97 protein-coding genes, 1 pseudogene and 1 other annotated feature (2 of these 99 cut by a window edge) are annotated in these 115,343 nt (G+C 34.8%); of the genes and pseudogenes, 87 read left to right on the top strand and 11 right to left on the bottom strand.

The window, feature by feature from the left end:
* Positions 1-889: the 3' portion of a DUF4825 domain-containing protein gene (locus BM183_RS05530; RefSeq protein ID WP_091685090.1), read on the top strand. The gene continues 80 nt to the left of window position 1, outside the view; only the last 889 of its 969 coding nucleotides appear in the window; its start codon lies off the left edge, out of view; it ends in the stop codon at positions 887-889.
* Between the two features lie 398 nt (positions 890-1,287).
* Here the strand turns inward: BM183_RS05530 and ymfI are convergent, their stop codons facing one another.
* Positions 1,288-2,019: an elongation factor P 5-aminopentanone reductase gene (ymfI, locus tag BM183_RS05525; RefSeq protein ID WP_091685088.1), complete on the bottom strand. Its 732-nt coding sequence runs from the start codon at positions 2,017-2,019 to the stop codon at positions 1,288-1,290.
* Positions 2,020-2,429: 410 nt separating this feature from the next.
* Here ymfI and BM183_RS05520 point away from each other — a divergent pair, with 410 nt between their 5' ends.
* The 12 genes from BM183_RS05520 to guaA all read left to right on the top strand — a co-directional run bounded on the left by BM183_RS05520 (position 2,430) and on the right by guaA (position 19,420).
* The gene (locus BM183_RS05520; protein WP_091685086.1) at positions 2,430-2,858 is read left to right on the top strand and encodes a hypothetical protein; all 429 of its coding nucleotides are present in this window, start codon (positions 2,430-2,432) and stop codon (positions 2,856-2,858) included.
* Between the two features lie 199 nt (positions 2,859-3,057).
* A complete protein-coding gene (locus BM183_RS05515; protein WP_091685084.1) occupies positions 3,058-3,930 on the top strand; it encodes a YitT family protein in 873 nt (290 codons plus the stop codon).
* A gap of 197 nt (positions 3,931-4,127) precedes the next feature.
* Positions 4,128-5,240 carry an ABC transporter ATP-binding protein gene (locus tag BM183_RS05510; protein ID WP_091685082.1) on the top strand — a complete coding sequence of 371 codons (1,113 nt, stop codon included), beginning with the start codon at positions 4,128-4,130 and terminating at the stop codon, positions 5,238-5,240.
* Between the two features lie 272 nt (positions 5,241-5,512).
* Complete coding sequence (locus BM183_RS05505; RefSeq protein WP_091685081.1) at positions 5,513-6,601, top strand: PucR family transcriptional regulator; 1,089 nt, start codon at positions 5,513-5,515, stop codon at positions 6,599-6,601.
* Position 6,602: 1 nt separating this feature from the next.
* Positions 6,603-7,340 carry a cell division ATP-binding protein FtsE gene (gene ftsE / locus BM183_RS05500; RefSeq protein ID WP_091685079.1) on the top strand — a complete coding sequence of 246 codons (738 nt, stop codon included), beginning with the start codon at positions 6,603-6,605 and terminating at the stop codon, positions 7,338-7,340.
* A complete protein-coding gene (ftsX, locus tag BM183_RS05495; RefSeq protein WP_091685077.1) occupies positions 7,330-8,244 on the top strand; it encodes a permease-like cell division protein FtsX in 915 nt (304 codons plus the stop codon). The genes ftsE and ftsX overlap by 11 nt, the downstream gene beginning before the upstream one ends.
* A 41-nt stretch (positions 8,245-8,285) precedes the next feature.
* The gene (locus BM183_RS05490) at positions 8,286-9,617 is read left to right on the top strand and encodes a murein hydrolase activator EnvC family protein (RefSeq protein ID WP_139221483.1); all 1,332 of its coding nucleotides are present in this window, start codon (positions 8,286-8,288) and stop codon (positions 9,615-9,617) included.
* 33 nt (positions 9,618-9,650) lie between these two features.
* Complete coding sequence (locus BM183_RS05485) at positions 9,651-10,901, top strand: S41 family peptidase (protein WP_091685073.1); 1,251 nt, start codon at positions 9,651-9,653, stop codon at positions 10,899-10,901.
* A gap of 545 nt (positions 10,902-11,446) precedes the next feature.
* Positions 11,447-13,432, top strand: coding sequence for an excinuclease ABC subunit UvrB (gene uvrB / locus BM183_RS05480; RefSeq protein WP_091685071.1), 1,986 nt, complete (start codon positions 11,447-11,449; stop codon positions 13,430-13,432).
* Positions 13,433-13,666: 234 nt separating this feature from the next.
* The gene (uvrA, locus tag BM183_RS05475) at positions 13,667-16,504 is read left to right on the top strand and encodes an excinuclease ABC subunit UvrA (protein WP_091685070.1); all 2,838 of its coding nucleotides are present in this window, start codon (positions 13,667-13,669) and stop codon (positions 16,502-16,504) included.
* 457 nt (positions 16,505-16,961) lie between these two features.
* A complete protein-coding gene (gene yfbR / locus BM183_RS05470; RefSeq protein ID WP_330392332.1) occupies positions 16,962-17,570 on the top strand; it encodes a 5'-deoxynucleotidase in 609 nt (202 codons plus the stop codon).
* A 314-nt stretch (positions 17,571-17,884) separates the two neighbouring features.
* On the top strand, positions 17,885-19,420 hold the full coding sequence (gene guaA / locus BM183_RS05465) for a glutamine-hydrolyzing GMP synthase (RefSeq protein WP_091685068.1): 1,536 nt from the start codon (positions 17,885-17,887) through the stop codon (positions 19,418-19,420).
* A 23-nt stretch (positions 19,421-19,443) separates the two neighbouring features.
* Here guaA and BM183_RS05460 read toward each other — a convergent pair whose 3' ends face one another.
* Together BM183_RS05460 and BM183_RS05455 are read right to left on the bottom strand one after the other, a co-directional pair.
* Positions 19,444-20,712 (bottom strand): hypothetical protein, encoded by a 1,269-nt coding sequence (locus BM183_RS05460; protein WP_091685066.1) that lies wholly within the window; start codon positions 20,710-20,712, stop codon positions 19,444-19,446.
* A gap of 34 nt (positions 20,713-20,746) precedes the next feature.
* Positions 20,747-21,037: pseudogene (locus BM183_RS05455) on the bottom strand (helix-turn-helix domain-containing protein); the annotation flags it as partial.
* Positions 21,038-21,450: 413 nt separating this feature from the next.
* On the opposite strand from BM183_RS05455, the gene BM183_RS05450 reads away from it, so the two are divergent.
* Positions 21,451-21,810: a hypothetical protein gene (locus BM183_RS05450; RefSeq protein WP_242960863.1), complete on the top strand. Its 360-nt coding sequence runs from the start codon at positions 21,451-21,453 to the stop codon at positions 21,808-21,810.
* A 114-nt stretch (positions 21,811-21,924) separates the two neighbouring features.
* A complete protein-coding gene (locus BM183_RS20930) occupies positions 21,925-22,074 on the top strand; it encodes a hypothetical protein (RefSeq protein ID WP_242960861.1) in 150 nt (49 codons plus the stop codon).
* Positions 22,075-22,232: 158 nt separating this feature from the next.
* Here BM183_RS20930 and BM183_RS05440 read toward each other — a convergent pair whose 3' ends face one another.
* Positions 22,233-22,523, bottom strand: coding sequence for a DUF6809 family protein (locus BM183_RS05440; protein WP_091685065.1), 291 nt, complete (start codon positions 22,521-22,523; stop codon positions 22,233-22,235).
* Positions 22,524-22,636: 113 nt separating this feature from the next.
* Here BM183_RS05440 and BM183_RS05435 point away from each other — a divergent pair, with 113 nt between their 5' ends.
* From BM183_RS05435 to murQ, 12 genes are all read left to right on the top strand, one after another.
* Positions 22,637-22,867, top strand: a complete 231-nt coding sequence (locus BM183_RS05435) for a helix-turn-helix domain-containing protein (protein ID WP_091685063.1) — start codon at positions 22,637-22,639, stop codon at positions 22,865-22,867.
* Positions 22,868-22,979: 112 nt separating this feature from the next.
* Complete coding sequence (locus BM183_RS05430; RefSeq protein WP_091685061.1) at positions 22,980-23,156, top strand: helix-turn-helix domain-containing protein; 177 nt, start codon at positions 22,980-22,982, stop codon at positions 23,154-23,156.
* Positions 23,157-23,259: 103 nt separating this feature from the next.
* The gene (locus BM183_RS05425; protein WP_091685060.1) at positions 23,260-24,756 is read left to right on the top strand and encodes an RNA-directed DNA polymerase; all 1,497 of its coding nucleotides are present in this window, start codon (positions 23,260-23,262) and stop codon (positions 24,754-24,756) included.
* A gap of 435 nt (positions 24,757-25,191) precedes the next feature.
* On the top strand, positions 25,192-25,281 hold the full coding sequence (locus tag BM183_RS21630; RefSeq protein ID WP_091685058.1) for a TnpV protein: 90 nt from the start codon (positions 25,192-25,194) through the stop codon (positions 25,279-25,281).
* Between the two features lie 377 nt (positions 25,282-25,658).
* The gene (locus BM183_RS05415) at positions 25,659-26,639 is read left to right on the top strand and encodes a helix-turn-helix domain-containing protein (protein ID WP_091685056.1); all 981 of its coding nucleotides are present in this window, start codon (positions 25,659-25,661) and stop codon (positions 26,637-26,639) included.
* Positions 26,640-26,731: 92 nt separating this feature from the next.
* On the top strand, positions 26,732-27,208 hold the full coding sequence (locus tag BM183_RS05410; RefSeq protein ID WP_091685055.1) for a pyridoxamine 5'-phosphate oxidase family protein: 477 nt from the start codon (positions 26,732-26,734) through the stop codon (positions 27,206-27,208).
* Positions 27,209-28,297 (top strand): hypothetical protein, encoded by a 1,089-nt coding sequence (locus tag BM183_RS05405; RefSeq protein WP_091685053.1) that lies wholly within the window; start codon positions 27,209-27,211, stop codon positions 28,295-28,297.
* Between the two features lie 60 nt (positions 28,298-28,357).
* Positions 28,358-29,440 carry a MupG family TIM beta-alpha barrel fold protein gene (locus BM183_RS05400; protein ID WP_091685052.1) on the top strand — a complete coding sequence of 361 codons (1,083 nt, stop codon included), beginning with the start codon at positions 28,358-28,360 and terminating at the stop codon, positions 29,438-29,440.
* Positions 29,441-29,767: 327 nt separating this feature from the next.
* Positions 29,768-31,399 (top strand): extracellular solute-binding protein, encoded by a 1,632-nt coding sequence (locus BM183_RS05395; protein ID WP_091685050.1) that lies wholly within the window; start codon positions 29,768-29,770, stop codon positions 31,397-31,399.
* A gap of 70 nt (positions 31,400-31,469) precedes the next feature.
* Entirely contained in the window at positions 31,470-32,426 is a 957-nt protein-coding gene (locus tag BM183_RS05390) for an ABC transporter permease (protein ID WP_091685048.1), read from the top strand.
* A 10-nt stretch (positions 32,427-32,436) separates the two neighbouring features.
* A complete protein-coding gene (locus BM183_RS05385; RefSeq protein ID WP_091685047.1) occupies positions 32,437-33,306 on the top strand; it encodes a carbohydrate ABC transporter permease in 870 nt (289 codons plus the stop codon).
* A 21-nt stretch (positions 33,307-33,327) separates the two neighbouring features.
* Positions 33,328-34,245, top strand: a complete 918-nt coding sequence (gene murQ / locus BM183_RS05380) for an N-acetylmuramic acid 6-phosphate etherase (protein ID WP_091685045.1) — start codon at positions 33,328-33,330, stop codon at positions 34,243-34,245.
* A gap of 7 nt (positions 34,246-34,252) precedes the next feature.
* On the opposite strand, the gene BM183_RS05375 is transcribed toward murQ, so the two are convergent.
* Positions 34,253-35,110, bottom strand: coding sequence for a MurR/RpiR family transcriptional regulator (locus tag BM183_RS05375; RefSeq protein ID WP_091685044.1), 858 nt, complete (start codon positions 35,108-35,110; stop codon positions 34,253-34,255).
* Positions 35,111-35,351: 241 nt separating this feature from the next.
* Here BM183_RS05375 and BM183_RS05370 point away from each other — a divergent pair, with 241 nt between their 5' ends.
* From BM183_RS05370 to BM183_RS05360, 3 genes are all read left to right on the top strand, one after another.
* Positions 35,352-36,899 carry a glycoside hydrolase family 3 protein gene (locus BM183_RS05370; RefSeq protein ID WP_170847896.1) on the top strand — a complete coding sequence of 516 codons (1,548 nt, stop codon included), beginning with the start codon at positions 35,352-35,354 and terminating at the stop codon, positions 36,897-36,899.
* A gap of 130 nt (positions 36,900-37,029) precedes the next feature.
* A complete protein-coding gene (locus BM183_RS05365) occupies positions 37,030-37,533 on the top strand; it encodes a GNAT family N-acetyltransferase (RefSeq protein ID WP_091685041.1) in 504 nt (167 codons plus the stop codon).
* Between the two features lie 390 nt (positions 37,534-37,923).
* Entirely contained in the window at positions 37,924-38,370 is a 447-nt protein-coding gene (locus BM183_RS05360; protein ID WP_091685039.1) for a GNAT family N-acetyltransferase, read from the top strand.
* A gap of 47 nt (positions 38,371-38,417) precedes the next feature.
* Here BM183_RS05360 and BM183_RS05355 read toward each other — a convergent pair whose 3' ends face one another.
* Together BM183_RS05355 and BM183_RS05350 are read right to left on the bottom strand one after the other, a co-directional pair.
* Entirely contained in the window at positions 38,418-38,690 is a 273-nt protein-coding gene (locus tag BM183_RS05355; RefSeq protein WP_170847895.1) for a hypothetical protein, read from the bottom strand.
* 289 nt (positions 38,691-38,979) lie between these two features.
* Complete coding sequence (locus BM183_RS05350; RefSeq protein ID WP_091685036.1) at positions 38,980-39,762, bottom strand: DeoR/GlpR family DNA-binding transcription regulator; 783 nt, start codon at positions 39,760-39,762, stop codon at positions 38,980-38,982.
* A 380-nt stretch (positions 39,763-40,142) separates the two neighbouring features.
* Here BM183_RS05350 and deoC point away from each other — a divergent pair, with 380 nt between their 5' ends.
* The 8 genes from deoC (at position 40,143) to BM183_RS05310 (ending at position 49,541) form a co-directional block, all read left to right on the top strand.
* Positions 40,143-40,808: a deoxyribose-phosphate aldolase gene (deoC, locus tag BM183_RS05345; protein ID WP_091685034.1), complete on the top strand. Its 666-nt coding sequence runs from the start codon at positions 40,143-40,145 to the stop codon at positions 40,806-40,808.
* A gap of 22 nt (positions 40,809-40,830) precedes the next feature.
* Positions 40,831-41,538: a purine-nucleoside phosphorylase gene (deoD, locus tag BM183_RS05340; RefSeq protein ID WP_091685032.1), complete on the top strand. Its 708-nt coding sequence runs from the start codon at positions 40,831-40,833 to the stop codon at positions 41,536-41,538.
* A 241-nt stretch (positions 41,539-41,779) separates the two neighbouring features.
* Entirely contained in the window at positions 41,780-42,202 is a 423-nt protein-coding gene (gene cdd / locus BM183_RS05335; RefSeq protein WP_091685031.1) for a cytidine deaminase, read from the top strand.
* Between the two features lie 21 nt (positions 42,203-42,223).
* Positions 42,224-43,405 (top strand): BMP family lipoprotein, encoded by a 1,182-nt coding sequence (locus tag BM183_RS05330; protein ID WP_091685029.1) that lies wholly within the window; start codon positions 42,224-42,226, stop codon positions 43,403-43,405.
* Positions 43,406-44,372: 967 nt separating this feature from the next.
* Entirely contained in the window at positions 44,373-45,911 is a 1,539-nt protein-coding gene (locus tag BM183_RS05325; RefSeq protein ID WP_091685027.1) for an ABC transporter ATP-binding protein, read from the top strand.
* A complete protein-coding gene (locus tag BM183_RS05320; protein ID WP_091685025.1) occupies positions 45,895-46,995 on the top strand; it encodes an ABC transporter permease in 1,101 nt (366 codons plus the stop codon). The genes BM183_RS05325 and BM183_RS05320 overlap by 17 nt, the downstream gene beginning before the upstream one ends.
* A complete protein-coding gene (locus BM183_RS05315; RefSeq protein ID WP_091685024.1) occupies positions 46,995-47,948 on the top strand; it encodes an ABC transporter permease in 954 nt (317 codons plus the stop codon). Before BM183_RS05320 ends, BM183_RS05315 begins: the two co-directional genes overlap by 1 nt.
* 267 nt (positions 47,949-48,215) lie before the next feature.
* Positions 48,216-49,541, top strand: a complete 1,326-nt coding sequence (locus BM183_RS05310; protein ID WP_091685022.1) for a pyrimidine-nucleoside phosphorylase — start codon at positions 48,216-48,218, stop codon at positions 49,539-49,541.
* 247 nt (positions 49,542-49,788) lie between these two features.
* On the opposite strand, the gene BM183_RS05305 is transcribed toward BM183_RS05310, so the two are convergent.
* Together BM183_RS05305 and BM183_RS05300 are read right to left on the bottom strand one after the other, a co-directional pair.
* Positions 49,789-52,035, bottom strand: a complete 2,247-nt coding sequence (locus BM183_RS05305) for a DNA gyrase/topoisomerase IV subunit A (protein WP_091685020.1) — start codon at positions 52,033-52,035, stop codon at positions 49,789-49,791.
* An 82-nt stretch (positions 52,036-52,117) separates the two neighbouring features.
* Positions 52,118-54,049: a DNA gyrase/topoisomerase IV subunit B gene (locus BM183_RS05300; RefSeq protein ID WP_091685018.1), complete on the bottom strand. Its 1,932-nt coding sequence runs from the start codon at positions 54,047-54,049 to the stop codon at positions 52,118-52,120.
* 490 nt (positions 54,050-54,539) lie between these two features.
* Between BM183_RS05300 and BM183_RS05295 the strand changes: the two genes are divergently transcribed.
* From BM183_RS05295 to lspA, 28 genes are all read left to right on the top strand, one after another.
* Entirely contained in the window at positions 54,540-55,805 is a 1,266-nt protein-coding gene (locus tag BM183_RS05295; protein ID WP_091685016.1) for a diaminopimelate decarboxylase, read from the top strand.
* 230 nt (positions 55,806-56,035) lie between these two features.
* Positions 56,036-56,314, top strand: coding sequence for a flagellar biosynthesis anti-sigma factor FlgM (flgM, locus tag BM183_RS05290; RefSeq protein WP_091685014.1), 279 nt, complete (start codon positions 56,036-56,038; stop codon positions 56,312-56,314).
* A gap of 114 nt (positions 56,315-56,428) precedes the next feature.
* Positions 56,429-56,944, top strand: coding sequence for a flagellar protein FlgN (locus tag BM183_RS05285; protein ID WP_091685012.1), 516 nt, complete (start codon positions 56,429-56,431; stop codon positions 56,942-56,944).
* A gap of 121 nt (positions 56,945-57,065) precedes the next feature.
* Positions 57,066-58,844: a flagellar hook-associated protein FlgK gene (gene flgK, locus BM183_RS05280; protein ID WP_091685011.1), complete on the top strand. Its 1,779-nt coding sequence runs from the start codon at positions 57,066-57,068 to the stop codon at positions 58,842-58,844.
* A gap of 71 nt (positions 58,845-58,915) precedes the next feature.
* Positions 58,916-60,691: a flagellar hook-associated protein FlgK gene (gene flgK / locus BM183_RS05275; protein ID WP_091685009.1), complete on the top strand. Its 1,776-nt coding sequence runs from the start codon at positions 58,916-58,918 to the stop codon at positions 60,689-60,691.
* A gap of 54 nt (positions 60,692-60,745) precedes the next feature.
* Positions 60,746-62,254: a flagellar hook-associated protein FlgL gene (flgL, locus tag BM183_RS05270; protein ID WP_091685008.1), complete on the top strand. Its 1,509-nt coding sequence runs from the start codon at positions 60,746-60,748 to the stop codon at positions 62,252-62,254.
* A gap of 69 nt (positions 62,255-62,323) precedes the next feature.
* A complete protein-coding gene (gene fliW, locus BM183_RS05265) occupies positions 62,324-62,794 on the top strand; it encodes a flagellar assembly protein FliW (protein WP_091685006.1) in 471 nt (156 codons plus the stop codon).
* Positions 62,788-63,009, top strand: coding sequence for a carbon storage regulator CsrA (csrA, locus tag BM183_RS05260; RefSeq protein ID WP_091685005.1), 222 nt, complete (start codon positions 62,788-62,790; stop codon positions 63,007-63,009). The genes fliW and csrA overlap by 7 nt, the downstream gene beginning before the upstream one ends.
* A 200-nt stretch (positions 63,010-63,209) precedes the next feature.
* Complete coding sequence (locus BM183_RS05255) at positions 63,210-63,593, top strand: flagellar protein FlaG (protein ID WP_091685003.1); 384 nt, start codon at positions 63,210-63,212, stop codon at positions 63,591-63,593.
* Between the two features lie 14 nt (positions 63,594-63,607).
* Positions 63,608-65,932, top strand: a complete 2,325-nt coding sequence (gene fliD, locus BM183_RS05250; RefSeq protein WP_091685002.1) for a flagellar filament capping protein FliD — start codon at positions 63,608-63,610, stop codon at positions 65,930-65,932.
* Between the two features lie 74 nt (positions 65,933-66,006).
* On the top strand, positions 66,007-66,381 hold the full coding sequence (gene fliS, locus BM183_RS05245; RefSeq protein WP_091685001.1) for a flagellar export chaperone FliS: 375 nt from the start codon (positions 66,007-66,009) through the stop codon (positions 66,379-66,381).
* 59 nt (positions 66,382-66,440) lie between these two features.
* Complete coding sequence (locus tag BM183_RS05240; RefSeq protein WP_091684999.1) at positions 66,441-66,920, top strand: flagellar export chaperone FlgN; 480 nt, start codon at positions 66,441-66,443, stop codon at positions 66,918-66,920.
* A 184-nt stretch (positions 66,921-67,104) separates the two neighbouring features.
* Positions 67,105-67,935: a flagellin N-terminal helical domain-containing protein gene (locus BM183_RS05235; RefSeq protein WP_091684998.1), complete on the top strand. Its 831-nt coding sequence runs from the start codon at positions 67,105-67,107 to the stop codon at positions 67,933-67,935.
* A gap of 66 nt (positions 67,936-68,001) precedes the next feature.
* Positions 68,002-68,316, top strand: a complete 315-nt coding sequence (locus BM183_RS05230) for a hypothetical protein (RefSeq protein ID WP_091684997.1) — start codon at positions 68,002-68,004, stop codon at positions 68,314-68,316.
* A gap of 39 nt (positions 68,317-68,355) precedes the next feature.
* A complete protein-coding gene (locus BM183_RS05225; protein ID WP_091684995.1) occupies positions 68,356-70,167 on the top strand; it encodes a motility associated factor glycosyltransferase family protein in 1,812 nt (603 codons plus the stop codon).
* A 142-nt stretch (positions 70,168-70,309) separates the two neighbouring features.
* Positions 70,310-71,287 (top strand): NAD-dependent 4,6-dehydratase LegB, encoded by a 978-nt coding sequence (locus BM183_RS05220; RefSeq protein WP_091684993.1) that lies wholly within the window; start codon positions 70,310-70,312, stop codon positions 71,285-71,287.
* A 14-nt stretch (positions 71,288-71,301) separates the two neighbouring features.
* The gene (locus BM183_RS05215) at positions 71,302-72,444 is read left to right on the top strand and encodes a LegC family aminotransferase (RefSeq protein WP_253294695.1); all 1,143 of its coding nucleotides are present in this window, start codon (positions 71,302-71,304) and stop codon (positions 72,442-72,444) included.
* A gap of 23 nt (positions 72,445-72,467) precedes the next feature.
* Entirely contained in the window at positions 72,468-73,520 is a 1,053-nt protein-coding gene (locus BM183_RS05210; RefSeq protein ID WP_091684989.1) for a sugar phosphate nucleotidyltransferase, read from the top strand.
* Entirely contained in the window at positions 73,507-74,184 is a 678-nt protein-coding gene (locus tag BM183_RS05205) for an acetyltransferase (protein ID WP_091684988.1), read from the top strand. Before BM183_RS05210 ends, BM183_RS05205 begins: the two co-directional genes overlap by 14 nt.
* 13 nt (positions 74,185-74,197) lie before the next feature.
* Positions 74,198-75,196: an N-acetylneuraminate synthase gene (neuB, locus tag BM183_RS05200; RefSeq protein WP_091684986.1), complete on the top strand. Its 999-nt coding sequence runs from the start codon at positions 74,198-74,200 to the stop codon at positions 75,194-75,196.
* 51 nt (positions 75,197-75,247) lie between these two features.
* Positions 75,248-76,420: a UDP-N-acetylglucosamine 2-epimerase gene (gene neuC / locus BM183_RS05195; RefSeq protein WP_091684985.1), complete on the top strand. Its 1,173-nt coding sequence runs from the start codon at positions 75,248-75,250 to the stop codon at positions 76,418-76,420.
* A gap of 44 nt (positions 76,421-76,464) precedes the next feature.
* Positions 76,465-77,160, top strand: coding sequence for an acylneuraminate cytidylyltransferase family protein (locus BM183_RS05190; RefSeq protein ID WP_091684983.1), 696 nt, complete (start codon positions 76,465-76,467; stop codon positions 77,158-77,160).
* 342 nt (positions 77,161-77,502) lie between these two features.
* Entirely contained in the window at positions 77,503-80,130 is a 2,628-nt protein-coding gene (locus tag BM183_RS05185) for a glycosyltransferase (protein ID WP_091684982.1), read from the top strand.
* Positions 80,130-80,939, top strand: a complete 810-nt coding sequence (locus BM183_RS05180) for a class I SAM-dependent methyltransferase (protein WP_091684980.1) — start codon at positions 80,130-80,132, stop codon at positions 80,937-80,939. Before BM183_RS05185 ends, BM183_RS05180 begins: the two co-directional genes overlap by 1 nt.
* Positions 80,940-80,994: 55 nt before the next feature.
* Positions 80,995-82,074 carry a DegT/DnrJ/EryC1/StrS family aminotransferase gene (locus BM183_RS05175; protein WP_316284402.1) on the top strand — a complete coding sequence of 360 codons (1,080 nt, stop codon included), beginning with the start codon at positions 80,995-80,997 and terminating at the stop codon, positions 82,072-82,074.
* Positions 82,075-82,578: 504 nt separating this feature from the next.
* A complete protein-coding gene (locus tag BM183_RS05170; RefSeq protein ID WP_091684977.1) occupies positions 82,579-83,604 on the top strand; it encodes a glycosyltransferase family 2 protein in 1,026 nt (341 codons plus the stop codon).
* Positions 83,605-83,677: 73 nt separating this feature from the next.
* On the top strand, positions 83,678-84,328 hold the full coding sequence (locus BM183_RS05165) for a flavin reductase family protein (protein ID WP_242960859.1): 651 nt from the start codon (positions 83,678-83,680) through the stop codon (positions 84,326-84,328).
* Between the two features lie 179 nt (positions 84,329-84,507).
* Positions 84,508-84,954: a signal peptidase II gene (lspA, locus tag BM183_RS05160; protein WP_091684975.1), complete on the top strand. Its 447-nt coding sequence runs from the start codon at positions 84,508-84,510 to the stop codon at positions 84,952-84,954.
* Positions 84,955-85,346: 392 nt separating this feature from the next.
* Here lspA and BM183_RS05155 read toward each other — a convergent pair whose 3' ends face one another.
* Positions 85,347-86,957, bottom strand: coding sequence for a CTP synthase (locus BM183_RS05155; protein ID WP_091684973.1), 1,611 nt, complete (start codon positions 86,955-86,957; stop codon positions 85,347-85,349).
* Positions 86,958-87,547: 590 nt separating this feature from the next.
* On the opposite strand from BM183_RS05155, the gene ftsH reads away from it, so the two are divergent.
* From ftsH to BM183_RS05075, 16 genes are all read left to right on the top strand, one after another.
* Positions 87,548-89,431: an ATP-dependent zinc metalloprotease FtsH gene (ftsH, locus tag BM183_RS05150; protein WP_091684971.1), complete on the top strand. Its 1,884-nt coding sequence runs from the start codon at positions 87,548-87,550 to the stop codon at positions 89,429-89,431.
* 585 nt (positions 89,432-90,016) lie between these two features.
* Positions 90,017-92,323: an excinuclease ABC subunit UvrC gene (gene uvrC, locus BM183_RS05145; RefSeq protein WP_091684970.1), complete on the top strand. Its 2,307-nt coding sequence runs from the start codon at positions 90,017-90,019 to the stop codon at positions 92,321-92,323.
* A 114-nt stretch (positions 92,324-92,437) separates the two neighbouring features.
* Complete coding sequence (hprK, locus tag BM183_RS05140) at positions 92,438-93,379, top strand: HPr(Ser) kinase/phosphatase (RefSeq protein ID WP_091684968.1); 942 nt, start codon at positions 92,438-92,440, stop codon at positions 93,377-93,379.
* 152 nt (positions 93,380-93,531) lie between these two features.
* The gene (locus tag BM183_RS05135) at positions 93,532-94,473 is read left to right on the top strand and encodes an ROK family glucokinase (RefSeq protein ID WP_091684967.1); all 942 of its coding nucleotides are present in this window, start codon (positions 93,532-93,534) and stop codon (positions 94,471-94,473) included.
* A gap of 150 nt (positions 94,474-94,623) precedes the next feature.
* Positions 94,624-95,550, top strand: a complete 927-nt coding sequence (gene murB, locus BM183_RS05130; protein ID WP_091684965.1) for a UDP-N-acetylmuramate dehydrogenase — start codon at positions 94,624-94,626, stop codon at positions 95,548-95,550.
* Positions 95,551-95,596: 46 nt separating this feature from the next.
* Positions 95,597-96,466 (top strand): RNase adapter RapZ, encoded by an 870-nt coding sequence (rapZ, locus tag BM183_RS05125; protein WP_091684964.1) that lies wholly within the window; start codon positions 95,597-95,599, stop codon positions 96,464-96,466.
* Positions 96,467-96,504: 38 nt separating this feature from the next.
* On the top strand, positions 96,505-97,491 hold the full coding sequence (whiA, locus tag BM183_RS05120) for a DNA-binding protein WhiA (protein WP_091684962.1): 987 nt from the start codon (positions 96,505-96,507) through the stop codon (positions 97,489-97,491).
* Positions 97,466-97,720: an HPr family phosphocarrier protein gene (locus tag BM183_RS05115; RefSeq protein ID WP_091684960.1), complete on the top strand. Its 255-nt coding sequence runs from the start codon at positions 97,466-97,468 to the stop codon at positions 97,718-97,720. Before whiA ends, BM183_RS05115 begins: the two co-directional genes overlap by 26 nt.
* A gap of 375 nt (positions 97,721-98,095) precedes the next feature.
* Positions 98,096-99,550: a polysaccharide deacetylase family protein gene (locus BM183_RS05110; protein WP_242960858.1), complete on the top strand. Its 1,455-nt coding sequence runs from the start codon at positions 98,096-98,098 to the stop codon at positions 99,548-99,550.
* 144 nt (positions 99,551-99,694) lie between these two features.
* Positions 99,695-103,189: a DNA polymerase III subunit alpha gene (locus BM183_RS05105; protein ID WP_091684959.1), complete on the top strand. Its 3,495-nt coding sequence runs from the start codon at positions 99,695-99,697 to the stop codon at positions 103,187-103,189.
* Between the two features lie 88 nt (positions 103,190-103,277).
* The gene (gene pfkA, locus BM183_RS05100; protein ID WP_091684957.1) at positions 103,278-104,252 is read left to right on the top strand and encodes a 6-phosphofructokinase; all 975 of its coding nucleotides are present in this window, start codon (positions 103,278-103,280) and stop codon (positions 104,250-104,252) included.
* Between the two features lie 296 nt (positions 104,253-104,548).
* A complete protein-coding gene (locus tag BM183_RS05095) occupies positions 104,549-106,291 on the top strand; it encodes an ABC transporter ATP-binding protein (protein WP_091684955.1) in 1,743 nt (580 codons plus the stop codon).
* Positions 106,292-106,513: 222 nt separating this feature from the next.
* Positions 106,514-107,302: a Cof-type HAD-IIB family hydrolase gene (locus BM183_RS05090; RefSeq protein ID WP_091684954.1), complete on the top strand. Its 789-nt coding sequence runs from the start codon at positions 106,514-106,516 to the stop codon at positions 107,300-107,302.
* A 329-nt stretch (positions 107,303-107,631) separates the two neighbouring features.
* Positions 107,632-108,147, top strand: a complete 516-nt coding sequence (locus BM183_RS05085; protein ID WP_091684952.1) for a sigma-70 family RNA polymerase sigma factor — start codon at positions 107,632-107,634, stop codon at positions 108,145-108,147.
* A gap of 1 nt (position 108,148) precedes the next feature.
* The gene (locus BM183_RS05080) at positions 108,149-109,123 is read left to right on the top strand and encodes a hypothetical protein (protein WP_091684951.1); all 975 of its coding nucleotides are present in this window, start codon (positions 108,149-108,151) and stop codon (positions 109,121-109,123) included.
* A 106-nt stretch (positions 109,124-109,229) separates the two neighbouring features.
* Positions 109,230-110,030 (top strand): ZIP family metal transporter, encoded by an 801-nt coding sequence (locus tag BM183_RS05075; protein ID WP_091684949.1) that lies wholly within the window; start codon positions 109,230-109,232, stop codon positions 110,028-110,030.
* A 59-nt stretch (positions 110,031-110,089) separates the two neighbouring features.
* Here the strand turns inward: BM183_RS05075 and BM183_RS05070 are convergent, their stop codons facing one another.
* Entirely contained in the window at positions 110,090-110,344 is a 255-nt protein-coding gene (locus tag BM183_RS05070) for a hypothetical protein (protein ID WP_091684948.1), read from the bottom strand.
* A gap of 315 nt (positions 110,345-110,659) precedes the next feature.
* Here BM183_RS05070 and sfsA point away from each other — a divergent pair, with 315 nt between their 5' ends.
* From sfsA to thrS, 5 genes are all read left to right on the top strand, one after another.
* Complete coding sequence (gene sfsA, locus BM183_RS05065) at positions 110,660-111,343, top strand: DNA/RNA nuclease SfsA (RefSeq protein ID WP_091684946.1); 684 nt, start codon at positions 110,660-110,662, stop codon at positions 111,341-111,343.
* A gap of 148 nt (positions 111,344-111,491) precedes the next feature.
* Positions 111,492-111,884: a bacteriohemerythrin gene (locus tag BM183_RS05060; protein WP_091684945.1), complete on the top strand. Its 393-nt coding sequence runs from the start codon at positions 111,492-111,494 to the stop codon at positions 111,882-111,884.
* 174 nt (positions 111,885-112,058) lie between these two features.
* Complete coding sequence (locus BM183_RS05055; RefSeq protein ID WP_170847894.1) at positions 112,059-113,279, top strand: glycosyltransferase family 4 protein; 1,221 nt, start codon at positions 112,059-112,061, stop codon at positions 113,277-113,279.
* Between the two features lie 9 nt (positions 113,280-113,288).
* Positions 113,289-114,041, top strand: a complete 753-nt coding sequence (locus tag BM183_RS05050) for a YdcF family protein (RefSeq protein ID WP_091684941.1) — start codon at positions 113,289-113,291, stop codon at positions 114,039-114,041.
* An 86-nt stretch (positions 114,042-114,127) separates the two neighbouring features.
* Positions 114,128-114,331 (top strand) — a binding site (T-box leader).
* 154 nt (positions 114,332-114,485) lie between these two features.
* Positions 114,486-115,343: the start of a threonine--tRNA ligase gene (thrS, locus tag BM183_RS05045; RefSeq protein WP_091684939.1), read on the top strand. 1,095 nt of this gene lie beyond the right edge of the window; only the first 858 of its 1,953 coding nucleotides appear in the window; the start codon lies at positions 114,486-114,488; its stop codon lies beyond the right edge, outside the window.

Below are 115,343 nucleotides of genomic sequence, written 5' to 3'. Positions count from 1 at the left end.
TGAAGCGGTGGAATCTCATATGAAAGAATGTAAGGAATGCAAGCAGTTATTGGAGGATATGAAGCAGGGTGAAGTGAAAATTAATGAGGAAGATAAGAAGGAGATAAATTATCTTAAAAAGGTAAAACATCGTACATGGTATGTTGCAGGAATCGGAGTATTGATAACGGCTGTTGTTGTAATGTGCTTATTTGTTTGGAGAGTATTTGAACATGGCTTTACTGTGTCTCCCGCTTCGACCCAGTACAATGTGAAGCTGGAAGATAATGTACTGACATTCAGCGGAGAAATACTGGAGCCTTCCATGGCATATACTCGTGCAACTTTTGATGAACAGGATGGTGAAATAAGAATTTCTGTTTATGAGGCGCCTTCCTCAATTTTAAATAGTAGTAATAAGTTTACAGCAAGTTACCGTTTAAAAGGGAAGGTAGATACGGTTTACTTTGAAGATTTAATTGTATATAAAGGGGAGCCTGTCTCTAAAAAGGTGGCAGAAGTTTATAATACAAAACATAAATATATTGGTGAGATGCCTGCTAATTCAAAAGTTGCTGGAGCTTTGGGCATCCATGGGGAATTGGGAAATTATTTGAACTCCCTGCAGACAACAACAGAACCTTATGGTTGGACCCTGGAGTTTCAAGAGCCGGTAGAAGCTTACAAAGAACAAATTTTTAATGAAAGAATGAAAGCATATGCATGTGTTTTGCTGGCTATGATTGATAATCTGAATACGGTATCATGGACTTATGAATGTAATGGTACCTTAGTAACGCAAAATATTTCCACAAAGGAGGCTTCTGAGTACGCAGGTCAAAATGTTAAAGAAGCTTCAATGGATATAGTTCAGTTACAGAATCTAATGAGGACATTGGATTTATTCTAAAGATAGTAGTTTAAATAAACAATGAAAGAAGGAAGTGTATGTAATAAAAATATTAATATATTATGTTCGATATATTATTTTATGTAAACTTCCTTTGATTTATTGATTTTGAACGGGTGGAACTGTTTATTATATCGTGTAATTTTTAGGTGTATTTTAGATTCAGATTTAAGTTATAACTACAATATACAAGAATTCCGAAACGTTGTTTAAAGGTAGGGTTTCAGCATTTACTTTTATAATGGTTGTTAGGGTGTGTGATTATAAAATCACACACCCTAACAATTTTAAAGGATTCTTATATCTAATCTATTTTTTTAATAACAGGTATCCGTAAGATAAACAGGTAATAGGCTTAATTTTCATCAAATTATATATTCTTATAAGCTGATGAAAAATTATATCCATCCCCCATCTAAGGAAATAATCTGACCTGTTAAATATTCATTTCCATGTGTAAGTTGATAAACCAATTCACCTACTTCTTCGGATGTACCAAAACGATTGGCTGGTATTTCTTCAACTAAAGAATCTTTATCCTCAGCACTTAAGAATCCATTCATTTCAGTGTCAATAACACCACATGCTATGGCATTTACCTGAATATTACTTGGTGCTAATTCTTTTGCTAAGGCTTTTGTAAAGGCATGGATACCTCCTTTGGATGCAGAATAGGCCACTTCACAGGAAGCGCCAGCCAAGCCCCATACGGAAGATATATTGATTATTTTTCCGGATTTGCGTGAAATCATAAGGGGGGCTGCCAGCCTACAGCAATTAAATACGGAAGTTAAATTGGTATCAATAACCTTATGCCAGTCGCTGGGAGTCATTTCGGTAAAAAGGCCTATATAGGAAATGCCTGCGTTATTCACTAATACATCTAAATGGCCAAATGTATTTGAAACCTGCTGAAATAATTGGGCTGCAACATCATAATTACTAATATCACCAAGAAAGGATAGACAGGGAACCTGATATCTTTCGATTTCTTTTTTTGCAGCCAGTAATTCTTCCTCTCGATGTGCACAATTTATAATAACAGAATAGCCTTCCTTTGCATATTTTATTGCGATGGCTTTTCCAATTCCCCTGGAGGAACCAGTAACTAATATGGTTTTATTTTGCATAACAACCTCGATTCTGGCACGGTAGCGCCTTTTTTAACAGGTAGAACTTTGTAAGTCAGCTTGTAAATTCCTCAATCCGTTTTCATTATATCATATCAAGGAATGAATTGAAAATATCCATTATTAGAGATTATTTCAGTTATTATCAACCTCAAGCCAGCAGCACTTTTTTAATAATAGAATAGCTTAATAGTCACCGGGCACCCGTATTCCATTGTCCCTAAAAGCTTTTATTGCTTCAATAGCCATACTGTCATTGGCAAATAACAAGTAAAAATATTTGATTGAATAAATAAAATGAAAAGCAATGAAATATGCTGACTAGGCCTGTCAGACCTGATGTTCAGGCTTGTCAGACATAGGAATTTCTGTTATACTATAGGGTACGTTGGAAAAGAAAGGATTCAAATATGCATAAGAAAAAAGTCGGAATTATTATAAGTTTTATAGTAATCCTGTTCGTTGTTTTTAAAGTAGGAATTGAAGTTGGTGCTGCTACTTCAGAGCCGGGTTCTGCAGGTGATCCCTTAATTACAAAAAGTTATTTAGATAAAAGATTAGGGGAATCTTCAGGCGCGGGAAGCGGAGGCTATAAAAAAGTAACAGTTAAGAAAAACGAAACCCTGACAGCTGGTGAGGGATCTGAACTTATACTTTATTCTGGTAATGCAACAGTGAAAGGTCAGGGTGGGTTAATTAACTTATCCAGCGGGGAACTTTTTAAAAATGGTAATACGGTGGTAAAATATAATATATTTTTATCTCCGGACTCAAATTGCGGCATAAAGGCTACTACAACAGTTACACTATATATAAAGGGTAATTATAAAATAAGGTAACTATAGATGAAATAATTAATTAATTAATTAATGTTATAGAACAAAATCAGAAAACGACTATAGTAATCCGGTAAATATATTGAGTTCAAATAGGAATGATAAGTAATATACTTCGTTTCAATTCTTAAAAATGATAAGTGTCTTGTATAAAAATTAATCTTGTAATGGAATAAATACTCTGGAGAAAAGGGACTTGCACATGGAAAAATATTTGATGAAATCAAAAGCAATGCATTATGTTTTTGTTATAATAGGTACTATATTAATGGCGGTATCCATTAACTTAGTATATGAACCTCTGGGGATGGTAACAGGAGGTATTACCGGCCTTGCAATTGTTATTAAGGAACTTACCGGATTTATTATTAAAGGCGGGATACCTCTATGGGTTACAAACATTATTCTAAATATACCTTTAATTATATGTGCCGTTTATATACTTGGTAAGAAGCTTTTATTGCATACCTTATTTGCAACATTGTGTTTATCGGCAGCGTTAGCATTAGTTCCGTCTGTTAATATATTGCCGGAGGATTACCTATTAGCTGCTGTGTTTGGCGGGGCACTTGGGGGCGTGGGTTTAGGAATGATATTTGTTGCTTCTGCTTCTACCGGCGGAACAGATCTATTGGCTATGTTGATCCACAGATTTAAACCCTACTACTCCATTCCACGGATTTTAATTGTTATCGATGGTTTTGTTGTAGCGGTTGGTGCCATGGTATTTGGTATTTCTAAAACTTTGTATGCTATTATTGCTGTTTATATCACAACGAAAGTGTCGGATGGAATTCTGGAAGGTTTGAAATTTGCAAAAATGGCTTATGTAATTTCCGATTCCTATGATGAAATTGCCAAAGCCATTATGGAAAAATTAGAGCGTGGAGTTACCGGTGTTTATGCAAAAGGAATGTACTCCGATAAAGATAAGAAAATGCTGTTTTGTGTCGTATCAAAAAAAGAAATTGTAGATCTTACGGAGCTAGTCTCAGAAATTGACCCAAAAGCATTTATTATAGTAAGCGATGTAAGAGAAGTAATGGGAGAGGGTTTTATTGAATATAAACAGTAAATTTCAATTTTTTTATGCGAAAGATAGGTAAAAACCCTATTATTGGAAAAGTGTATACAAATTAGACAAAAGGCCGGATTTTTATTTGTAAAAATGGGATATGGCATTCAAAGTACTATTAGTGTATGATTAGTAATATAGTAATAGTACAAGACAAAATACTGAAAAAGACGAACCAATTTAGGGAGGAAATTATAATGGCAAGTTTATCTTTAAAGAACATTAACAAAACATATCCCAATGGCTTTGTTGCCGTAAAGGATTTTAACCTTGAGATTGCCGACAAAGAATTTATCATTTTTGTAGGACCATCAGGCTGTGGTAAATCTACTACACTTCGTATGATTGCCGGATTAGAAGAAATTACTGCTGGTGAATTATACATCGGGGATAAATTAGTTAATGATGTTGAACCAAAGGATAGAGATATTGCAATGGTTTTCCAGAACTATGCATTGTATCCTCATATGTCAGTTTACGATAATATGGCATTTGGATTAAAACTAAGAAAAACTCCCAAGGATCAAATTGATAAGTTAGTTCATGAAGCTGCTAAAATCCTTGATATTGAACATTTATTAGATCGTAAACCAAAGGCTTTATCCGGCGGACAAAGACAACGTGTTGCCATGGGTCGTGCTATTGTTCGTAACCCTAAGGTTTTCCTTATGGACGAACCTTTATCAAACTTGGATGCAAAATTAAGAGTTCAGATGCGTATTGAAATTTCTAAATTACATCAAAGATTACAAACAACAATAATCTATGTTACCCATGACCAGACAGAGGCTATGACTCTGGGTACAAGAATTGTTGTTATGAAAGATGGTTTAATCCAGCAGGTAGATACACCTCAGAACTTATATAACAGTCCAAATAACTTATTCGTAGCTGGATTCATTGGATCACCTCAGATGAACATGATTGAATCTAAGGTTGTAAAATCCGGTTCCGATGTTGTATTACAATTTGGTTCTAATTCCATTAAGTTACCGGAAGCAAAAGCGAAGAAGTTATTAGACGGCGGATATGAGAATAAGGAAGTTATTCTTGGTGTACGTCCGGAAGATGTTCATGACGAAGAAGTATTCATCAATAATTCCAAAGACAGTATTATAGAAGCTACTGTAAAAGTATATGAATTATTAGGTGCTGAAGTTTATTTATACTTTACTGTTGATCAGTTTGATATAACTGCACGTGTAAATCCACGTACAACAGCAAGACCTGGTGATACTATTAAAGTGGCATTTGATTTAGGAAAAGTTCACATTTTTGACAAAGATACTGAACAAGTAATAACACACTAATAGAATATAAAGAATAAAAAAGACAAAAAACTGTAACGTGGGGGGACAGTTCTTTGTCTTTTTTTAAGGATTTTTATTAGCATTTAACTGGTTTTACATTAGTTTAATGAAAAAACTAATTAGCAAATCATGCCGGTTAATCTAATTGTACGAAAAATATCGTGAAAAATCTGTGATATTAGTTTACTTTTGACGAAAATAATGATAAAATGAGTAGGATAAGTATATATTAATAGAGAAAATTAAATTTTTACACTGAAGGAGTGGACTATATGATTTCCAATCAAATTCTACAGAATACAATTGAAGGTTTAAAAGCTATTACTCGAATTGATATTTGTGTTATGGATACAGAAGGTAAAGCTTTGGCTACAACTATAAATAATGCGGAAGATTATGAGAATGCAGTACTGGCATTTGTAGAATCCCCGGCAGATAGTCAGGTTTTACAAGGATATCAATTCTTTAAGGTTTTTGATGAACATCAATTGGAATATGTTATTTTAGCAAAAGGAGACAGTGATGATGTTTATATGGTAGGAAAAATTGCTTCTTTCCAGATTCAGAATCTCCTTGTAGCTTACAAAGAAAGATATGATAAAGATAACTTTATCAAGAACCTATTGTTAGACAACTTATTGTTAGTAGATATTTATAATAGAGCAAAAAAACTTCATATTGAAACAGATGTAAGAAGAGTTGTTTTCATTATCGAAACTAAAAATGAAAAAGATGTGAATGCTCTTGAAACAGTAAGAAGTTTATTCTCAGGTAAAACAAAAGATTTCATCACCGCAGTTGATGAGAAGAATATTATTCTTGTAAAAGAACTGAAACAAAGCGAATCTTATGAAGATATGCAAAAAACAGCTAAGGTAATCCTGGATATGCTGAATACAGAAGCCATGACAAAAGTTCATGTGGCTTTCGGTACTATCGTTAATGAAATTAAAGATGTATCCAGATCCTATAAAGAAGCCAAAATGGCATTGGATGTAGGAAAGATCTTCTATAGTGACAGAAATATAGTTGCCTATAATAACTTAGGAATTGGACGTCTTATTTATCAATTACCTATGCCCTTATGTAAAATGTTTATCAAAGAGATTTTTGAAGGAAAGTCACCGGATGATTTTGATGAAGAAACCTTAACTACCATTAACAAATTTTTTGAAAACAGTTTAAATGTATCTGAAACTTCAAGACAATTATATATTCACAGAAATACATTAGTATACAGATTGGATAAATTACAAAAGAGTACCGGCTTGGATCTTAGAGTATTTGAAGATGCTATTACCTTTAAGATCGCATTAATGGTTGTAAAATACATGAAGTATATGGAGACATTGGAGTACTAATATGGCATTTTCCTATAATATAAGTAAACATTTAAGTGAATTAGAGACACCAGTCATACGATTTGACCAAGTGACAAAAACTTACAATACCGGAACTACTGCACTAAGTAATGTGAACTTTCAAATTTTCAAGGGAGAATTTGTATTTATTGTAGGCAGCAGTGGTTCCGGAAAATCTACTCTTATTAAGTTGATGTTAAAGGAAATAAGTCCAACCAGCGGAAGAATCTTTGTAAATAGACGAGATTTATCAAGGCTAAGGCGTAGTCAGATTGCAAAGTACCGCAGGGGAGTTGGTGTAGTGTTCCAAAGTTTTAGATTACTTAAGGACCGCAATGTATATGAAAATGTTGCGTTTGCCCAAAGAGTAATTGAAATTCCGGCTTCACAAATTAAGAAAAATGTTCCTGCCATCCTATCTGTAATGGGATTGGCAGACAAACATAATTCCCTGCCGGGTGAACTATCAGGCGGTGAACAGCAAAGGGTGGCTTTAGCCAGGGCATTGGTGAATAATCCGGCTATTTTACTTGCAGACGAACCAACTGGTAATTTGGATCCTAAAAATTCAATGGAAATTATGAACCTTTTAGAAGAAATTAATAAAAGAGGTACTACGGTAGTTGTTGTTACACATAATAAAGAAATCGTAGATATGATGCAAAAGAGAGTAATTACAATGAACAAAGGCATATTAATCAGTGATGAACAAAAAGGCGGATATACCCATGCGAATTAATACATTTATATATAGCTTAAAGCAAGGATTAAAAAGCATAAGAAGAAACCGATTATTCTCACTTGCCTCTATTGGTACAATCTCAGCATGTTTGTTTTTATTCGGTATATTTTATTTTGTTGTAGCTAATTTTCAATATATGATAAAAACAGCCGAGACTTCTGTTGGGGTAACGGTTTTTTTTGATACAGGCATTAGTGAGGCTAAGATAAAAACAATTGGTAATGAAATTCGAAAAAGAGCGGAAGTATCTAAAGTCGTATATATTTCAGCAGAAGAGACATGGAATAATTACAAAGAAAAATACCTAAGTGAAGAGTTGGCCGAAACATTTGGTGATGATAATCCTCTGGCAGATTCTGCTTCATATTCCGTATATGTTAATGATATATCCATGCAGGAATCTCTGGTAAAATACATAGATAAATTAGATGGGGTCAGACAGGTTAATCATTCTGATTCAGTTGCCGAAGGCCTGGAGAGTTTTAATTCTCTGGTAGGATATGTTTCTGCTGCAATTATTATTATCTTACTGGCAGTTGCTATATTTTTAATAAGTACAACCGTTACCATGGGTATCTCGGTTAGAAAAGAAGAAATCTATATTATGAGGCTAATCGGTGCTACGGATTTTTTCATAAGATCCCCATTTATTGTGGAAGGAATCATGATCGGATTCTTAGGTTCACTTGTTCCGTTAGTTGGCTTATATTTTATTTATCATAAAGTAATATCCTACATAACGGAAAAATATATTAATATATTCAGTACCTTTGAATTCCTTAAAATAAATGATATATTCACCAATCTTATTCCAATTTCCTTAGCCATAGGAATAGGAATCGGATTTGTAGGAAGCTTTATGACCGTAAGGAAGCATTTAAGAATAAAAGAAATTAAGTAACTGATGATAATCCAGACTTTGAAAGGGGTATGGTTATAAAAATGCACAAAAGTCAGCTTGATAAACAACAAAAGGGTAAAAAAAATATACTTAGAAAAGGTTTCTTTGGTATACTAATAACTCTGTTGGTTATAATGGTAATAAATCCTTTCCGTATTTTATCCTTTGCAAATGAAATTGACAAAGCCAAAGATGAAAAAAGCAACCTGCAAAGAAAGAAAGAAGAAACAGAAGCAAAAATTAAGGCATTAGAGAAGGATAAGAATGATATACTTAAATATATAGAAAAATTAGATATGGAGTTAAATACTCTTGCTAATGAGATTGAAGCATTAAACAAAGATATTGAACAGGTGAATAAGGATATAGAAATTGCCCAGGTTGAATTAGAAGCGGCACGTATTGCTGAAGCTAATCAGTATAATACCATGAAGAAACGTATCAAGTACATGTATGAAAATGGTAACGCTACTTATTTTGACGTTATACTGCAGTCGGATAACCTTGCTGAACTATTAAATCATGTTGAATACATATCGAAAATTACCGAGTATGATAACAATCTTTTAGATGAATATACCAGATTAAAACAAGATGTTATAGATAAAGAAGCTGCTCTTCAAAAGAAGCATGATGATCTGGAAACTTTAAAAGCAGAACTTGCATATGAAAAGGAAACAGTTGAAAAACTATCTGTAGATAAGAATAAAGAACTAAAGAAATATGAAGAGACCATAAAAGAAAATCAATTGCTGTCAGAAGAATATAGTAATAAAATTGAAGAACAGGAAGAACATATAGAGCAATTGCTGGAAGAGGCAAGAAGACGTAAAGAAGAGGAAGAACGCAGAAAAAGAGAAGAGGAAGAGCGCAGAAGAAAAGAAGAGGAAGAAAGAAGGAAACAGGAAAATGGTGAATCCGGTTCTACTTCCGGTTCTGATTCTGGTTCCACTTCCGGTTCTTCATCCGGCACTGTATCCGGTAACTTTATATGGCCTGTTCCTGCCAGCGGAAGAATAACATCAACCTTTGGAAACAGAGAAAGTCCTACAGCCGGTGCAAGTACCTATCACAAAGGAATTGATATTGGTGCACCTTCCGGTTCCAGTATAAAAGCAGCCATGAGTGGAGAGGTAGTTACTGCAACTTACAGCGTATCAGCAGGTAATTACATTATGTTATATCATGGAGATGGTGTTTACACTGTTTATATGCATTGTTCCAAATTATTGGTATCAGTAGGAGATTATGTAAATCAAGGAGATACCATTGCATTAGTAGGTAATACCGGATATTCAACTGGACCACATTTACATTTTGGTATAGTAAAAGATGGCTCTTATGTAAACCCGCTAAATTACGTAAGTTATTAAATTTAGACATTATTAAAAGAAATGGGGGCTATTATGAAAAATAAATTTCTATCAGGCTTTCTATCTGGTTTAGCCGGTGCATTGATAATATTTACCATAGCACTAACTGTTTTTGTAGTTCGACCGGATGGAAAGGATGATAATGCAGGCTTAAACAGAATTAATAATGCGGAAGCTGCAACAAAAACAGAAGATGAAGAGTATCAGAAAAAAGTAATGCAGAAAATAAAGAAAATAGAAACTCTCATTAACCATTATTATCTAGAAGATGTGAGTGAAGAAGCCATTGCAGATGGAATTTATAAGGGAATATTACAAAGTTTAGGTGACCCATATTCTACTTATTATACAAAAGCGGAGTACAAATCCTTAATGGAATCCTCCAGCGGTATTTATTGTGGTATTGGAGCTACAGTAACCAAGGATGTAAGTACTGGTATTATTTCTATTGTAACACCATTTGTAACAGGACCTGCATATGAAGTGGGAATTTTGCCCGGAGATATTATATATAAAGTGGAGGGTAAAGAAGTTACAGGTTTTGATTTAACTGAGGTAGTCAGCAGGATTAAGGGAAAAGAAGGAACCAAAGTTGAAGTTACCATTATAAGAGAAGGAGAATCTGACCCTTTGGAATTCTCAATTCCAAGAAGAGTTGTTGAAGTACCGACTATCTCTTATGAAATGTTAGATGGAAAGATTGGTTACATTACAATAACCGAGTTTGATGAAGTAACAGCACAACAATTTAGGGATGCCATAACTGAACTTGATAAGCAAGGTCAAAAAGGACTTATTATTGATATTCGAAATAACCCCGGCGGTTTGCTAAACACCGTTTCTGATATGTTAGACCGTATGCTGCCAAAAGGTTTGATTGTTTACACGAAAGATAAATATGGTAATCGTGAAGAAAAGAAATCCGATGGCAAAGAAGAGTTTAACAAACCATTGGTTGTATTAATTAATGGAAGAAGTGCAAGTGCATCGGAAATATTTGCAGGAGCAATTCAAGATTATGAAAAAGGAACCATTGTGGGAACAACAAGTTTTGGAAAAGGTATAGTACAATCTATTATTCCATTACAAGATGGAACAGCAATAAAAGTAACGGTTTCCAAGTATTTTACTCCAAAAGGCCAGGACATTCACGGTGTAGGTATTAAGCCGGATGTTACGGTGGAATTAAAGGATGAACTGAAAAAGAAGGTTGTCATTAAAAAAGAAGAGGATAACCAGTTACAAAAGGCAATTGAAATTATTAAAGAAAAAATAGAAAAATAAATAGCGATATAAAGGGAAACGAGTTTTTCAAACCGAAAGGAAGAAAAACTCGTTTTTATATTAAGCAGTCCTAGTAGAGGGAATAAATCTGACAGGAGCAATTGGCTGTACCTGGAGATGTGGATTTGCCTGATTGTTGAGTTTGGCTTTGTATGAGTTAAAAGCCGTTGAATGAATTTTGAATAAAAATCTGAATTTAGTTTTTATTTTGCCTAAATAAAAGGAAGGAAAAATATAGAACAGACATTCGAAAAACAATTGATTTTACTTTTGTGTTATGATACAATAAAAAAGATATAATAATACCCTGGACAAAGCACTGGCATAGCAAGTTTGACCGGGAATTCTGAGTGAGGTTATAAAATCATGAACAGGCACTATGTTTATGAAATAATTACGGACGGATAAGATTTACCCATAATATACAAGATTGATATAAGAGAAGCTATAAGGGAAAGGCATAGAAGTTATAATACAGGTATAAATGCCAGCACTAACTATAAATGTTATTAATTAATAGATATTATATAGAAAGGATAAGACAGATGAGTGATTTTAAGCTTGTTTCTGAATATGCTCCTACGGGAGATCAGCCTGAAGCTATAGAAGAACTGGTAAATGGTTTTAAAGAAGGAAATCAGTTTCAGACATTACTGGGCGTTACCGGTTCCGGTAAGACCTTTACCATGGCTAACGTGATTCAGGCCCTGAACAGACCTACTCTAGTCATAGCCCATAACAAAACACTGGCTGCTCAGCTTTACGGAGAATTTAAAGAGTTCTTTCCCGAAAATGCAGTTGAGTATTTTGTAAGTTACTATGATTATTATCAGCCGGAAGCCTATGTTCCGTCAACGGATACGTATATAGAGAAAGATTCAGCTATTAATGATGAAATTGATAAGCTGCGGCATTCTGCTACAGCAGCTTTATCAGAGCGAAGGGATGTTATTATTGTAGCCAGTGTTTCCTGTATCTATGGTTTAGGTAGTCCCATTGATTATCAGGAAATGGTTATCTCTTTAAGACCGGGAATGATTAAGGATAGAGATGAAGTATTACGAAAGCTTGTTGACCTGCAATATGTAAGAAATAATATGGATTTTAAGCGCGGTACGTTCCGGGTAAGAGGTGATGTAGTAGAGATATTCCCGGTAACTTCTGATGACCGAGCCATTCGTATTGAGTTCTTTGGTGATGAAGTAGATAGAATTACAGAGATTGATGTGTTAACAGGAGAAATTAAGTGTACACTGGAACATATAGCTATATTTCCTGCTTCCCACTATGTAGTATCCAAAGAGAAACTGGAAGAAGCGATTAAGACCATACAAGCCGAACTGGAAGAACGGGTGAAATACTTTAAAAGTGAGGACAAACTGTTAGAGGCTCAAAGAATATCTGAGAGAACCAATTTTGATATTGAAATGCTAAGGGAAACCGGATTCTGCTCCGGTATTGAGAATTATTCCAGGCATTTATCCGGCTTGGAACCGGGTAGTACACCCCATACTTTAATAGATTATTTTCCGGATGACTTTTTGATTATTGTAGATGAGTCCCATATTACCGTACCTCAGGTGCGAGGCATGTATGCAGGAGACCAGTCCAGAAAAAGTACTTTGGTGGAATTTGGATTTCGTCTTCCTTCTGCCAAAGATAACCGTCCGCTAAATTTTGATGAATTTGAGAGTAAAATAAACCAGATGTTATTTGTCTCTGCCACACCTTCCGTTTATGAAGAGGAACATGAGCTGCTTCGTACAGAACAGATTATCAGACCTACCGGTTTATTAGATCCGGAAATTTCTGTACGGCCGGTGGAAGGTCAGATTGACGATTTGATTTCAGAAGTAAATAAAGAAGTTGCGAACAAGAATAAAATATTGGTTACAACCCTAACCAAACGAATGGCAGAAGATTTAACCGATTACATGCGGGAAGTTGGAATCCGGGTTAAGTATCTTCATTCAGATATTGACACCTTGGAACGTTCTGAAATTATTAGGGACATGAGAATGGACGTATTCGATGTTTTGGTAGGTATTAACTTACTAAGAGAAGGGCTGGACATACCGGAGATAACTTTAGTAGCCATATTGGATGCTGATAAGGAAGGCTTCCTGCGTTCTGAAACTTCTCTGATACAGACAATAGGACGTGCTGCCCGTAATTCAGAAGGCCGGGTTATTATGTATGCAGATCATATGACAGATTCCATGAATAAGGCCATCTCAGAAACCAATCGAAGAAGAGCAATTCAGAATAAATATAATGAAGAACATGGCATTACTCCAACTACCATTCAGAAAAAGATTCGTGAGCTAATAAGCATATCAAAGAAAGCGGATAAAGATTATTACAAGATGGATAAGGACCCTGAATCCATGAGCAAAAAAGAATTGGAAGGGGTAGTGAAGAAGATTGCCAAAGATATGCATGCGGCAGCAGCGGAATTGAACTTTGAGGCAGCAGCCGAGTTAAGAGACCGTTTGATGGAATTGAAAAGGCAATTGAATGACATGGATTAATGAGTATGAATTAATGAAGTAAGAATTAATGAGTATGAATATAAGAATAGATAAATAGATAAGTATTATGATTATATTATATTTACAGCTAAGTTAATAATTTGAATCTATGATGGAAGTTAATTGTTGTCATAATTATTGAACCGATAAAGACTTTTTAATTAAATATTAAGCTGTCTTGGCATGAATATCATTTTTATTTGAATTATTATTTATAATTAGAAAGAGGAAAACATGGCTGACAAGAAACATTATATAAAAATTAGAGGTGCCAAAGAACATAACTTAAAGAATATTAGCATCAATATTCCAAGAGATGAGTTTGTTGTTTTAACGGGGTTAAGCGGTTCAGGAAAGTCTTCCTTGGCCTTTGATACCATTTACGCAGAAGGTCAGAGAAGATATATGGAGTCCTTATCTTCCTATGCCAGACAATTCCTTGGCCAAATGGAAAAACCTAATGTTGAAAGTATAGAAGGGCTTTCCCCGGCAATATCCATTGACCAAAAATCCACCAACAGGAATCCCAGATCTACCGTAGGAACTGTAACAGAGATCTATGATTATTTTCGTCTCCTTTATGCAAGAATCGGTATTCCACACTGCCCAAAATGCGGAAAGGAAATTAAAAAGCAGACTGTAGATCAAATGGTAGATGAAATTATGCGTCTGGAATCGGGAAGCAGAATTCAATTGTTAGCTCCTGTAGTAAGGGGAAGAAAAGGCGAGCATGTAAAATTACTGGAACAGGCAAAGAAAAGCGGTTATGTTCGAGTTATTATAGACGGGCACCTTTATGAGTTATCGGAAGAAATTAAGTTAGAGAAAAATATCAAACATAATATTGAGATTATCGTTGACCGTATTGTTGTAAAAGAAGGAATTGAAAACAGACTTACCGACTCTATTGAAAATGTATTAAAACTTACGGAAGGATTATTGCTGGTTGATGTTCAAGGAAAGGAACAAATAAATTTCAGTGAGAATTTTGCCTGCCCTGATTGTGGCATAAGCATAGATGAAATTGAACCCAGAAGTTTCTCCTTTAATAATCCATTCGGTGCATGTCCGGAGTGTCATGGTATTGGTATTAAGATGGAATTTGATGAAGATTTGTTGATACCGGACAAGTCTCTTAGTATCACAGAGGGAGCCATTGCAGCTATGGGATGGCAATCGGTTGTAGATCGTTCCAGCTATACAAGATGTACTTTGGAGGCTTTGGCAAAAGAATATAAATTTGATTTAAACACACCTTATAAGGACTTGCCGGAGAAAATAAGAAATGTAATCATTTACGGAACCAATGGTAAAACTGTGAAAGTTCATTATAAAGGACAACGTGGAGAAGGTGTGTATGACGTTGTATTTGAAGGGTTGATCCGTAATATGGAAAGACGCTATCGTGAATGCTCTGATTCTGTTAAGCCGGAATACGAAAGCTTCATGAAGACCACACCTTGTAAAGAGTGTGGAGGAAGACGTTTAAAGAAAGAATCTCTTGCAGTAACCGTTGGTGACAAGAATATAGCAGAGGTAACGGAATATTCTATTAGAGACTTAAAAGAATTTATGGACAATCTGACATTGACACCAATCCAGGAGAAAATAGGTAAGTTAGTTTTAAAAGAAATAAGAGCAAGAGTTGGCTTCCTTGTAGATGTAGGTTTAGATTATCTTTCATTAGGAAGGGCTACCGGTTCTTTATCCGGTGGGGAAGCGCAAAGAATCCGTTTAGCTACCCAGATAGGTTCCGGATTAGTTGGTGTAGTTTATATACTGGATGAACCTAGTATTGGCTTACATCAAAGAGATAACGATAAACTATTAAAAACTTTAAAAAACCTAAAAGAATTAGGAAATACTTTAATTGTTGTAGAGCATGATGAAGACACTATGTTTGCCTCGGATTATATTGTGGATATAGGACCGGGAGCAGGGGAGCATGGCGGAGAAGTAGTGGCAGCAGGAACTGCAGAAGAGATTATGCAGGTAGAAGAATCCATTACCGGTGCTTATTTAAGCGGAAGAATTAAGATTCCAGTACCCAAGGAAAGAAGAAAAGGGGGAGGCTTCTTAACCATTAAAGGAGCCAAAGAGAATAACTTAAAGAATGTTAGTGTAGATATTCCTCTTGGAATCATGACTGTTGTTACAGGTGTTTCCGGTTCCGGTAAAAGTTCTTTAGTAACAGAGATTCTATATAAGCGTCTGGCAAGAGACCTAAACAGAGCCAGAATCATACCAGGAAGACATGATGATATGATTGGAATTGATAAGTTAGATAAGGTTATCAACATTGACCAGTCGCCAATTGGAAGAACACCAAGATCCAATCCCGCTACTTATACCGGTGTATTTGACCAAATTAGAGATTTATTTGCCAGTACTCCGGATGCCAAAATGAGAGGATATAGTAAAGGGCGTTTCAGCTTTAATATAAAAGGCGGCCGTTGTGAAGCATGCAGCGGTGACGGAATTATCAAAATTGAAATGAATTTCCTGCCGGATGTATATGTTACTTGTGAATCCTGCGGAGGAAAGCGATATAACAGAGAAACTCTAGAGGTGAAATATAAGGGAAAGACCATTCATGATGTACTGGACATGACCGTAGAAGAAGCAATGAAGTTCTTCGAAAATATTCCTTCCATTCATAGAAAGATTGAAACCCTTTATGATGTAGGTTTATCCTATATTAAATTAGGACAGCCTTCAACCACATTATCCGGGGGTGAAGCCCAAAGAATTAAGCTTGCTACTGAGTTAAGCAAGAGAAGTACCGGCAAGACAATCTATATTTTGGACGAGCCTACAACAGGGCTGCATTTTGCGGATGTTCATAAGTTAATTGAGATATTAAGACGATTATCCGAGGGTGGAAACACGGTAGTGGTAATTGAACATAACCTGGATGTAATTAAAACCGCAGATTATATTATAGATATAGGACCGGAAGGCGGAGATAAAGGGGGTACTGTTATTGCCAAAGGTACGCCGGAAGAAGTAGCAAAGAATGAGAAGTCCTATACAGGATATTATATTAAAAAGATGTTGGAAGATAAGAAGTAGAATAATTTTTGGGATAAGATATGCATAGGATAAAGGTTTAAGGATAGGATGTTCTAAGGATAAAATGCTTCCACAGATGAGATGTTCCGAGGAATAAAATGTATAAGATGTGACGAAGGGATAACGTGTTCAAAGTGATAAAATGTTCGAGGAATAACGTGTTCAAAGGTTAAAATGCTCGAGAGATAAGATGTTTCAAAGATAAAGTTTTAAAGGGATAAAATGCATGAGATAAGATAGTTCAAGGATAGATTATTCTAAGGAACAGAATGTTTCAAGATAGAAGATGTTCCGAAGGATAAGGGCTCAAAGGGATAAATGCTTCCAGAGATTAGATGTTCCAATTGGTGAGGTATTCCAAGGAATAAAATACTCAGAGAAATAAGATAGTTAATAAATAAGTAGAAAAGTGAGATAAGGATGTTATTCTGAGTCGTAGACGAGGAATTTCATCCTTATGTACTACAGAAAAGGAGTTTATATGGACAGTAACTTTTTTGCTATGATGTCAAGAATGAAATATATTGAGCGGTGGGCATTAATGAGAAACTCTCAACCGGAAAATATCAGTGAACATACGTTAGAAGTTAGTATGCTTGCCCATGGTCTGGCTGTGATTGGAAAGAGGCGATTAGGGAGTAAAGCTGATCCGGAGAAAACAGCCTTGGTTGCTCTTTTCCATGATTCTACCGAAATCATCACAGGAGATATGCCAACTCCTATCAAATACTATAATCAAGAAATCCAAGAAGCTTTTAAAGAAATCGAAACCTTTGCAGCTAACCGGTTATTAGCCATGCTTCCTGTAGATCTTAGAGAAGAGTATGAGAATCTGTTCTTTCCACGAGAGGGAGAAGAACAGATGTGGAAGTTAGTAAAGGCAGCAGATAAATTATCAGCTTTAATAAAATGCATTCAGGAAGAAAAGGCTGGTAATACAGAATTCGCAAGTGCAAAAAGGACTTTAACAGAGACCTTATTAAAGATGAATTTGAAAGAGGTAAATATATTTATGGAAGAATTTTTGCCTGCTTATTATAAGACTTTGGATGAATTAAACTCATAAGTGAAACAGTTAGAAGCTTCCATAACCAATAATCATTGACTAATTCGCAAAAAAAATATATAAGTTGTATATTTTTTGATAAAATGCTACAATATTTTTTACTGGTGTTAACGAAAAAAATGTTGTAAAATAGCTATATATTTTTAAGCTATAGTTATGGTATCTGATTTATGTCTATATTTTTATTAGAATCATATTTAATGAGAATAATTTAACTTATAGAAATCAATGATAAATATAACTTAACTTATATTTCGTGTTAAAATTAGTATTTCATATTTAGTAATATTTCAGATTAATAGGAGGAAGAACGAGTGAATAAGGAAATTGTTATCATCCTTGATTTCGGTGGTCAATATAACCAATTGATTGCCAGAAGAGTTAGAGAGTGTAACGTGTATTGTGAAGTATTGCCTCACAATACAAGCCTTGAGAGAATAAAAGAACTTCAGCCAAAGGGTATTATCTTTACCGGTGGCCCTGCAAGTGTTTATGCAGAAGATTCTCCAACTATAGACAAAGGAATCTTTGAATTAGGTATTCCGGTTTTAGGAATCTGCTATGGTGCTCAACTAATGAACTATCTGTTAGGTGGAAAAGTATCCAAAGCTCCTGTAAGAGAGTACGGTAAAACGGAAGTAACCGTTAATCATGAATCTAAATTATTTAAAGACGTGTCAAAGAATACTATCTGTTGGATGAGCCATACAGATTATATTGAACAATTTGCGGAAGGGTTTACCATATCAGCTCAATCAGAATCTTGTCCTGTAGCTGCTTTTGAAAAATCATCCCAAAATCTTTATGGTGTACAGTTCCATCCTGAAGTAGTGCACTCCCAAGAAGGAACAAAGATGATTAACAACTTCTTATATGAAGTATGTAAATGCTCCGGAGATTGGAAGATGGACTCCTTTACTGAACAATCAATTAAAGATTTAAAAGCAAAAATCGGAGACAAAAAAGTACTATGTGCACTATCCGGCGGTGTAGATTCCTCAGTAGCGGCTGTTATGATAAGTAAAGCTGTTGGTAAACAGCTAACCTGTATCTTCGTAGATCATGGATTACTTCGTAAAAACGAAGGTGATGAAGTAGAAAAAGTATTCACTGAGCAATTTGATGTAAACTTTGTACGTGTTAATGCTCAGGAAAGATTCTATAACAAATTAGCAGGTGTAACCGATCCGGAAACCAAAAGAAAAATCATTGGCGAAGAATTCATTCGTGTATTTGAAGAAGAAGCGAAAAAAATAGGAACTGTTGATTTCTTAGTTCAAGGAACAATCTATCCTGACGTTATCGAAAGTGGATTAGGAAAATCCGCTGTTATCAAGAGTCATCATAACGTTGGAGGATTACCGGATTATGTAGATTTTAAAGAAATCATAGAGCCTCTACGTGACTTATTCAAAGATGAAGTAAGAAAAGCCGGTTTAGAACTTGGTATTCCTGAAAGACTTGTATTCAGACAACCTTTCCCGGGCCCTGGTCTTGCTATTCGTATTATTGGAGATATAACTGAAGAAAAAATAAAAATCCTTCAAGAAGCAGATGCAATATACCGTGAAGAAATTGCCAATGCCGGACTTGACAGGAGTATAGGACAATACTTTGCTGTATTAACTAATATTCGCAGTGTTGGTGTTATGGGAGACGAAAGAACCTATGACTATACCGTTGCACTTCGTGCAGTAACCACTACGGATTTTATGACTGCTGAATTTGCTGAGATTCCTTGGGATGTGCTTGGACATATTTCTAGTAGGATTGTTAATGAAGTGAAACATGTAAATAGGATAGTCTATGATATTACGGGGAAACCACCAGCTACGATTGAGTTTGAATAGTAAACAGGGAGCAGGGAAGCCGCTTAGATAGCGGACTTTCCTGCTCTTTGTGTGGCGTGATACCTTTTGGATAATTCCTCTTTGTCTTTAAAGGGCTTATATATTCCTCTCTCTAATGTCCTGCCATCATTGGATTTACTATGCACTAAAGAATTCCGAGTTTTATAAATTCTTGCAGCAATTTTTTTAGGCAATTTTTCGTTTGATATATCATGTAAATCAATAGTATCTTCACTTGAAAAATTAACTTGATGGTGATTATAATATTCAATTATATCTGAATCATATTCAGCTAGATTATTATTTAATTCACCAATATTAATAAATTTTTTGATGGTTAATTCTAACGCTTCAAGTTCTGAACCTTGAAATTCTTCTTTACTCTGACGGGTTTTCTTTTTTATAATATCAATAATTTTTGCTACATCTTTTTTTCTCTTAGAAGAAAATCCAGGGTGTTGAAGAATATGTTTTACACTTTCAAATATAGCTTCATTGTATACATCTTCATAGAAATATTCCATAACGTGATAAAAACCAATAAATTTAACAAATGGATCGGATGAAGCTAACGCCATATAGTATTGCTCAGTTAATTCAGACATATATGTAAGTTGTGGTGGCATAAGTTCATCAAGGTTTTGTATCCTACGCATACTTCTGGAATTACGTTTAGGAAAAAGATCGTCAATTTCAGAGATAGGTTTTAATACTAAATCCAGGTTAAAGGCAAAATTAAATAAATAGGATTTAGCATGCTTAATTAATTTTTCCTGATTTATAGGGATGCTAGAGGCCACACAAACAGAGAAAGGCAAGCGTATTACTAACTTTAGAATATTAAATATAGATTTATCATCTAATGCTTCACAGCGACGTTCAAACAGAGAGGAAGGAATTCTAGGTATGAGATGTCTATTGTCATAAGAAGATAATACATAGTATAGTAACTCTTGCGAGGCTTCTTTAAATGAATATGATAAATTATTTTCTTCATCAGCTATGACAAGATTGGAAATTCTTTCTTCAAAATTCATTGAAAGACGTCTACGGGATTCACCCTCCGGGAAGTCAACAAGGGACTCATACTGGTAATTATTTAAAATAGAAAATGGTTGAAAGCTATAATGTTCAGCATTATTTTTTAAAGTGTTAAAGTCAATTTTAGTATAGGCATAGTCCTGTTCGGAAATTTTATAGGTTATCTGTTCATCATTATATTCAAAATGAAGTTTGTCTCGAAAAAATCGCCCCATACTATCTATTTTAACACAAAAATCATTCCATTCCATTTTTGACTCCTTTACTTTAGTAAATTTATAAAAATTACCTTCTCCACTTCTTAATACTGTTATTAGTATCACAAGTGCTCGGCCAGTTCAATTTCCATTCCAAATATTCCTCTCTGGTAATCTCCCCAGCTTTCAACTCATTTTTCCTAACCAACCATTCCCGCATAAAATCATCCACAACGCCATATTTAAACCACAATCCCACAGGTGGGTGAGCAGGCCAGTCGTCACTGTCATTATAACACACAGCAGTATCATCCGAAGCGTTACACTTCCCCGGATTCTTTACAAGCTGAAAAAGGTTAATTGCGCTCGGATTATCTTCATAATAGATAATCTGAAAATAGTAAATAGATATATTAACATATTTGCGAAATAAATACTTGGCATTAACATATGAGCGAATGTATTATATGAATATGACATTAACAATAATGTTAATAAAACTAAATGAGCTGTATCACCTGTCAACAGACTTTTTGCCAAGACCCCGTAAGGGCAAGCGAAGAAGGACACTTCCACAAAGGGTGGGAATCTCGAAAAGGAGAACTCTCATAGCCGTATAAGCGGTTGAGGTCAGTTGAAACACTGATAACAGGCGATACAAACGGAAGCCGCTAATCAAAACGGAAGGAGACTTATTATTGAAAAGCCGACAATGCGTTTGAAAACTGTTAAAGAAAAATGGATTTTCAGCCTAAGTCAGTTTTAAAAGTGAATATGATTGAGTTTTGCAAAATGCAAGATACAAAGGAAAAATTGGAAAAACAAATTACTGCAATCCGTAATCTTGAACAATATGAAATTCCTCAGCTAAGGGAAGAACTGGAAGGAATCAAAGGCGTGTATAGAGGAAAAGAACGGAAATTTTTAGAAAGCAGAATTGCTAATGCACAGGAACGATTATCTTCTATGAAAGCATATCTGAATACGATTGTAAATAATAGCGGGCATAAGTCCGTACAGGGTTTCATGCGGGTATATAAATCGGCAGGAGGAGAGGTACTGGCCTATCAAAATGCTATGGAGCAGTACCGCACCCGTGGCGGTCGAAACCACCGGAGGAAGAAAGTATTCAGAAACAGTTACGCCGCTTGACAGAGGAAGTAAAAAGAAATGAGATTAGCAGGAAAATTACAGCTAAAAAAGAGAATAGATCAAGGTGACTATGACAGAAATGGAAAAGTAAGTCATGTTCCGTATGGAGGTTAAGTGGAATATGGAATTATTGAACAGGATAAAGAAGCTGAAAATCTGGTGAAGTGGTTTCTGTTAAACAGCCAGATAAAAGAAAATAATGCTGAAATTCGGGAACTGATGAAAAACTATAAGGAACAAAACTTCCGGCCAGAGAGGGCGTAAAGGAAGCTATAAGACGTAATCAAGAGATTTGTAGACGCAGAGATGAATTGTATCATCAATAGAACGATTTAAAGGAACAATATACAAACTGGAACAAGATCTAAGCCGGTAAGAGATAAGGGCAGCCTCGGAGTGATAGCGGCTGCCATTATAACGATTCATGTGTGTTCTTCATCATCCATAGGAGCAGCATAGACTTCTGTCATCATTCGGACGCCAGTACGGAAGCCGTCAATAAAATTCTGCTCTAATTCAAGTGGTAACAGGTCAAGGTGAGAATCTATCAATTCGTCAAATTCGTCTTTTAATTCCTCTGGGAGTTTTTCAATAAATACAGAATAGGATTTAAAGGCTTTATCTCGATTTATCTTGAATTCCTCTATTGTTATCTGAAATTTTGAATATGGATATAACTCCCCATTATAAAGTTGCTCTAAGATTTTTTTCATTTCGGAACCTCCTTGTACGAATGTTTCTATCTAGTGACAAGTTTAGCACAGTTTTTGACTATAATCAATATAAAAGTTTCTAATCAGTCACAAAAGTTTTGGAGGGTATAGTTATGCAGTGGATTTTACGGGATATTCCGCTGGGGAGAAATATTCAAACAGTGCGAATGGCAAAGGATATGACGCAACAAGAAGTAATTGAAAAGCTAGAGTTAATGGGAGGGCTTATGTCAAGAAGTACGCTGGCGAATATAGAAGCAGGCCGGAGGAACATCAAAGCAAGTGATTTAAAGGCGTTGAAGATATTATTTGATGTGGATTATGAGGAATTTTTCAAAGATTGAATACCGGATTTCTAAGTGACATATGATTGTTTCTATCTGGTGGTATGATTGCGGAAAATATTGACTATACTCAAACCAAGTTACTGATTAGTCACAAGGTTGGAGGTATAGTATGCAGTGGATATTGCAGGACATTCCACTAGGAAGAAATATTCAGACCGTGCGAATGGCAAAGAATATGACACAAATGGAAGTGGAGCAATTACAGCTAATGGGCAGCATGATACCACGAAGCACATTGGCAAATATAGAAGCTAGAAGAAGAAATATCAAGGCTAGCGATTTGTAAGCGTTACAAGTATTGTTTGACGTGGAGTACAGCGAATATTTTAAGAATTAGTAACGTGGTTTTTTCTTATAACACTAATTACTAATAGAACAAAGGATAAGTGATGAAAAAATATAAAGATTATATGGATGAGATTGGAGCAGATGAGTTGTATAAGGCTCTATTAGCTTATGGTATGTTTCCAGAAAGCCTTCCTCCTTTTTTGACTTCTGAAGAATTTTATAATTATTGCCAGATAACATCATATGTGTTTTCAGATAAGCCTAGGAAATATATTTATTATGAAAATATGAGAAATATAAATATTCCACGACCACTAGGAATACCTTCACCAATGGCATACCAGAAACTATGCCAATGTTTAAGGGATAATTGGGAAGAAGTTCAGAACTACTTTAGTAATGTGACTAAAAATCAAGAATATAAGGTTAGTAGAATACATATAAGAAAAATGTCAAAAAAGAACTATATTTTTGAGATGAATTATTCCAATTGGAAGTCAGATTCAACACCAGAACTTGATTTATTAATTGATAATTATTACATAGTTAATGCAGATATATCTAAATGCTTTCCTAGTATTTATACCCATTCTATACCATGGGCATTAGTGGGAAAAAATATCGCAAAAACATCGAGAAGAACGGGCTGGTATAATGATATTGATCATTATGTACAAAATACTAAGCATGGAGAGACGCATGGTATTTTGATTGGGCCTCATGTATCAAATATCCTATCGGAAATTATTTTATCGGCTATAGATTATAATTTAATTAATAAAGGCTGGAAGTACATGAGATATGTTGATGACTATACTTGCTATGTAAGAACTGAACAAGAGGCTCGTCAATTTTTAATAGATTTACAAACAGAATTACGAGAATTTGATTTAACATTAAACCATAAAAAGACGCAAATTAAAACTCTCCCATCAGCAGCAGTAGAACAATGGGTTAGAAAAATCAATTCTATTTCTGCGGTTACCAGTTATGGAAAAGTAGATTATAAAAATTGTCGGGCATATTTGGATTTTGCTATTGAAATTGCTAAAAGTGAAGGGGAAAATTCGTCTGTTTTAAAGTATGCGATTAAAGTTTTAGGTGGGCAGAGTCTAACGGATAATGCAAAAGTTTACATGCAAAAGACCGTGTTCCATTTAAGCTTGATTTACCCATATCTGGTTCCCTTATTAGATGAATATATATTTTCTTTTTGTAATACATCTTTACAGGAAATACGACTAATATCAGATAAACTTTATGATATTGGTATTCATTGCAGAACATTTGAGGCAGGATGTTATGCGCTATTTTTTGCTATTAAATACGATTTTAGACTTTCATCAATTAAAGTTCTTGATATAATTGATAGTAAAGATTGTATATTCATGTTGTTAGCATATATATACTTTAGTGGTATTAAAGATAAAGCGTCAATTAAGCAATTAAAAGATCGTGCTATAAGTTTGGCAGCAGATGAGGATGAATTCAACCAATACTGGTTGTTTGTGTATGAAGTTTTACCCCTAAGTTCTTTAAAAGATGATTGGAAGTCTTTAAAGAAGGCAAAAGTGTCTTTCGTAAAGAGAGCATGGTAATCCTTAATAGGAATTAAACATGGTGCTAGCACCATGTAAATAAGGCAGTCAAGGAATGATACTCCGTGATACCCGTATGATACCTGTTTCTCCTTAAACGATAGATAAGCGGTATAATTTGAATGAAATAGGCATTATATGATTACAAATAAGTTAATGATCTAGGGAGTTTGAATAGTAATATGGGTTGGAGAAAGCCGGTGTTTATGCGGATTGCAAACATTGTTGTTTAGTGCTTGGCAACATTTGATTCTATATTCAAAGAATAATTTATTTCAATAACATAAGAAAACCATACTGATTTCAGATATTCAGGCTGAAAGTCAGTAAGGTTTTTTCTATGCTCATTTCTCTTTCTCTTTTTTGCTTGGAGTTACTGCTAAATGGAAAACTGGACGAGTATCTGCATGAGATTGACGAAGATATTATGAGAGAATGGAATTGTTAATTAGACAGATGAAAGAGAGGGAAGGTGTGACAGAACAGTTAAAAGTGGATAATCAGATGAAATGGGTTGGTATATAATCAATATCTGGAGTTCTGCAGAGAAAGTTGTATTGATGGAGTTGGTGTATCTGTAATGGATCGCAGAGTGGGAGAATGATTGTTTTTCCGGAATCATAACATGCCAGGATGTGTATTGTATACAACATTCTGGTATTTTTGTTGGGGGAAATTTATATTGTTCATTTGATTTTTTTCGAGTATAATTTTCATAGAACGTTGGTAAATTCTGCATGTAGCAGATAGAAAATGTTATCTACGGTATTATACCGTTTCTCAATATAAGAGAAAAATTTATATTTTCTACAGAAATAATAGGATCACCCTTTTGACTCTTACTTTAGGGAATCCTTTATACTAAGCTTATCCCTGATAATTTAGAAAAGAGGTGGAAACTAATGATCAACCTAATCAAAATCAAAGATGTGTCAAGCAAATATGACATTACAGCCCGTACACTACGTTATTATGAGGACATGGGATTGCTGTCCAGCATCCGAAGTGATGACTATGCATATAGAATGTACGACGAAAACGCTGTTAGGCGACTTGAACAAATACTCATATTACGCAAGCTGAATATCAGCATAAAAGACATTCAACGTGTTTTCAACACTTCCGGTTCTGATATAGTTTTAGAAGTGCTGGAGAAAAAAGTACAGAACATAGACGACGAGGTTGCGCTTTTGCATGAGTTGAAAGAAATCGTGCTAGATTTTATACGGGAAATCGAACAAGTAAACTTTGCAGACAAATCCGACATAAAACTGCTGTATAACAAGGCTAAAGAGATTGAAACACAATTGATAAGCATTGACTATATCGGCAAGCCCTCCAATATAAACCGCTTGATTGAAATAACGGAAAAATTAGATAAAAAAATTCCTGATATAATGGTCGTCAGGATACCGGGATTCAAAGCGGTAACCTGCGGCAACCAACCGTGGGGAGAAATGTTCAAAGAAGGCGGATATATGTACCAATTGTGGCAGTATTGTCATTTGTATAAGAGTGTGATTTTCGATTGTTTTGATTTTTTGCTGTCTAAAAATGACAAAGCTGAATGGATATGTGCCGTTAAAGATGGTGTTACCAATACTGATGTAAGCCCTTTTAAAATGTTCGATTTTCCGGGAGGCTTATACGCTATGGCAGTCAGTATTGACGAAGATAACGAGAGCATACACAAAGTGGAAGATAAAGTTCGCCGATGGATTGAAAGCACAAATTTTGAGCTTGACAAAGGCCGCAATGTTATGTTCAATATGCCTTATTTATATGAAGATGGAAGAGATATTGCCTATAAAGATATAGAAAAGGGACTTGGTTATAAACAAATGCAAAGATATTTTCCCATCAAGCTAAAAGAAGGAATATAAAAATACAAGGAATTTCCCATGTATTATTTAGGTAATTTCGAAATGCAAAGTATGCCAGAACCTATAAAGGAATAAAAAATGGAGGAATTATCATGAACAAGTATGAAAACGTGATGAAGCTTATGGAAGAATACTGCGGAAACGGAAAGGACAACCTTATTGCTCTTGCAACTATTGCATTGTCCACCAACGCCGTCGGCAATCCCCGTCCTGCTGTCCGTATGGTTGATGCTTACTATGAAGATGGCGTGTTTTATGTTTCTACAGACGCGAATAAAAATAAAATGCTGGAAATTGGGAAAAACAACGAGATTTCCATTTGTGGGTTAGACTTGTTTGCTGCTCAAGGAACGGCTGAAAATCTCGGTTGGGTAAAGGACGAGAGGAATGCAGAAATAAGAGCGAAGATGAAAAAAATTTTTACATGGTTCGATGCACATGGCGACGAAGACAACCCTGACTCAATCGTTCTGCGTATCACCCTTACGGAAGGAACGATAACTGATAATGACAAAAAATACGGTGAATGGCAGTATAAAGTTGACTTTGTGAAGAAAGAAGTGAAATAAATGGGAAAGACATTCAAAGATATGGCAAAGCACTTAAAAAATGTTATTACGCCAGAAATACCTGAAACATATGCAATTAATCCAATGTTTAAAAAGATTTCAAATGAGGAAGATATTCGAGAAGGAGTTCTTGCGTTCAGAGACTTTTTATATCAGCTTTGCGATGTTTTGATTGTTGAAGGTGATTCGTATGACAATTATAAACAGAATGCTCACGTATTTGATGACCGTGTTACTATTTCGGTATATTTTCCATTCCTGCATAATGTGAAATGCTTATTATTGAATATAGGTTTTCATGGTGTACTAACAGAAAGCGCCAGGTCCCTTACCGTCGGAAGCAATATATTCAACACTAAAATCCCCGTTTCAAAAAGCATTGAATGCTTGCGATTCTTGACTGATTGCGGCATATTGATTGACGGTATAGACCTCAATGAAAAAAAGCCGGATTTATCAAAAGTTGAGAGAATAAAAATTTCGTATCCTGATAATCCTGCTATGTTGACGGGCTTGAAGGTAATGGCAATAGCCGAGATAGAATTTGGCAAAAATGTCAACAAATTCGAGGTCAATAAGTCCAATACAATCAGTTATTGCCGCTTCTCCGATATTTTATTGCGATGTGATTACAGAGTATTGAAAAATAATAAAACCGACGATGTTATTTCTATATTAAAAGGTACTATGAAACCTTTGTCTGCCAATGTGCAAGATTTTATATTGCAGCTACATCAATGCTATTTGGATAAAGGGCTTAAATGCAATGTGGAAATAAAAGATTTATGGATAAAGATTAAATATTCTTATAAAAGTAAAGAGATATGGGGAATTAATGTATCACTTAATAATGGTTATCAAATAAACATCAAAGCTAAAAACACGCATAAATACGCTGATACCATCGAAAAATTCCCTTCATTTATACAAGAAATGATTGAAAAAGGTTATGGCTGTGGAATAAAAAGAGGGATAAGCGATCATTGTAATGGAGGTTGCCAAGGGTTTCGTTTTTCACTGGATGACTCAATTATTGATATAAGAAATGCTATCGAAACTTGGCTTGACACGGAATTGTCATTTGTATAGTATAAGCATCCAAGTTGAGGTTTCATAACTTAATTTTATAAAGAAAGAAAGGGTATCACAATGATTAATTCAATCGGCTATTCCGTATTCTTATCAACTTTCAAAAACCAAAAAGAACAACTTTCGTCCTTATACAAAGAAGGCAATTTTATCTTCACCTCATTCCACATCAGTGAAGAATATGACAATACATACATCCAGCGTGCCAAGGACATGTGTACTTATCTAAACACATGGGGTTATCGCATCATCGCAGATGTTTCCATAAATACTCTGAAGCTATTTCATGCCGGGTCACTTTTAGAATTGGCCAAGATGTTAAATGTATCCATCCTAAGAATCGATTACGGATTCTCCGAGGATGAAATACTTAAGCTGGCAAAGGAATTTCCTGTTTGCATCAATGCCTCCACTGTTACCTCTGACTTCGCAGAAAAATTATCTTCAAATTCCTTAGATATATACGCCATGCATAATTACTATCCAAGACCTGAAACCGGACTAGATGAAGAACAATTTCAAATTCGCAATAAGATGTTACTAAGTAAAGGATTTAAGCTTCTGGCCTTCATACCGGGAGATGCAGATAAAAGAGGACCTATATATGAAGGTCTTCCAACATTGGAATCCCATAGATATATTGCTCCTTACGCAGCATTTATATCACTATTATCCTATAACATTGACGGTGTTTTTATTGGCGACGGCATTATCAGCCAATTCCAAGCAAACATGATATCACAATATCAAAATTCAAATATCTATACACTACCTGTAATATTTGAAAAAGAATATGAATATCTATATAGTAAAGAATTTACCATAAGAACAGACTCTCCCCGTTGGCTTAAGCGTTTACAGGAATCAAGAGTAAATGGTGCCAACCAAGATATTCTGCCAAACCATTGTACGGAAAGAACAACAGGCTCCATCACAATTGATAATAACCGTTATCAAAGATATTCCGGAGAGATTCAAATTATTGTAGAAAATCTTCCGGCCGATGAAAGGGTAAATGTTATCGGGCAACTACCAAAAGAATATCACCTTTTATTAAAGAATATTATGAATGGTTCAAAAATTCGGTTTGTAAAAACAATGGAAGAATCAAAAATGTTTCAGAAGGAGCAGGAACATCAATAAATAGTACTTACATTTAAAAATAATATATATAAAAGTTGCTAACTTACTTATTAAGCTCTGCATCTGGTATTAGGGAGCGGTTTGAAACCCGGCCTATACTGGGTACAGGGCTATTTTGTTATTGTGCAACATATACATAAATTAATGATATTGATTATTTATTTTAACAATTTTGCATTATTATATTGACGAAACTTTATTATAATGTTAAGATACAATTATGAAACAAAGTTACATGTTATGTCCTATATTATGAAACTTATATACATATGTAACTTTGTTGAATATGCGTGAATACATAGCAAAATTAATGAGGAGGATTTGAAAATGAAAAAGTTGGTATCATTATTTTTGGCACTTGCTATGATAGTAGGGTTATTTACAGCATGTGGCCAAAAGAAAACCCCTGTTACAACTGATTCTTCAAAAGAAGAAACAACAGGGAAAGAAACAACAGGAAACGAAACAGCGGGGGCAGAATCAAAACAACCTGAGACGGAAGAACCGGTTAAGATCAAGATTTACTATTCAGACAATGCTACGTTACCGTTTAAAGAAGATTGGTTAACTGTAACAGAAGCAGAAAAAATGTTTAATGTTGACTTCCAATTCGAAGTTATCCCAATTGCTGACTACCAGACTAAAGTTTCTTTAACACTTAATACTGGCAGTAATTCACCAGATGTTATTCTTTACCAGAGTACAGTAGGTGAGAATGCTTCTCTTGCTCTTAATGGTGCATTAGTTCCTATCAGTGATTATTCAGAGTTCACTCCGAATTTCAACGCTCGCGTTGAAGAATTTGGATTACAAGAAGAAGTTGATTCGAAAAATTTAGCAGATGGCAAACGTTATTATATGCCAGGACTTTTTGATAAACCTTTCTATGATGGTGGACTTATTTTAAGAGAAGATTTCTTAGAAGCAGAAGGATTACAAGCACCTAAAACATTCGATGATTTATACAATATATTAAAAGCTTATAAAGCAAAGAATCCGGATTCTTATCCACTTACTATTTTAGCTGGTCCACGTGTATTATACAGAATGACAATGCCTTCTTTCGGTGTTAGTTTAGGTAAAAACGGTTCATCAGGTACAAATACACTAAGCTGGGATTATGATAAGAAAGAATACTTCCCAGGAGCAATTAGTGATGGGTACAAAGAATACATTAGTTACCTTGCAAAATTATATGCAGAAGGATTGTTAGATCCTGAGATGGCAGATCCAATTGACGGTGATATGTGGTCTCAGAAGATGGCTACCGGCAAATCTATGGCTACCTATGCTTATTATGACCAAATCGGAGGTGTTGCAGGTACATCAGAAATTGAAGGGTTTAAATTACAGATGTATCCTGCATTAGAAGGCCCAGCTGGTGCTCATCATCAAGAAAAGAGCCGTACTGGTTCTGGTATCATGTTCCCAGCTGCTACAGCAAAAAGAGATGATTTCGAACGGGTAGTACGTACCATTGATAATGTATTTTTCTCAGAAGAAGGTGCTAAATTATGGTGCTTAGGTGTTGAAGGTGTTACTTATACAATGGAAAATGGTAAAATTAAATATGCTGACGAAATAGTTAACTCACCAGAAGGTATTTACAAAACGCTACAAACAAAATACGGATGTGGTTCCGATGTTACACAATTGGTATGGGTAAATGAACGCGAAATGACAAAATATGATGAAAACTATGCACGTATTAACCAAGAAGTTAATGCAATGGGTGACGTGATCCGATCACTTCCACCTGTACCAGCGTTTGACGATATGCAAGCAGAAGACGCGGTTGTGTTACAGACACCATTATTTGATACTTTTAGCGTTTGGGCGGATGCATTTATTACAGGCAAGAAGAGTGTTGAAAAAGACTGGGATGCTTATGTAAATGAAATGAAGACACTAAAGATTGACGAGTTCTGCAAGATTTATAATGATAATCTAAAGAAATAATCTTTAATGATGGAGGCTACCCTTATAATACAAACTAAGGGTAGCCTCTTATAGAAACAGGAGGTTGACTATGGATTTACGCAAAAAACAGAATGTAGACGTAACCGTAACAAAGAGAAGGAGCCCTTTTCAAAAACATCTAAGACGTTATTGGCAACTCTATGCAATGATGGTTTTGCCAATTTTATATTTTATTGTATTTAAATATCTTCCTATGTTTGGAAATGTGCTTGCATTCCGCCGATATAGACCGGCAATGGGGCCTTTTGGAGTTAAGTGGGTTGGATTTAAGTATTTTGAGACATTTCTAAAGGATCCGGCATTCTGGAGAGCATTTAGAAATACTTTTACTATATCATTTATGAACTTAATTATTAATTTTCCAATACCAATTATTTTTGCTATATTGTTAAACGAAGTACGTCATGTACGTTTTAAGAAATTGGTACAGACCGTTTCATATATGCCAAGATTCATATCAACCGTAGTAGTAATAGCGATATTACAAGAATTGCTATCACCAAGTTCAGGATTGATAAATATATTTTTACAGAATGTATTTGGTATGGAACCAATTTATTTTATGAATGAGCCAGAGTACTTTAGGTGGCTTTATGTTCTTACGGATACATGGCAATTTACTGGTTGGACAGCTATTATTTATTTAGCTGCTATAACTGGCATAAATTCTGATTTATTCGAAGCAGCTCAGATAGATGGAGCGAATCGTTTTCAACAAATCACTCATGTAACAATACCATCCATCTTACCAACCATTATGGTTATGCTTATACTAAATGTTGGACGTATGTTAAGTCTTGGTTTTGAAAAGGTTCTGTTAATGTATACGCCATCAAATTCACAGGTTAGTGATATTATAGATACTTTAGTTTATCGAATAGGTCTTTATAATCAGAACTATTCGTATGCAACAGCAATCGGTTTATTTACCGGAATTATTGGAGTAGTGCTTGTATCTTCATCCAATACAATCAGTAAAAAATTAACCGGCGATGGAATCTATTAGGAGGTGCCCTGTGAAAAAATATCGTACAAAAGGTAACTTAATCTTTGATACCATAATCTATTTGATTATGATTTTTGTTTTATTAATGTGTTTGGTTCCATTTATTTATATGATTGCGTTATCTCTTTCCTCTCCGAAAGCAATTGTGAACAATCAAGTTTCATTATTACCGGTAGGTCTTAATTTTGAAGCATATAAGCAAATATTTACATACCCTAACTTTTTTAAAGCTTATGGAAACACCATATTTTATACAACAGTTGGTACATTAATCTCCTTATCCATGACAACTTTATTTGCTTATCCACTTTCCAAAGGGTTTTTAAAAGGTCATAAAATTGTAATGAAAATGGTTGTATTTTCAATGTTTTTTTCAGGGGGTTTGATTCCGAATTACTTGATAATTTCGAATTTACACTTAACAGGTACAAGATTTGCAATGTTACTACCATTTGCAATCAATCAATTTAATTTGATTATATTAATAAATTTCTTTAAATCTATTCCATCGGAGATTGAAGAAGCAGCATTTATTGATGGCTTAAGCTATTTTGGTGTACTGAGAAAGATTATAGTGCCATTATCAAAAGCAGCTCTTGCAACAGTCGGGTTGTATACCGCTGTATTTTTCTGGAATGATTGGTTTAATGGATTAATCTATTTAAACACAACTCAATTCCCTGTAATGTTATTCTTAAGAAACATAGTAAATGGAACCACCATGGTTGGAGATGCGGCTGGTTCTGCAGATAAAGCAACCATAGGTATTTCCATAAAATCTGCAGTAATTATTACATCAACATTACCAATTATTATTCTATATCCATTTTTACAGAAATATTTTGTGAAAGGGCTTACGGTAGGATCTGTAAAAGGCTGATGAGGCAGAGAGGTAAAATACATGGTAGAATTAAGCACAATTGAAACAGAGCAGAAGAATGAGAGGACAAAAAATATTGACAGTCTTTCCACGTTAGAAGTGTTGCTTCTAATCAATGATGAGGATAAGAAAGTTGCATTTGCAGTAGAGAAGGAATTAGAACATATTGCAGAAGCAGTTGAAATTATCTATGAAAAGATAGTTCGGGGAGGGCGCCTTATTTATAGCGGCTGTGGAACCTCTGGGCGATTAGGTGTATTAGATGCAGCAGAATGTCCTCCCACCTTCGGAACGGATCCGGAATTAGTCCAGGCACTTATAGCAGGAGGGATTACAGCTATTGTTAAGGCAGTGGAAGGAGCTGAAGATAATCAGGAGCTAGGTGCAAAGGATCTACAAGACATCAATTTTACCAATCGTGATGTATTGGTTGGGATTGCAGCAAGCGGAAGGACACCTTATGTAATTGGGGCAGTGAATTACGCCAAGAGTATTGGTGCTAAGACAATTAGTGTAACTTGCAGTCCAAATTCTGAATTAAATTCTATTGTAGATGTGGCTATAACCCCACAACCTGGACCGGAGGTAATTACCGGCTCCACAAGATTAAAGAGTGGAACTGCACAGAAGATGGTATTAAATATGTTAAGCACCTCCGTTATGATAAAACTGGGTAAGGTGTATGGAAATTTAATGGTTGATGTAAAGGCAACCAATGAAAAGCTTATTGAGAGAACTGTATCAATTGTTCGAGGTACTACGAGAGTCAGTGACGCCAAAGCAAGAGAAACTTTAGCTTTGTGCGGATATTCTGCGAAAACAGCAATCGTTATGATAGAATGCAATATGAATACGGAAGAGGCAGAGAAAGCTCTTATGGATGCTAATGGTCATATTGCAAGAGTTATTAGTAGAAAAAGTAATGAAAGCAACTTTTAACAACTAATTAAAGTCTATGGCTGCGGCAAACTTCAGAACTTTTCTCCAGGTATTTTTCTACTTTTGAGTAGTTCTTGTTTGCTAAGCTTGTAAAAAGCAGATCTACTATTGTTAACTGGGCAATACGGCTGCTCATAGCACCGCTGCGATAATCAATTTCTGGTGCCGATAAGTAGATAGCATAATCTGCATTTGCCACTAACGGACTTTTTGCATATTTCGTAATGGCAATGGTTGGACAATTCGCTTTTTGGGTTAAAGATAATATTTCAAGCATTTCCTTTGTAGTTCCGGAATATGAGAAAATGATTGCAACATCTTTTGGACCTGCATTGGCACCATAAGTTAGCTGGGTATGCATATCATAACCAAATGTAGCATTTTTGTTAATACGCATTAATTTTTTATACAGGTCATCTGCAACTTGAGCGGATGCCCCAACACCAAATATACGTACATTATTTGCTTTCGCTATGATATCTACAGCCTTAGTGAAAGTTTCAGGGTCAATTAGTTTAATGGTATCATCAACTGCTTGTATTGCAGCATTTTTAATTGTATTACACATTTGTTCCAATGTGCTGTCTTTCCTAATATCAGAGAACTCTAGTGTATCCGTTAAATCTGCAGTTGAGTTGTTCAATTCAATAAAGAGACTTTTCTTTAAATCTTTTAGACCATCATATCCAATTGCTTTACAAAAACGAATCCAGGTTACCTGGCTAACCCCTGATTCGTCTGCTAAACGGGCAATGGGAATGGAGAAAATGTTTTCAATATTATTTAAGAAATAAACTGCAACTTTTTTCTCTGAATTATTAAGGGAATCCATAATACTGCGTGTTTTAATTTCAATATTTGTCATTTGAAATGATACCTGCCTTCCTTATATTATTCGCTTATCATAACGACATCATTTTTGAAACAATTAAAAGTACCTTCCCTTACCAGAAAATTATTAGGGAACTTTAATGAAATATAATTCCATGTCATGATGAATATTATGTAACTATTTAACTATAAAAATCAGGAACTGTCAATGTTATATGGTTTCGAAAGGAACCGATCATTAGAAAGGCGCTGAAGCGTCGGAAATGAGGTTAATAATGAATTTATCAGCAAAAGAAAAGATAGGTCAACGTCTTGTAGTTGGATTTCCGGGAACTGAGATTGATTCTGAGTTAGAAGAGTTAATTTTTCAATATAAAATTGGAAACTTCATATTGTTTAAACATAATATTATAAGTGCGTCCCAATTAAGGGATTTATGTAACAAGTTACAACAATTAGCTTTGGAAAGCACAGGATACCCTGCTTTTATTACCATAGATCAAGAGGGCGGAATGGTAACCAGACTTGCGGAGGATAGTGTTAATATTCCCGGTGCTATGGCAATTGCAGCAACCAATAACGTTATGAATGCTTATGAGGCTGGAAAGATCACCGGAGAGCAATTAAAGACGTTAGGAGTAAACTTCAATTTAGCTCCTGATGTAGATATTAATTCCAATATGGATAACCCGGTCATAGGTGTACGAAGCTATGGCGATGATCCAAAGAAAGTTGCGGAATATAGCGTTGCAATGGTGAAAGGCCTTTTAGATGGTGGTGTTCTTGCATCAGCGAAACATTTTCCCGGCCATGGCGATACCAATGTGGATTCACATCTTGGACTGCCTCAGGTAAATAAGACCCTTAGTCAATTGCAGGAATGCGAATTAGTATCATTTCAAGCAGTTATTGATGCAGGAATACCTGCCATAACAACTTCACATATCATCTTTCCCGAATTGGAACCTGAGCATATACCGGCAACTATGTCACGCAATATTATTACCGGCCTGTTAAAAGATAAGATGGGATTTCAGGGATTAGTAGTAAGTGATTGTATGGAAATGAGTGCAATTCAGAAATATTATGGTACAATAGAAGGAGTTAAGGCTGCGGTAAAGGCTGGGGTGGATTTGATCTTCTTATCCCATACCAGAAATTATCCTATAGAAGCAGCCACGGTATTAACTGCAGCACTTGAGGCGGGTGAGCTCTCCATGGAAGAAATGAATGCCTCAGTTGAAAAAATACTACATTTCAAAGAAAAGTATGTTAATTTAAACGAAACTAAGCTGGATTTTGATGTGGAAAAAGGAAAAGCCTTTGCAAGACAACTACGGAAAGATAGTATTACCCCAATCCAGATGCCCACTGATACTTTACCGAAAGTTGATGCAAACTCCTTATTCTTAGGCAGTATACCATTTCGTGCAACCAATATATCGAATGTGGATGATAACACCTTTCATTTTGCAGCATATATGGCTAAACAATTTAATGGACGGGGCATTCTTACCTCAGCTAATCCGGAAGAGAAAGAAATTGAGACTGTATTAGAGCAGGGGGAATATGCCAGCTCCATTGTAATTGGCACCTATAACGGACACCTGAATAAAGGACAGCTTAACTTAGTAAAAGAGGCATCAAAAAAGAATCAGAACGTTATTGTATTTGCCTTACGTAATCCTTATGACTTAATGACACTTCCGGAAAACGTATATGGAATCGCTGTTTACGAATATACTGTAAATAGCCTGGATGTATTGACTGAGTTGTTAAAACATCCATTTGAATTAAAAGGTAGATTGCCAATTCAGATGTAGGCAGTGGAGTAAAGAAAATAATATGTTGCAGATCTTTTCCAAAGTCTTAAATTAGGAAGGTGCATGATATTATAATAAGGGTTACGGCAGTCATGGTACATAACAATATAAAGAACAAGAGGGATGAGCAATGGCAGATATGTTAGTCAATCTATTAAATATTGGTGATTATCACCCAGAAGTAGAACGTTTGAAAGAGGAAGGAATTGAGATATTCCGTGCCTTACCACCTGACAAATTTCGTATTACTGATTGGGTGAGAGAGCATTCTAGTGTTAGTGCAGCCAGTGAATGTGATGTGTGTTTTTCGAACCGCCCAATATCATGCTTTATAGCAGCCAAGGGCAGTCGGATTCTAGGTTATGCATGTTACAATGCAACTGCACCGGATTTTTTTGGTCCAACCAGAGTAGCGGATGAATTCAAAGGTAAAGGCATCGGAAAGGCACTGTTACTTCGCTCCTTAAATGCCATGAAAGATGAAGGATATGTTTATGCAATTATTGGAGGCATCGGCCCGGCAAAGTTTTATGAAAAATGCGTAAATGCTGTTTTAATTGAAAGCTCCAAGGAAAAAAACATTTATGAACATTTCTTAGCATCAATTGAGAAAAAGGAAAATAATTTAGGTTAATATTCAAAAGTATAACAATAATAAAGCCTACAACATAATTAGGGCTGCTGCAAATGTAGTGAGGATACCGGTATAGAGAGTCAGCTGATTTTATAATCCGGTATAAAACATTCTTTTGCAGCAGCCTCTTATCTACCTAAATACTATTAAGGAACATAAAAACATCCTTTCTGGGACAATCCTACTGTTTAACTACATAAAGACTCCTTTCGGGTACATCCTTCTGCTTAACTCTTGAAAATTTGATTTGTGCAACTAAATATGTTATTCTTATAAGATGAGCAGCTTTGAAAAAGATTCAAATCATAGCTACTCACTTTTTAAATGAAAGCAATCATATGATTGATTAAATAATAACTATTTAGTTATAATAATTATAGAGGTGAAAAAGTGATTAGAGAATTAAAAGAACAGGACAAAGAACAATTTATATCAATGGTAGATGCATTCTATCATTCGGAAGCAGTTTTGCACTCCATACCTAAGGAATATATCCTTAATACATTCAATGAAGTGATATCGGGTTCTCCCTATGCTAAAGTATATATTTTTGAAGAACAGGGAGAAATCGCAGGCTATGGACAGATTAGCTTAACCTATTCCAATGAAGCAGGGGGTATGGCAGTATGGATCGAAGAACTGTATATTCTTGAAAAATTCAGAGGATTAGGGCTTGGAAGTTCCTTTTTGAATTTTATTAAAGAAAAGTATGCTTCAAAAGCAAAAAGATTAAGGCTTGAAATATGTGAATCAAATAAAGCAGCAGAAAAATTATATTTGAGAAAAGGATTTACCTCATTAGATTACAAGCAAATGCTTTATGATATTAACCTTTAATATTGGATCAATAAAACATGTAATATAAATATAGAAAAACTTCTGCATCACCCAATCATTAAGTGATGCAGAAGTTTTTTTATTTTACTAGCAGCAACCTCTTCTGCCTCTGTGATCGAAACGATCACCGTGAAAATGTCTGTCTTTTCTATCAAATCTATCGAATCTATCGAATCTATCGAATCTATCGAACCTATCGAACCTATCGAATCTATCAAATCTGTCAAATCTATCACCAAAAAGACCGTCTTTTCGCCGTCTGTCAAAGCAAGAGAAATCGCGGCATCCTGAATCAAATCCACCCATAAGCTTTTCATCATTCCTTTTCGTTTTGTTATTACATAATATGATATAAAATGATATATGTGAATAAAAATATACATTTTTCGTGATTTTATTTACAAAATAAAAATATGTGCGAAAGAATAGGAGTTCTTGGCATACCGGTTACTCAAGCAGCTTTTGTAATCTGAGAGATTTTCTTCTAATACTAACCTAACTGTTTCCAGACGAAGTTATAAGAATACTTTGACATAAAAAAGTACACCTTCAAATGTTAGTTCATTTTTGCCTAAATTTGGGGTGCACTTCATAAGTAGTCCTTGTTTTTTATGAAAGGGTGTACAATTTAATATTCATTCTTTCAATTTCCTGTTTCCATTCTTCAGGAAGGGAGTCGTCTGTTATAATCGTATCAAAATCTTTTAAATCAGCGAAGTAAGCAGGTTTTACCTCATCAAATTTACTGGAATCTAAAAGTAATATCTTTTGTACAGAGGATTGCAGGATTGCCTTTTTGGTTGGAACTTCATAAGGATAAGCACAGGTGACTCCAAGATTAAGATGGATTCCTGCTGCGGATACAAAGGCTTTGTTAAATCGCATACTGGTTATAAGGGAAATTCCTTCTGCACTTTCTACCATCTGGGTCTTTGGATGATACCTTCCCCCGGAAAAAAGAAGGGACAAGTTTTCTTTCATTTTTAAAGAATTAAATATATTTGAATTATAACATAAAATAGTTGCTTCTAAATTATCGTCAATGCTTTGAGCCAGCATTTCTGTAGTGGATCCGGTGTCAATAACCACGATATCCTTTGGTTCTATTAAAGAGGCGGCAAAAGCACCGATTTTTCTTTTTTCCGAGTCCTGTGTAGTTTGAGCACTGCTTAGTTCATAATTAGAGTCCAGTTGTGTTTGCTTATTCACCGGATTATAAATAGCAGCACCATATACATTGTTGACTATATTATTTTTCTCTAATACGGCTAAGTCTCTTCTGATAGTCATCTCAGATACATCAAGAAGACTAGCCAGTTCTTTTATAGATGCCCCATTTTTTGTTCTTATTATCTCGATTAACTGGTTTATTCGGTCGGTCTTTTTGCCCATTTAAATTCTCCTTTTATAATAACATTGGGTCATAAATGTATTTTATTATATTATTTCAGCTAAATTTGTTACCATTATAACATTATGTGGATAAATATGCAAAGATTTTTTGAAAAATGTTTTTATTTCTACAAATTAAACAAAATATTTTAAGAATAAAATGAAATAGAATGAACAAATGTTAAAAGTTGAACAAAATATTGTTGACCAAGATATTAAATGGTGGTAAAATAAACTCATAAAAGCATGCTGAATCATCTGGAAAAAATTATAAAAGATACATGTTTTATTACAGTAGTAGTGGTTCAATAAGTTTAATCATTACTCTATCATAACGCACCTAATAAAGGTGTTTACCTCATGAAAGGAGAATTTTTTATATGGATAAATTAGATATGCTGCATTATGTTGATCATACACTGCTGAAAGCGTACGCAACATGGGAAGATATTAAGAAGTTATGTGATGAGGCCATTCAATATAAAACAGCTTCTGTTTGTGTCCCTTCTTGCTACGTAAAGAGAATTCATGATACATATGGAGATAAAATAAATATTTGTACGGTTATTGGATTTCCTTTAGGATACTGCCCAACTGAGGCAAAAATTGCTGAATGTAAAGTGGCATTGGCAGATGGTGCAAGTGAATTTGATATGGTAATTAATATTTCTGACGTGAAGAATGGCGATTATGATAAGGTGCAGGAAGAGATTGCTGCATTAAAGAAGGCAGTTGGGGATAAGATATTAAAGGTTATCATTGAAACATGCTACTTAACCGAAGAAGAAAAGATCAGAATGTGTAAAGTAGTAACGGATGCAGGTGCGGATTTTATTAAAACTTCTACCGGATTTGGTACAGCCGGAGCAACTTTGGAAGATATTAAGTTGTTTAAAAAATATATTGGTCCTAATGTGAAGATGAAAGCCGCAGGCGGTGTAAAAACCATTGAAGATTTTGAAAATTTTATTAGCGAAGGCTGTGAGAGAATCGGGACCAGTTCTGCAATTAAAATAGTACATGGTGAAGAAGCAAAAGGATATTAAAAAATAGAAAGGAAGATAAACTATGGGAATACCAACACCACATATATCAGCAAAAACAGGAGATTTTGCCAAAACAGTATTGATGCCGGGAGATCCTTTAAGAGCTAAGTTTGTAGCAGAAACCTATTTGGAAGATCCGGTTCTTGTTAATCCGGTTCGTGGAATAAATGGTTATACAGGAACATATCAGGGCAAAAAGGTATCTGTAATGGCAAGCGGTATGGGAATGCCTTCTATTGGCATATATTCATACGAATTATTTAATTATTACGATGTAGATAACATTATCCGTATTGGTACGGCAGGTTCTATGCATCCGGATCTAAAAATCAGGGACGTTGCATTTGGAATGGGTGCATGCACCAATTCAAGTTTTGGAAGCCAGTTTGAACTTCCGGGAACCTATGCGCCTATATGCTCCTTTGAATTGTTAAAAAAAGCAGTAGAAACGGCAGAAGCTATGGAGGATGTTAATTATAAAGTAGGTAACTTTTTATCCTCAGATACCTTCTATGATGATTCCATGGGAACAATGAAGTGGGCTAAGATGGGTGTTTTATGCGTGGAAATGGAAGCTGCGGCATTATATATGACAGCTGCAAGAACAGGTAAGAATGCGTTAGCAATCTGTACTATTTCGGATTCCATAGTTACCGGGGAAGCAACCACTGCCCAAGAAAGGCAGACTAGTTTCCATAATATGATGAAAATTGCTTTAGAAATAGCATAAGCCTAATTTTGTAAACTTTATGAAGATAATTTTATGAAAATTATGGTATAATAGTTCGTTTTATTATATAATTAAAATTGTTAATATGTATTAAGTTGAACTGTGTGATGATAATTGCATGAATAGTATAATCACTATAAAAATAATACTATTTGGGCATGTTCATAAATAATACTAACATGATGTAAGATAGCTTAGTATTGCAAATACCTGATACAAATTAATGGGGAAAGGAGGATATATGAAAGAACTGGAATTAATTAAAGAAGCATATCTGGCACAAGATTTTTCCTATACTCCATATTCTAATTTTAAAGTGGGGGCAGCTTTATTAGGGAAAAACGGTAAAGTATACAGAGGCTGTAACATAGAGAATGCCGCTTATACACCTACCAATTGTGCAGAGCGTACCGCCTTTTTTAAGGCAATTTCAGAGGGGGTAAAAGATTTCGAAGCAATTGCGGTTGTAGGAAATCTTGAAGGGGCCTCATCAGGAGACTTTGAATACTGCGCACCATGCGGAGTATGCAGACAGGTCATGGCAGAATTTTGTGATCCCAAGGAATTCCGGGTTATATTAGCCAGATCAGAGGAGGATTATCAGGTATATACATTAGAGCAATTACTGCCACTAAGTTTTACAGAAAAAGATTTAAACAAATAATATGTATTGGGAGGAATTGAAATGAAATTATTTAAAAAATTAGTGAATGTAGCGTTGATTGCAACCATGATTTTTGTTCTTGGTGCATGTGGAAAACAAAATGATAAAAAAACAGATACAGATAAAACAGAGGAAAAAACTGAAACAACAACTCCTGAGGCTACTCCGGATCCAACCAAGGAAGCAGAAGCACCTAAAACGGATACTTATGAATTAGCTTTAATTACAGACGTTGGAACTATCGATGATAAATCCTTTAACCAAGGTGCTTGGGAAGGTGTTGAAGCTTACGCGAAAGAAAAAGGTCTTACATATAAATATTATCAGCCAACTGGTAAATCTGATGATGAATATATGACTCAAATTGATTTAGCAGTTAAAGGTGGAGCAAAGGTTATCGTTTGCCCAGGTTTCTTATTTGAAGTACCAATCCATACAGCTCAAACCAAATATCCAGAGGTGAACTTCGTTATCTTAGACGGTGCACCACATGCTGATGAAAAAGATGCGCCAATGGATATAACTTCTAACACTTACTCTGTTTTCTATGCAGAAGAGGAAGCTGGTTTCTTAGCAGGTTATGCAATTGTTAAAGAAGGTTACACTAAGTTAGGTTTCATGGGTGGTATTGCTGTTCCTGCTGTTATTAAATTTGGCTATGGATTCGTTCAAGGTGCTGAATATGCAGCTCAAGAATTAGGTTTAGCTGATGATGCAGTTCAAGTTAAATACACATATGTTGGTAACTTCGATGCAACTCCTGAAAACATGGCAAAAGCAGCTTCCTGGTACAATGAAGGAACAGAAGTAATCTTTGCTTGCGGCGGTGGAGTTGGTAACTCTGTTATGAAGGCTGCAGAAACAGCTGGAACAAAAGTTATTGGTGTAGACGTTGACCAATCCAGTGAATCTCCAACAGTTATTACTTCTTCCATGAAGAACTTAAGCAAATCTGTTTACGATGCTCTTGTTGCTTATTATAACAATACATTCCCAGGCGGAACATCTGCTGTTTTAAATGCATCTGTTGAAGGTGTTCAACTTCCAATGGCTACATCTAAATTTGAGAAGTTCACACAAGCAGATTATGATGCAATCTATGCAAAGGTTGTAGCAGGAGAAATTGCTCTTAAGAAAGATACTGATGTTGCAGATGCAAAAGCAGTTGAAGGAACAAAAACTGTTGTAGAATTAATCCAGTAGTTTTATTATTTTAAAAATTAGAAATATATATTAGTTATTCAATAGTAAGTTAAGTAACGGTTGCCTCAAAAGGTGTAAAAGCCTTTTGCGGCATCCTTATTTAACAAGTACATTAGTAAGAATTAGAAGGTAGAAACATTAGTATTTATTCAATATTCAATATAGAAGACAGAAAATAATAAGTAATAGGTAAAAGACAGAAAACAAAAAATAAGAAAATAATGATAGATATAATAGAAATAATGATATAGTTTATAGAGCAGAATAACTTTTTAATAAATAAAATCGGTAGAGCAAAACTCACTTATTCGCTGTTTTTTGAAAGACTAAACAGCATAATATTTTAAAATGAAAGATTCTGCTGTAACCTACATGAGCCTACTTAGGAGCTATATAAAATATGAAGTTATATGAAAAAATCACCTGTGAAACCATATAAACATATTAAAAAAAGAAACATTTATATGTGGAGCGTGTATAGAAGATATTATATTAATAAGACCTGACCGTTACAGCAGTTACATATAGATAGAAATAATGTTTTTTAAGAGGTGTATTTTTCTTATTCAATTAAGGAGTTATATACTTATATGAATAAGTTGAAGATATAAGGGTGAAAAGAAATAGATAGAAAAGTTTTCACAAATCTCAACCTATTCACAGCTGTATCAGAACTAGGTACAGATGTGATATACAAAGGGTGTTATTATGAATAAAGAGTACATAGAAAGTATTGGGGTATTTCCTAAGCGAAACTCTTCATTCAAAATTACATAAAGGAGGTTATTACACTCAACAACAAAGTATATAAGATATGTTGTATCCACAGAGAGCCAGATGAAACAATTTGCAGGAAAAGATGAATAACCCATAAAGATAAGTTGGTGAAGCTTTACAAACGAAACATACTAACTTATATTAGATATTTTATTAATTGGCATAGTTTTTATGCTTAGGAGGTACTACAATGGAATATGTCATTGAAATGAATAATATTACAAAAGAGTTTGGCAACTTCAAAGCTCTTGATGATGTAACATTCAAAGTAAAGAAAGGTGAAGTTCATGCACTGTTGGGAGAAAACGGAGCAGGAAAATCAACTTTAATGAGTGTATTATTCGGCTTATACCAGGCTGAAAAAGGTGAAATTAAAATTAATGGGGAAGCAGTAAAAATAAATAACCCAAATGATGCGAATGCTTTAAGCATCGGTATGGTTCATCAGCACTTTAAATTAGTTCATAATTTTACGGTATTAGAGAGTATTGTATTGGGAAAAGAAACCATAAAACGGGGTTTCTTAAAAATGGATGATGCAAGAAAAAAAGTTATGGACTTAAGTAACCGTTATAATCTTAGAATCGATCCCGATGCGTATATTTCAGATATTACTGTTGGTATGCAGCAAAGAGTAGAAATACTTAAAATGTTGTATCGCGATAATGATATGTTAATATTCGATGAACCTACAGCAGTTTTAACACCCCAGGAAATCGAAGAATTAATGAAGATAATGAAGCATTTAGTAGATGAAGGAAAGTCTATTATCTTTATATCTCATAAATTAAATGAAATTAAAGAAGTTGCCAATCGCTGTTCTGTACTTAGAAAAGGAAAATATATAGGAACCGTTGATGTAGAAACAACTTCAAAAGAAGAAATGTCAGAAATGATGGTTGGACGTAAAATTAATTTCCATCTGGATAAAATTGAAGTAAAGCCGGGGGAAACGGTACTGGAAGTAAAGAATCTTACTATTAGGTCAAAGCTCAGTAAGAAAGATGTAGTGAATAATGTTTCTTTTAAAGCCAGAAAGGGAGAAATATTATGTGTGGCAGGTATTGACGGTAATGGTCAGTCTGAATTGGTTTACGGCATTACTGGCCTAATGCCTATTAATAACGGACAAATTATCTTAAATGGTGAGGATATTACTAAGAAATCCATACGTAAGAGAAGTGTAGCAGGTATGTCACACATTCCGGAAGACAGGCATAAACATGGACTTGTACTTGATTATAACCTCCAGCAGAATGCGGTGCTTCAAACTTATTTTGAACCAAGATTTCAAAACCATGGATTCATTAAGTTTGGTGCAGTTCGTCAGTATGCACAGAAATTAATAGGGCAATACGACATACGAAGCGGACAAGGAGAAGATTCTATTGTACGTGATATGTCCGGTGGTAATCAGCAAAAAGTTATTATTGCCAGAGAATTGGACCGTAATCCGGAAGTTGTTGTAGCAGTACAGCCTACCAGAGGTCTGGATGTAGGTGCCACCGAATATATTCATAAACAATTAATAGCACAAAGAGATGCAGGTAAAGCAGTTCTTTTGGTTTCACTGGAATTAGATGAGGTTATGGACGTAAGTGACCGTATTGTAGTTATGTACGAAGGAGAAATCGTTGCCGATTTGAATCCAAAGGAAATTACGGTTCAAGAATTAGGTCTTTACATGGCAGGATCAAAAAGGAGTGTGAACAATGAAAAAGAAGCATAATTTATTACAAAGCAAAGGGACTAGCAGTTTCTTTTCAGTTATTATGGCAATTGTAGCAGGACTTCTTTTTGGATTTGTCATTTTACTGATCAGTAACTATAAAAATGCATTTCCAGCGTTAATTACTATTATTAAAGGCGGATTTACAAATGGGACCTCTGGTCTTGGACAGGTTCTTTATATGGCAACTCCAATTATTATGACAGGTCTTTCTGTAGGTTTTGCTTTTAAAACCGGTCTGTTTAATATTGGTGCATCCGGTCAGTTTACTACAGGTGCGTTTGTGGCGGTTTACATAGGTATTAAGTGGACTTTCCTGCCGTCAGGTATTCACTGGATAGTAGCCTTACTTGGAGCTATCATTGCAGGTGCCTTATGGGGAATGGTACCGGGTATTTTAAAAGCATTGGCAAATGTAAATGAAGTTATTACTTCCATTATGATGAATTATATAGGCATTTATTTAGTAAATATGCTGATTGTTAAGTCAATCTACGATCCTCTGAAAAATCAGACGGAGTCAGTGCCTAAAAGCGCCATTATTCCAAGGGGCGGACTGGAGCAATTATTTGACGTAAAAAATATGAATATTGGTATCTTTATTGCAATATTTGCAGTTATCCTTATTTACATTGTCTTAAGCAAGACAACTTTTGGATATGAATTAAAGGCTTGCGGACATAGTCCAAGCGCCAGCCAATATGCAGGTATTAATGATAAGAGAAATATTATATTATCAATGGTTATTGCCGGAGCTTTAGCAGGATTAGGCGGTGGACTTTTATATTTGTCCGGTTCCGGTAAGTATATGCAGGTAATTGATATTCTGGCACCGGAAGGATTTAATGGTATATCCGTTGCATTGCTGGGTATGTCCAATCCAATCGGTATATTATTTGCAGGTTTATTCATTGCACACATTAAAGTGGGCGGTAATAACATTCAGTTATATAATTATTCAGCCGAGATTATTGACATAATTATTGCGGTTATTATTTACTGCGGCGCTTTTTCATTATTGTTTAAAAATCTTATTCATAAACTTACCAGAAGAAACAAATTGGAGAAGGAGGAAGGACGCTAATGGATATCTTTTATTTTATAGTACAACAAACAATGTTTTTTGCGATTCCTCTTCTAATTGTAGCACTAGGCGGAATGTTTGCGGAACGAAGCGGTGTAGTTAATATTGCATTAGAAGGTATTATGGTCATGGGCGCTTTTACCAGTATCTTTTTCATCCACTTTATGCAGGATAAGATGAGCGGCCAATTACTGCTGATCTTAGCAGTTTTAGTAGCAGGTTTAACAGGGGGTATTTTCTCCCTCTTACATGCATTTGCATCCATTAACTTAAAAGCAGATCAGACTATTAGTGGTACTGCTCTGAATATGTTTGCTCCTGCATTTGCAATCTTTACCGCAAGAATGATTCAGACTGTACAGCAGGTTCAGTTTACAGATACTTTCTTTATAAGCAAAGTACCGGTATTAGGCAGTATCCCTGTAATAGGACCTTTACTTTTCAGAAACTGTTATATTACTACCTATATCGGCATTGGAATTGCCATTGCAGCTGAAATTGTAATCAATCATACCAGATTTGGTTTAAGATTACGCTCCTGCGGTGAGCATCCACAAGCAGCCGATTCTGTAGGTATTAATGTATATAAAATCCGTTATGCCGGTGTTGTTATCTCCGGTGTATTAGCAGGAATTGGCGGTTTGGTATTCGTAGTACCTACATCTACAAACTTTAATGCAACAGTTGCCGGATATGGTTTCTTGGCATTAGCGGTATTAATTTTTGGACAGTGGAGAACAAAAAGGATTATATTTGCAGCATTTTTCTTTGGAATTATGAAGACATTTGCGTCAGCATATTCAGGAATTCCATTTTTAAAAGGACTGCCAATATCCAATGAAGTATATAAAATGATTCCTTATATTGCTACCCTTGTCATATTAACTATTTCATCTAAATCATCACAGGCACCTAGAGCAGAAGGTATACCTTATGATAAGGGAAGCAGATAATTAGTATGTAATTCGGAGCAGAAATTCAACAAAGTTGAATTGGCGAAGATCTCGTAACATGGAAAAATGGAGATTCTTCGCCAAGTTTGATTTAACCTCATCAGGGAAACGGACTTGCCTGTTTCAGCAGGAGTTAGGGCTCCTGCTAAATGCCGCGGCGTATTGGCAATGAGGTTAGAGCCGTAGCGTAAGGGGATAAACTTGCCTATAGGCAAGTGGAATATCCCCTTTGGCTTTTCAATTTGTTTTTAGAAGGAGAGTGATCTTATGAGAATGTATGATATTATCATGAAAAAGAGAAACGGAGGTATCTTAGCAGAGGAAGAAATCCGTTTTATGATACAGGAATATGTATTGGGCAATATTCCTGATTACCAAATGTCCGCCATGCTAATGGCAATCTACTTTCAGGGCATGACAGATATAGAGACAACAATATTAACAGACGCAATGGCTCATTCCGGAGATATGGTGGATTTATCCGGAATTGATGGAATTAAAGTGGATAAACACTCCACCGGTGGTGTAGGAGATAAAACTTCATTAATTATTGCTCCTATCGTGGCTGCATGTGGTGGCAAGGTTGCCAAGATGTCAGGTAGGGGCTTAGGACATACCGGTGGAACTGTGGATAAGATGGAATCCATTCCTGGAATGGAGACTTCCATTCCTCAGGAAAAGTTCATTGATATTGTAAATAAAACCGGTTTATGCGTGATCGGCCAATCAGGTAACCTGGCACCGGCGGATAAGAAATTATATGCATTAAGGGACGTTACTGCAACTGTTGACAGCATCCCTTTAATTGCGGCATCTATTATGAGTAAAAAGCTAGCTGCGGGAAATGACTGTATTCTATTAGATGTTAAGACCGGAAGCGGTGCTTTTATGAAAACCTTAGATGGTTCCATTGAACTGGCAAAGAAGATGGTAGCAATCGGGGAACATGCAGGTAAGAAAACGGTAGCTTTGATTACTGATATGGATATACCTCTTGGATTTGCCATTGGTAACTCTTTGGAGATTATTGAAGTAGTGGATACATTACATAATAAAGGTCCCAGGGATTTAACTGAAGTTTGCCTGCATCTGGCTTCTAATATGCTATTCTTATCCGGTAAAGGCACTTTGGAGGAATGCAGAAAGATGTCTGAGGAAGCAATAGCAAGTGGAGCTGCTTTCCAAAAGCTAATTGAAATGGTGGAAGCTCAAGGGGGAGACAGTTCTGTTCTTAAGGATACCAACAATTTCGCGAAAGCACCATATGAAAGAAAAGTAATAGCAAGTATGGAAGGGTACATTACCCATATGAATACAGAACAATGTGGAATCTCCTCTTTGGTTCTTGGTGCCGGCAGAGAGAAAAAAGAAGATTCCATTGATTATTCCGCTGGAATCATCCTGAATAAGAAAGTGGGAGAATACGTAAATAAAGGCGAAATATTAGCCACTCTTTATACTTCCAAAGAAGAAAGTTTAGCGGAATCAGAAAGAATCTTATTAAATGCAATTAAGATAGAGGAAAAACCAATTAAGTTAGAACCATTGATTTTTGCAAGAATTGAAAAAGATAAGGTTGAAAAATTTGTTTAGTAAATACTGAAGGGGCAGCCTGTAAAATATCATTCTCAGTATATACTAAAAATCGAATTATAACCGTAGAATAATAGTTTTACAACCGCCCCTATATTATATTTGTCTTTAAAAATGTTGAAAGAATGCTTTATTTAATAGTAATCAACATTTAGAAGCACTAAAAAACTTCGGAAAAGGCTTACGTATAAAGCCTCCTCCGAAGTTTTTTTAAGGTTCATATGGGGATTAGTATTACCTACTTTTACTATAATTGTGCCTTTTGGCCTTTCTGACCACGTTTTCTGTTTCTAACTTTCTTAGCACTTAATTCTTTTCCTTCATAAATAAATACTTCATCTGATGTTTTTAAAACGGTTGTAAATACTACATAATCTTTCTGTTCTAGTGCTATGGATTTAACTCCCCGCCCGGTTTTCTTCATTTCACTCACTTCATCTAACGAAAATCCTAAAGAAAGACCTTTCTCTGTTAAGATTATTACTTTTCTGTCACCGGATAACACATCACTAGCTGACAACATAATGATATTTACTACTTCATCACCATCTTCAAGTTTTGTTGCAACTACCATGGAACGGTTGGTTTCAAATTCAACTCCTGACACCAATTTAATATAACCATATTTAGTTGAAAATACCAATTGTGATTCAAATAATTCTTCAAATGAGGTATAGAGAATAATATTTTCTTTATCTACTTTACAAAGATTATGAATGAGAACACCCTTATCTTTAATCTTACATTTTGGTATTGCAGAGGCTTTCACCTGATGCATGTTACCTTCTGCTGTGAAAATACAGAGCTTGTCTGTATTTTTCATTAAAATAATATGATTGAACTCTTTTAAGGTTTCTTCAGCAGCTCTTGAGAAGCTTACAGAATCCAGAGACTTGGTATAGCCGAACTTATCGATTAAGACATAAATGTCTTCTACTTTTTCTTCTACTACATATTCTGCATTATTTTCATTTGTAAGTAAGGTGCGTCTCGGATGATTGAATTTCTTTTTATATTCTTTTAAGCGACCTTTGATCACTTTGTATAATTCATTTTTATCACCAAGAATGGTTTTATACTCCATAATACTTTTTAATAGAGCATCATTTTCTTCATGTAATTTTAAAATCTCTAAACCAATTAATTTACTCAATTGCATAGAAAGAATAGCTTCTGCCTGGCGGTCGGTAAAATCAAGAGTAGAAGCCTGTTTTTCCGAGGCTTTTGATTTAAATTTTATGTCTTCAGTAATACCGTTTGTTAAACATGCTTTTGCCTGCTTGATAGAGCTGCTTCCACGAAGTATTTCAATGATTAAATCGATTATATCAGTTGCACGAATTAAACCATTTACAATTTCTGAACGATCTTGTGCTTTTGCTAATAGATGCTGATATTCTTTGGTATAAAGTTCTTCCTGAAAATCAACGAATTCTTTTAGCATCATTTTTAAGTTAAATACAATAGGTTGTTGTTCTTTTACTGCTAAAAGATTCACACCATATGTATCTTCCATCTGAGACTTTTTGTAAAGGCCATTTAAAAGGTTATCTATATCTCTATCTTTTTTCACTTCTACAACAATGCGGATACCTTCTTTGGAAGACTCATCTCTTACGTCGTATATTTCATCAAATACCTTATCCTTCATAAGATTAACAAGGCTTTCTACCAGCTTGGTTTTATTTCCTGCTACGGTATAAGGTATTTCGGTAATAACTATATTTTTACGGCCGGAATCACCATTTTCAATGTCTACTTTTCCACGAACACGGAGTTTGCCTTCCCCGGTTTCATAGATTTGTTCTATATCACTTTGATTGATAATGGTACCTCCCGTAGGAAAATCAGGCCCTGGAATGTACTTCATTAATTTTATGTTAGTTATATCAGGATTATCAATATAAGCTATGGCACCATCGATTACTTCCCCGGGATTATGAGGAGGAATGTTGGTAGCCATACCTACTGCAATACCCGTTGTACCATTAATTAAAAGATTTGGTATCATAGAAGGAAGAACAGAAGGTTCTTTCTCACTATCATCAAAGTTAGGAACGAATTCTACTAATCCTTTATCTAAATTATCAAGCATGGTCATAGCGCCTTCGGATAACCTTGCCTCGGTATAACGCATGGCAGCAGCACCATCACCATCAATGGAGCCAAAGTTTCCATGACCGTCAACCAATGGTATGGATAAAGAGTAGTCTTCTGTCATATGCACCAATGCATCATATATAGAGCTATCGCCATGAGGATGATATTTACCCATTGTATCACCGACAATACGGGCACTCTTTCTATGTGGTTTCTTTGGATCAAGGCCAAGTTCTTTCATGGCAAAAAGGATTCTTCTTTGAACTGGCTTTAAACCATCCCGCACATCTGGTAGTGCTCTGGCTATAATAACGCTCATGGCGTAATCTCGGTATGAATTCTTCATTTCTTCTGAAAAATCCATCTGAATAATATTATCTGTATTTTTACTCATGGAGTCCTCCTGAATATGATATTGTTAATGTTGTTCAAGTTCTTAATAATAATTGGTGAATACTTTTTTCTTCTAATACAAATTATATATCTAATTTAGCATACTTTGCTTCTTCCATTATAAATTCACGTCTTGGTGGAACACTGCTACTCATTAGTGTAGTAGTGACTTCATCGGCTTCGACGGTATCACTGATTGTAACCTGGGCAAGGGTACGTGTTTCTGGGTTTAAAGTTGTTTCCCATAACTGGTTTGCATCCATTTCTCCAAGACCTTTATAACGCTGTAAAGATATTATTTTGTTATCCAGGTTTTTTCGAAACTTGTCCAACTGGAAGTCGTTAAATAAATATTTGGATTCTCTCTTTTTCTTGCTCTTTTCCATGTATTCATAATCCACTTTATATAATGGTGGAAGTCCACGGTATACCTTGCCCTCCAGTATTAACTCAGGCATGAAACGGTAAAAGAAGGTCAGTAAGAGAGTACTAATGTGAGCACCATCCACATCAGCATCGGTTAGTATTATAATTTTATCGTAACGAAGCTTTGTAATATCAAAATCATCTCCAATACCGCAGCCAAAAGATGCAATCATGGATTTGATTTCATTATTTAAAAGTATTTTTTCTAAAGAAGCCTTTTCTACATTTAGAATTTTACCACGTAAAGGTAATACAGCTTGGGTTCTGCGATTACGGGCTGTTTTAACCGTGCCGCCTGCGGAATCACCCTCGACTATATAAACTTCACATTCCTCTGGTTTTTTAGAAGAGCAGGAAGCTAATTTGCTTCTTGTATCTACATCGTAAAGTTGCTTTAAGACAGCATTACGAGCTTTATCACCTGCTTTTCTGGCATTATAAGACTTTAGAGAGTTCTCAAGTATAATCCTAAGTATCTCAACATTTTTATCAAAGTATCTTTGTACTTCCGCTGCAAATACTTCATCTACAGCACTTTTGGCATCTGTATTGCCAAGCTTGGTTTTCGTCTGGCCTTCGAATTGGGGATCAGGATGTTTGATGGAGACGATGGCCACTAGACCGTTACGAATATCTTTTCCATCAAAGTTTTCGTCCTTTTCTTTCAAGATTCCAAGCTCCCGGGCATACTGATTCATAACTCTGGTTAATGCAGTTTTAAAACCGGTAACTAAAGTACCTCCGTCTACAACATTAATACGGTTACAATATGCATTTATTTGTTCTACAAAGGAGTTGGTATATTGAAATGCAACTTCTACTTCAATATCACCACTTTGGCCTTCAATATAAATAGGTTCATCATGAATGCTGATTGCTTCCCGGTTTAAATAGGAAACAAAACTCTTTATACCGAACTCTTCCTGATAGGTTACTTTTTCTCCGGTTAATTGATCTTCATAATGAATAATCAAATTTTTATTTAAATATGCAATCTCTTTTAATTTCTTCTTTATTGTGTCTCCTTTAAATTCAACAGTTTCAAATATAGTACTGTCCGGGTAGAAGGTCACTTTTGTTCCTGTATCACTTTTATTGCATTTTCCAGTTACTGGAAGCGTACCGTCTTCCAGCTTTACAATAGGATGTCCACCTTTTTCGTACTCATCTCTATAGACTTTTCCATCACGTCTGATTTCAATAATCATTCGACTGGATAATGCGTTGACAACAGATGCACCAACCCCATGAAGGCCACCGGATACTTTATAAACAGAGCTTCCGAACTTACCACCTGCGTGAAGAATGGTATAAACAACTCTAACGGTAGGAATTTTTTTAGTTGGATGAATATCTACGGGTATACCACGTCCGTTATCAGCAATTGCGATACCACCATCTTTTTGAAGTTTTACATGTATTTCTGTACAATAGCCGGCAAGATGTTCGTCGATTCCATTATCAAGAATCTCCCATATCAAATGATGTAATCCACGAGGTCCGGTACTTCCTATATACATTCCGGGACGTTTTCTAACTGCCTCTAGTCCTTCTAAGACCACGATTTGACTTCCTGTATATTGTTCCATTATTCAATTCCTTTCCTTATAAACATAAGTGATATTGTAACATATTTTCCAATAAAAATCCACTTTTTTAGCAATCGTATGTTCGCTTTATGCTTTAGGAGACAGAAGAGACATGTTATGGGCAAGATGATTAAGTCTTTATCAAACCATTTCTAAAATATCAGTAAGGCAGATGCAGTTAAAAAGTTGTAAATAGACCGCATATGTGATACACTCAATTCTGGAAAACCAATAAGAAATAAAGGATAAGAAGTATTATAATTTCAAAGGGCTATCTTTCAATAATTTAGTCATTGACATTCCTTTTATATTAAGATATATTTATATAAATAATTAAAAATGTATAAATATACTAGTCCAATGGAGGTTAATGATAGGCAGCCTTCATTATTTTTATTTATTTGAACCAAAACTTTTAAAGTTAATATATAAGAGTTAGTAAGAAGCGGTAATTGATTGTATGCATAAGATAAGTAGGAAGGAGTTCAGTATGAAAAAACCATTTGTAACATTAGAACAATTGAAAGAAATCACAAAGAAATATCCAACGCCATTTCATATATATGACGAAAAAGGAATTCGTGAAAATGCAAGAAGATTAAAAGAGGCATTTGCCTGGAACAGCGGGTTTAAAGAATATTTTGCGGTAAAAGCCACCCCAAATCCCTTTATATTAAAAATTCTGCAAGAAGAAGGCTGCGGAGCAGACTGTTCATCCATGACAGAATTAATGCTTTCTGAAGCTATTGGATTCAGCGGAAATGACATTATGTTTTCTTCCAATGCAACGCCGGCAGAAGAATTTATAAAAGCAAGAGAAATGAATGGAACTATTAATCTGGACGATTTTACTCACATTGATTTCCTGGAGAAGGTTGCAGGAATTCCGGAAACCATTTCATGCAGATACAATCCCGGCGGAGTATTTAAAATAAGTACGGATATTATGGATAACCCGGGAGAAGCCAAATTTGGATTTACGAAAGAACAAATGGTAGAAGGTTTTAAAATATTAAAAAGCAAGGGAGTAAAAAACTTTGGTATTCACTCATTCTTAGCCAGTAATACGGTTTCTAATGAATATTATCCCACCCTTGCAAGAGTATTATTTGAATTGGCAGTTGAATTAAAAGAAAAAACAGGTGCAGATATTAAGTTCATAAATTTATCCGGAGGTATTGGAATACCGTATATGCCGGATCAGGAACCAAATGATATTATGGTAATTGGTGAAGGTGTAAGAAAGACTTTTGAAGAAGTGCTGGTACCAGCAGGTATGGGCGAGGTATCTATCTTTACGGAGTTAGGTCGTTATATGTTAGCTCCTTATGGACATTTGGTGGCAACTGCCATTCATGAGAAGCATATCCATAAAGAGTATATCGGTTTAGATGCATCTGCAGTCAATCTTATGAGACCTGCTATGTATGGTGCATATCATCATATTACGGTTATGGGAAAAGAAGATGGGCCATGTGATCACAAATATGATATAACCGGTTCTTTGTGTGAGAATAACGACAAGTTTGCGGTGGATAGAATGCTTCCAAAGATTGATATGGGAGATTTCCTTGTGATTCATGATACGGGAGCTCACGGATTTGCAATGGGCTATAATTATAATGGTAAATTAAGATCATCCGAATTACTGTTAAAAGAAGACGGATCAGTACAATTAATCCGTAGGGCAGAAACTCCCAAAGATTATTTTGCCACCTTTGACTTTTGTGACATATTAAAGAATATAAAATATTAATGCATTCATCGTAATCAGAAATGCAGTCACGCCAATTTTTATGAATTCAAGCTTCAAGGTAAAAATAAGTCTGGTTAGCAGGTATACACTACTTTTTACAGGTATGCCTGCTTATTTTATTGCCTAAGAAAACGAAAAAATTCAATATAACTATAATGAAAACCCTGAAATGTCCGATAAATAATGTAAATAAGAATATAGTAGAAAGAACAAATAGGAGTGAAAGAACAATGCGTATTGATGCATATAACAAAATCACACAAATGCTCCAGACGAATAATACGGTGAGAACCAGCAAGACAAAGGGAGTTTCTGCAAAAGATCATGTAGAAATTTCAAGAACAGGCAAGGATTATCAAGTAGCTAAAAAAGCCCTTGCTAAAGCAGAAGATATTCGAATGGATAAAGTAAATGACATTAAAAGACGTATAGAATCCGGTACTTATAATGTGACCGGTGAAGAAGTTGCTAATAAATTAGTGGAGAACTATTTTAATCAAATCATTTAACCGGTAAAAATGTGAAGAAAAATACTTCCTGCTTAGAAGAACTTCTTCACCTATTATTTGAGATGGTACAAAGAGACATCATATTTGGAAAAATGAGAGAAAAGAGGTTGAAAATTGGCTAGTTTAATAGAAGAACTTATAACAACTTTAGAACAGGAATATGAAATATATGAGAAACTTGTTCCTATTGAAGAAAAGAAAACCAAGATAATAGTAAAAGGTGATTTGGAATCATTACAGCAAATAACAGAGCAGGAACAAGGTATAGTGGAAAAAATTAACCACCTGGAGCGTAAGAGGGCAGAAGTGGTTAATAATATTGGTATCGTAATCGGTAAAGATCCTCAAATACTTCGAGTTCAGACTATTATTGAAATACTAGACAAGCAGCCTAAGGAACAACAACAATTAACCAGGGTACATGAGAAACTAAAGAAAACCGTCTTAAAACTGGCTGATATTAATGACCATAACAATTCCTTAATACAGCAATCTTTAGAAATGATAGAATTCAATATGAATTTTATACAAAGTGCCCAAATGCTTACTATGAATAATGGCTATAACAAAGGTGCCTCTCAATTTGACACACCGGTTATGGGAACAGGAATATTTGATACAAAACAATAATTTTTAGATTGGAGAAGTGTGAAGAAAAAACATCTTCACAGGTAGAAAAGATATCATTGTTTCTACCAGAGATTGTGCTACCCACAAAGTCTCCAAACTCTGAAAGGAGCAAGTATATATTATGAGTTTAATGAGTGGCTTATATGTTGGAGTATCTGGTTTACGTTCCAGCCAGAATTCCTTGAATACAACAGCGCATAATTTAGCGAATGCAGAAACCAAAGGATATGTAAGACAGCAGATAGTACAGGCTGATAGTCCTTATTTAAACTGGGGAATAAATCATATCTCTACATTTCAAACCGGACTTGGTACGAATATAGCAGCAGTCAGACAGGTACGTGATATATTTCTTGATAAAGCATATCGTACAGAGTCAGGCCGTCAAGGCTATTATGAGGTTCAATATGAGGCAGTACAGGAAATTGAAAGTTTATTTGGAGAGATGGAAGGTGTTCCCTTTCAGGATACATTAGAAAAGTTTTGGATATCTCTTCAGGAACTTTCTAAAGAACCTGATAGTATTGTAAAAAGAACGTCTATTATACAAACTGCAGTTAGTTTTATAGAACATGCGGAAAATATATCAAAACAATTAAATCAATATCAAGTTAATCTAAATACGCAGATTATAAATCAAGTAAACCGTATTAACCAAATAGCAGCGGAAATCAGTGATTTAAATAAAACCATTCGCCATTATGAAAGTAATGGCATGGAGAATGCAAATGACTACCGTGACCGACGTAATTTGTTATTAGACGAATTAGGAAAAATTGCACGAATTACATACAGAGAAAATATGGATGGCGTAGTTACCGTTAATCTGGAAGGCGTTCAATTAGTTACTGAAGAAAATACATACAAAATGGGACTTGAGAAAATAAGCCCATCCTCCGATATGCTAAAACCTGTGTGGGAATCCACCGGAGATGATGTATATGATTTAAGAAAAATAACCACAGGCGGCAAAGAAACGGATATTGGATCCCTGAAGGGACTTTTAATAGCAAGAGGAGACAAGCCTGCAAAATATACAGATATACCGAACCCCAATAATACGGATCCGGCTTATAATTATCAGGGAAGGCTGGATTATTATAATAATCAGGTGGAACCCTATGTTATTATGACGGTTCAGGCCCAGTTTGATCAGTTAATTCATGGAATAGTAACCACTATGAATGATATACTTTCCCCTAATAAAGAGATAACCGTTACAGCTGCCACCACATTCAACTTTGCAGACGGAACTTCATTATCGGTACCAGCAGGTGGTAAGATTAAAATATTGGATGTTGAAAACGCACCGGTAGGAATGGATAAAGATCAAACTATGGGAGAAGCCCTGTTTAATCGAAAATCAATGGTCCGTTATAAAGAAATAGATGAGAATGATCTAGGTATAGATCTTGACGGAGATGGAATTCTGGGTAAAGTCAGGATATATATGGAAGAAGATGAAACAGATAACTACTCTCTGTTTACATTAGGAGAAATTGAAGTAAATCCTAATATACTTAATAATTATTCTTTAATACCTTTAAGTGTAAATGGAGGTACCGAAGAATATGATATTAAGATTGCGGAAAAATTAGTGGAAGCATGGCAGAAGCCTTTTGCAACATTATCCCCTAATACTTTAACTAAGAATAATTTTAACGGATATTATACGGCATTTATGGGTAACATTGCAACCAGAGGGGAACAGTATTACACCATGAGTCTGAATCAGAAATCCATGGTTGCCAGTATTGAATCCCAGAGAGAGCAGTCCATTGGAGTTTCCACGGATGAAGAATTGACGAATTTAATAAAATACCAACATGCCTATAATGCTTCCGCAAGATATATAACAGTAATTGATAATATGTTAGAGCATATTATTACGAGAATGTAAATTTTATGAATAGTATAATAATTAATCTGAATACAAGGAAGTAAAATACGAAAGAGACAGAGGTGAAAGATATGCCGTCCACATTTTTTGGATTAAACATAGGAAAATCAGGATTATATACTTATCAGGCTGCATTAAATACTACCTATCATAATATATCCAATATAGAAACAAAAGGTTATTGCAGACAAATCATTAACCAACAAGCGGGAGTACCTTTAAGGGTAAATAATACTTATGGTATGGTTGGATCCGGTGTAGACGTAATAAGCATAACCCAGGAAAGAAATGCTTATTATGATTTAAAATATTGGAAGAATAATACCATGTATGGTGAGTACGCTGCTAAAGAGCACTATATGACTGAGATAGAGAACTATTTTAATGAAGTGGCTTTAAAGGGTTTTACCACCTCATTTAATACGTTTCACGATACTTTACAAGAATTATCGAAAGACCCTTCCAGCCCATCAGTTCGTAAACAGGTGACAAATTTTGCAAAGAACTTAACAGAGTACTTTAACTCCTTATCAACAAGTATGAAACAAATACAGGAAAACTGTAACTTTGAGATAAAGAATCAAGTTGACCGAATCAATTCTCTTGCAAAACAAATTTCAACATTAACAAAACAAATCAATACTCTTGAAGTAAATGGCGGATTCGCCAATGACTTAAGAGATCAAAGAGCTTTGTTGGTAGATGAGTTATCTGAAATAGCTAATATATCTGTTACAGAGAAAACCGTTGGAGATGGTATAGGCATTACAAGCTATGTAGTAAAATTAGACCATCAAACCTTGGTAGATACCAACAATTATAGAACTTTAAAGGTAGTTCCAAGAAAAAGTGATGAAAAAGCAAATCAAAATGACATAGAAGGTCTTTATGACATCCAATGGGAAGATGGTCAAAGATTTAATGTAAGAAGTGCTAGTTTGGGTGGTTATCTGCAATCCCTTTTTGAAGTAAGAGATGGTAATAATTTAGGGAACCTGCAAGGGAAAGCAAATGGAACTAAGGGTGATACCACAGTAACCTTGTCCGGTACCAATATCAATGATGTAGAGAAGTTAAGTATCCCGGAAGAAGGGATAATTACAATAGGAAATCATGAATATAAGTATAACAGTTTTGATTTTACCGTAGATGCAGATGGTAAATATGTGTACACCTTTAATCTTGATTCTCCTTTGGCAGCAGATGCAAATAATGAAAAAACTCATATTGGAGACAGCGTTAATTATAAAGGTATCCCATATTACATGGGACAGCTGAATGAATTCGTACGTACCTATTCAAGAGCATATAACGATATTCATAGAAGCGGTCAGGATGCAAACGGCGATCAGGGATTAGACTTTTTTAACGGTTACGATAAAGTAACTGGAAATAACTTTGATTTCAGCGACCCGGCAGTAGGATTTAAAGAATATTATAAGGTTACGGCAGCTAATTTTACTGTGACAGATGTTATATATTCAGATCCGTCCAAAGTAGTAACTGCTACTGACATTACAAATGGTGTGGAAGAAAATGATATCGTGGAAAAGTTGATTGCCTTAAAAGAAAATAAATCTTTATTTAAACAAGGCGCACCAGCATCCTTTTTACAAACTTTGGTGGCGGAGATCGGTATTGATACGGACAAGGCGAAATCATTTGCTGCAAGTCAGACTAATATTCTTAGTATGATTACGAATCAAAGGTTATCAGTATCTGGTGTAGATATGGACGAAGAGGGAATGAATCTGATACGTTATCAGAGCGCTTATAACTTATCGGCAAAAGCCATATCTGTTATGGATGAAATATACAACAAATTAATCAATGAGATGGCTGTATAATGTTTTGAATTTATAGTTATTAAAAGGCGTTAATGCGCCGGAATTGAGGTTAATATGAGAATTACCAATAAGATGATGTCTAACAATATGATGCATAACATAAACAAGAATAAGAACATGCTGAATACTTTGGATGAACAATATGCTACGGGAAAAAAGATTCAACGTCCCTCAGAAGACCCTATTGTTGCTATTAGAGCTTTAAAATTAAGAACGAATTTAAGTGAACTGAATCAATATTATGAAAAGAATATTCCGGATGCCCTTGCCTGGATGGATATAACTGAAAGTGCTCTTAAGAACATCAAAGAAATGATAACCAAGATCAATAGTAGTTGCGTTGATGGTGCTAGTGATGATTTAACACCAGAAGACCGTAACAGTATATCTCAGGTTTTAAATGAACTAAAGCAGCAGATATATCAGGAAGGTAATACAAATTATGCGGGAAGATATGTTTTTACGGGTTACAAGACGGATACCAGTCTGATTTTTAATGAAGCAATAAAGGCTTCTGATAACATCAATTATACCATTACGGAGATTTTTGCCGGAAGTGATATTGAATCTATATCAAAGGTAATTGGGAATAATGAGCTGAATCAATATGACCCTGCCGACCCTAATTCAACTGTTTTAAACACACCATCTTTACAAAATGTCCATAGAATCCGTTTATCTTATGATAGTTTGGCAGGAATAGCAGGAGGAGGTCAATTGTCATATAAAATGGTGGATGACGATTCATTACCATATAGTAATCTTCCCATAACACAAATATCGGTTACGGATCCTAATGCATATTCTCCGGTAAAAGGGACGGTTAATTATATTCCTGAAACAGGTGAGTTAATTCTTCATGATGATGATTATAATGCTATCAGGCTATCGGAAAAAATAGAAGTATCTTACGATAAAGCAGAATTTAAAAAAGGTGATTTAAGGCCGGAACACTATTTTAAGTGCACAAAAACGGATTCCAATGTAACACCTGCTAAAGCTGTAAATTATACTATTAACCCGGAAGGACAAAAGATTCAGTATGAGGTGAATTTTGGTCAAAAATTAACCATTAATACAGAAGGTAAAGACGCAATTAAACATAGTATTGGCAGAACAATAGATGAAATACAAGCGGCAATCAGAGATGTTACCACAACGGAAAATAAAATTAAAGAAGTTGAAAAAATGTTAAAAAATCCTGATATTACTGGGGACCAAAAGGCCGCATTAGATGATATGCTGGAAAAGTTAAATACCGAACTGGTATTAAAAACAAAAGTAATGCGGGATAAATTTAATAAGGGCATGAGTGAGTCTAAGGCGTATGAAGAAACGGTGAATATTGCAACTTCTGATTTAGGCAGCAGATATGTAAGATTGGAACTGACAGAAGACCGTTTAGGCGGTCAGAAGGTTGACTTTACAGACCTTATGTCAAAGAATGAAGATGTGGATTTAGTTGAAACTATCATTAAATTTAATATAGCAAATAGTATCTATAATGCTTCCCTTTCAGCTGCATCCAAAATCGTACAGAATTCATTATTAAACTTCTTGTAAGATTAATATTAATAAGAATGAAAGAAACAATAGATAAGTATAAAACTTATTAGAAGGGACAAGGGATATATGTTAATTCAAACAAAACATTTCGGAGAAATTGATTTAGACGAGAGTAAAATCATAACATTTGACCAGGGAATCATGGGGTTTGAGGAATACAAACAATACACAATCCTTTATGACATTGAAGATAGTGAAAAACCAACTATCTCTTGGTTACAAAGTATTGAAGAACCTGGTCTTGCTCTGCCGGTGATTAATCCTTTTATCGTAAAACCGGATTATAATCCTGTAGTAGAGGATGAATTACTAAAGCCTCTTGGTGGAATCAATGAGGATAACCTGGTCCTGCTATTAACGGTTACCGTGCCAACTGACATAACAAAAATGTCTGTCAATCTAAAGGCGCCTTTTATCATCAATGGAGATACCAGAAAAGGCTGCCAGGCTATTGTAGAGAATCAGGATTATGAAATTAAATACAAAGTATATGACATAATTCAGAAATCAAAAGGAAGGGAGAAAGTTAAATGCTAACCCTTTCCAGAAAAATAAATGAATCTATTATGATTGGAAATGACATAGAGATAACAATACTGGATGTAAAAGGGGATCAGGTCAAGATAGGAATTAGTGCCCCTAAAGCAGTACCGGTCTATAGAAAAGAAATCTATGTTCAGATTCAAGATGTAAACAAAGAGGCGGCTGATAGTGAAGTTTCTTTCGATGCTTTGAAGAATATTTTTAAATAATAGCAATTATGAAACAGAAACTGCTTTTCTGTTCTATAGGAATATAATAATCAAGCCGGATTTTCATATACCATTTGCGGCTGCTTAGTCAGCTATTTCAGAGGTGAAGAATATATCTTCCCTAAATTATTTTTCAATTATGTCGATAATAGAATCATAAGGCATGGAGCCGTAAAATTAAGCCACATGGAGGTGGAAAAATGGCGATAAGAACAGTAAGTGGTATGGGTGCTTATAGTGAAGCATCAAATAATGTACAAGCTTCTAAAACAACAAATGTTGGCAATGGAATTAATACTTCATTTAATAAGGCTGCCGGTAACAAAGATAGTTTTAATGAAAACATTACAATTAAGGAACAGGCTATTGCCAGCAAAATCAAAGCTACCTTATCAGAAGCAAACATTAAAGCTACTAGAACAAGATGTGAATTTTCAATTGATGAGCCCACACACAGAGTCTCAATAAAAGTAATTGATCGAGTAACAGATGAGGTTATCAGGGAGATTCCACCGGAAGAAAGTCTTGATGTATTAGCTAAGATATGGGAGCTTGCAGGATTACTTGTAGATGAGAAACGATAAAGGAGGGGATCAGCATGCCGGTAAGAATGACTGGTATGATCTCTGGAATGGATACGGAATCCTTAATAAAGGGAATGGTAGACGCACAGAGATTAAAGAACAAAAGAGTAGAAGATAAGTCTACTTTATTAGGTTGGAAACAGGATAAGTGGAAAGAACTAAATCAAAAGCTATATAAGCTGTATACAGACGATCTTTCAAAAATGAGATTGCAAGGCAACTATCAAACAAAGAAAGCTACATCTTCCGATACTAGAGTATCTGTTACGGCAGGTACAACAGCACCAAATGGCTCACATTTGATATCGATTGAACAATTAGCAAGCTCTCAATATGTAACCAGCGGTAAAATAGCAGATGATGTTACAGCAAAAACTACCCTTAAAGATTTAGGCATGATAGGCAGTGCCACTGGTAGTCTTGTTGTTCAAATTCAAAATGGTGATACAAAAAGAAATTTTGTTGTAGATGATAAAACAACACTTGGCAATTTTATAGATGCATTAAAAGAAGCTGGTCTCAATGCAAACTTCGATACAACCCAAAAAAGATTATTTATCAGCTCTAAGAACAGTGGATATGACAGTAAATTTACCATTACAACTGGTGAGATGTCTACAGCTGGTGTGGATGCATTAAATAATATTAAATCATTGATCAACTATGCCGGAATCGGGTCAGCAGGACAGACTAAAGTGCTAAACGCAATCAATGTTTTGGAAGGTAAAAACATATCTGACACTTTGTATAATAATGTTATGAGTAAAGCTCCGGGTGAAAAAATTACAGGAGCAGATGCAGAGGAGCAGAAAATCATTGATGCTTTAGTTGTATTAAGAGATTATGCAATTAAAAAAGTAGAAAGTGATACAAAAGCAGATGCAATAAAACAAATTAAAGACGGGATTAAAGCGTCATTAATTAGCAAATATACAGACCCAAGTGATGAGACTTTTATTAAATTAAAGGCTGAGGTTCAAAGCGACGTTGATAACGGTATTTTACCTTCTGATACCACACCGGAACAAATAGAACGAATAGCAAAAGAACGTTATGCAGTACTGGATAACCTTAAAGCACAAGTTGCTTCCAGCATAGATTCCGGTAAGCTAAAAGTACCTGATGATAAAACAAGAGAGGAATTTATTGATGAACAGGCTCAAACCGCTTATGACACTCTGATCCCTCAGGATAAAGCCAACATGTTTATTTCTTTGGCGGAAAAGGAATATAAATCTACAGAAACCATAGAGGTAGATGGCAAAACCATTACTAAGGCTGCAGATTATCAGAATAAAGTAAAAGAGATATATGATAGTGCTATTAATGGTAATATAGCAACAGCCCTTACTGATGTTAATAACGGACTTGTGGCAAACGTTAAAAACTATTTTGTTAATTCCGCTATAACAGATATACCTGGTAATAGTAAACTTCAGAATATTGGTTTAGATGAAATTACCGGTGCAGTTCATGACGCTACATCAGCAGATGGTTATAGTGTAGTAGCTGCAAAAGATTCCATTGTTACTGTAGATGGAGCCCAGTTAATTGGTAAAACCAATACAATAACAGCTAATGGATTAACTATAACAGCTACCGGAACTACAGCACCTGGTGAAACAATCAGCTTCAATGTGGCAAATAATACACAAGAAACTTATGATATGATTAAGAATTTCATTAAATCATATAATGCGATTCTCAAAGAAATGAATGAGTTGTATTATGCACCATCATCCAGAGGTTATGATCCCCTAAGTGATGATGAAAAAGAGGCTATGACAGATGGCCAAATTGAAAAATGGGAGAAGAAAATACAGGATTCCATCTTAAGAAGAGATAACACATTAAGCTCCGTATTAAGTACAATGAAAAGTGCTATGATGACTAGAGTAGAGGTGGATGGTAAGTATTACTCTCTATCAAGTTTTGGTATACAAACATCATCTGATTATACAGAAAAAGGTTTATTGCATATACATGGTGATAAAGAAGATGGATTATTTTCTGCTTTAGATGATAAGTTAATGAAAGCATTAGAAGAAGATCCTGAAACAGTGGTAAAAGTTTTATCACAGGTGTCCATGGCACTTTATGAAGCCATGGGTGAAAAAATGTCTTCCATACCAAATGTAAGAAGTGCATATACATTTTATAATGATAAAACAATGGCAAAGCAACAGACTGATTATAAAAAGCAGATAGCACTATTGGAGAATAAAGTAATTGCCATGGAGAATAAATATTATAAACAATTTGCAGCTATGGAAACAACATTAGCTAAAATGCAACAGCAAACTAATGCACTGGCAGGAATGTTAGGCATGAAACAATAATAAGTATAGGGTACCATTAACGGTTGCAATGTTATTGGTATCCTATTTGTACTGTAATATTAGGAGGAATTAAAATGCCGGTTAATGCAGCAGCAGCATATCAAAATAATAAGATTAATACAGCAACACCTGCAGAATTAACGTTAATGTTATATGAAGGAATAATAAAGTTTTGTAATATAGCAATAATTGGGATTGAAGAAAATGATATTAACAAAGCCAATTTAAATATACAAAAGGCTGAAAAGATAATTACCCATCTTCGTTCAACATTAGATTTTAAATATCCTGTGGCAAAGGACTTTGATAATATTTATGATTATGTATTTGATAGATTAATACAAGCTAATATACGTAAGGATAAAGATATTATAGAAGAAGCATTGGAGCACGTAAGAGGATTAAGGGATACTTGGAAGGAAGTAATGAAGAACGGAAATATCAGATAAGTAATAACACTAAAAACACATTAAAATCGATAGTTAAAAAATGAAAGGGAGGTTATGATGTGGACAATAAGACATATGTACATATTTTAACAGATACACTATTCAAAAAGAATTTTTTACTTGATAAGTTAATACAGATTACAGAAATGCAAGAAAAATATATCACATTAACACCTCCTGACATGGATAATTTTGAATCTTCATTAACAGACAAAGAAATAATAATTGAAAAAATTAACGAATTAGATGAAGGTTTTGAAAAAATATATGAGCATGTTAAAGAAGAGATTATATCTAATAAACTGAATCACAAAGTGGCTATATCTGAATTACAAAATCTTATAAAACAAGTGACAGAAAAAAGTGCAAAGCTTCAAACATTAGAGCTGAAAAACAAAAAAAGTCTTGAAATATTTTTTGCAAATAAAAAGAAAGAAATAAGAGATTTTAAAAAAAGCAGTGAAACCGCATCTAGTTATTATAAGAATATGATGAACCAGCAATTAGATGAATCTTATTTTCTTGACAAAAAAAAATAAAAAAACTTAAAAAAACCTATAAAGTATTAAAATAATTTACCGATATATATGACAAGTAAGGCAAATATTAATCTGTTTATTTTGAGGGAGCGTACGGCCTGAGAAGTGACAGGTAGATATTGGTTACTCAATAAAATATTAATGTAGCATGGATGCTACTATTTATTCAAGGAGGAATATACATATGGTAATTCAACATAATATGGCTGCTGCCAACACAAACAGACAATTAGGTATTACAACTGGACGTTTAGGAAAATCTACTGAAAAATTATCATCCGGTTACAAAATTAACCGCGCTGGTGATAACGCTGCTGGTCTTTCTATTTCTGAAAAGATGAGAGGACAAATCAGAGGTCTTGATCAAGCATCTGTTAATGCTCAAGATGGTATCTCTTTAATTCAGACAGCTGAAGGTGCTTTAAATGAAACTCATGCAATTCTTCAAAGAATGAGAGAGTTAACAGTTCAAGCTTCTAATGATACTAATGCTTCTGAAGATCGTGATGCTATTCAGAAAGAACTTACTCAATTAACTACAGAAGTTAACCGTATTGCTAACGAAACTGAATTCAATACTAAGAAATTAATGAATGGTGAACTTTCTGGCGCAAGTAATATACTTAACCTTCAAGTTGGCGCTAATAAAGGTCAAAATATCAGTTTCAATATTGGTGACATGCGCGCTTCATCACTTGGTGTTAAAGACGTAGCAACTGGAGTTGCTTCTTATGCTAGTGCTACTGCTAATATTTCAGTAGTTGATGCTGCTATCAAAAAAGTATCTGATCAAAGATCAACTCTTGGTGCTCTTCAGAACAGATTAGAGCATACAATTGCTAACGCTGATAATACTTCTGAAAACCTTCAGGCAGCTGAATCTCGTATCCGTGACGTTGATATGGCGAAAGAGATGGTTAAATACTCTAAGGATAATATCCTTCAACAAGCAGCTCAATCAATGCTTGCACAAGCTAATCAATCAACTCAAGGCGTATTATCATTATTACAATAATTATAACATATTAGAAATAGGGCTGGCCGTTAAGCCAGTCCTTTTTCAAATTTAAGGGGCGAAAACATGGAAAAATTAAAAGAAATTATTAAAAATGTAATAGATGGGATTGAAGTTACAACAAATTTATTTTATCAACAGAAAAATCAAGAGGGATTCACTGAATTAGAAGGGATTATATACCTCTTAAATAATATGACCAATAGAGTAAGTGAACTTGAATTAGAAGGTAATCATGTTAATATAGATATTGTTAAAGTAAACCAGATATTGACAGATGCAATGAATGCATTAGAAAATTTAGATACAATACTTTTGTCAGATATATTGAACTATGAATTAAAAGAAGTATTAATAGAATATCAAGACAGTATTTTATAGTGTGATAAATAATAGATTTTTAATGTGTAGGAGTATAGGATGAACTATTATGAGATGAATCTTAACCTTATTAGAGAGAATAAACCATATTTATATGAACAGATGCAGAAAAAAGAAGATTTAAATAATAAAGATTTGGAAGACATATATACTACTGATACAAAAGATGGGAAAAAGGCCTTAATTATTAGAAAAGATAAAAAAGAATATTGTCTTAATAGTACTTACTATCCAGAAAGGGAAGCAAGGCAATGGGTAGAGCAGTACGAGATAAAGAATATGAATACAGTAATCTTGATGTTTGGGTTAGGCAATGGAATATTTTCTAGAGAGATAATCAAGAAGAAAAAAGAATCGGATACTCTAGTTATATATGAACCAAGCATGGAGATTTTTTATTATATATTACAAAATTATGATATTACGGATGTTTTAGAGAATGCAATTATTATTATAGAAGAACTAAATGAAACAGAACTGAATAGTATGCTTCGAGGATTACTTGATCTTAAAAATATTTCCTCACAGATCTGGTGTATCCATCCTAAATACAATGAGGCATATAAAATAAATTTGCAAAAGTTTATGAAGAATATAAAAGATATAAATAACCATGAAATGGTACTTATCAATACACAGAAAAACTTTGGTACGCGTTATATAACTAATATTCTTTATAATTTGCGTTATATAAAAAATAGTAATTTAGCGGCAGATTATATTGAATTACTTAATACAGAGGTACCAGCTATTGTAGTTGCAGCGGGACCTTCCTTAAAATCTAATATAGAGGATTTAAAAAGAGCAAAAGGAAAATCCTATATATTCGTTGTAGATAGAATATTAGATTATATACTAGATCAGGGAATTGAGCCGGATTTTATAGTTACTGTAGATCCAATTAAGCCTTTGGAGTATTTCACAAACAGAACGGATGTATCAATTCCTTTAATATGTAAATTAGATTCTAATTGGGAAGTACTAGAGCGTCATAAAGGAAGAAAAATAATATCTTCTTTTGATTATTATATTGCAAAGATGTATAGTGAATTAGGACAAAGTCTAGTTGCAATAGATACGGGTAATTCTGTGGCAACAGTTGCTTTTTCTACTTGTATAATGTTAGGATTTAAAAAGATTATACTTGTGGGACAAGATCTTGCATATGATGGAGATTTTACTCATGCGGGAGGGGTAGCTGAGAAGACTTCCACAAAGGAGATTTATGTTGAAGGAGTGGATGGAAACCAGGTGAAATCCAGATGGGATTGGTATACTTTCTTGCGATGGTTTCAGGAAAGGATCTCAGAAAATCCTGAATTGGAAGTAATAGATGCGAAAGAAAAGGGTGCTAAGATAAAAGGAACAACTAATATGTCTCTTAATGATGCAGTCAATAAATATTGTACTACACCAGTAGACATTCAATTATTAGATACACTTGAATATACTTTCGATTCTTCAAAGTTAGACGAAGTAAAAACATATTTAGAGAAGCAATATAATGAATTAGATGTTTTAAAAAGGAAACTGGAAAATGCAGTTGATATTTGCAGTAAACAGATAAAAGAATATAGTAGAAAGCATCAAGTATCTAATATGGCAAGAAAGAATGATAAAAAGTTATTATCAATTAATAAATATATTAAAGATTCATCAATATACCTTCTTTTAGATTATTATACTTCTGCTAAATCTACCAACCATCTTACTAAGATGTATGAATTTACAGACAATGAGAAGAGTGATACTATAGCTACCTACGAAAGCTCTAAAGACATCTATATGGCAACTATAGAAGCAATAGATTTTGTAAAACCATTGATGAAAGAAACATTAGAGAATGTATAGTTATATAATTATAATGGTAGATTAGAGCGGTGAAGAAGTATGTTGATTATATAACATGATTTATAAACTATGAACTGTGATAAATGATAATATCATAGCAATAACTACACAATATAGTAGATAAGAAAGGTTTGAAATATTTATGAAGGTATTAGTCACAGGCGCGGATGGTTTTATAGGCAGCCATTTAGCAGAAAGTCTATTAGAACAAGGGTATAATGTAAAAGCATTTACTTTTTACAATTCCTTTAATTCTTGGGGGTGGCTAGACACCTTACCAAAGGATAAATTAAATCAAATAGAAATTTTTTCAGGAGATGTACGTGATCCAAACGGTGTTTATGAGGCAATGAAGGGAGTAGATCAAGTTTTCCATTTGGCTGCTCTAATAGCCATTCCATTTAGTTATCATTCTCCTGATTCCTACATTGATACCAATATAAAGGGAACACTTAATGTTCTTCAAGCTGCAAGAAAACTAGAGACAAGCAGAATTCTTGTAACATCAACTTCAGAAGTCTATGGTACTGCTAAGTACGTCCCCATAGATGAACATCATCCTTTTCAAGGGCAATCACCTTATTCTGCAACAAAGATAGGGGCAGATAGATTAGCGGAGAGTTTTTATCGAAGTTTTAATCTGCCAATTTCCATAGTAAGACCATTTAATACCTATGGACCAAGGCAATCAGCCAGGGCAGTTATTCCAACTATAATAACCCAATTGTTAGCAGGTAAAGAGGAAATTAAGCTAGGGTCCCTTACTCCAACCAGAGACTTTAATTATGTGAAAGATACCGCTAATGGTTTTATTGAAATAGCAAAATCAAATAAAACTATTGGAGAAGAGATAAATATAGCAACACAACAAGAAATATCAATTGGAGAACTGGCAAGTGAAATCATATCTCAGATTAATCCAAAAGCTAGAATTGTTAGTGAAGAAGCCCGACTTAGACCGGAGAAAAGTGAAGTAAATCGTTTGTTAGGCTCAAACGAGAAAATCAAGAGATTAACCAATTGGTACCCGAAATACACACTAGAAGATGGTATGAAAGAAACCATTGAATGGATAAAAAATAATATGCAGTCTTACAAAACAGATATTTACAACATATAGGAAAGGAAGAAATTATGGGACATTTCATACCATTATCTGTTCCAAATCTAAAAGGTAAAGAATTGGATTATGTAACCCATGCAGTTGAGACAGAGTGGGTGTCTACTGCTGGTCCTTATATATCAGACTTTGAACATAATATTGCAAAATATGTTGGAGCATCGGAGGCGGTTGCATGCCAAAGCGGTACAGCCGGTTTACACCTGGCATTGATAGCTTGTGGAATATCTAGAGGTGATGAAGTAATAGTTCCAACACTTACCTTTATCGCTGCTGTAAATCCGGTAAAATATCTTGAGGCAGAACCTGTATTTATGGATTGTGATGATAGTTTAGCCATGGATCCCTATAAGTTGGAAGAGTTTTGTAAACAGGAATGTTATTTTAAAGAGAATATATTATTTAATAAAAAATCAGGCAGGCAAATAAAAGCAATTATTGTAGTTCATATCTTTGGAAATATGGCGGATATGGAGCGTATTATGCAAATTGCTCAGAGATATAATCTAAAGGTAATTGAAGATGCAACAGAAGCATTGGGAACATACTATATATCCGGTATGTATAAGGATAAATTTGCAGGAACCATTGGGGATATTGGCGTATATTCTTTTAATGGAAACAAAATCATTACTACCGGAGGCGGCGGAATGATAGTTTCTAATAACAAGGAATATATAAATCGATGCAGATATTTATCTACCCAGGCAAAAGATGATACTTTATATTTCCTTCATGATGAAATCGGCTATAATTATAGAATGACAAATCTGCAAGCTGCGTTGGGATTAGCTCAATTGGAGCAATTAGAATCATTTATATCTACAAAACAAACAAACTATATGGATTATCAAAGCCATGGCATTCCTTTGCTAAAATTTCGCGATACTATTAGACCTAATTACTGGTTCTATTCTTATCTGACTCATGAGAGGGATAATTTGTTACAATATCTATCTAATCAGAACATTCAAACAAGACCGATTTGGAGATTAATACATACATTAAGACCTTATAAAGAGGCACAAGCATATAACATTGAAAAGGCATTATATTATTATGATCATGTTTTAAACCTGCCATGCAGTACCAACTTAACTGGTAATGAGGTTGCAGTAGTAGTGAATGAAATCAGTAAATTTGTAAAAAACAATTAAGATAAACACCGGGAGGGATACAATTGAACTTGAAAGACTTTGTTGTATCGGAAGATAATTCAGTTATAGAGGTGATGAAGGCAATTGATAAAAATGCAAAAGGCATTGCATTCATTTGTGAGAATGAAAAATTGCTTGCAGTAGTAACGGATGGAGATATTAGAAGATATATTTTAAAAAATGGAGATCTAAAAGGTGCTATACGTAATATAGCCAATTATGCGCCTAAATATATCTATAATGATGTAACCATCGATTCTAAAGCGCTTATGAAAGAATATTCCATTACTGCATTGCCTATTGTAAATAAGAGAATGAAATTGTTATCCATTCGATTCTTATATGATAATAGGAATATTAAAAATGCAGATTTGAATGTTCCCGTTGTTATTATGGCAGGAGGTAAAGGAACCAGACTATATCCCTATACACAAATACTTCCAAAACCATTAATCCCAATTGGTGAAAAAACAATTACTGAACTGATAATGGATCATTTTGAAGTTTTTGGTTGTAAACATTTTGATATGATCGTGAATTATAAGAAGAACTTCATAAAGTCCTTTTTTATAGATAATGAACATAAAAGAGATGTAGATTTTATAGAAGAAACTCAATTTTTAGGTACTGGCGGAGGGCTTAAACTTCTGGAGGGAAGGTATGAGGATTCCTTTTTTGTAACAAATTGTGATATTTTGATTGAAGAGGATTATTCTGACATTATGAATTATCATAAGAATGAGAAGAATATTATTACAGTGGTGTCTGCTATGAAACATGTTACGATTCCCTATGGTACCATAGAAGTGTCAGAATCCGGCCAAATGGTTAAATTAAATGAAAAACCAGGTTTCTCATTCTTAACTAATACTGGATTTTATGTAGTGGAACCCAGATTTCTTAACCTGATACCCAATGATACATTTATACATATAACAGATTTAATTCAAAATTGTATTAACCAAGGTGAAAAAGTTGGTATTTATCCTATAAGTGAACACGCATGGATGGATATGGGACAGTTGGAAGAATTGGAAAAGATGAGAGAAAGGTTGGGTAGCGATGTCAGAAGCTAAAAAAATATTATTAATTGGCGGAGGCGGACATTGTATATCTGTATTAGATAGCCTACTCTCTTCCTATAATTATGAAGAAATTGGAATAGTAGATAAAAGGCCTACTATGATGGGAAAGACTGACAGTATTGCAGATCAGTATACAATTATGGGAATACCTATTGTTGGAAGTGACGATGATTTAAAAAAGTTATATGCAGATGGTTATACACATGCATTTATTACTGTGGGAAGTGTTGGTGATGTTACCATCAGAAAAGAATTATATGAATTAGTTAAAAGTTTTGGATTTTATATACCAAATATAATAGACAAAACAGGTATAGTTAGTTCATATGCTATCTGCGGTGAAGGAATTTTTGTGGGAAAGAAGGCTGTAATCAATGCTGGTAGTAAAATAGGTAACTGTGCAATCATTAATACAGCCAGTGTAATTGAACATGAATGTACAATTGGAGACTTTGTCCATGTAGCACCAGGAAGTATAGTATGCGGTAAGGTTCATGTTGGCAATGAATCACATATTGGTGCAGGGACTATTATAAAACAAGGTATAGAGATTGGAACAGAGACTATGATAGGCGCAGGAAGCGTTGTAGTAAAGAATATAGTAAGTTATGTAACGGCCTATGGAAATCCATGTAAAGAGATGCTAAAGCGCTAGAATTGAGGTTAATATGGGAAGAACATATATTATTGCAGAAGCCGGTGTCAATCATAATGGAGATTTTGAACTGGCAAAAATGATGATACTGGAGGGGAAAAAAGCCGGAGTAGACGCGGTAAAATTTCAGACCTTTAAAGCAGGTAATCTTGTTTCATCCAATGCAAAAAAAGCAGACTATCAAATGAAGTCAACGGATAATAAAGAATCCCAGCAAGATATGCTTAAGAAATTAGAACTTTCTTTTCGGGAGTTTTGTTTACTAAAGGAATATGCAGCAGAATTAAATATTGATTTTATCTCCACTCCATTTGATGAGGAAAGTGTAGATTTTCTGAATTCATTGAATATGCCTTTCTGGAAGATTCCTTCTGGAGAGATTACAAATCTGCCATACTTGTTAAAGATTGCAAAAACCAAAAAACCTATTATTTTATCTACCGGAATGTGTACTCTGCAGGAGATAGAGGAGGCACTGAACATATTTGGCGACTATAATAGAGAGGATATCACTGTATTACATTGTAATACAGAATACCCTACCCCTTTTAAAGATGTGAATCTGAATGCTATGAAGACATTAGAAAAGAAATTCCACGTAAAGGTCGGATATTCCGATCATACACAGGGATTTGAAGTTCCTGTGGCAGCAGTGGCACTGGGGGCGGTGGTAATAGAGAAACATTTTACATTAGACAAGAATATGCCGGGACCGGATCATAAGGCAAGTCTGGAGCCTGATGAATTGAAAGAAATGGTAAAGGCTATAAGAAATATTGAAACAGCTTTGGGTAATGGAGAAAAGCACCCTTCCGAATCTGAAAAGAAAAATATAGCAGTTGCGCGAAAAAGTATTGTGGCAAAAAAAGATATAAAAAAGGGCGATATTTTTACAGAAGAGAATATAACAACCAAGAGACCAGGAAATGGTATATCTCCTATGGAGTGGTTTAGAGTACTTGGCAGAAAAGCAAAAAAAGATTTTCAAAAAGATGAATTAATTGAAAGATGATTAAATAGCAAGAAACTATTTAATAGACATATAAAAGAATGGGCTGATGTAATGAAGAAAATCATTAGTGTGTTAACAGCAACAAGAGCAGAATATGGACTCTTAAAGCCTGTTGTAGCAAAATTATTAGAATATGAAGAATTTGATGTAAGAATCGTAGCCACAGGAATGCATCTCTCTGCAAAATATGGGTTTACCTATAAGGAAGTGGAAGAAGATGGATTTGCTATTGATGAAAAAATAGATATACTGGAGGATTCCAATACTGAAGCTGCCATATCTAAGTCAATGGGTACTGCTCTAATAAAATTTTCTAATTATTTTGAAAAATTGAAGCCGGATATGCTGATGGTATTGGGAGATCGCTATGAAACTTTAGCTGTATGCTGTGCGGCAATGAACGCAAGAATACCAATTGCCCATCTTTACGGAGGGGAAACCACCGAAGGTGCTATAGATGAAGCTATTCGTCATGCTATAACAAAGATGAGTTACCTTCATTTTACCAGTACTTTAGAATACAGAAAAAGAGTCATTCAATTAGGTGAATCTCCTGATAGAGTATACCAAGTGGGAGCGCTTGGCATTGAAAACATACTAAAAACCAACCTTTTATCAAAGGAAGAACTGGAGAGAAGTATACAATTTAAGCTTGATAAACCTTATGGGGTGGTTACCTTTCATCCTGTAACATTGGAGGATAATACGGTAAAAGAGCAATTTTATAACTTACTATGTGCCATGGATAAACATGATGAATTAAAATATATAATAACAAAAGCAAATGCAGATGCGAATGGGGTAATGATTAATGAAATAATTGATCAATATGCCGCCGTACATGATAATGTAATTGCTTATCCCTCCCTTGGAATGCTTCGTTACCTAAGTGCATTGAAATATTGCAGCATGGTCATTGGAAATTCTTCCAGTGGAATTATTGAAGCACCATCCTTTGGGATACCGACAGTTAATATCGGAGATAGACAAAAGGGAAGAATACAAAGTGATTCTATCATTAACTGCAGGGCAGAATGCGACTCCATTAATGAAGCAATAAAAGCAGCACTAAACGAGGAATTTATTAAAAAGGCGAAAAGAACAGTAAATCCCTATGGCGATGGACATGCCTCAGATCGAATTGTAAATGTAATCAAAGAGTATCTGCTAGAAAATAGAATTAACTTAAAGAAAAAGTTTTACGATATTACTTTTATGTGTTAAGCTCATAAATTTCTAAAACTGATGTAATACAGGAGAGTAAGAAGATGAAAAATCTTGCAATTATTCCGGCCAGAAGTGGCTCAAAAGGCCTAAAAGATAAAAATATAAAATTATTAAATGGTAAACCTTTGTTAGCCTACTCCGTTGAAGCCGCTAAAAATTCGGAAATATTTGAAGAAATACACGTTTCAACAGACACCATACTATATGCGGATATTGCAATAGAATATGGCGCAAGTGTTCCATTTCTTAGAAGTGGTAAGAATTCTACGGATACAGCTTCTTCTTGGGATGTAGTAAGAGAGACAATATCTAAATATGAAGAAATGGGAAGAGTTTTTGATACAGTAACTTTATTACAACCAACTACACCTCTAAGAACTGCTGACAATATAAAGGAAGCATATGAAATTTTACAAAGAAGTGGTAAAAATAGTGTGGTAAGTGTTTGTGAAGTAGAGCATTCACCGCTGTGGTGTAATACGTTGCCTCAGGATGGTACCATGGAGAATTTTATCAGAAAAGATATCAGTATTCTTCCAAGACAAAAACTCGATACTTATTATAGAATAAATGGTGCAGTTTATATTGTTAAAGTACCATATTTTAAAGCATGTAAATCTATCTATGATGAAAACTGCATTGCCTATATAATGGATAAAGAAAAATCAATAGATATAGATGATGAGTTTGATTTTAAGTTGGCAACAGCGATTATTAATATATCTAATAATGAATAAAGATAAAGTGTGTATGAGGGTGTAAATCTTTATAAGTAAAATCGTTTATAATAATATTGAAATTTTAAACTATTCTTTAAAAGATGTGATATTTTTTCGACTTTAAAATTATAGCAGAGTTATTAAATATTTTCAAACTTATTAATTTTGAAATGTTGGTCTTAAGCGGTCTGGTGGAGAATAAATCATATTTTAATACTTCCTCTATTTTGATTGATACTAATTATGTAAATCAAATACTGCGAGATTAAACAGAGGGTGGAGCAAAAATCGCCGGAATGAAAATGGTGAAATTAAAACAACGATACATTTTAACATCTAGTATAGTGGAATGGAGTATTTATGGAAAATTATATCAAAGAAATATTACAAAGTATAGTTGAGTTAATCAATGCATATCGAAGTGGATCAAAAGAAACATTACCCTTATATAGCCTTAAATTAAAAAAACAGTATGAATTAGTGGAGAAGTCAAATCTTACCAAGGATTTCTATAATAATCTGAGTAATGAATTTAGTGATGATGCTGAATTGTATGTATTACTACTTTCAGTAATTTATTCCGTTACATTAGATAAAGAATGTATTTTACAAGTAATGAATATTTTGAATCAAGATAAATTGGATATTTTTCAAAGTTTGTTTCTTAGGATGCAAATGGAAAGAGAAATATTTTGTAATTCTGAAATTAAAAATACATATAGAATTAGGCGTGTAATTAATGAACACCTGGTAAATAAAATTGAGAAAGAAATGCAATTAGATTTTAAAAAGATACCAGTAAGAGATAGAGATAGGAAGAAAGTTATTATTGTTACAAATCAATTATTAGGAAATTTACATGCACCATCGCGCATAGTGAAAGAAATATGTGCATCCTTGCAAAAGGATTTAGGTTATGAAGTTCTATTAATTGTAGCAGTAGAACAATTTGACAATTCTTTGAAGGAAGGACTTTGGATTAACCCATTTACTTTTAATTACGATATTGCATATAATGATAATTTTTTGATTGAATATAACCAAGTACAGATAAAAGGCTTTCAAGTTATAATCAAAAACAACAATTTCGAATTTATAAAGTCACTTATGAATGAGATTTATGAATTAAAACCATATTTTGCATGGTATATTGGTGGAGCTACATTTTATGCGGATCTCATGCGAAAATTTACAACAGTTGTATCAATGCCTTGTACGGATGGGTATGCTATTTCGGAAGCCCAAATTATGTTAAATTATATAAATAGTGGAGGGGAAGAAGTAAAAGAAGCTGAAGCATATTTAAAAGAAAAAGGGCAAGATATCCTTCATATGAATTTAGCATTTTCTTATAAAAAATCAGATAAAACTTATACAAGAGAACAATTCAATATTCCAAAGGATGCTTTTGCAGTTACTGTTGTAGGTAACAGATTAGATTTGGAAGTGTCGTCTGAGTTTATTGATGTCTTATATCATGTTTTACGAATAGATTCAAAGATATGTTTGGTTTTTATTGGTGAATATAATACATTTTATAACAATTTTAAAGAAGCAAATGAAGAAGGAAGGGCAGTATACTTAGGTTATCAAGAAGATTTGGTTGATGTTTTATCTATTATGGACTTATTTATTAATCCAAAGAGGAAAGGAGCAGGAGGTGGAGCTTCCAGAGCACTTAGCGTCGGAGTGCCTGTCATAACTACGGATTATTGTGATGCTGCATATACTGTAGGAAAAGATTTTATATGTAGTGATTATGATCAAATGTTAGAGTTAGTTGACCGTTACTGCCATGATAAAGAATTTTATAATAATCAGAGTGCATTAGCAAAAAGCCGTAAGTCTGAACAATATGATTTGGCTAAGAACCTACAATTAGTTATGAAGGATATAGATAAACTAATCAATAAAAAAGCAGTTGTTATTTTGTCTGGATATAATATGCGTGCGATCATTGCATTTATGCGAGTGTGTAAAGAAAAAGAAATTCCTTTTTATATTATTGCATCTGGTGAGCAAGACTCGATCTTCCATACAGAATATAAGGAACACGTTGTATATATACGAAATGATAATGACATTTCTGATTTAGTATCCATAGTATTAAATATTAAGGATAAATATAACCTTGAAGAACTGTTTATGTTACCAAGTACGGAATATTTAAATCGCTATTTAGTTTTGAACAAAAATGAATTTAGAAAACATAATATAGGTATTCCATTGGTAGATAAAGAACTTTATTCTACCATTTCTGATAAAAGTTCATTTTATCAATTATGTAAGAAATATAATCTTATGGTACCTGCTTGTTATGAAACAATTGAGAATGCAGTATTTCCATGTATATTAAAACCGAAAACCTATGATACCTATATGGGAAAACCAATTTTACTAGAAAATAAAGAAATATATAATCAATTAGCAATCGATAATAAAAAGGATTGGACAATTGAACAATATATAATAGGAGAAAGCTGGTATTTACTATATTATTTTAAGAAAGATGGTTCTTATAGTTGCTTTTCTCAAAAGAACTTGATTCAACAAGGGGGAGGAGGTTCTATTTGCCTTGCTGTAAGCAGTGATTTGCATAAAAAAGACATTTGTAAGGTTTATGCTGATATGTTTATAAATGAAGGATTTCAAGGTCTAGTAATGGTGGAAGTAAAAAAATCAAACGAAAAATATTTTATGATAGAAGCAAATCCAAGGCTGTGGGGACCTTCTCAATTATTTGTTGATGCCAATATTTCGTTTTTTGAAGAATATTTGATTGATATGGGATTTGATATACAAATAGATAATAAGAAATTATCGAAACAAAATGTTTATTATTTTTGGGAGAGCGGCCTTTCTAACACGAAGGATAATACATATTATGGATATGATGATATTCAATTGAAAGAAATGCTTAAAGAATTATCGAATTATGAAGTATACAATAGAAAAGATACTAAAAAACTTTATGAAGAGGGACTATAATGATAACAAGTGAGATGAAAGATAAGATATTAAATTATTACAATGATGGAGGTAAACATTCGAGTTACCAGAATTATCCTACATTTGTAACAAAAGCATTAGGAATTACCGCAAAAATAGATGAGAACTGGAGGGGTGACAGCAAAAGATATCAGTATATTAAAGAAAATCTTACCTTTCCGCATGGCATCGTTGTAGGAGATATAGGTGCTAATACTGGTCGTTTTTGTCTTGATTTTGCTATGGAAAATGAACAAACTGATTTTGTGGCAATTGAGATTAATGAGAACAATACAAACTTCATAAAGATGATTTGTGATATGTTTCAAATAAATAATGTCAAGGTTTTAAATGAATCAGCAGGATTGGATAATATTGATAATTTGCCTAACTTAGATATAGCTTTTCACATGAATGTGTTACACCATACCGGAGTGGACTTTGAATGTGATCAAGTTAGAAACGTAAATGAGTTAAAAAATTATATTATTACATATTTAAGAAAGTTTAAAGAAAAGTGTAATATTATTGTGTTTCAGCTGGGATATAATTGGGGTGGTAATAAAAACACACCAATTGTATCTTCAGACTGCATCACTGATATGATAGAATATCAAAAGAATGTCTTTCTACAGAGTGGCTATGAAATTGTTAATATGGGATTATACCACTATGACAAAAAAGAATATATTAATGTACCAGTTGAAACTACAAAGGAACAATTGCAAGTAGTCATTAATAATCTTTCTATGAACTTAAATAGTGAATTCTATAAAAGACCAATATTCATTTTAAAGAGTTCCAGATAAATATAAGAAAGGCATGAATTAAATGAAAAAACAGATTATGGTGGCGAGGTCATCCATGCCACCTTTTGAAGAGTATGTGAAGGAAATTCAGTCATTATGGGATACAGCATGGCTTACTAACATGGGAAGACTTCATAAAGAATTTGAAGAAAAATTAGTATCATTTTTGAAAGTACCCTACATATCTTTGTTTTGCAATGGGCATTTATCATTGGAACTATTATTACAAGCACTTAAATTAGAGGGTGAAGTGATAACCACTCCATTTACCTTTATATCTACAACTCATGCCATTGTGAGAAACGGGCTTACGCCAATTTTTTGCGATATAAATAAAGATAATTATACAATCAATGTGGATCAGATTGAAAAATTAATAACTAAAAAGACATCCGCCATTTTACCAGTACATGTTTATGGCCATGTTTGTGATACAAAAGCCATTGAAGAAATTGCTAATAAATATAATTTAAAAGTCATATATGATGCTGCTCATGCTTTTGGTGTTACGATTGATGGAGAAGCGGTAGGAACATTTGGTGATGCCTCTATTTTTAGTTTTCACGCAACAAAAGTTTTTAATACAATTGAAGGCGGTGCTGTTACTTTTCACGATGAAAACATTGGTAAAGAATTATATAAATTAAAAAACTTTGGAATTCAGTCGGAAACAGTTGTGGATGGTGTAGGAGTCAATGCAAAGATGAATGAATTTCAAGCGGCAATGGGTATATGTAATTTACGCCATATTGATGGGGAAGTCGAAAAAAGAAAAAAAGTAGTAGATAGATATTTTGAAAATTTAGAAAATATAGATGGTCTTTGTATTACAAAAGAACAAAAAAATGTAAAATCCAACTATTCTTATTTTCCTATTGTAATTGATGAAACTAAATTTGGAATTACCCGTGATGAAATCTATGATGAATTAAGAAAAGAGAATATATATGCAAGGAAATATTTTTATCCTTTAACCAATCAATTTCAATGTTATAAAGGGAAATTTGATAAAGAACAAACACCTATTGCAAAATATATTTCGGAAAGAGTATTAACCTTGCCTTTATATGCTAATTTAGAACTAGATGATGTTGATTTAATATGTAATTTTATAAAAAGTTATAAAACAGCATAAAACTATATATATTATTTTTATAAAATGAGCATAGAAATTTTTGTATATAAGTATAATCAAGGAGAGAGGTATACCTGATTACAATCAGTGTTACTTATTAGAAAAGAATAACAATTTCTTGTAAAATGTTTAGGAAGAAGAATTATTATATATAAGATAAAAGCTGCTAATAAAATCTTAGCAGCTTTTGTAGAATAAATAGAAAGAATACAGACATTAAATCCTTATTTATAAAGGATTTAACCATAGAATTGATAGAATTTTTATAAATTAAATATAGCACATCTCTTAAAGTTGTACAATATTGGTAAAACGACAATTTTTTCTATAAATCTATGTGCAATTTGTATGCAAAAACTTACATATTATTTCATAATTCCTGATTACATCCCTTGATTTTGCTGCATAAATTAAGTTAATATATTACATTTGTATCAATTGATGGAAGTAAATTTCTATGCTATACTAAAGATACACTTACAAAGGATACAAGGAGAGATATACATGATTACAATCAGTGCATGCTTAATAGTAAAGAATGAGGAACAAATTCTTGCAAGGTGTCTAAATAGTTTAAATGATATAGTAGATGAGATTGTTATTGTTGATACCGGTTCCACAGATGGAACAAAAGATATTGCCAAGAATTATACAGATAAAATCTACGATTTTCAATGGATTGATGATTTTGCAGCGGCCAGAAACTTCTCTTTTTCCAAGGCTGCCATGGATTACATATATGTAGCAGATGCAGATGAGGTGATTGATGAAGAGAACAGGATCAAATTTCTTCAGCTAAAGAAAGCGATGCTTCCGGAGATAGACATCGTTCAAATGAAGTATGCAAATCAGTTTCAGTTTAATACAACGTATAATTTTGATGTTGAATACCGTCCGAAACTCTATAAACGTGTACGTTATTTTTACTGGATCGATCCTATTCATGAGTCCGTCTCCTTGGAACCTATTATTTATGATAGCGATATTGAGATTTTACATTTACCCACCAGTAATCATGCCCCTCGTGATTTTAAAACCTTTCAGAAAATAATCCTCCGAGGTGAGAAATTATCCAAGAAGCTTATTAATATGTATGCAAGAGAATTGTTCATTGCGGGTACAAAGGAAGATTTTCTTAAGGCTGAAAGTTTTTTTGAGATGCTTTTAGAAGATGACTCTTATTCTTTTGCATACGAAGAGAGAAAAGCTATTCAATGCGTCTTGGTAAGGTGCAGCAGTCTTAAAAATGATTTACCTAAGCTATTAAAGTATTCTTTGAATAATGTAGCGGGAGATAAACCAAGTTCTGAAATATGCTACGAATTAGGTGAATATTTCTTTGGTTTATCTGATTATAAAGAAGCGATTATTTGGTTTTATAATGCAGCTTATGAAACAGAATGTGAGCTGAATATCCATTATGGAGGGGATTATCCTCTAAAAAAGCTTTCTGCATGTTATGAGAATCTTGGGAATATAGAACAAGCTGACGCTTACAATGAGCTTGCAAAACAGTGGAAAGCGGAGTGATAGATAAGCGAAATTCAAGTAAATTACGTTAGTATTATAGAAATGTACTCATAATACAGGAAGGTGAAACCTAATGAAAAAAGAATATTCAGCTATTCCAGAGTCAATGAGGACTATGGAAACTTACGGTTTTTCATGGATGGATTTTGTAACTGCAATACCATCACCACTATTTGTTGTAACTTCCTATAAATCGAATGGCAAGCCCAATGCTTGTTTACAATCGTGGGCATGCTTTACTGGTAATCCCGGTGGCTTTTATGCAATTCTCTCAAGTGTAAATAAATCTGGACATATGTATCAAAGTATAAAGGAAAAAGGGGATGCGGTGCTGAATTTTCCCTCTGCTGATATTTATGATAAATGCATTGCAACAATCGCTAACAATGGATTCGATAATGACGAAATAACATTATCGGGACTTACAGCAGAACAAGCAACGGGTATAAATGCACCACGTATTAAAGAATGCTTTCTTAATCTGGAATGTCGCTATCTTTGGGAACGTGAGATAAAAGATGGAGATACCCAAGTTTTAATGTGCTTAGAAGTTGTTAATGTTTGTGCAGATGAAATACATTTAGATGAAATTATACAAGGAAGATATGGCGAAAAAGGATACCTTTATAACATACATTATCCTATAAACCCTGAAAACTTTGCGGGTAAATCACGTGATTGGATAGCAACATTGGAAAAGCTTAAAGATATGGGCGAATATTGAAGAATAAGAGTATGAAAAAATAAAAGTATGGAAATATAAGAGTATGAAAATATAATAGTATGAAAACATGAAAGCTTAAAAATATAAAAAGTATGGAACAAAAAATTTAATACCGTTCAAAAAATTAATAGTATTTAATATTAGGCAAGGATGTCTATTCTTAAAGGAGGGATCGTATCATGTTTTATATAGCGTTGATTTTGCTAATATTTTTTCTGGATCTTAAAGTGAAAGAGTACATTGAAGAAAACAAAGAAATGCATAAAAGCGAGGAAATTTTAAATGGTAAAATTATTTTGGAAAGATACCATAATAAAGGTGCTATGCTAAATTTTTTGGATCACAATGTTCATCTTGTAAAAATTATTTCTCTTTCTTTATTTGGAATCCTCCTTTTATTTTTTGCATTCCTTTTGCCGAAAAAAGATAACCGAATTCTGAAGTTGGCTTTATCCTTTATACTTGGCGGCGCATTAAGCAATATCTATGACCGTGTAAAAAAAGGTTATGTAGTGGATTACTTTAGTTTTAAATTTTTGAGAAAAGTGGTTTTTAATATATCAGATATATGTATTTTTATTGGCTCTTTCATTATCGCTTTATTGTCTTTTTTTAGAAAAGAGTAAAGAAGTAAAAAATTGATAAGAGATATTAAATAGGTTATTTCATCCTAGATATAAATAGCAAAGCTGAATTTAAGAAGAATCTCTGTATTTGAATTTTAGAGATTCTTCTTTTTTCAGAATGATATAGTTTTAGTATGGCATTATTCAGATGATATAGTTTTAGTATGGCATTATTCGGATGATATAGTTTTAGTATGGCATTATTCAGATGTATACGTTTAGTATGGTACTATTCAGAATGTTACTACGTTTATTATGGCATTTATTAAGAATGGTATTACGCTTAGTATGGATTGCATACAGTAGATACTACGTTAAAATAGTATCGCATTCAGAACTGTATTTACGTTCATAATGACGTTTGAAGGACATTTACGACAAATAACATATCCCTATTGCCTTTCCAGGCACTCTAAAGCTGCTCCTACAAATCCTTTAAACAAAGGATGGGGCCTATTTGGTCTTGATTTAAATTCAGGATGAGCCTGAGTGGCTACAAACCAAGGGTGGTTTTTAAGTTCAATCATTTCAACGATACGGCCGTCAGGAGACAATCCGGATAGTTTGATTCCGCCTTTTATAAAATCTTCCCTATAATAGTTATTTACTTCATAGCGGTGTCTGTGTCTTTCGTGAATGACTTTCTCGCCATATAATTCATAAGCTTTGCTTGTTTCTTCCAGAACACATGGGTAAGATCCTAGTCTTAGAGTACCGCCGATGTCTTCAATGCCATCCTGCTCCGGCATTAAATGAATAACCGGATGTGTGGTGCCCGGATTTAGTTCGGCACTGTGGGCATCAGTAAATCCCAGTACATGGCGGGAAATTTCTACAATTGCTAATTGCATTCCAAGGCAAAGACCTAAGAAAGGTATATTATTCTCACGGGCATATTTTATGGCAGAGATTTTTCCTTCCACCCCTCTGTCTCCAAAACCCCCAGGCACTAAAATACCCCACACACCGGATAGCAGCTCGGCAGCATTATTGTCCTCTAAATCTTCGGAAGGTATCCATCTTATATTAACAGAAGCATTGTGTGCAACTGCTCCATGTTTTAAGGATTCTACCACACTGATGTAGGCATCATGAAGCTGGGTGTATTTTCCTACTAATGCAACAGTCACTTCTTTAGTTGGATGTTTTAGAGCTGCCACCATGCTCTCCCATGCAGACAAGTCTGGTGTAGGGCAATCCAAAGCAAGGCATTCGCATACAATATCCGCAAGGTGTTCTTTTTCCATGGCAAGAGGAGCTTCATAGAGGGTTTCAACGTCAAGATTCTGTATTACATGATGACTTGGTACATTGCAGAAAAGGGCGATTTTATCTTTGATTCCCGGTTCTAAAGGGAGTTCCGTCCTGCATACAATTATATCCGGACGTATTCCCATTCCTTGCAGTTCTTTTACACTGGCTTGGGTAGGTTTTGTTTTCATTTCACCGGAGGCCTTTAAATAGGGGATTAGGGTTACATGTATAAGTATAGCATTTTGAGGGCCTACGTCGTGCTGAAATTGACGTATGGATTCCAGAAAGGGCTGGCTTTCAATATCACCTACTGTACCCCCAACTTCAATAATTGCAATCTGACTACCTTTACAGCCGTCATTACGGTAAAAACGGCTTTTAATTTCATTGGTTATGTGAGGAATAACTTGTACTGTTCCTCCACCGAAATCTCCACGTCTTTCTTTGGAGAGTACGGACCAATAAATTTTACCGGTGGTTACATTGGATTGCTTTGTAAGGCTTTCATCAATAAATCTTTCATAATGACCAAGGTCAAGATCAGTTTCTGCTCCGTCGTCCGTAACGAACACCTCGCCATGCTGGATAGGGTTCATAGTTCCGGGATCAATGTTAATATAAGGATCGAACTTTTGCATGGTTACATGATAACCCCGTTCTTTCAAGAGCCTTCCAAGAGATGCAGCAGTAATACCTTTTCCTAATCCTGAAACAACTCCACCGGTTACAAATACATACTTAACTCCCATTTCGCTTCCTCCTTTACAATGTGTTAACAGTTAGATATTTTAATTTAAGAATTACAACACAAAAAAACCTTGAAACCAATATTTCCAAAATCCATTAGTTCAAGGCATGTCGGACAAGGGAGGAGAAACTTAAGTTTGTATATCCAATACAAACCTTTATTGCCTACACCCTTGTAAGTTTATGTTAAAATAATTACTGAAATATTATACTCCTATTTGAGTGATAAATCTACAATAAATTTTTTTTGTTTTATTTTTTCAATTTCATATACAATATATACTTCTTACTTTCAAAAATGTAATTAATAAATTAATAGCATATCCCTCATAATATTCAAAAAAAAGGTACTATTTTCCTGACATATGATGCAAAACTTAATAATTTTTAAGAAAGTTTTATTTCTTGGTCACAAAAATTTCACTTCAAACGTATTGATTTATATGATTAGTAACATTATAATGAAGTGTAACTATCGGATATTGGATTGTTTTGATAAAAGTATAGTATTCACAATATACATTACTTATTTCATATAAAAATAAGTAAGAAGCAAAGCAGAACAGGCTTTGACTTAGTACAGGAGGTTAGGATGGATAATAACGACAAAAAACGAGGGCCAAATGGGAATAATAAGAAGCCATTTTTGTATACATTAGTGGCTGCTATTCTTTTTTTGGCACTGTTTTCTTACATGACCAATCGAATTAAAGAGGGCAGCAGTAAGGAAATAACCTATGACCAGTTTATAAAAATGGTTGATAATGGAGAGGTAAAAGAGGTTTTATTTAAATCGGATAAAATAATAATTGATCCCAAAAAGCAAGAAAATCCTATGTATGACATCAATTATTATACAGGATATGTAAAAGATGATACTTTATCGGAACGTTTGCTTAAAGCAAAGGTAACGTTCAGTGGGGATGTAGTAGATACTCGTACCACTATAGTAGATATTATTATGGTTTATGTTTTGCCATTTGTTCTTATATATATTGTAATGTGGTTCTTATTTAAAATGATTTCTAAAAGCGGCGGCGGTATGATGGGCGGTGTTGGCAAAAGTAATGCCAAAGTTTATGTGGAGAAAGAGACGGGAGTTACTTTTAAAGATGTAGCAGGTCAGGAAGAAGCCAAAGAATCTTTAACTGAAATCGTGGATTTCCTGCACAACCCAGGAAAATATACTCGTATCGGTGCTAAACTTCCAAAAGGTGCTTTATTAGTAGGCCCTCCAGGAACAGGTAAAACACTTCTTGCAAAAGCAGTAGCTGGTGAAGCGAAAGTGCCTTTCTTCTCTTTATCTGGTTCTGATTTTGTGGAGATGTTTGTGGGTGTTGGTGCTTCCAGAGTTCGAGATTTATTTAAACAAGCACAACAAATGGCACCATGTATTATCTTTATTGATGAAGTGGATGCCATCGGTAAGAGCAGAGATACCCATTACGGCGGTGGAAATGATGAAAGAGAGCAAACTTTGAACCAGTTGTTATCCGAAATGGATGGCTTTGATTCTTCCAAAGGCCTTGTTATTTTAGCTGCAACCAACCGTCCGGAAGTTCTGGATAAAGCCCTGCTACGTCCCGGTCGTTTTGACCGTCGAATTATCGTAGATAAACCGGACTTAAAGGGAAGAGTTGATATATTAAAAGTGCATTCCAAAGATGTATTAATGCATGACTCTGTTGATTTAGAGGCAATTGCTTTAGCAACCTCAGGAGCAGTAGGTTCTGATTTGGCTAATATGATTAATGAAGCAGCTATTCTTGCAGTTAAGCAGGGACGTACTGTGGTTACTCAGGAAGACTTGTTTGAGTCTGTGGAAGTAGTTATTGCAGGTAAAGAGAAGAAAGACCGTATTCTTGGCAAAGAAGAAAAGAAGATAGTTGCATACCATGAAGTTGGTCACGCCTTAGTTACTGCATTAGAAAAGAATGCGGAACCGGTACAAAAGATTACCATTGTACCAAGAACCATGGGTTCTTTAGGATATGTAATGCAGGTTCCTGAAGAAGAAAAGTATTTAATGAGTAAAGATGAAATAGTAGCAAGAATTGTAACTCTTTATGGTGGCCGTGCGGCTGAAAAGATTATATTTAATTCTATTACAACAGGTGCTTCTAATGATATTGAAAAAGCAACCCAATTAGCCAGAGCAATGGTTACCCAATATGGTATGTCAGATAAATTCGGTTTAATGGGACTTGAGTCTATCGAGAACCGTTATCTGGACGGAAGACCCGTTTTAAACTGTGGAGATGCCACTGCTGGAGAAATCGATCAGGAAGTAATGGTCATTTTAAAGGAATGTTATGATAGAGCAGAAGCACTTTTAGCTGATAACCGTGATGTATTGGATAAGATTGCTGAATATCTGGTAGAGAAAGAAACAATTACAGGCAAAGAGTTCATGAAGATATTCCGTGAAGTTAAAGGCTTACCGGAAGAAGATATGAAAGAAGAAAAAGCAGAATAAATAAAAAATTATATAGTAATAAAATATAATGACAGCATCAAAAGGGCTATAAAATGGAAAGTAAAACCTTTCGTTTATAGTCCTTTTGTTTACCCAAAAGAAAAATGTAAGAAAATCTGTATTATTGTATTAATTTTTACATCTATAATTGACAGAATCAGTTATAATGTTTACATTTATGATATAATACAAACGGAGTGAGATAATTACAAGTTTGCTTGTAATTATCGATTGGAGTGCCAAGATCATGAACAGCTTTTATGTTCATGATATAATAAAAACGGAATGCGGAAATACAAGCTTGCTTGCATTTTCCCAGTGGAGTGCCAGGATCATGAACAGGTTTTATGTTCATGGTATAATACAAACGGAATGAAAAACATTCGGCATCCAAACTTTCTCAGGAATTATAATATTATGAACAGGTTTTACGTTCAGATATAGGAATAAGATAGACTTAATGCATTGGATTTGATATATTAAAACTGAAACAACAATTTATTTATAGTATAATTACAGTACTCTAAGTCATATGAATAATCAAGTTATAAAGTTAGGACATACAGACATTAGGAAGGAGTATATATGTTTTTTGATATAGAAGAAGAATTAAAGAAGCTGCCCGCCAAACCCGGTGTATATATTATGCATGACAGTAACGATAACATAATATATGTAGGAAAAGCTATCAGCCTAAAAAATAGAGTTCGGCAGTATTTTCAAAGCAGCAGAAATCTTACTCCAAAGATTCAGCAGATGGTTAGTCATATTAACTATTTTGAATATATTATCACAGACTCAGAATTAGAGGCGTTGGTTTTGGAATGTAATCTAATTAAAGAACACAGGCCAAAATACAATACCATGTTAAAGGATGACAAAAGTTATCCTTATATTAAAGTAACAGTAAATGAAGCGTATCCAAGGGTACTGTTTGCAAGACAGAGGGGAAAGGATAAAGCAAAATATTTCGGACCATATACCAGTTCCAAGTCCATAAAGGATACTTTGGAATTACTGAGAAAAATTTATTTTATAAGAACCTGCAACCGAAATCTTCCGAAGGACATTGGAAAGGACAGACCTTGTCTGTATTATCACATTAAACAGTGTAAAGCACCTTGCCAAGGCTATGTGTCAGAAGCCGAATACAAAGAGTCCATTCAAAAGGTGCTGGAATTTCTAAACGGTAACTATTCCCTTGTTACAAAAGAGCTGGAAGAGAAAATGAAACAAGCAGCAGAGAACTTAGAATTCGAGAATGCGGCAGAATATAGGGACCTTCTTAATAGTGTCATGCAGATAGCTCAAAAGCAAAAGATTACCAGCAGCGAATTGGAAGACCGTGATATATTAGCATTAGCAACAGCGGGAAATGAGGCAGTTGTGCAGGTTTTCTTTATTCGAAGCGGCAAATTAATAGGCAGGGATCATTTTTATCTGACCGGTGTGGAGCATGAATCAAAAAGTTCTATTCTCACTAGTTTTGTAAAGCAATTTTATGCCGGTACGCCTCTGATACCAAGGGAATTAATATTGGGAGAGTCTATTGAAGATCAGGAAATAATAGAAGAATGGCTTTCCTCCAAACGTGGACAAAAAGTATACATTAAGGTTCCCATTAAAGGAGAAAAAGAACGACTGGTTGAACTTGCTAGAAAGAATGCATCCCTGGTATTGCAGCAGGATGCAGAAAAGATTAAACGGGAAGAAGCCAGAACAGTGGGTGCTTTAAAACAGATAGGAGAATTATTGAATATACCGGGAATTAGACGTATTGAGGCCTTTGATATATCCAATACCAGCGGTTTTGAATCTGTTGGCTCTATGGTTGTTTATGAAAACGGAAAACCAAAGAGAAATGATTACCGTAAATTTAAAATTCGATCGGTTAAAGGACCGGATGATTATGCCTCTATGGAAGAGGTGCTTACCAGAAGATTAACCCACGCTATTCGGGAAGAACGTGCACTTCATGAAAAGAATGCACTTCTTGAAGAACATGCCGTTCAAGAAGGCCATACAATTCGCAAAGAAGATGTACTCCCTGAAGAAGGTACACTCCATGAAGAAGGTACACTCCATGAAGAAGATGCACTCCCTGAAGAAGGTACACTTCGTGAAGAAGATGTACTTCGTGAAGAAGATGCACTCCCTGAAGAAGGTACACTCCATGAAGAAGATGTACTTCGTGAAGAAGATGTACTCCGTGAAGAAGGTACACTCCGTGAAGATGTAATCTGTAAAGAAGATGTACTCCGTAAAGAAGATACACTTCCTGAAGAAGACATCCTCCATGAAGAAGATATAATTCATGGAGAAGATGCACTCCGTGAAGACACACTCCATGAAGAAGATACATTTCCTGAAGAAGACCCACTCCATGAAGAACATTCACCCCGTGAAGAACAACAACACGGGGAAAAGAGTCCGGTACGAGAATACGACAGCTTTAATAAACTACCAGACTTAATCATGATGGACGGCGGCAAAGGTCAGGTTAATATCGCTAAAAAAGTATTGGATAACCTAAATATGGTAATTCCGGTATGTGGCATGGTTAAGGATGATAATCATAGAACAAGGGGTCTCTATTATAACAATACAGAGATACCAATTGATACACATAGCGAAGCATTTAGACTGATTACAAGAATCCAAGACGAGACCCACCGGTTTGCTATAGAATATCATAAACTCCTTCGGGGTAAAACTCAGATTCGCTCCGTATTAGACGATATTAAGGGTGTGGGAGCTGCAAGAAGAAAGGCTTTGATGAAACATTTTCAATCCATTGAAGCCATAAAGGAAGCCAGTGTGGAAGAACTGGCAGCAGTGCCATCTATGAATAAGCCGGCAGCAGAAAAGGTATATGAGTTCTTCCGCTCATAAAACCGTAATTTTTCCAATAATATTTACATTAACAGAAGGTATGTGATAAAATAGTAAAATCAGTGCAGAATAATAAATCTATTGTCTTCAGAAAGTAGGAAAGGAAGTATAAATATGTATACTGTAGAATTAGCCACGCTAATTGGTAAGATGAATCTTGAAGTTCTAACACCGGATATAGACTATAAACATATAAAAATCTGCCAGCCGGATGTGAATCGTCCAGCCCTTCAATTGGCCGGGTTCTTTGATCATTTTGATTCCGACCGTGTTCAGATCATCGGCCGGGTAGAAGAAGCCTATATGAGAAAAATGGAAAAGGATCACGGCATAGGTATATTATCAAGATTAATGGATTATAAAGTACCTTGTATTGTATTCTGCCGAGGCATTGATGTTGAACCGGAACTGATCCAATTAGCAACGCAAAAATGTGTACCTATTTTAAAAACGAACAAAACCACATCTTCCTTTATGGCAGAAGTGATCCGTTGGTTAAATGTTGAATTAGCTCCCAGGATGTCCATACACGGGGTTTTAGTAGACGTATACGGTGAGGGTATTTTGATTACGGGAGAAAGCGGTATTGGCAAAAGCGAAGCTGCTTTGGAACTGATTAAAAGAGGACATCGTCTTGTAACTGATGATGTTGTTGAAATAAAAAAAGTAAGTGATGAAACGTTAATAGGTATGGCACCGGATATAACAAGACACTTTATTGAACTAAGGGGTATCGGAATTATTAATGTAAAGACCCTCTTTGGTGTTGAAAGTGTTAAGAATACCCAGGCCATTGACTTGGTTATTAAATTAGAAGAATGGAATAAAGAAAAGGAATACGATAGACTAGGCCTTGAGGAGCAATACATAGAATACCTGGGGAATAAAGTAGTCTGTCATTCCATACCAATCCGTCCGGGACGTAATCTTGCGGTTATTGTAGAATCCGCTGCGGTTAATCACAGACAAAAGAAGATGGGATATAATGCTGCACAGGAACTATATAATAGGGTAACCAATAATTTAATGAAAAAAAATAAAGCAATTGAAGAATAATATATCCTGTAAAAACAGAAGTGAAAACCGGGAAAGAATTTATATCCGGCGGAGAAATATACAAAAATAATTTCCGCTATACATCATAATAAGAGCAATGTCAAGAAAGGAGATACGTAAGTTTTAATTAATAAATTTACGTAAGCAGTAATATGGAAAAACTATGTTTTGGAATTGATATAGGTGGAACAACAGTAAAATTAGGGTTGTTTACAGATAAAGGGGAATTGGTGGATAAATGGGAGATACCAACCAGAAAAGAGAACTCAGGAAGTTACATATTAGGTGATGTAGCCAAATCCTTGGAGCATAAAATATCGGAACGAAAATTGGATAAAAGTCAAATTGTGGGTATTGGCGCAGGTGTGCCTGGACCAGTTACCGGGGATGGAACGGTTATCGAATGCGTGAATTTAGGCTGGAGCATTATAAACGTTGCCAATGAATTAAAAGCACTTACCGGTTTTGAAGCAAAGGTGGGTAATGATGCCAATGTAGCTGCTTTAGGTGAAATGTGGCAAGGAGGCGGTAAAGGTTATAATAGTATTGTTATGGTAACTTTGGGAACCGGAGTAGGAGGCGGCGTAATAGTAGATGGTGAGATTATAACCGGAAGCAATGGAGCAGCAGGTGAAGTGGGACATATTTTAGTAAATTACGAAGAAAAGGAGAAATGCAACTGTGGAAAGACAGGCTGCTTAGAGCAATTCGCATCTGCAACGGGTATTGTAAAGGAAGCAAAGAGATTATTAAGTAAATCTGCAGAACCGTCAAAACTTCGTGATTTCGACTATTTGTCTGCAAAATCCATATTTGATTGTGCAAAAGAAAATGATGAACTGGCATTAGAATTAGTAGAACAGCTGGGAAGATATCTTGGTATTGCATTATCACATGTAGCTGCGGTTGTAGACCCTCAGGCATTTGTTATAGGCGGAGGAGTGTCTAAGGCAGGCAGCATATTAACCGATGGAATAAAAAAATATTATAATCAATATGTAATGCTGGCATTAAAAAATAAAGAGTTTCGTCTTGCAGAACTTGGTAATGATGCAGGAATATTTGGCTGTGCCAGACTTATTCTGGGCCATTAACTTTGGAGTTGCCAAAATCTATTAAGTATTGTATGATATGTGTAGTTTTGGATGGTATACTGCCAGTAAGTTTCGGCATATAATATTGGGAATATGTAAATATTAGCGTTAATAGGCTAATAGCAGTTTATATAGAAAGAGGAAATAAAGTTGAATGAGGATTTTTATCAGACACTAAAGGATATATTAAGAGATGAGCAAATATTGATAGAAGAACCTCTTGCAAAGCACACCACTTTTCAGATAGGCGGCCCGGCAGAATTTCTTCTTCTGCCTGAGAATAACCATCAGGTAGCTGCATTGGTTAAAGTTTTGTGTGAAAAGAACATGCCTTTTTATGTAATAGGGAATGGAAGCAACTTACTGGTTAGTGATAAAGGATACAAAGGCACCATCATAAAAATCGGACAATGTATGAGTAATATTGTTGTCAGAGAGTATGATGGGTCCCGCTATCTTGTTCAGGCAGGATCAGGAGTATTGCTTTCCAAATTAGCCAATAAAATAGCAGAACATGAATTAACAGGTTTTGAATTTGCTTCCGGAATTCCTGGTTCTTTAGGCGGAGCTGTAACTATGAATGCCGGTGCTTATGGCGGGGAGATAAAAGATTCCATTATGGGAGCAACGGTAGTTGATCAGTCGGGCAGCATGATGTATTTAAATAAAGAAGATTTGAAGTTAGGATACAGAAAAAGTATTATCCAGGAAAAGAATTATATTGTATTGGATGCTTCCTTTGTATTTGAACCAGGTAATAAGGATGATATCAGAAATAAAATGGATGACCTTAACGAAAGAAGACGTGACAAGCAGCCTTTGGAATATCCCAGTGCAGGCAGTACTTTTAAAAGGCCGGAAGGATATTTTGCAGGTAAATTAATTATGGATGCAGGTCTTAGAGGTTATCAGGTGGGTAATGCACAAATATCGGAAAAGCATTGCGGCTTTGTTATTAATAAAGGAGGAGCAACTGCCGCTGATATTATGACACTGATTACAGAAGTAAGACAAATTGTATTTGATAAATTTGGAGTCATGTTAGAGCCGGAAGTAAGACTTTTGGGTGAGTTTTAGTTCTAAGGCCCAAATTCGCGGGATGATGGCAGAATGGGAGAATTATATGAGACTGGTAGTAGTTACAGGAATGTCAGGAGCAGGCAAAAGTTCAGTACTAAAAATGCTGGAGGATGCAGGATATTTCTGCGTTGATAATCTTCCTATACAACTCATCTATAAATTAGTCCAGTTAACCTTCAATGGAACCCAGAATATCGACAAAGTAGCATTAGGTGTTGATATTCGCAGCGGACAAGCCCTGGAAGAACTGGATGAAGTATTAGACCTAATGAGTATGGATGGATATCCGTACGAGATACTGTTTTTAGATGCTAGTACGGAAGTATTAGTAAAACGTTACAAGGAAACAAGAAGAACACATCCTTTATCCGGAGCAGGACGAGTAGAGCAGGGCATTGAAACTGAGAGAAACAAGCTGGAATTCCTTAAGAAAAAGGCCAATGTTATTATAGATACAAGTCAACTGCTAATTCGGGAATTAAAAGTTCAAATTGATAAAATATATTTAAAAAATGAAAAATACAATAACTTTTTCATAACCGTGCTATCTTTCGGATTTAAGTATGGAATACCAATGGATTCTGATTTGGTATTTGACGTAAGGTTCTTACCCAATCCATACTATATTCCAAAGCTAAGAGCAAAGACAGGTAATGATAAAGATGTTAAAGATTATGTAATGAAATCAGAGATGGCTCCTGTATTCGTAAAGAAACTTGAGGATATGATTACATTTTTAATTCCAAATTATATCGCAGAGGGAAAAAATCAGTTGGTTATTAGTATTGGATGCACTGGAGGCAAGCATCGTTCCGTCACCTTGGCCAATGAACTGGCTCTTAGACTGCAACATCTTGAATATGGATTAAAGGTGGAGCATAGAGATATTATGAAGGATACATTGCACAGCTAGCAAAGTCTCTAGATTCTGAAAGGAGCAAGGAAATTAATATGTCATTTTCCAGAGACGTAAAGGATGAATTATCAAAACAGATTAGTCCTGCAAGGCACTGCCAGATAGCTGAACTGGCAGCAATCATCAGTTTATGCGGCAACATTATTATATCTGAATATGATAGATATATTCTGAAACTCCATACGGAAAATCTGTTGGTAGCCAGAAAATACTTTACATTAATTAAAAAAACCTTTAAAATAAATACAGAAATCTCGGTAAAACAAAATAATTATCTGAAAAAGAATAAAACCTATACTATGGTTATTGTAGATCATGACATAGTTATTAAAATCTTACAAGCTACCAAGCTGATGGATGAAAACAAAGAAATTATGGAAAACTTATCTGTAGTAGATAATCTGGTCATACAGAATTCTTGCTGCAAAAGGGCATTTATCAGAGGTGCATTTTTAGCTTCCGGTTCCATGAGTGAGCCAAAGAAGACCTATCATTTTGAGATAGTTGCACCAAATGAACCAAAAGCAAGACAAATTCAAGAAATTATCAATACCTTTAATATAGATGCAAAAATTGTGATTCGTAAGAAACATTTTGTTGTCTATGTAAAAGAGGGTTCACAAATAGTTGACCTATTAAATGTAATGGAAGCACATGTTTCTCTTATGAATTTGGAGAATGTCCGAATATTAAAAGAAATGAGAAACTCCATTAATAGGCAAGTGAATTGCGAGGCTGCCAATATTAATAAAACGGTGCAAGCAGCAACCAAGCAGATTGATGATATAATATATATTAAGGAACAGATTGGCTTCAGTGAATTATCAGAGGGGTTGGAGGAAGTTGCATCTTTACGCATTGAATATCCAGAAGCATCACTGAAAGAATTGGGGGCTCTGCTTAATCCGCCTATAGGCAAATCAGGTGTCAACCACAGGTTAAGGAAATTAAGCATTTTAGCAGATAATGTTAGGAAACAGAAGGAGGAAGTAAACTATGGTATCGAAAAAAATAACAATTAAAATTCCCACAGGATTAGAGGCAAGACCGGTCGCTCTATTGGTTCAGGTTGCAAGCCAATATGAAAGTGCTATCTATGTAGAATGTGATGATAAGAAAGTCAATGCAAAGAGTATTATGGGAATGATGAGCTTAGGTTTAGCAGCAGGTGAAGAAGTTACTGTTTCAGCTGAAGGCTCTGATGAACAGGCGGCTATTGATAATATCGAGAAATATTTAAGTTCAAAATAGATTCCATATGATTATGAATTAGGATATTTTAAAGAGAATATACTATCTAAAGAGGTTGACGCGAAATAGAAAATTTTGCATAACCTCTTTTTTTAAAATTAATAATTTTGTAAAGAAATATTAAAAGGTTCATGCTATAATGAAAGAAGTGTACACCAATTAATATATTTTATAGCAAAGGTATATTATACAAAAGATAGACGTGATGTTGTATACATATGTTAAGTAAGAATCGCGAATAATAGATCATAACAGACAACATTAAACGAACTGATAAATTATATTATACCTGAAAGAACCTTAAACCTGAACCAATTGTGTTTTGGACAGGTTTCATCTTCTCTTCAGGATTTTATGCATGAAGGAGGAAATCGAGTGGATAACAAAACAAAAGGATATACGAACAAAACAAATTCCTATGATTATAGAGCGGAAAGCAACGTTAAAAAGACAAGTAAAAAAGGAAAATATAAAACAATACTTGTTGCTGAGCTTTTATTACTTTTTATAGCAATAGCCGGTATTCTTACCTTTGCCCTGGCAAAAGGAGGTTATTTCAAGAAGAATAATAATAATCAACCACAAGGGGGCATAAATGCTCCAGGGGATAAAGATAAAGGTTTAACCCCGGAAGAAAAAGAAGAAAAGCGTTTAGAAGAAGAGAAAAAAGCACAACAGGAAAAGATTTCAAAACTAGTGGAAGAAGCGGACTTATTGGCAATGGGTTATGATTATGACAAAGCCATAGAAACTATAAAGTCATATGGTGAAGGGTATACCAATCATACGGTACTTACGGATGCTATTGCAAAATATGAAGCAGACAAGGAAAAACTGGTTCCTTTAGGTGCATATGAATCCGTCAATGAAATAAGTCATGTATTCTTTCATTCTTTAGTGGCGGATAATTCCAAAGCCTTTGATGGAGATTATGCTTCCAACGGCTATAATTATTATATGACTACCATTTCTGAATTCAAGGAAATGATGAAGCAGATGTATGAAGCTGGTTATGTTTTGGTAAGTATCCATGATGTAGCCCGTCAGGTAACTGCAGAAGACGGTACAACAAAATTTGTTTCCGGAGATATTATGCTTCCGCCTGATAAAAAGCCATTCGTACTGTCACAGGATGATGTTAATTATTATGAATATATGACTGGAGACGGCTTTGCTTCTAAAGCTGTCATTGACGAAAACGGCAGACCTTCCACTGCTATGATTATGGATGACGGAACTGTTTCCGTTGGAGATTATGATATGGTTCCGGTTTTGGAAACATTTATTGCGGAACATCCGGATTTTTCTTATAAAGGAGCCAGAGGTATATTAGCACTTACCGGTTATGAAGGTACTCTGGGCTATCGTACCAACGATAAGACTTCTCCTACCTACGAAGAAGACAAAGAGACGGTTAAGGAAGTTGTAAAGAATCTAAAAGAGTGGGGATGGGAATTCGCCTCTCATAGTTATGGACATAGAAATATGGGAAAGGCAAGTTATACCTTTACGGTAACGGACACCGACAGGTGGATGGAGGAAGTTGGTTCCCTGATTGGTCCTACGGATGTCTATATCTTCCCCTATGGAATAGATATAGAAGAGAGCGTTAGCGGTTATACCAGCGACAAATATAATTATTTAAAGAGTTTAGGCTTTAACTATTATTGCGGTGTTTTTAAATCTCCATGGATCCAGGTAAAAGATGAATATGTTAGAATGACCAGAAGACCTTTGGACGGGCAGGCAATGTTACAATTTCCGGAAAGATTAGCTGACTTATTTGATTTGAGCAAAGTTATTGATCCGGATCGGCCGGCACTGAAATAGGGGTCTTCTGACCCCATTTTTAGAAATAAAGTGGTACAGGAACCAGGTTGAAAGGAACTTTCAACCTTAAAGTTTTGTGTCAATGAAATCTTCAATTAAAAACTTAAGATGACCCAAAAAGTATATGTTAACATGGAGGTAAAAATGAAATTTGCACATTTACATCTACATACAGAATACAGTCTTCTGGATGGATCAGGTAAAATCAAAGAAATGGTAGCCAGAGCAAAAGAACTGGGCATGGACAGTATTGCCATTACTGATCATGGTGTAATGTATGGCGTCATTGATTTTTATCGTGCCTGCCTTGCTGAGGGAATAAGACCTATTATTGGGTGCGAAGTTTATGTAGCGCCCAATTCACGGTATGATAGAGAGAATTCATCTTCGGAGGACCGGTATAATCATCTGGTTTTATTAGCAGAGAATAATACCGGTTATTCCAATTTAATGAAAATTGTTTCCACCGGTTTCATAGAAGGCTTTTACTATAAACCCAGAGTGGATTATGAAATACTGTCCAGATACAGTGAGGGTATCATTGCGTTAAGTGCCTGTTTAGGAGGAGAAGTTGCAAGTAACCTGCGCAGAGGCTTCTATGAGGAAGGTAAAAAAGCAGCATTGCGGCTGAAAGATATATTTGGAGAAAATAATTTCTTTTTAGAGCTACAGGATCACGGTTTACCGGAACAAAGTCAAGTAAACCAAGGATTACTGCGAATGCATAGTGAAACAGATATTCCATTAGTGGTTACTAACGACGTTCACTACACGTTGGAAAGTGATGCTCAGGCACATGATATCTTACTTTGTATTCAAACCCAGAAAAAAGTCTCCGATGAAAATAGAATGCGATATGAAGGCGGCCAATATTTCCTGAAATCACCGGAAGAAATGGAAGCCTTATTTCCTTATGCCAAAGAAGCGCTGGAAAATACTCAGATGATTGCAGAACGCTGTCATGTGGAAATTGAATTTGGTGAATATAAACTTCCTAAATATGATGTTCCCGTTGGCTTTACGGCTTTGGAATATCTGAAAAAACTTTGTGAAGAAGGTTTAATCAGAAGATATGGGAATCCTTCTACAGAATTAAAAGAAAGATTAGAATATGAAATTGAAACGATAAGAGGTATGGGATTTGTAGATTACTTCTTAATTGTATGGGATTTTATCAAATATGCCAAAGATAATCAAATTATGGTAGGACCTGGACGAGGTAGTGCGGCGGGAAGTATTGTATCCTATTGTCTAGAGATTACGGATATTGATCCCATAAGATACAATCTGTTGTTTGAGCGCTTCTTAAATCCGGAACGATTAACCATGCCGGATATTGATATTGATTTCTGTTTTGAAAGAAGGCAGGAAGTTATTGATTATGTAGTACAAAAATACGGAAAAGACCGGGTGGTTCAAATTGTTACTTTTGGAACCATGGCAGCCAGAGCGGTTATTCGTGATGTGGGAAGAGCTTTGGATCTTCCTTATGCCCAGGTAGATACGGTTGCCAAAATGATACCAACAGAAGTAGGTATTAATATTGGAAAAGCCCTGAACTCCAATCCGGAATTAAAGAACCTATACAACAGCGACGAAGAAATTAAATATTTAATTGACATGTCATTACGTTTAGAGGGATTGCCCAGACATACTTCTATGCATGCAGCGGGTGTGGTTATCAGTAAAGCACCGGTAGTAGAATATGTTCCATTGTCACGTGCTTCTGATGATTCTTTAACAACACAGTTTACTATGACTACTTTAGAGGAATTAGGCTTATTAAAGATGGATTTTTTAGGCCTTCGAACTTTAACCGTTATTCAGAACGCAGTCAGATTGGTAAATGAAAAAGCAGACAGGGACAATACGAATAAAATACATATGGATCGGATAGATTATGATGATAAAAATATATTTAATTTAATTTCTTCCGGTAAAACAGATGGTATATTCCAGCTAGAAAGTGCTGGCATGAAAAGCTTTATGAAGGAGCTTAAACCGAAAAGTCTGGAGGATATTATTGCAGGTATTTCTTTGTATCGTCCGGGACCAATGGACTTTATACCAAAATACATTAAGGGAAAGAATGAATCGGAATCTATTATATATGAATGCCCCCAGTTAGAGCCTATTTTATCTCCTACATATGGCTGTATTGTATATCAGGAGCAGGTTATGCAAATTGTTCGTGACCTTGCAGGTTACAGCTATGGACGAAGCGATTTGGTACGCCGTGCTATGTCTAAAAAGAAAGCCTCTGTTATGGAAAAAGAACGTAAAAACTTTGTCTATGGCAATGAGGAGGAAAATATACCGGGCTGTGTGAATAATGGTATATCCGCAGAAGTAGCCGACCATATTTTTGATGAAATGACAGACTTTGCAAAGTATGCTTTTAACAAGTCCCATGCTGCTGCTTACGCGATAATTTCTTACCAAACAGCATTTTTAAAGTATTACTATCCGGTAGAATTTATGGCAGCACTTATGACTTCGGTAATTGATAATCCGGGAAAAGTTGCAGAATATATTTATGCCTGCAGGCAGATGGGAATTGAGATACTACCTCCGGATATTAATGAAGGATATAGCACATTCTCTGTATCAAAGGGATCTATTCGCTACGGACTTTCTGCCATTAAAGGATTGGGAAAACCAGTGATTGAGGCAATTGTGGAAGAACGTGGATGTAAAGGCAAATTTACCAGCCTAAAGGATTTCGCGGTCAGATTATCCGGAAAGGAAGTAAATAAAAGGACCGTAGAAAGTTTTATTAAATCGGGGGCCTTTGACAGCCTGCCAGGAACCAGAAAGCAATTAATGATGATTTATATTCAGGTATTAGATGAAGTATCTCAGGATAAGAAGAAGAATTTAAGCGGTCAACTGTCATTCTTTGATTTGGTGGGAGAGGAAGAAAAAGCAGACTATGAAAATAATATGCCAGATGTAGGAGAGTATTCTACAGAACAGCTTCTGGCATTTGAAAAAGAAGTTATGGGTATCTATGTAAGCGGACATCCTCTTGACCAATATGAAGGTTTATTAAAAAAGAATATCACCAATTCTACTTTGGACTTTGCTCTTGATGAAGAAATCGGAGAAGCAAAAGCAAAGGACGGTGCTTTTGCAACTATTGGAGGAATGGTGGTTTCCAAGACGGTAAAAACCACAAGAAATAATTCTATGATGGCTTTTATTACATTAGAAGATTTAGTAGGTACCGTTGAAATTATCGTCTTCCCAAGAGACTATGAAAAATATAAAATATTATTGCAAGAAGACAGAAAAGTCTTTGTACGGGGGAAAGTAACGGCAGAAGAAGAGAAGCCAGCCAAATTAATATGCAGTGATGTAATACCTTTTGAAGCCATTCCCAAAGAAGTATGGATTAAATACCCGAATAAAGATAATTTTGTAAAAGATGAACAAACTTTATATGAATTATTGAGCCAATCTGATGGTGATGATTCCGTTACCATCTACTTAGAATGTGAAAAAGCAATAAAACAACTTCCTCAAAGCAAGAATATTAATGTGGAAAGTGACTTGATTAAGAAATTGAAAGAAAGATATGGAGACAGCAATATTCAAGTGGTAGAAAAGAGTATTGAAAAAGCTAGAAAAATGCATTAAAATATAGAAGATTTGAACATTAAAATACAAATGTAAACAAACAATCTATAATGTATATCACCTTGAAGTATACAGGAAAGAGGAAACTATGGCAAATAAAGTTAGTACAATTGGTATATTAACAAGCGGTGGAGATGCACCGGGCATGAATGCCGCTATTAGAGCGGTTACAAGAACTGCCTTGGGATATGGTTTAAAAGTTAAGGGGATACGAAGAGGGTTTAATGGTTTATTAGAAGAAGATATTGTTGATTTAGATGGTAGAAATGTTTCTGATATTATACAAAGAGGTGGAACCATTCTATATACAGCAAGATGTAAAGAATTTACCACAGAAGAAGGCCAGAATAGAGGTGCTGAAGTTTGTCGAAAGCACAATATTGATGGCTTAGTAGTAATCGGTGGTGACGGATCTTTTAGAGGAGCAGGAAAGCTGGCTGAAAGAGGAATTAATACGGTAGGAATACCTGGAACCATTGACTTAGATATAGCTTGTACTGAATATACCATAGGGTTTGATACTGCAGTAAACACAGCTATGGAGGCAATCGATAAGGTTAGAGATACATCTACTTCCCACGAAAGATGTAGTATTATAGAAGTAATGGGCAGACATGCAGGATTTATAGCTTTATGGTGTGGTATTGCCAACGGAGCCGAAGATATTTTAATTGCCGAAAGATACGATTATAATGAACAAAGTATTATAGACAATATTATTAGAAGAAAAGAGAGCGGCAAGAAACACCATATTATTGTTAATGCAGAAGGTGTTGGAGATTCTTACGAAATGGCAAAAAGAATCGAAGAAGCTACTGACATTGAAACAAGAGCTACCATTATTGGCCACATTCAAAGAGGGGGAAGTCCTACTTGCAGAGATAGAGTATATGCTTCAACTATGGGGGCTTATGCTGTTGATCTGCTCTATAAAGGTGCATCAAGACGTGTTGTAGCCCATAAAGATGGCAAATTTGTTGACTTTGATATACAAGAAGCGCTATCTATGGAAAAAGACATTGACCAATACTTATATGATTTATCCAGGAGATTATCAAGATAAAACGTACATTTTAAGAGGCTGTTACAGCCTCTTTTTCAATCTTTTGAGTTGCCTTAACAGGAAAGAAATGTTATGATAATTAATTAATCCATTAAAAATTACATATCATATTATTTATAATGGAAAATCAATAAAATACTATGTATTCCAAAGGAATTATTCCAAAGGAATTATTCCAAGGAAAATATTCCATGAAAATATTAAAAATATTCCATGAAAAACTTATGTTATCTATATAACGTGTTATATAGATTGCATGCTATATATAACAAGTAAATAGATAAAATGGAGGAGTTATGAGCAGGAAGACCAAGAAATTTTTATCTTACTATAAACCATATTTAGGACTTTTTCTGTCCGATATGTTTTGCGCTTTAGTGGCAGCAAGTATTACATTGCTTTATCCTTTAATAGTAAGATACATAACCAATGATTTGCTGAGAAACTATGAGATCAGCCAGGCAATGAATACCATTATTAAACTGGGACTTTTGATGCTTGGGCTAGCTATTTTAGAGATGTTGTGTAATTTCTTTATAGCATACAAAGGCCATATGATGGGAGCTAATATAGAATTTGATATGCGTAATGACATCTTTGAACATTATCAAAAATTATCTTTTAACTTTTATGATAATCAGAAAACTGGTCAATTAATGGCAAGAATTACTCATGATTTATTCGATATTACGGAACTTTGCCATCATGGTCCAGAAGACATTGTAATATCCATCATTAAGTTTGTGGGTGCTTTCATTATCTTAATTAATATCAATCTTCCCCTAACATTAATTGTTTTTACTTTCTTACCTATTATGTTTGCATTTGCATTTTTCATGAAGAATAAGATGAATCGTGCTTTTAGAAAAAACAGGGAAAGAATTGCAGAAATTAATGCCCAAATAGAAGATAACCTGTCAGGAATTCGTGTGGTAAAATCCTTTGCCAACGAGAATCAGGAGTTGGATAAATTTCATGCCGGAAATAAACGATTTGTAGAGAGTAAAAGAAACAGTTACTGGCAGATGGCTACATTCCATTCCGGACTTGGTGTATTCACCAATCTGATCAGTGTTGCGGTAATTATTGGGGGTAGTTTGCTAATTGCAGATGGAGCCATTGCGGTTAGTGACCTTTTAACCTTTTTACTCTATATTAATAATATCATAGAGCCTGTTCGAAAACTGATTAATTTTACAGAGCAGTTTCAAAATGGTATTACCGGTTTTGATCGTTTTATGGAAATAATGGATATTAATCCGGATATTGTAGATAAAAAGAACGCTGTGGACTTAAAGAATGTAAAAGGTGAAATAGAATTTAAGAATGTTTCCTTTAAATATAATGAAACTACTACTGATGTATTTCGTAATATTAATCTGAAAGTAGAAGCCGGAGAATATATTGCTTTGGTAGGGTCCTCCGGTGTAGGAAAAACCACCATGTGCAGTTTAATCCCCAGGTTTTATGAAGTATCCAGCGGTACCATAACATTGGATGGAATGGATATCCGGGATATTAAATTAAAGTCACTTAGAAAGAATATCGGTATTGTACAGCAGGATGTATATTTATTTACCGGAACTGTTATGGAGAATATACGATATGGTAAGTTAGATGCAACAGAGGAGGAAATAATCCAGGCGGCAATGAATGCCAATGCCCATGACTTTATTATGGAACTTCCGGATGGATATGATACTTACATTGGGCAGCGGGGAGTTAAACTTTCAGGAGGGCAAAAACAAAGATTAAGTATTGCCAGAGTGTTTTTAAAGAATCCTCCGATTCTTATCTTTGATGAAGCCACCTCAGCATTAGATAACGAAAGTGAGAAAGTGGTACAGGAATCCCTGGAAAGGTTAGCCAAGAACAGAACCACCTTTGTAATTGCCCACAGATTATCCACCATACGCAATGCCAAGGACATTATTGTATTAACAGAAGGTGGTATTGCAGAAAGAGGTAATCACAAAGAGTTGTTAGAACAAAAGGGGCTTTATGCTAATCTTTACACATTAACCCAGGCAAGCCAATGATCTAACCCAGGCAGAATAACAATAGTTACAAAGAATATTAAATATGATAAGGAAAGAGGTGTGAGGAAAAGCTTCTTCACACTTAGAAGAACTCCAAAATGAGAATCCATTTGAATTCTCATTTTGAACTTCTGCATCTATTATTTGAGATGCAGCTAAGAGGCATGAAATGTTGAAAGAATTTTATTCTTTCGACCCTTTGAAAGGAGCATTGTTATAAAAATGGATAAGAAAATAGTATTTTTTGATGTGGACGGAACCTTATATTTACCGGATATAGGGGTGCCTGATTCAGCAAAAGAGGCCATTGCCATGCTGACGGATAATGGGCATATCCCTATTATCTGTACAGGCAGAACCAGACCTATCGTTCCGGATAATTTAATTCAGCTAGGCTTTAAAGGAATTATTGCAGGTGCCGGCACCTATATTGAATATGATGGTAAAGTTATTGAGAATATATTAGTAGAGGATGATTTGGTTAAAGAAACCATGACATTCCTCAAAAAAAATAAAGTAAGATATATTTTGGAAGGGCCGGAATGTCTTTACTACGAAGAAAAAGATAAGGGAGAAGATTACAGCTATATTACAAGTCTTTTTAAATATTTCGGAGAGGATATAATAAAAGCTTTAGATTCCGATACGGTCATTCGTATGAATAAAATATCCTGTAATTTAACAGAAGAAACCAACCCAGATATAGTTATGCCGAAACTGGAAGAGAAATTTCAACCTATTTATCATGGCGTGCAGATGTTTGAATTAGTACCCCGTGGAATCAATAAGGCAACCGGCATTCAAAGATTATTAAAGCACTTAAATATGGACCAGAAAGACACCTATGCATTTGGTGACAGTAATAATGATATAGAAATGTTAGAATACGTTAATACAGGAATTGCAATGGGTAACAGTTATCCGGAAGTACTGGAAAGAATCAGACATAAGACAAAGTCTATTAAAGAGGACGGCATTTATCATGGATTAAAGAAATTTAACCTGATATAAATATATCTGCGGATAAATAAACTATTTATGCAGTATTAGTATCTTAATCTCATCAGGTAAGGACTTACCTGTTTCAGCAGGAGTTTAAGCTCCTGCTGAAATGCCACGTAGTGGCAATGAGGTTATGAGCAGGTAGCATAAGCGGATTGCGAATATCCGCTTTGACTCACTTTATCCAATTATTTCATGGGAACTATTTTATAGTTTACATCGTCAAATGTTTAAGAGTATACTAATACTGCAACCATCAAATTTCTTTAGCGGATCAAAATAGAAAGTGGGAGATGAACCAACAATCCGCATAAATAGAATATAGGGGGAAGAGTTCAATGTACGAGGAGAAACAGCCTGTTTACCACATTGAAACCTTGATAAGGCAATATGGCAATGATGTTTTACGTACTGCATTTATGTATGTAAAAGATAGTCATTTGGCAGAAGACATTTTTCAAGATGTATTCATAAAGGTAAACAAAAATCTCAGTACCTTTCAAGGAAACAGCAGTATTAAGACTTGGATTATTCGAATCACCATTAACACATGCAAGGATTATTTAAAAAGTGCATGGAACCAAAAGGTAGTACCTATGACAGAATATGAGGAAAATACCATACATACAGATGATGATTACAAAGCTGTTGAGCAACAAGACCAGAATCAGCTAATTCGTGAAACGGTTATGAATTTACCTGACAAATATAAAGATATTATCGTTTGCGTATATTATCAGGATATGACCATAAGCGATGCAGCAAGTATATTAAAGATTGCAGAAGGAACAGCTAAAAGCCGTTTATCCAGGGCAAAAGAGAAACTAAAGACTTGTTTGGAAGGGAGGTTATAAGATGGATTTCCAAAAAAATAAATTCAGCAATCAACAGAAAAATGGAAATGGTTCTATGGATAGAGACAAAATTAAAACAGAGAACCGCTTAGAGAAGGAAATAAATTTTGAAGATGAAATTATTCATTTAAAAAACCATCTTAATGCTTCTTTTGACAAAGATAATATTGTAGTTTCGGAGGAACTGATTCAAAAGACATTACAGGCGATTCAATCCGGCAAGGCTCCTTTAACTGCGGATGAAGACAATCAGGAAGAATATGTTGTAACAGAACATAAAAAGAAAAATAGATTTCCTGTTTTTAGATTAGCTGGCATTGCAGCGGTACTTCTGATTCTATTAATCGGTATAAATATATTGAAGTATTTACCTGCCAATAAAAAAAGTGCTGAATATGACGTTAATTCTGCCACAGAGAATACATCAGAATCTGCGGCACCAGAGTCTGGAACTTTAGAGAAAAGTATTGAGGCAAAGAAAGAAACAGAAACATACTCGATTGCAGATACAGGAGCAGGCCAAGAAGTGGCTAAAGATAAAAATGCTGATAAATCTGATTTGAAAGCCTCAGCCAGAAACGATGGATCAGAACCGCAAGAAGCCAATATGGACACACTTGAAGTAGAAGGTATGATATTTTCTGATATTTTACCTTTCACAGCAGAACAGGTAAATTCCTTTTCTATAATAAATAGCAAGAAAGAAAGCATAAACTTTAAGGAGCCGGAGAAAATCAAGGAATTCCTTCTTATGTTAGATGAATATTATTTACTGCCTGTTGAAAACGAAGAAGATACTTCAGAAAATCCGTTGGATTATCAGATTGTATTTACAACCCGGGATAATTTATCCTATACTATATTGGTTGAAAATGAAATTCTGTTAAAGACAGATGATAATAATCGTGATATAATAAGATATACCATTATAGGGGATGTAGAACAATTAAAGAGCAAAATAAGTGAATATAGGTAATTAATTCAAAAGCCTATGGTTTTGATGAATAAAGAATTTCATGAAAGGCTTTTTAGAAGAGGAATCTACAACCCTAGAATAAAGTAAGTAACTAGGAGGATATAATATGAATCCAATTTTAATGGCTTTTCTAGGGGGACTTGTAACTTGGGGCGTAACAGCAGCCGGTGCGGCCATGGTATTCTTTTTTAAAGAAATAAAACCAAAAGTTTTAAACCTTATGTTAGGTTTTGCATCCGGTATTATGTTAGCAGCTTCCTTTTGGTCCTTGTTGTTACCGGCATTGGAATTATCGGAGGATTCTCCCCTTCCCTGGCTTCCTGTAGTTGTAGGATTTGGCTTTGGAGGATTATTCTTATTCGGTGCAGATAAATTAATTCCTCATGTTCATCATGTAGAAGATGAGCCCAGAGGTGGAATAAGTAAGGTATCGAGAAACAGCATACGCCGTAGTGTATTATTAGTTACGGCAATAACACTTCATAATATTCCGGAAGGATTGTCCTTTGGTATCGCATTTGGTTCTGTAGGAACTGTGGAAAAGGCCACCACAGCAGGAGCTATTATTCTGGTCGTGGGTATAGCACTTCAAAACTTTCCGGAAGGAGCAGCAGTATCCATACCTTTACGAAGAGACGGACATTCAAGGTTAAAAAGTTTTATGTATGGGCAGGCATCAGGAATTGTTGAGCCAATTGCAGCAGTGTTTGGAGCCATGCTTGCAAGCAGTGTCAGATCTATTTTGCCTTATGCATTATCCTTTGCAGCAGGTGCTATGGTTTTCGTAGTAGTGGAAGAGTTAATTCCGGAATCACAAAATGACTCTCACCTTTACGGACATGCGGCAACTATCGGAACTATGTTAGGATTTATGGTAATGACAACATTAGATATTGCCTTAGGATAAGAAAAAATAACCGGCTATTTTCTTTTATTGAAATAGTCGGTTATTCTTAAATTCAGGCTTTATTGTTCTTCTTCCGATTCGGTGGAAGCAGCTTCGTCAGAGGTAAAATTGATGGACACATATTCACGAGTATCTTTTTTTTCTACTTCCGGAGCATCCTCATCTTCATCATCAAAATCTTCAAATTCATCTTCAAACTCATCAAATTCATCAGAAGAGTCTTTGTTAATTAAATTTTTGTAAACATAGTAAGCTCCGCATGCTAAAGTTGCAAGGGAAACAGTTCCAAACAAGAATTTACCGAATTTCTTCATACTATCATACTTCCTTTCGTCTTATCAGTATATGCAATTACTAACAATAATTATACTCTTTTAACTAGGAATCTTTCCTTAATTATAATCCATTATAAGCCAACTTCCTGTAAAAGGGAAGTTAAAAAAGTGTAAAATTATTATGAACTAATTGACAAAAACTAAAAATGTTTGTAGACTCAATATACAATGGGAAAGAAGACCTACTGATTTTAGCGTGAAAGAGTACATAGATTGGAGCTCAGGCAATATGTGCCGGCACACAAAGCTGCTGTGGTTATTAAGAAGCGTTAAATCGCCAGAATCGAGGTTATTATGAAATATAACAAAGTTAAAACAGGAATATTCAGGTCCCGTCCCAATCGATTTATTGCTTATGCAGAGGTGGATGGTGAAGTAAAAACCTGTCATGTGAAAAATACCGGGCGATGCAAGGAATTGCTAATACCGGGGGTTACAGTCTATTTGGAAGAACAGGACAACCCGAATCGAAAGACAAAATATGACCTGATTGGTGTTCAAAAAGGTAATCGAATGATTAATATGGACTCCCAGGCACCGAATAAAGTAGTTTATGAATGGATTAAGTCAGGTGGATTATTTTCTGATATTAAATTAGTTAAAACAGAAAAAACATATGGTAATTCCAGATTTGATCTGTATGTAGAGGCAGAGAACAGGCAGATTTACATAGAAGTAAAGGGTGTTACACTTGAAGAAGAAGGGATAGTCAGATTCCCGGATGCCCCTACGGAAAGAGGCGTAAAGCATGTCAGAGAACTTATTGCCTGTGTGGAAGAAGGCTATGAAGCATACATCATTTTTGTAGTACAAATGAAGGGTGTTAAATATTTTGAACCTAATAACATCACTCATCCTGCATTTGGACAAGCACTGAAGGAAGCTGAGGAAAAAGGTGTTCATATTCTTGCCGTAGATTGTGATGTGGAAGTGGATCAATTGAATATTCGAAAAAATGTAATGGTCAAATTACAATAATAATTTGATACAGTCAACCAAATCTAGTATATGGGCGTCGAAACATGTATCCCCATTATATATAGAATATAAAAAATCTTGATTTTTCACAGGACAAAATTTGTGCTGGCGCCCAAATTCGGGGTGCTTCGGCAGAAAGGAGATTATTATGTTTGTAATGAAAGAAGAATACTATACCGGTATTAAGCAAATTGATGATGAGCACAAAGAACTGTTTCGAATTGCACAATCCGCATATGATGTCTTTGCAGACGAATTTATTCCGGATAAGTTTGATAACATTGTAACCATAATCAATGAGTTAAAAGATTATGCAAAATTTCATTTTGCAAGTGAAGAAGCGTATATGAAAAAAATTGGGTACAAAAAGCTGTTCAGCCAGATTGTTGATCATGAACAATTTATGGAGAAGGTAAATAGTATTGACTTTGAACAGGTGGACAGGAATCAGACAGAAATGTTATTAGATATTCTCTCATTTATTGGGGACTGGCTTAGTCAACATATACTGGAGAAGGATAAATTGATCGGTGAAAAATAATATGCAGGTTCAATAAGAAAGTATATTATAAAACTTGCATATAAAAATCATATAAACATAGGAAGATTATAAATTATGCAAGTTGTAATATGTAAAAAATAATAGTATAATAGTTGGGATTTAGTAAATATTAGATGTATCATAGTGAATTAGGTGGGGAAAGGGAGAGATAAATTGAACATAGCTTTATTTACAGATACGTATTATCCGGAAATTAATGGAGTTGCAAATTCTGTTTATATACTAAAGAATGAATTGGAGCAAATTGGACATACAGTATATGTTTTTACAACAACAACACCAGGTTCGCCGGAGTATGAACATAACGTATTTCGAGTACCCAGTATGCCCTTTGCTTTAATTACAGAAAGAAGAGTAGGTATTTTTTATCAGCCTAGGCTGGCTTCTATTATTAAAAAGTTAGATCTGGATCTTATCCATACCCATACAGAGTTCTCTTTAGGCATATTTGGCCGAATTATGGCAAAGGAATTAAAATTACCTATGGTGCATACCTATCATACTATATATGAAGATTATACTCATTATTTAACTAATTTTAAGACTCTGGATAAAAGAGCCAAGGCATTTGCCAGAGTCTTTACTAAAGTTTGTTGTAATACAGTAGAGCAGGTTATCGTGCCCACTCAGAAAGTTAAAGATTTATTATTGACCTACAGTGTCCATAAGGAGATTAGTATAGTCCCTACAGGGGTGAATCTTAAAAAATTTAATCCTGCTCTTTATTCTCAGGAAGATGTAATGGAGTTAAAAAAGCAATATAATATTCAGGAACAGGATAAAATAATGCTTTATCTGGGACGTGTTTCCAAGGAAAAAAATATTGGTGAAATCATTGAATCAATGCCTCAATATATGAGGGAGAGAGAGAATGTGAAGTTTGTTATTGTAGGCAGCGGACCTGAAATGGAAAACTTAAAGCAGATGGTGACAGAACGAAATTTGGACGGAAGAATTCTGTTTACCGGAGCACAGCCCTGGGACAATATTGGATTATTTTATCGAATGGGTGACGTATTTGTAAGCGGCTCTACCAGCGAAACACAAGGACTAACATATATTGAGGCTATGGCAGCTGGGCTTCCGATTGTAGCCAGACGGGACAGATGTTTAGATGACATTTTGGTTCCGGGCTGGAACGGATATGATTTTACGGATCGGAAAGGTTTGCTAGAAGGACTTGATGCGGTGTTATTTAGCAGTTCTGGTATTGCATATGGTGAAAATGCAAGAAAGAATGTACAAAAACTATCTACGGAAGCATTTGCCAGAAACGTGGAAAAAGTTTATGAAGAAGTTATGAAACGGGATGCCATATCGAAGAAGCGTGAGGAATATGAATCAAGAAAAATAAGGCGTTTATTCCGTAGATAGGGGTAGTTCATGAATTTACTTACAATTTCACTTTTAGGAATGGGCATATTATGTATATTATATTTTGTAGTAATCATACTATATGCAGGACCCAAAGCCTCCTTTTTGCAGTTTTGGATAGTGACGGGAATGCTCCTTATTCTTGCAGCATTCCTTTATCCTTTGATAGAAACCGATACAATAGCTACTTTGAAATATATTAAGCATGCAGCAGGTATTCTTTTATTCTTTGGTGCAATCATCTTTATTGTGACTGAGATACGAATCCTATCATCGGGAAGCAAAAAAGTAAGCCTATCGGCAGAGTATGTAATAGTATTAGGCGCCCAGGTAAAGGGAAAGGTATTATCCAAAACATTAAAAAGCCGTATGGATACCGCCTGTAAGTATCTTAAGGGGAATAAAGATGCAAAAGTAATTGTGTCCGGAGGACAAGGAGATGGAGAAGATATATCGGAAGCGGAAGCTATGAGTAATTACCTTGTGAAACAAGGGATTGAGTCATACCGTATTATAAAAGAAGATCAATCTGTTAACACTTATGAGAATATTAAATATAGCAAAAAGTTTCTAAAAGAAGAAACGGCACTTGTTATTCTAATAACAAGCAGTTTCCATGTATACCGGGCAATGGGCATTGCTAAAAGACAAGGACTGAAGGTTCAGGGGCTTGGGGCGCCGTCGGATCAGGTTTTGGTACTGAATTATTATATAAGAGAATTTTTTGCAGTGGTAAAAGACAGGTTGATTGGAAATATATAATGAATAATTTTACAATACTACAGTTATTTTACTCTTGACAAAGAATTTTGCAATGCTATAATAAAAATTAAATAAAATTCTAAACACCTAATACGTTGAAGAGACGAGTAAGATGTGGAATATTACAGAGAGAGATATGTTAGCTGAGAATATCTTAATAGGAATCATCTGAAGACTACCTCTGAGTGGCCCTAATCCGGTCCGTTGATTACGTTACAATCAGAAAGAAGCGGGTAATGATACATTACCAATGAGGGTGGAACCGCGAGTGAATAGTACTCGTCCCTTTCGATTTACTGGATAGTAATTCGAAAGAGACGTTTTTTTTATCTTTTTTTTCGAATGAATCCAGAAAATGAGAACAGTTGTTAGAATGAAATTCTTACAACCAGAGATTTGTGCTACCCACAAATCTCCAGAATTTGAAAGGAGAATGGTTATATTATGAAGATTACATTAAAAGATGGATCAGTAAAAGAGTATGCAAACAGTATGTCCGTTATAGATATAGCAAAGGACATTAGTGAAGGTCTTGCAAGAATGGCATGTGCCGGTGAAGTAAACGGTGAAGTGGTGGATTTAAGAACCGTAGTTGATAAAGATTGTGAATTAAATATATTAACCTTTAATGAGGACGCAGGTAAAGGGGCATATAGACATACTGCTTCACATGTATTGGCAGAGGCAGTAAAAAGATTGTATCCCCATGCCAAACTGGCAATCGGGCCATCTATTGATACCGGTTTCTACTATGATTTTGATGTAGAACCATTTGACAGAGAGGCACTTGATAAACTGGAAAAAGAAATGAAAAAGATTATCAAAGAAGGCGCTGAACTGGAGAAATTTACTCTTCCTAGAGCAGAAGCGATTCAATTTATGAAAGATAGAGATGAACCATACAAGGTTGAATTAATTGAAGACCTACCGGAAGATTCTGTTATTTCTTTCTACAAACAAGGGGATTTTGTTGACTTATGTGCCGGTCCTCACCTAATGAGCACAAAGAATATTAAAGCCATAAAATTAATATCTTCCTCCGGTGCTTACTGGAGAGGAAGCGAAAAGAATAAGATGCTTACCAGAGTATATGGTACTGCCTTTACTAAGAATGCAGATTTGGATGCCTATTTAGCTCATTTGGAAGATGTTAAAAAGCGTGACCATAATAAACTTGGGCGTGAGATGGAGATTTTTACAACTGTAGATGTAATAGGCCAGGGCTTACCTCTTATTATGCCAAATGGTACAAAGATTCTCCAAACTCTGCAAAGATGGATTGAGGATGAGGAAGAAAAAAGA

This window comes from Anaerocolumna aminovalerica, from assembly GCF_900115365.1.
Taxonomy (GTDB): domain Bacteria; phylum Bacillota; class Clostridia; order Lachnospirales; family Lachnospiraceae; genus Anaerocolumna; species Anaerocolumna aminovalerica.
The sequence above is the reverse complement of the archived record's forward strand: the minus strand, read 5'-3'. Positions and strand labels throughout refer to the sequence as shown.

What these genes read in the sequence shown, in the direction of transcription:
- ymfI (WP_091685088.1), bottom strand. Translation starts at nt 2,019, where the DNA reads ATGCAAAATAAAACCATATTAGTTACTGGTTCCTCCAGGGGAATTGGA.
- BM183_RS05520 (WP_091685086.1), top strand. Translation starts at nt 2,430, where the DNA reads ATGCATAAGAAAAAAGTCGGAATTATTATAAGTTTTATAGTAATCCTG.
- BM183_RS05515 (WP_091685084.1), top strand. Translation starts at nt 3,058, where the DNA reads ATGGAAAAATATTTGATGAAATCAAAAGCAATGCATTATGTTTTTGTT.
- BM183_RS05510 (WP_091685082.1), top strand. Translation starts at nt 4,128, where the DNA reads ATGGCAAGTTTATCTTTAAAGAACATTAACAAAACATATCCCAATGGC.
- BM183_RS05505 (WP_091685081.1), top strand. Translation starts at nt 5,513, where the DNA reads ATGATTTCCAATCAAATTCTACAGAATACAATTGAAGGTTTAAAAGCT.
- ftsE (WP_091685079.1), top strand. Translation starts at nt 6,603, where the DNA reads ATGGCATTTTCCTATAATATAAGTAAACATTTAAGTGAATTAGAGACA.
- ftsX (WP_091685077.1), top strand. Translation starts at nt 7,330, where the DNA reads ATGCGAATTAATACATTTATATATAGCTTAAAGCAAGGATTAAAAAGC.
- BM183_RS05490 (WP_139221483.1), top strand. Translation starts at nt 8,286, where the DNA reads ATGCACAAAAGTCAGCTTGATAAACAACAAAAGGGTAAAAAAAATATA.
- BM183_RS05485 (WP_091685073.1), top strand. Translation starts at nt 9,651, where the DNA reads ATGAAAAATAAATTTCTATCAGGCTTTCTATCTGGTTTAGCCGGTGCA.
- uvrB (WP_091685071.1), top strand. Translation starts at nt 11,447, where the DNA reads ATGAGTGATTTTAAGCTTGTTTCTGAATATGCTCCTACGGGAGATCAG.
- uvrA (WP_091685070.1), top strand. Translation starts at nt 13,667, where the DNA reads ATGGCTGACAAGAAACATTATATAAAAATTAGAGGTGCCAAAGAACAT.
- yfbR (WP_330392332.1), top strand. Translation starts at nt 16,962, where the DNA reads ATGTACTACAGAAAAGGAGTTTATATGGACAGTAACTTTTTTGCTATG.
- BM183_RS05460 (WP_091685066.1), bottom strand. Translation starts at nt 20,712, where the DNA reads ATGGAATGGAATGATTTTTGTGTTAAAATAGATAGTATGGGGCGATTT.
- BM183_RS05450 (WP_242960863.1), top strand. Translation starts at nt 21,451, where the DNA reads ATGCAAGATACAAAGGAAAAATTGGAAAAACAAATTACTGCAATCCGT.
- BM183_RS05440 (WP_091685065.1), bottom strand. Translation starts at nt 22,523, where the DNA reads ATGAAAAAAATCTTAGAGCAACTTTATAATGGGGAGTTATATCCATAT.
- BM183_RS05435 (WP_091685063.1), top strand. Translation starts at nt 22,637, where the DNA reads ATGCAGTGGATTTTACGGGATATTCCGCTGGGGAGAAATATTCAAACA.
- BM183_RS05430 (WP_091685061.1), top strand. Translation starts at nt 22,980, where the DNA reads ATGCAGTGGATATTGCAGGACATTCCACTAGGAAGAAATATTCAGACC.
- BM183_RS05425 (WP_091685060.1), top strand. Translation starts at nt 23,260, where the DNA reads ATGAAAAAATATAAAGATTATATGGATGAGATTGGAGCAGATGAGTTG.
- BM183_RS21630 (WP_091685058.1), top strand. Translation starts at nt 25,192, where the DNA reads ATGGAATTGTTAATTAGACAGATGAAAGAGAGGGAAGGTGTGACAGAA.
- BM183_RS05415 (WP_091685056.1), top strand. Translation starts at nt 25,659, where the DNA reads ATGATCAACCTAATCAAAATCAAAGATGTGTCAAGCAAATATGACATT.
- BM183_RS05410 (WP_091685055.1), top strand. Translation starts at nt 26,732, where the DNA reads ATGAACAAGTATGAAAACGTGATGAAGCTTATGGAAGAATACTGCGGA.
- BM183_RS05405 (WP_091685053.1), top strand. Translation starts at nt 27,209, where the DNA reads ATGGGAAAGACATTCAAAGATATGGCAAAGCACTTAAAAAATGTTATT.
- BM183_RS05400 (WP_091685052.1), top strand. Translation starts at nt 28,358, where the DNA reads ATGATTAATTCAATCGGCTATTCCGTATTCTTATCAACTTTCAAAAAC.
- BM183_RS05395 (WP_091685050.1), top strand. Translation starts at nt 29,768, where the DNA reads ATGAAAAAGTTGGTATCATTATTTTTGGCACTTGCTATGATAGTAGGG.
- BM183_RS05390 (WP_091685048.1), top strand. Translation starts at nt 31,470, where the DNA reads ATGGATTTACGCAAAAAACAGAATGTAGACGTAACCGTAACAAAGAGA.
- murQ (WP_091685045.1), top strand. Translation starts at nt 33,328, where the DNA reads ATGGTAGAATTAAGCACAATTGAAACAGAGCAGAAGAATGAGAGGACA.
- BM183_RS05375 (WP_091685044.1), bottom strand. Translation starts at nt 35,110, where the DNA reads ATGACAAATATTGAAATTAAAACACGCAGTATTATGGATTCCCTTAAT.
- BM183_RS05370 (WP_170847896.1), top strand. Translation starts at nt 35,352, where the DNA reads ATGAATTTATCAGCAAAAGAAAAGATAGGTCAACGTCTTGTAGTTGGA.
- BM183_RS05365 (WP_091685041.1), top strand. Translation starts at nt 37,030, where the DNA reads ATGGCAGATATGTTAGTCAATCTATTAAATATTGGTGATTATCACCCA.
- BM183_RS05355 (WP_170847895.1), bottom strand. Translation starts at nt 38,690, where the DNA reads ATGATGAAAAGCTTATGGGTGGATTTGATTCAGGATGCCGCGATTTCT.
- BM183_RS05350 (WP_091685036.1), bottom strand. Translation starts at nt 39,762, where the DNA reads ATGGGCAAAAAGACCGACCGAATAAACCAGTTAATCGAGATAATAAGA.
- deoC (WP_091685034.1), top strand. Translation starts at nt 40,143, where the DNA reads ATGGATAAATTAGATATGCTGCATTATGTTGATCATACACTGCTGAAA.
- deoD (WP_091685032.1), top strand. Translation starts at nt 40,831, where the DNA reads ATGGGAATACCAACACCACATATATCAGCAAAAACAGGAGATTTTGCC.
- cdd (WP_091685031.1), top strand. Translation starts at nt 41,780, where the DNA reads ATGAAAGAACTGGAATTAATTAAAGAAGCATATCTGGCACAAGATTTT.
- BM183_RS05330 (WP_091685029.1), top strand. Translation starts at nt 42,224, where the DNA reads ATGAAATTATTTAAAAAATTAGTGAATGTAGCGTTGATTGCAACCATG.
- BM183_RS05325 (WP_091685027.1), top strand. Translation starts at nt 44,373, where the DNA reads ATGGAATATGTCATTGAAATGAATAATATTACAAAAGAGTTTGGCAAC.
- BM183_RS05320 (WP_091685025.1), top strand. Translation starts at nt 45,895, where the DNA reads ATGAAAAAGAAGCATAATTTATTACAAAGCAAAGGGACTAGCAGTTTC.
- BM183_RS05315 (WP_091685024.1), top strand. Translation starts at nt 46,995, where the DNA reads ATGGATATCTTTTATTTTATAGTACAACAAACAATGTTTTTTGCGATT.
- BM183_RS05310 (WP_091685022.1), top strand. Translation starts at nt 48,216, where the DNA reads ATGAGAATGTATGATATTATCATGAAAAAGAGAAACGGAGGTATCTTA.
- BM183_RS05305 (WP_091685020.1), bottom strand. Translation starts at nt 52,035, where the DNA reads ATGAGTAAAAATACAGATAATATTATTCAGATGGATTTTTCAGAAGAA.
- BM183_RS05300 (WP_091685018.1), bottom strand. Translation starts at nt 54,049, where the DNA reads ATGGAACAATATACAGGAAGTCAAATCGTGGTCTTAGAAGGACTAGAG.
- BM183_RS05295 (WP_091685016.1), top strand. Translation starts at nt 54,540, where the DNA reads ATGAAAAAACCATTTGTAACATTAGAACAATTGAAAGAAATCACAAAG.
- flgM (WP_091685014.1), top strand. Translation starts at nt 56,036, where the DNA reads ATGCGTATTGATGCATATAACAAAATCACACAAATGCTCCAGACGAAT.
- flgK (WP_091685011.1), top strand. Translation starts at nt 57,066, where the DNA reads ATGAGTTTAATGAGTGGCTTATATGTTGGAGTATCTGGTTTACGTTCC.
- flgK (WP_091685009.1), top strand. Translation starts at nt 58,916, where the DNA reads ATGCCGTCCACATTTTTTGGATTAAACATAGGAAAATCAGGATTATAT.
- flgL (WP_091685008.1), top strand. Translation starts at nt 60,746, where the DNA reads ATGAGAATTACCAATAAGATGATGTCTAACAATATGATGCATAACATA.
- fliW (WP_091685006.1), top strand. Translation starts at nt 62,324, where the DNA reads ATGTTAATTCAAACAAAACATTTCGGAGAAATTGATTTAGACGAGAGT.
- csrA (WP_091685005.1), top strand. Translation starts at nt 62,788, where the DNA reads ATGCTAACCCTTTCCAGAAAAATAAATGAATCTATTATGATTGGAAAT.
- BM183_RS05255 (WP_091685003.1), top strand. Translation starts at nt 63,210, where the DNA reads ATGGCGATAAGAACAGTAAGTGGTATGGGTGCTTATAGTGAAGCATCA.
- fliD (WP_091685002.1), top strand. Translation starts at nt 63,608, where the DNA reads ATGCCGGTAAGAATGACTGGTATGATCTCTGGAATGGATACGGAATCC.
- fliS (WP_091685001.1), top strand. Translation starts at nt 66,007, where the DNA reads ATGCCGGTTAATGCAGCAGCAGCATATCAAAATAATAAGATTAATACA.
- BM183_RS05235 (WP_091684998.1), top strand. Translation starts at nt 67,105, where the DNA reads ATGGTAATTCAACATAATATGGCTGCTGCCAACACAAACAGACAATTA.
- BM183_RS05230 (WP_091684997.1), top strand. Translation starts at nt 68,002, where the DNA reads ATGGAAAAATTAAAAGAAATTATTAAAAATGTAATAGATGGGATTGAA.
- BM183_RS05225 (WP_091684995.1), top strand. Translation starts at nt 68,356, where the DNA reads ATGAACTATTATGAGATGAATCTTAACCTTATTAGAGAGAATAAACCA.
- BM183_RS05220 (WP_091684993.1), top strand. Translation starts at nt 70,310, where the DNA reads ATGAAGGTATTAGTCACAGGCGCGGATGGTTTTATAGGCAGCCATTTA.
- BM183_RS05215 (WP_253294695.1), top strand. Translation starts at nt 71,302, where the DNA reads ATGGGACATTTCATACCATTATCTGTTCCAAATCTAAAAGGTAAAGAA.
- BM183_RS05205 (WP_091684988.1), top strand. Translation starts at nt 73,507, where the DNA reads ATGTCAGAAGCTAAAAAAATATTATTAATTGGCGGAGGCGGACATTGT.
- neuB (WP_091684986.1), top strand. Translation starts at nt 74,198, where the DNA reads ATGGGAAGAACATATATTATTGCAGAAGCCGGTGTCAATCATAATGGA.
- neuC (WP_091684985.1), top strand. Translation starts at nt 75,248, where the DNA reads ATGAAGAAAATCATTAGTGTGTTAACAGCAACAAGAGCAGAATATGGA.
- BM183_RS05190 (WP_091684983.1), top strand. Translation starts at nt 76,465, where the DNA reads ATGAAAAATCTTGCAATTATTCCGGCCAGAAGTGGCTCAAAAGGCCTA.
- BM183_RS05185 (WP_091684982.1), top strand. Translation starts at nt 77,503, where the DNA reads ATGGAAAATTATATCAAAGAAATATTACAAAGTATAGTTGAGTTAATC.
- BM183_RS05180 (WP_091684980.1), top strand. Translation starts at nt 80,130, where the DNA reads ATGATAACAAGTGAGATGAAAGATAAGATATTAAATTATTACAATGAT.
- BM183_RS05175 (WP_316284402.1), top strand. Translation starts at nt 80,995, where the DNA reads ATGCCACCTTTTGAAGAGTATGTGAAGGAAATTCAGTCATTATGGGAT.
- BM183_RS05170 (WP_091684977.1), top strand. Translation starts at nt 82,579, where the DNA reads ATGATTACAATCAGTGCATGCTTAATAGTAAAGAATGAGGAACAAATT.
- BM183_RS05165 (WP_242960859.1), top strand. Translation starts at nt 83,678, where the DNA reads ATGAAAAAAGAATATTCAGCTATTCCAGAGTCAATGAGGACTATGGAA.
- lspA (WP_091684975.1), top strand. Translation starts at nt 84,508, where the DNA reads ATGTTTTATATAGCGTTGATTTTGCTAATATTTTTTCTGGATCTTAAA.
- BM183_RS05155 (WP_091684973.1), bottom strand. Translation starts at nt 86,957, where the DNA reads ATGGGAGTTAAGTATGTATTTGTAACCGGTGGAGTTGTTTCAGGATTA.
- ftsH (WP_091684971.1), top strand. Translation starts at nt 87,548, where the DNA reads ATGGATAATAACGACAAAAAACGAGGGCCAAATGGGAATAATAAGAAG.
- uvrC (WP_091684970.1), top strand. Translation starts at nt 90,017, where the DNA reads ATGTTTTTTGATATAGAAGAAGAATTAAAGAAGCTGCCCGCCAAACCC.
- hprK (WP_091684968.1), top strand. Translation starts at nt 92,438, where the DNA reads ATGTATACTGTAGAATTAGCCACGCTAATTGGTAAGATGAATCTTGAA.
- BM183_RS05135 (WP_091684967.1), top strand. Translation starts at nt 93,532, where the DNA reads ATGGAAAAACTATGTTTTGGAATTGATATAGGTGGAACAACAGTAAAA.
- rapZ (WP_091684964.1), top strand. Translation starts at nt 95,597, where the DNA reads ATGAGACTGGTAGTAGTTACAGGAATGTCAGGAGCAGGCAAAAGTTCA.
- whiA (WP_091684962.1), top strand. Translation starts at nt 96,505, where the DNA reads ATGTCATTTTCCAGAGACGTAAAGGATGAATTATCAAAACAGATTAGT.
- BM183_RS05115 (WP_091684960.1), top strand. Translation starts at nt 97,466, where the DNA reads ATGGTATCGAAAAAAATAACAATTAAAATTCCCACAGGATTAGAGGCA.
- BM183_RS05105 (WP_091684959.1), top strand. Translation starts at nt 99,695, where the DNA reads ATGAAATTTGCACATTTACATCTACATACAGAATACAGTCTTCTGGAT.
- pfkA (WP_091684957.1), top strand. Translation starts at nt 103,278, where the DNA reads ATGGCAAATAAAGTTAGTACAATTGGTATATTAACAAGCGGTGGAGAT.
- BM183_RS05095 (WP_091684955.1), top strand. Translation starts at nt 104,549, where the DNA reads ATGAGCAGGAAGACCAAGAAATTTTTATCTTACTATAAACCATATTTA.
- BM183_RS05090 (WP_091684954.1), top strand. Translation starts at nt 106,514, where the DNA reads ATGGATAAGAAAATAGTATTTTTTGATGTGGACGGAACCTTATATTTA.
- BM183_RS05085 (WP_091684952.1), top strand. Translation starts at nt 107,632, where the DNA reads ATGTACGAGGAGAAACAGCCTGTTTACCACATTGAAACCTTGATAAGG.
- BM183_RS05080 (WP_091684951.1), top strand. Translation starts at nt 108,149, where the DNA reads ATGGATTTCCAAAAAAATAAATTCAGCAATCAACAGAAAAATGGAAAT.
- BM183_RS05075 (WP_091684949.1), top strand. Translation starts at nt 109,230, where the DNA reads ATGAATCCAATTTTAATGGCTTTTCTAGGGGGACTTGTAACTTGGGGC.
- BM183_RS05070 (WP_091684948.1), bottom strand. Translation starts at nt 110,344, where the DNA reads ATGAAGAAATTCGGTAAATTCTTGTTTGGAACTGTTTCCCTTGCAACT.
- sfsA (WP_091684946.1), top strand. Translation starts at nt 110,660, where the DNA reads ATGAAATATAACAAAGTTAAAACAGGAATATTCAGGTCCCGTCCCAAT.
- BM183_RS05060 (WP_091684945.1), top strand. Translation starts at nt 111,492, where the DNA reads ATGTTTGTAATGAAAGAAGAATACTATACCGGTATTAAGCAAATTGAT.
- BM183_RS05050 (WP_091684941.1), top strand. Translation starts at nt 113,289, where the DNA reads ATGAATTTACTTACAATTTCACTTTTAGGAATGGGCATATTATGTATA.